Source organism: Collinsella sp. SGI.033 (genome assembly GCF_050315135.1).
Taxonomy (GTDB): Bacteria; Actinomycetota; Coriobacteriia; order Coriobacteriales; family Coriobacteriaceae; genus Collinsella.
Genome location: NZ_JBNPOK010000008.1, coordinates 1 through 87,845, shown reverse-complemented (window position 1 = coordinate 87,845; position 87,845 = coordinate 1). Strand labels below are relative to the sequence as shown.

The following is an 87,845-nucleotide window of genomic DNA, read 5'->3' as shown; positions in this document are numbered from 1 at the left end:
TGGGGACGCCCCTTGCGCGTTGTGTGCCGCGTCGCCCGGCCGGACAGCCACGCATGCTACAGGTTCTTGACACCCATCGCGCGCATGGCGTTCAGGATGGCGATGATCGCCACGCCTACGTCGCCAAAGACGGCGAGCCACATGTTGGCAATGCCGAGCGCCGCGAGCACCAGAATCAGCAACTTAATGCCCAGCGCAAAGATGATGTTCTGCCAAACAATCGTCATGGTCTTGCGAGCCACGCGGATCGCGCGGGAAATGTTGGACGGCTTGTCGTCCATCAGCACAACGTCCGCTGCCTCGATTGCGGCGTCGGAGCCCATGGCGCCCATGGCAATGCCCACGTCTGCGCGGGTGAGCACGGGCGCATCGTTGATACCGTCGCCCACAAAGGCGAGCTTGCCCTTGCCCGATTCGGTCGCCAGCAATACCTCGACGCGCTCGACCTTGTCTCCTGGCAGAAGCTGCGCGTGGAACTCATCGACTCCCAGCTGATTGGCCACGGCGGCGGCCACTTCCTCGCGGTCTCCCGTGAGCATGACGGTGCGCTTGACGCCGGCGGCGTGCAGCTCGCGAATCGTTTGCTCGGCATCGGCTTTGACGGTGTCGGCAATTACGATGTGACCGGCATAGACGTCATCGACCAGCACATGGAGGATAGTGCCGACGACCTCACAGTCCGGTGTTTCAACGCCGGACGCGGCGAGCATCTTGGCATTGCCGACGACGACGTGCCTGCCGTCGATGTTCGCCGTCACGCCATGGCCCGCGTCGTTGGCGGAGTCGCATACACGCTTGGGGTCGAGTTGGCCCTGGAAGGCGGCGCGCACCGACTGCGCGATGGGATGGTCGGAGAACGACTCGGCGAGGGCTGCGACTTCAAGCAGCGATTGCTCGGTATAGCCGCCCTCGGGGTGCACCGCGACGACCGAGAACGTGCCGTTGGTGAGCGTGCCGGTTTTGTCGAAGACGACGGTATCCACATCGGCGAGCGCCTCGAGGTAGTTGGAGCCTTTGATGAGAACTCCCAGCTTGGACGCGCCGCCGACGCCGCCAAAGAAGCTCAGCGGCACGCTAATTACGAGTGCGCACGGGCAGCTGACGACGAGGAAGGTCAGGCCGCGCAGGATCCAATCGGACCAAGCACCGGTCACCAGGCCGCCGCCGAGCGCGAGCACCGCTGCCGCGCCGGTGACGGCGGGCGTGTAGACGCGGGCGAACCGTGTGATGAAGTTTTCGGTGCGCGCCTTCTTTTCGCTGGCATTCTCCACGAGCTCCAGGACGCGCGCGACGGTGGACTCGCCAAAGGGTTTGGTGGTGCGCACGCGGATAAGACCCGTCATGTTGATGCAGCCGCTGATGATATCGTCGCCGGTCTTGGCGGTACGGGGGACCGACTCGCCGGTGAGGGCGGCGGTGTCGAGCTGGGTTACGCCCTCGACGATAACGCCGTCGATGGGCACGCGCTCGCCGGGCTTGATGACAATGACGGTGCCGACGGCGATGTCATCGGGAAAGACCTGCTCGAGCGTGCCGTCAGCCTGCTCAACGTTGGCGTAATCGGGCGCGATGTCCATCATGGCGCTGATCGACTTGCGGCTCTTGCCCACGGCGTAGGCCTGGAACAGCTCGCCGACCTGGTAGAACAACATAACGGCGGCGCCTTCGGCCATGTGCGGGTCGGTATCGGGGAAGAGCACCATGGCAAACGCGCCGATTGTCGCGACGGCCATGAGAAAGCTCTCGTCGAACGCCTTGCCGCGGCGGATGTTATTGAATGCCTTTTGGAGCACGTCGTAGCCGGCAATCAAAAACGGCACGAGGAACAGCACAAAGCTGGCGTAGATGTTGCCTGGGGTGCCGAATGCGGCGGTGAGGGCGCCGAGCTCATCGAGGGCGTACACCACGACAAAAATACCCAGCGCTACCAGGATGCGGTTGCGTTTATGCTCGAGTGACTCTTTTTTCTTGCGCTTCTTCTTTTTCTTCTTGGGGTCGGCGGTGGCCATGACTCGTATCCTCCCATTTGAATGTATGAACACCTGCTCATATAACATCGCGACAAAGGCCGCGACAAGCGCGGCCTTGCGTATCAGCGTATGCGCAGGCTAGAGAATGATCTCGCAGTCCGGCTCAGCGTCGGCGGTGAACTCCACGACGCGATCAAGGACCTCGTCGAACTCAGCGTCGTCGGCTTCGAGCGTCAGCTTCTGAGTCATAAAGTTGACCGAAACGGATTTAACGCCCTCGAGCTTGGCGAGTTCGTCCTGAAGCTCACGCGCGCAGTTGGCGCAGTCGATCTCGTCGAGCTTGAACTGCTTTTTCATGATGGGTTCCTTTCCCTGTATTTGCGGCTTGGGTGCAGGCCGCGCTGGTACCGTGGTTGGTCGCTATTCGCAGATGTGGCTCATGCCTTGGTTGAGCATGGTGTAGACATGATCGTCGGCGAGCGAGTAGAGGATGTTGCGCCCGTCGCGCCGGAATTTAACCAGGTGCGACTGTTTGAGCGTGCGCAGCTGGTGCGACACCGCGGACTGCGAAGTCGCAGTCGCTTCGGCGATGTCTGCCACGCAGAGCTCGCGGACCATGAGAGCGTAGAGGATCTTGATACGCGTGGTGTCGCTGAAAACCTTGAACAAGTCGGCAAGGTCGTACAGCAGCTCCTCGTCGGGAAGGTCCTCGGGCGCGCAAGTGGTGGGGGTGTCGGGCACGATGGTGGTGTCGATATCGGTCCTTATTTCATCGGCGTGTTCGCTCATTGCAATATCCTTTCATATGAACATGTGCTCATATAACTTACTTCCGAGTATATGAGCGCATGTTCATATGTCAATATAATTTGCGAAATTTTTTGCTGTCGATTGGCCCCAGAGGCGGCTAAGGGCATTGGTTGGTGCTGATAAGGCCGCCGATGCCAACGTGGGTACCCTAGCGACGTGCAAAAACGGGAGTTTTCAGCATCGACGAGGGGTTATTTATTGCATGATACGGCGTCGTTTGCCGCCACAGGGCTTTACTGGAGTGCAAATGGCAATAGATATTCCCCAGCTGTTGCCTAACTTACATCGAAAACAGCGGCTTCGGTGCAAAATGGGGCAATTCGGCCGGCCTCGGATACTCGGCTCTGCTGAAAACTCCCGTTTTTGCACGTCGCCGGGGTACCCACCCTGTCAGTCCGCCTCTGTTCTGGCCCCGTACACCCTGCCTTCGGGTGTGGAGGTGCTTGTTTGGGCGAACTCCGGGCAATCCAGCTCGATGACTTGCATGTCGTCGATGGCCGGGACATTGTTGATCGTCGGGTCGTCCAGCGAGATGCCCTCGAGCACTGCGCGCTCGAGCTCAAGTGCATTACCCTGCGCTGCGTCTTGACGGAGGAGCTCCTCAATACGCTTCTTTTCCTCGATAAATCTCCTGAGCACAAATTGTCGCAGCTCTTCTTGCTTGATTGCGAAATCTTTGGGCAGGCGCGATGGGCGAATGCCCTCCTTTCGCTGGATTGCCTCCATAACCCTGGCGAAGGCGCTGGCGTGCATAAAGGAATAGCGACTGACGGTAATGATTCCGTAGCCCATGGACGCCAGCGCGTTCTTGCGCTCTTCGTCAATGGCGCGGTCTTCTTCGGCATCGTGCTGAAATCCGTTGTATTCGATGTCGGTTCGGGACCGCTTGAGATATGCATCCATATAGAACTTTTCGCGCCGCGTGAGATTCTTTGCGGCAGCTGTGACCTTTACTTCGTAGTCGGTCTCGATCTCGCTAATGCCAAGACCGCCCTCGCGCCTGGGTAGCGTGAGCATCATGACAAATGCCGTTTCCATCGGCGATCGGCATCCGTCCCGCACGCATTGGATGGCTTTTCGGGCAAGTTCGAGGCCCTTGCAGTCGATGAGGGAGTTAAAGAAATGTTTAAGGCTCGAAGTCGAGGTGAGCGCGAAGCGCTCGGTATAGGATGTCGAGGCATCGTGCCCAAGGGAATAGGCTCCACACAGTTCGAAGTAGTACTCCACAAGTTCTCGAAAGGGAAGATAGGTTGCGGCCTGAAGCGCACAGAGTTCGACGCCGACAATATAGATGTCGTCGGCAAGCTTGATAAAGCGCGAGCCCGCGAATCGCTTGGATGATACATGGCACTTGCAGCCCGTCATGCTGCGCACGTTTGCGCGCTCGAACACCGTTGTATCGAGCGGGGCATCGTTATCCAGAGCGACGTTGTGCCTGGCGAGCCAGTCGGCGGCAGAGTCGAGCAGCTCCTTGCTGGGGCGCGCCCCGTAGATCTTGGCAGGGCTGCATGGCTCGGTGCCAATTGCGGATACCGAGTATGCGGCTTGGTAGACCGCTTTTGCCGTGTTATGTGAAAGTACGATACTCATACAGATAGCATGGCAGACCAGGCGGCGGGGTTCGCAATGAATGCCAAGGCAAAATGTCGCGGCATAACAAAAGCTGTCCAAGCGCTTGACGCCAATGATGGAGAAAGATGCTATTTGGAGCATTGTCGCAGCTCGCTGGCTACGCAGACCTCCACAACTGATGCTGGTCAGCATCGTTTTGATGCAAAGGCGGCGTCAACAAAAATGTGCAATTTGGCTTGAACATGCGCAGATGAAGTTCTTGGTTATGCGGCGGCTAGACATCGGGGACTGGAGGGCCGCGTTGTACGGCGCGAAAAACGGGCCGATATCCGCTTGGACATCGGCCCGTATTGCGTCGCTTGAGGGGAGCGCCTCGGCGTGTCGCTTTTGCGCGGGGCGCTATGGTCCGGCAAGTATTGCTCGCGAATGGCGCCTCTGCTTGGCAATCTACTTGGAAAACAGGTTCTTGAGGTTGAACTCGGCCTGCACCGTCCGGAGCATGAGGTCGGTGTCGTCGAGGCCCAGGTGCTGCTCGTTGGCGTCGGGCGCGAGGGTGCCGCGACGGCGTGCCCAGTTCTCGAGCGCGGCGGGTGCGGACTCGCGGGGGAGCGAGCGCACGTCGGCGTCCAGGCTGCGGCAGATCTGGCGCGAGTCGATGACGATAATCTTGCCGGCTCGGCGCGCCTCGGCATAGCCGTCCAGATGGATCTTGAACCAGCTGTCCTCAAAGGCGGCGTTGTGCGCCATGTACGGGTATTTCTTCATGAGCTTGAGCAGCTGCTTTTGCAGCTCCTTGTTCTCGCGGAAGGGCGTTTTGCCGTCGATGTCGTCCCAGGTGATGTGGTGGATATTCGACAGCGGCACATCTTCGCCGCGGTAGATATCGGGCAGGCCGCAGTAGTGTGCCTCGGCGTCGTGCGGGACGGCGTCGCTGGTGAGCTCCATGATCTCCCAGCCCACGTTGATGATGTAGCCGCGCTCGGGTGCACGGCCGGTGGTCTCGATGTCGATGCCGAGCACCGTGCCCTGGATGGGCTTGCGGGCGTACGCCACGCCGAGCGCATCGCGGTCGCCGCGGATCTCGCGCATGACGGACGCGGCGGTTCGCTTTTGCATCTTGCCGATGGCGGCACAGGTATCGGCGTCGGACAGGCCGCGCGAAAGCGTCGCGGGCGTCACGTTGCGCAGGCGCGCCTCGCCAATCTGGTCGCATAGGTCGCGGTTGCGGTCGGCCAGGTCGCGCACGGTGGCAAAGTCGAAGCCAGGGTCGCCCTCGGCGGTAAAGTACTCGGTCTCGAGCACCTTGAGGGCCTCTTCGCCTTTTTGACGCTCGGATTCCATGGCGGCGTGATCGCCATAGATGAACATGGGGATAAACGGCTGCCGCTCGTATTCGAGTGCTTGCGAAACGTTCATATACTGCTCCTTGGACGGGCCGCGTCGTGCGGCTCGGGGTCATTGAGATGTGGCGAGATGATAGTTTACCACAGGCAACTATTGGCATCACGCCTAGGACAACTACAATACCCTAGTTGACCGCTAGGACTTTTACAATGCTGCCGAAAGACACGAAAGGTTCCATCCGTCATGGATTTGCTGATTGATATTTTGCTCGACGCCGGCAAGGACACGCTCTCGCTGGTGCCGTTCTTGTTGGTGACATATCTGGCCCTCGAGACGTTAGAGCATGTGGCGGGCGATCGCGTCAACGGCGCCATCAAACGTGCCGGCGCCGCTGGCCCCGTGGTTGGCTCGTTGCTGGGCATGGTGCCGCAGTGTGGCTTTTCGGCGATGGCGGCAACGCTGTACGCCGGTCGCGTCGTGACGTTGGGCACCCTGGTGGCGGTGTTTCTCTCGACCTCCGACGAGATGCTGCCACTGCTGCTTGCCGAGCAGGTTCCCGTGCAGACTATGGCGATGCTTTTGGCTTCGAAGGCGCTGATCGCGCTGGTCACGGGCTTTATCGTGGATGCCGCCATTCGCGGCCTGCGTCGCAACGCCCGTGCTCATGCGGCGATCCGCCGTACCGTGTTGGGAACCGCTGCCAATCCGGCGCACGTTAACTGCGCGCATGACGATCACAGCGGCGGTGACATCATCGACGAGGTGGCCGAGGCGGGCGTGAGCGCCGACCACATCCATGAGCTGTGCGAGCGTGACCATTGCGGTTGCGATGAAGACGAGGACGAGCGTGACCACGGACATGGCCACGACCACGGACACGAGGGCGAGCACGAACACCACCACAGCCACGGTCACTCCCACTCACACAAAGGCGCGCCTGTCCTGTCGATTATCCGCAGCGCGATTTCGCACACCGTGCAGGTTTCGGTATTCATTTTTCTGGTGACGCTGATTCTGGTCGCCGTGCTCGAGACCTTCGGCGAGTCCGCGATCGAGCAGTTCCTGCGCGGCAACGAGACGCTCGCCGTCCTGGGTTCGGCGCTTGTCGGCCTCATTCCCAACTGCTCGGCGAGCGTAGTCATTACGCAGCTGTATCTGGAAGGCGCGCTGCAGCTGGCACCGATGCTCGCCGGTACACTCATTTCTGCCGGCGTGGGTTACCTGGTGCTGTTCCGCACCAACCGCAGCGCCCGCGAAAACGCCGTGTTCCTGGTCATGATGTACGTCATCGGCGCCGGCTGGGGCCTTATCCTTTCCGCCTTTGGCCTCTAAGTAGATGTTTGAGGTATTCCGTAAAAACTGGGGCATGCCTCAAACATCTACCGCCATGACCGGCGTTGGATGCGCGCCAATCGTCAAAACAAAAAGGTAGATTTTTAGGCATGTCTCAAAAGTCTACCTTGGTTAGCGCAGCAGGTCGGTGAGGTTGCGCTTAAAGCGGGCGCGGTCTTCGCTGGTGAAGGCTGCCGGTCCACGGGTGCGACCGCCGGCGCGGCGCACCTTCTTTTCTTCGTGACGAATAAACAGCTGCATATCGATGGTGGCTTTGTCGTACACGCGCCCGCGCACGCCGATGGCGGCGGCATCGCGACCGAGCACCATGCTGGCCAGGCCAATGTCCTGTGTCACGACCACATCGCCTGCCTGCAGACGCTCGATAATGGCAAAGTCGGCGCTATCGGCGCCTACGCTCACGTCGAGCGTTGTGACCCAAAAGCCACGTCGCGCGTGCTCGGCATCGCGTGGGTCGTCACGGCGAATGTGCCGCTCCAGGTTTTGCGTGCTGTTGCCGGCGACAACCACGGCAACACCCGCCCGTCGTGCGCAGTCGATCGACTCACGCGTGACCGGGCAGGCGTCGGCATCAATAAACAGCGTTCGCGGCATCTAGTGCACCAGCTTGCCAAAGCGGATAGCGCGAATAACCAGCGTCACGCCAAACACCAGGAGTGCAGCGCCGGTAAAGATGACGAGCATCTTTGCCGACCACAGCGGATAGATGAACACGAACACGCCGGCGATGATGGAGAGCGCGCCGCTCAGGATGGCGAGGGTGCGGTTGGAAGAAAGCTCGGACTCCAGAATCGACATGATGCCCTCGACAATCCAGCCAAAGCCGGCCACGACCACCACAAGCGTGCTGAGCGTCGCGGTCGAAAGCGCCTGGTTGCGCAGGATCACCACGCCGCCCAAGATGATGAGCAGGTTGGCGAGGATGCTCGTGACGCGCCAGCCGGCGGGCAGCAGCGGCTCAAAAATGGCGGTGAACAGCCTGACGCCAGCCGTGATCACAAAGTAGAAGCCCAGTACGGTCGTCAAAAAGACGAGGGTCTTAGCGGGTGCAAACAGCAGCGCGATGCCGGCGATGAGTGCGATGACACCCGTGGCGGCGTAGATCCAGCGCACGGCTTTAATCGCCTTGCCTGCCATGCTTTTCTCGTCAAATCCAAACAGACTCGATTGCTGGTCGTCATTCTTAAAGATGCCCATGAGGCCTCCTTTCTGTGCGGCGTAAGCCGCGATCGTTACAACCAGTATCGCCTAAAGGTACTGGTATATGGGTTGGGAAGGGCGAAACGTAACCCAAAGGCCCCGATTTATTTCCGTTGTTCCCCACGTTGCGATTTTCTATTCAACAGGTGTAGAACATTGCAGCTCTGTTCGTTATTGCCTGCGTTTTAGGTTAGATTTTCCTAAGAACAATTGGCTTTTATTGGGGGTCCCTATGAACGAAGCAGTTCCCGCGGCGCCTTCGAGCGCCGAGTCGATGGCAAAGCAGGGTTGCGAAAAGCTTGGCCTGGATGCGTTTGATGCGCTGATCCGTCGCGCCCGCACATGCCGCCGTTTTGACGAGTCCATGCGCGTGCCGCGCGAGTTTTTGCTCGAGCTGGCAGAGCTGGCGCACCTGGTCCCCTGTGGCGCCAATGCTCAGCGCTTGCGTTTTCATGTGGTGAGCGGTGCCGAGGACTGCGCTCGCGTGTTTGACGAGCTTGCATGGGCCGGGGCGCTCAAGGACTGGCCGGGTCCTGTCGAGGGCGAGCGTCCGACCGGCTACATTGCAATTCTTGCCGAGCGCACCGTTCCCGGCAAACCCGCCGCGCCTATCACCGAGGTCGACACGGGCATCGCGGCTCAGACGATGATGCTCGCCGCGCGCAGCGCAACGCCCGAGGTGGCGGCTTGCATGTTCAAGGCCTTTACGCCCCGCTCGATCGATGCGATGGGGCTCGATAACGACAAGTACGAGCTCAAGCTGATCATGGCTTTTGGTGTGCCGGCCGAGACCCAGGTTATCGACGCGATCGATTCCAACCCCGACGGTTCAATTAATTACTGGCGCGACGAGGCGCAGGTGCATCACGTGCCCAAGCGTCCGCTTGCCGACGTGCTGGTGTAGTTGCGTCGTTGCGGCGCGATCCGGCGGCAAACCACCATAAAGGTGCCTGTCCCCTTTGTGGTGGTGCGAGGGGAGGGCGTGTGTCCAATCTGTATTTGGTTCGGCATGGGCAGACCGAGCTTAACGTGCAGAACATTTTGCAGGGCTGGCAAGACTCGCCGCTCACGGAGCGCGGGCGCGAGCAGGCACTGGCGACGCGCGCGGCGTTTGAGGCGCGCGGCATCTCCTTTGACCACGCGTATTCGTCTCCGTTGGGTCGGGCGCGCCACACGGCCGAGCTGATCGTTGGCGAGGATCTTCCCATAGAGCCGGTCGATGATTTGCGCGAGTGGCGCCTGGGCACGCTGGAGGGCACATCAAATCGCGATATGCCGCCGAAGCCCTGGGGCGATTATCCGGTGGCCTTTGGTGGCGAGTCGGAAGGCGAGCTTCGGGCGCGCATGGTCGCGGCGCTGTCCCGTATTATGGCCCGACCGCAGCACGATCGTGTGCTTGCGGTCTCTCATGGCTCTGCCTGCCAGGAGTTTCTTAGATACGTGACCGGCGGGGGAGAGCAGCCCGACAACGGTGCCGTGCTTCATTTTGGCTATTGCGACGGGGCGTTTTCGCTCCTTGATTGGTAATGAACGAAAGGACCCCTATGAACAAAGATCTGTATCTGGTCCGTCATGGACAGACAATATTCAACCTTAAACGCATTATTCAGGGATGGAGCGATTCGCCGCTCACGCAGTTGGGCTGCGAGCAGGCGGCGCGTGCCGGTATGTTCTTGCGTGCGCGTGGCGTTGAGCCCGATCACGCCTACACCTCGACGCTGCACCGCACCGAGCAGACTATCGCCAGCCTGTGGCCGGGCCTTGCCTACGAGCGTCTGGATGGCCTGCGCGAGTGGTTCTTTGGCGACTTTGAGGCCGAGCGCGTGATGCTGATGCCCGAGCGTCCGTGGCGTGAATTTTATCGTCAGTTTGGCGGTGAGGGCCAGATGCAGGTACGCGAGCGCATGGTGACGACGTTGACCGATCTTATGCGACGCCCGGACCATTCGTGCGTGCTCGCGGTGAGCCATGCCTCGGCCATCAAGGAGTTTTTGGATCACTCTAGGGGAGCGGCGGCCGACGAGCGCGAGCGCGTGCCGGGCAACTGCTCGGTTCTGCATTTTGCGTTTGACGATGCAACCGATACGTTTGAACTGGTCGAAGTCTTTACGCAGGAGGATTACGCGCGTGAGCTGGGGCTAGAGCCGCTCGTGGCGGCAGCGGGCCCGCGGCGTGGGTAGCGCGGGCGTTGCGGCGCGGTTTGCCGGCGTAATTGTTTGATGCGAAAGGGGCGGGGATGCATGCGCATGTATCCCCGCCCCTTGCTTGTTGAGCTGCCGAGTCTTTGTGCTGGGCGTTTAGGCCCCGTTAGAACCGTGAGATCTGGTGAGTGAGCAGACCCGTCGGAACCTGCGGCGCGCCGCCGCTGACCTGCGCGGCGGGGAACAGCACGGCCACGGTAAAGTTGAACGGCTCTTTGCCCGTGTAGGTGCCGGCTGCGCGGGCCTCGTCTGCCAGGAGCTGCGCCGCCCCTGCCAGCGCGGCAGCGTAGGCGGGGTCGTCTGCCGGCTCCGGCTCCGGTGCCTGATCGAGCATGGCTCGGATGGCGGCAACAGCGTCCTCGCGCTTGACTTCCCATACGCGATGCGTAATACCGGCGGGGTCGGTGACGGCGTAGAGCGACGCGCCCTCTTTGGCGGCGCCCAGGATGATATCCATGACGGGCGACGCCTCGTAGGCGAGCGACACGGGGCGCGGCTGCACCTTGAGCTCGGTGATTGTACGGGCGGCTGCGGCCGCATCTGCGGAAGCTGCGTCGTCGCCCGTCAGTACGCCGACCGGGCAAATTGCCACAACGCCCGTCACGCGCCCTGGCTCTCCGGAGCATTCGTACACGTAATACGCCGCACCCGGATCCTTGAGCATGAGCCCATCGGCAATCGCACCGCGCAGGGCTTCGTTGTCACTCAGAATGCTGTCCATCGCAGGCAGCGCTTCGAGCACGCAATCCTGAGCTGGGCGGATGCAGGGAAACGGAAGAGCTTTCATGGACAGTCCTAACGCGCGAGTCGGTTTGTTCGCGGCTTATTATGCCCCAACTTGGCTATTCGCGCCCCAGAGCGTGTTGTCGGCGAGCGCGATCAGCACCCGCTGGCATCGAACGATGTCGGCGTGGGGCACATATTCGTTGGGCTTATGGGCGAGCGCGAGCGAGCCTGGGCCATAGCTCATGCAGTTGCGGTTACCCGTCTTGCCGGCAATGACGGCAGTGTCGGTGTAGCCGGTAAAGAAGCCGACGGTCGTGTCCGCGCCTGTCACGTCATCGGCGGCACGCTTGAGCGCGGCTAGAAGGGGAGAGACCGGATCGCGCTCGATGGCGGGGCGGTCGCCTGTCACGGTATAGCTTCCATGGCAACCGGGGACTGCGGCTTCGGCGCCGGCGATGGCCTGCTCTACCATGCGCGTCGCGGCGGCCGTATCGGTCGGCGGCGTCAGGCGCATATCGACCCAGACCTTGGCGTGGTCGGGCACGACATAGGGGCGGTAGCCGCCCTCGATCTGTCCAAACGTGATGGTCGAAGCCCCCAGCTCATCATGCACGGGCAGCGCCGCGAACGCGCGACGAAGCGAGCATACGACTTCGGCCATGGCGGCGACGGCATCCGCTCCCTTCCAGGGCTGGCTCGCATGCGCCGTGACGCCGGTCATCTCGATCTCGAACCACGTGCGACCCTTGTGCGCCACCTGAATCTGTCCGTCGGTGGGCTCGGTGTCCAGCACCCATTCGCGCGAGCCGACCCAGCCGGCATCGATGGCGGCCTCGGAGCCGCGCATAAAGTCCTCTTCGTCGACCGAGAAAATAAGCGAGAAGCCGCGGTGGGGCAGCTCGCCATCCGCCGCCACGCGCTCGAGTGCGTGGACAAGCGCGGTAATGGCGCAAGCCAGGCCGCCCTTCATGTCGCAGGCACCGCGGCCATAGAGTTTGTCGTTGCGCACGGTCGCCCCGAGTGGCGGTGTGTCCGCGTTCCAGCCATCTCCTAGGGTGACGGTATCCATATGGCAGATGTAGACGAGTCGCGCCTCGTCGCTCACACCCGGCACGGTGACCATAAGGTTGCGGCGCCCGGGGAGTACTTCGAGCTCTGCAACCTGCACGGCATCGAGCGCAGGACTATCAAGCTGCGCCAGCTGCTGTTCAATGAGCCTCTTAATGAAGTGTTCGATCTCACCTTCGTAGGCGCCCGGGTCCGAGCTATCAATCTTCACGAGCTCCTGCGTAAGCCGCCAGGCAAAGTTCTCATCAACCATACGAAACCTCACAATCAGTTTGCTTCCAAAACCGATTGTAAGCCACCTGGAAGATTCGCGACGTGTGCGTAGCAGTATTAACCGTTCGCAGGCCGAGCCATCGCGTTTGCCGTCCAGGCGGGTTTACAGACGACGCGGTGGGTACGTAGCCTTTATGGACGACATGCTGTGCGACATATCTGCCTTTCGGTATCACCGGATACCTCCACAGGTCTTGGCAATAATGCCGGACCTGCCTGATTCTGTGGACGATCCGCGCAGGGAGCATCTTTGTGAGCACCCGCTTGTCAAGTATTTCCTGGGCACCCCGTTACACGTGTTGGCGCGGGGCGGCTGCGGGCGTAAGGGCGGTCGCATTGTCAGGCACGTTTGGAACGGGGAGAGGCCGTTTGATTCTGTGCGGCAGACAGAGTTTGGCCTCGATGTTGCGTCCCCGCTCTTTACCCTGCTGACCCTGGCTTCCTCGGTCTCAAACGAGCGCCTGATCATGTGCATGTATGAGATGTGCGGCACCTTTGCCGTGTGCAAGATTGCGCCTCAGGTAAAGTCGGCACTTGAGCAGGCGTATGGGAGCCGGTGGGGTGACGCGTGGTCGGGCTGGGAAAACGTAAAGGATACCTCGGGGAATCCAACGGACCTGTGGAAACGACCGCCCTTGATTGAGCTCTCTGAACTAACCGAGTACGTCGATAAGATCCAGGGGCTCCGCGGTGCTAAATCGTTCACGCGTGCCGCGAAATGCATTACGGGGGTTGTGGCATCGCCGCTCGAGGTCCAGGCTTCGATGCTGTTTGGCCTTACGAGGTTGCGCGGCGGCGAAGGGCTGCGCCTTACCAATAACGTCGAGATTCGCATGACGCGCAGCGCCCGCCTGATTTCGGGGCTTGATAGGCGCTACGCCGATATCTTGCTGTCAAATAAGGACGGCAGCAGAGAGTGCCTGGTTGAATGTCAAAGTAAAGCCATTCACGGATCCATAGAATCCAAGATCTCGGACTCCGATCGAACGACGGCCCTTCAAGCGATGGGATATCCTGTCGTTCTGATGACCTATGGTCAGCTGGTCGACTCCGATGCCTTCCGCGTGGTGATGGAACTCATCATGTCCTATCTCGATGTGCCGTTGAAAGACAAGACGCCGCGGCAGCAGGAGCTCGAACGGCGGCTTCGTGAGGAGATTTTTATCGATTGGGCGGGAATGTAGCCGTGCGGGTGGAAAACGGTCGCGTGAGCTAGGGTTTGGTTACGAAAAGACTTCAGTTGCTCTTTGAAATAGGCTTTAAAAATGCTATCTAGAATAAGTTGTTTCGGAAAATGGACAGTCAACTTAAATTTGGCATATAGAGATCGATTTTTACCTACTAAAACCACTGATAAAGGTGTTTATCAAAGCAGGTGTGCTCAGCGACTTGGGCCTAACCGTCGATTATCCGAAATAACTTGTTCTGGGTAGCACTTTTCCAGCCGTCGGGAACAACGAAATTCGCCCCCATTTCGTTAAAACGGGGGCGAATAGACTTCGTGGCTTGTCTGGCAGGCTTGGCGCCGACGCTATTTGATCACACGTACGCGATACATCGAAGGAATCTGCTTGAGCGCCTCGATGGTGCTGCTGTCCAGGTGCTCGTCGGTGTCGAACATGGTGTAGGCGTTCTCGCCGGCGGACTCGTTGGTCATACGCTGCACGTTGGCGTTGTCCTTGGCCAGGATCGCCGTGATCTGGCCGATCATGTTGGGCACGTTGGCATGCAGGCAGGCGATGCGGCTTGCGGCGCGCGCCTTGCCCATGCTGCAGGCGGGGTAGTTGACGCTGTGCGCGATGTTGCCGTTCTCCAGGTAATCCTTGAGCTCGCTGATGGCCATATCGGCGCAGTTGGCCTCGGCCTCGCCGGTGCCGGCGCCCGAGTGCGTGGTGATAAACGTATTGGGCATCTTGACGGTCTTGGGCGTGGCAAAGTCGCAGCTAAACCAGCTCAGCTTGCCCGCGCGCAGGGCTGCGTCGACGGCGTCCTCGTCAATGATGGTCTCGCGCGCATAGTTGATGAGCACGGCGCCCGGGGCCAGCAGGTCGATCTGCTCGGTACTGATCATGCCGATGGTGTCGGCCTTGCTGGGCACGTGCACGGTGAGGTAGTCGCAGCCGCGGCAGAGGTCCTCGAGCGTGCCCACGCGCTGCACCTCGCGGCTCAGCACCCACGCGTGCTCGACGGAAATGAACGGATCGTAGCCGTAGACGTCCATGCCCAGGTCGACGCAGGCGTTGGCGACCTTGGAGCCCACGTTGCCCAGACCGATGACGCCGATGCGCTTGCCCTTGAGCTCACGGCCCACAAAGGCCTTCTTGGCCTTCTCGGCGTCGACCTGAATCTCGGGGTCGTCGGCGTTGTCGCGCACCCAGTTCATCGACTGCACCACGCCGCGGCTCGAAAGCACCAGCATGCCCAGGACGAGCTCCTTGACGGCGTTGCTGTTGGCACCGGGGGAGTTAAAGACGACGACGCCCTTCTTGGCGTACTCCTCGATGGGGATGTTGTTGACACCGGCGCCGCAGCGGGCGATGGCGCGGATGCCCTCGGGCAGCTCGTAGCCGTGCAGGTCGGTGGAGCGCATCAGGATGGCGTCGGCCTCCTCGGCGGTGTCCACAAACTCGTAGCCCTCGCCAAACTCGACCTTGCCGTCTTTGGTTATGTCGTCGATGGTTTTGATCTTGCGCATGAAAAACTCCTTAGCAGGTTTGTTTATAACAAGTGGTTTGAAGTGGCTGGTCGGCCCGCGGGTTGCGGGCTAGTTAGATCGCGGACTCAAACTATGCTGCGCTTCGAAGTCCTTCATGTACGAGGCCAGTGCCTGCACATCTTCCATGGTTACGGCGTTGTAGACGCTCGCGCGCATGCCGCCCACCAGGCGATGGCCCTTGACGTTTTGAATCTGGTGCTCGGCCGCGCCTGCGACAAAGGCCGCGTCGAGATCGGCGTCGTCGGTGCGGAAGGTGACGTTGGCGATGGAGCGGCTGTCGGCCTGCGTGGTGCCATGGAACAGCTCGCTGTACTCGAGCAGGTCATAGAGCAGGTTGGCCTTGGCCCAGTTGCGCTCGGCCATGGCGGCGAGTCCGCCGGTCTGCTCCACCCAGCGGAACACCTTGCCGCACACGTAGATGCCAAAGGTGTTGGGCGTGTTGAGCATGGAGCCCTTGGCGGCCTGGGTCTTAAGGTCCAGGTACTGCGGCGTCTGCGCAAAGGCGGGGCCATCGGCGATGAGGTCGTCGCGCACGATGACCACGGTCACGCCCGCGGCACCGGCGTTTTTCTGCGCGCCGGCATAGATGAGTCCGTAGCGCTCAACGTCGAGCGGCTGCGACAGAAAGCAGCTCGAGACATCGGCGACCAGCGGCACATCGCCGCAAGCGGGCAGCTCGTGGTACATGGTGCCAAAGATGGTGTTGTTCTGGCAGATGTAGACGTAGTCGAGCCCGTCGCCCGCGGCCTCGGCGGCAATGCGCGCGTTGACGTCGGCCATGGCGGGAATGCGGTCGAAATTGGTGTCCTCGGAGCTCGCGAGCAGCACGGCCTCGCCGTACTTTGCGGCCTCCTTGTACGCCTTGTTGGCGAAGTTGCCGGTGACGACGTAGCCGGCGCGGCCGCGGCGCATGAGGTTCATGGGGATGCCCGCAAACTGCAGCGTGGCGCCGCCCTGCAAAAACAGGACACGGTAGTTGTCGGGGATGCTCAGCAGGCGGCGCAGGGTTGCCTCGGCGTCGTCGATAATCTGCTGGTACATGCTAGATCGATGGCTCATCTCGAGCACGGACATGCCGCAACCGCGGTAGTCCATCATCTCGTCGGCGATCTCGGCGAGCACGCTTGTAGGCAGCGCGGCCGGGCCAGCTGAGAAGTTGTGCACACGTGCCATCTTCTAGTTCCCCTCGTAGTCGTTTGAACGTTCGGGATACTTTAGCACAGTGGAGCGCTAGGCGCGACCGCATCACGGTAAAACTCGACCGCGCCGCTATGATTTACAGGATGGTTACATGGGGGAGAGGTGATTTTACCTGATGACTCGCATCCGATCTGCCTCTGCTTTTGCCTGCTTCCAAGGACGCACGCGGCCGTTTACGAGGTCAGCGTAGCCGCGGGCGATGGAGAGCTGGACAGCCCTATGAGCTTCGTGGTGGTTGTCAATTACCGAGCCAGAAGTGTTTTGCAAGTATGGAACTTGCTTTTCAATTGGCACGCAGAGCCCCTCCTGTAATGCTTGCCCATTCAATTTATATCGATAATAGCGTGTGGGCACCTTGCGGGATTGGGGCAAGGCGACAGACCGTAGGGAAAACCTAGACTCCCGGTCGGCAGATCCGTGCATCTATGTTCACAATCGAATCATTTTGGCGGCGGTTTTGTTGTGCAATAAAAGACACTTGAGCCATAGCAGGTACTTCCAAGCGCTGTTCACCGGATGATAACGACCGTCTGCAGAAACGGCCCATTGGACAGCTTTGTTCGTTGGGTTGCGTATGTGTCTCACGGTATGATTAAAAGCACGTCATGCCAGACCGGTGTTAATAAAAGGCCAGAAATGACGGCATCAAATGCAATCGCGGCATAGGGGATGCTGATGAGCGAATCGAACTACTTGGAGAGGTTGGAGAAAACGTCCATCTCGGAGCTTAGTTTTGATGATGTACGGCTGAAGCGTTCAATTCAGAAAGCTGGCTTCTGCTACTTGCCCGATCTTTTGTCTCTTGCCGATAAAGAAATAGACGCTCGTTTTGATAGCAGATATGCCGATTCAATCATAAGGATGCGAAAGAAATACCGTGCGGCCCCCGACGACTTCGCGGCCTCCATGCTTCAGCCCAAGATGGTCGAGAATACGACGAACGTGAAAGTCCTGCCGAAAAGCCAATCTCCTCGCGAGTCAAATACCGAGACAGCGTCCTCGATAGAGCAATATGAATACGACTTGAGCCATTTTCCGCTCACACGCTCGCATGGGTTGTTTTCGGCAAAGTTGGAGGAATTTGAAGAAAGAGCTCGGGGTGCCTTTGACGACCTTGACTCAAGGTCTGAAAACGTCATGGTTTATCAGACGTTTGAGGAATTCTCGGCAGACCTTGATGAGCTCAGCGCTGCTTTTGAAGAACTCATAAAACGTTACCCGACAAAACCTCGCATTGTTCTGATGCTGATTGATAGGTGTTTGCCGAACGCATTTATGGTTTATGTTGCTGACAAGGCGCGCAGGGTTTTCAACGATCATAACTTATGGGGCAATTTCTTCGCGAGTCTTGGCATTTTCGACAGTAACGTACAGGGGCTTGTAAAGCATATTTTTATGAAACATGTTGAAGAGCGTGGAATGCCTTTGTACGGCCGTGATGAGGAAGTTAATTACTACTTCTACACCACACTCCTCCACGGAGGCTTATCGGAAGATTCTTGGTCAAACCTGTGGGAGAAATTACTTCCGCTTGCGAAAGAAGTTTCTAAAGGCAGTTTAGGTTTTGGCGGAGAGATGGACGGGCGCTCCGTTCTTAGGGAGCTAAAGAACCCTGAGAGTCGGTATGCTCCCGAAAAGGCAGTCCTTAACATTCTTGAGAAAGCGCCCGATTCAACCATTGCTCCATTATTTGAGGCGTCCATGCGCGTGGCGGCGCAAATTGTTGACACGAATAGGGTTGGAAGCCGCTACACGATGCTATCTAGTTTCGGTCTGCCTGAAGCTGCAATGCAGGCCCTTCGTGACAATCAAGAGCGTGTGCAGCCCTTGGCGACCGGAGGAAGGGCTGCTGCTGAGACGCAAGAGCGGAGAAGTGGCACCCACCGATTGATCTATCTTCCGATTGCCAGTTTGCAGCTGGATTTATCTGAGGGTGTTGTGACCATGCGCTGGCCGCGCCAACAGTTCCCGCTGCATTTTGCTGGTGACAAGATTGACTATTATGTTGACGGCGAGCTAAAGGCAAGCTCTGAATTCGATATGAGTGTCGGAAAATGCATTTTGAATGCCGTCAGTATTGCCGTTAACCCTCGGGCTCGTTACGACGTGGAATTGAAGCTCATGCAGAAAGATGAGCGAGCGGGTGACTACATCGAGCTTAGCTCTTTGAGCCAGTCGTTCAGCAGGAACAAGCCCGGTTGTTTTGAATTTATAAAGGACGCTAAGGGCTTCTATCGCTTGCGTGGCAAGAACGAGCGGTTAACGAAAAAGCGTCGTATCGCATACATTGTTAAAGACGGATACAAGATCGTTCCCGGGCAAGGCATGAAAGCCGTTTCGGAGTATGAGGCTTCTGGCGATTGGAACGATAACCAGATTTATATCTACGACGTTGAGCCCGGTTCGGCAGGTTCGGTTGTTGACGAGCTTACGGGCGAGGAAGTTGCCGTTTGGCAAGAACGTTATGTCGCAAAGGTTGATAAGCATCGCATTATCGGAGAAACGAGCGACGGCGTTGACTTGTATGGGTGCGTTCCGAACGAACTCAATACCAGCGACGGCCTGCCCTCTGTGAGCATTGAAGCGCTTGATGGCGCGAGCGCCCTAAAAGACTTGGACATCATGTGCTGCTGCGATGGCGAGCTGGTGTCGATGCCTCGTTGCGCCATATATGAGGACGATACTGAAAATTCAGGTATTGCAAGAATAGAACTCAATCTCTCAAAAACGAGTCTATTCAGTTGGCATATTGAAGAATGCGTCCTAGAGGCGAGGCAGAAATCTGCCGGTGGTAAGGTTGTTTTCCGCTACCGATTCGCAGTGGTACCCATACAAGAATTTAGGCCTCTGTCCATCAGCATTGATCACGGGCGTGCTGTAGCTGAATATGGTTTCCAGGCGTGCCTTCCCATTGATGTTGTGCGTATTCGTGAAGAGGCTGATATGGCAGGCGAATGCGACAGTCCCGATTCTCTCAATGCGTGGGAGCGGTATGAAGCGAAGGCTCTCCTGAAGGATGAGTTCTTGCGCGTTCGCATCCGATCGAAAGGGAGTGGCAAAGAAACTGATGCCAAGCTGGCCCTTGCTGCAATAGATGTTGACATACCAGATAGACTAGCGAATCTATCCGAAGAGCGTCCAATCTGTTTGGCGGATGCGCTAGAGCTCGGTCCTAGCGCGGCAAACTTTAAGATTGTCTCCTATGGTTGGAGGTATAACAGGGCCGTGCTGGCGTTACTCGGTTCAAGACCCCTTTTCTTCAAGGCACTCAAGCAGCCTGGCGAATACGGATTCAATCTTTTTAGGCATGCAAGTCTCTTACAACAAGCTGATAATAAGGCGCCCATCCGCCTTCCCTTGAAGCTGTCCCTGTGGTATGGCGATGACGTGTCAACGGGAGAACTGAAGCCGGCCTGGACTGATGTTCAAATGCTTGACTGCGCTGAAGGGCTCGGCATTAACGGCTGGAAGTTATTGCCGGCCGATTCTCTTGGGTATGTCCTTCGGTTCGAAGGCAAGCCCTTATGCGACATTCATTTCAGGTTTTTTGGACTTTCCAAGTATAAGGAAAGAGGCGAAAAGCCGATTGCTACGGCCTTTGCGGAAAAGGGCTCTGCGGAGGTCGCCCTTCCATCAAGCGTGGTGAGGCAGCTGGGCAACAAGAGAGAGGTCGCAGTTGAAATGTCACCGAGCGACTTCTTTGGAGACCCTCGGCGAGAATACGCGACCAGTATCATTCTTAAATAGCGGGAGCAAATAATGACGGATGTAAAAGAATTCAACCCCATTGAGACTGCGCGCAAAGTGGAGGACTCTTATCGTGAATACATTGCCACTACTATTCACTTTGATGACGCGGATTTGCAGAAGCAGCTTGAGACGATTCTCTGCGAGCCGGGATATCTTGCAAAGGGACCGTTTCTTGAGGCGGCGCCTCCGTACCGCAAGGATAAAACTGTGGCCGACCTGGTGGACGAGGGGTTTCTCTGCAAGGGCATGATGAGTTTAGGCGGCGGAGAGGCACGTAATTTTGACCCCTATCGCCCCTTATATGTGCATCAAGTTAAGGCTATTGAAAAGAGCGTTGCCGGGTGTAATTACGCCGTCGTTACGGGCACGGGTTCGGGTAAGACTGAGTGCTTCTTGCTTCCGATTCTGAATGACATCCTCTCAGAATTTGAAAAGAGTGGGCGCTCCGCTGGCGTCCGTGCCATGATTCTTTACCCGATGAACGCCCTTGCAAACGATCAGCTTAAACGATTGCGCCAGTTGCTGAAGGGGACCGATATTACCTTCGGGCGTTATACCGGCGACACAGAGGAGAAAGAGTCCGTGGCTCTCCGTAAGTGGAAAGACGAAAACCCGGATCAAACCAGACTGCCAAATGAAATCATCTCTCGCGAGAAAATACGTGAGAATCCACCCAACATTTTGCTTACAAACTACTCTATGCTTGAGTATCTCCTTCTACGTCCGGAGGATGCGCCGCTGTTCGAAGGGGCATTTGGTGCAAACTGGCGGCATATCGCCATCGATGAGGCGCACGTTTATTCGGGCGCGCTTGGCACCGAAATCGCATATTTGCTGCGTCGAGTAAAGGCTCGTATCGAATCGGAAACGGGGGAGCTGCCCAAGCTTCATTGTTACGCAACTTCCGCAACAATCGGCTCGGAAGAAGATATGCCGAAGGTGGCTAAATTTGCTCGGGATCTTTTTGGCGAGCCTTTCTCGGGTGATCCCGCAGATCTCGATGTCATCACGAGCGAGAAAGATCAGCCCCAAGATGCTCTTGATGAAAAGCCTTGGGGCACGCTTTCTCTAGACACTTGGGCGGAACTTCGCAGGGAACTTTCCGATCCTGAAAACGTAAACGTAGAAGACATTCGCAGCACACTCGCATCTGGTGGAGCTCCTGAAGAGGTTGTAGCGAGACTAGACGGCGAGTCCCCCCTAATGGGACTAGGAAAGATCCTTCTGGGTGAATCGTCTGCGGCAAAACTGGTGAGACGCTGCGAGCGTCTTTTCGACCTCACTGATCTTGACACCATTGAGGAGCTTGAGATCGAAGGGCTCACGGGAGATAAGAGAGGTGTGGAAATCCTCACTGCCATGGTTGAGGTGCTTTCCTCTGCGCAGCGCTCCAAGGATGTCCCCATTCTTACGAGTCGCTACCATTCCTTCTTGCGTGCTCCTGAGGGCATCTATTTAAATCTGCATACACGTAAGCTGACTCCTCACAAAACGATTGCGGAGCATTATGACGATGTAAACGATACTCCTGTATATGAGGTGTCGGTCTGTCGCCACTGTGGGCAGGCATACATCCTTGGTGAGGAGAGCTCCGATCCCGAGGTGAAGACTGCGTGGCTTAGTCCTCGACATGAAGGAACGGATTCCGACGACGAATTTCTTCCGAGGGTCTATTACCGTCTTCTCTCTGACGAATCGGAGAGAGATCCCGATGAGAAGATCCAATGGCTGTGCCCGATATGCGGGTCTTTGTATCATGAAGCCGAGGGTGGTGCTCATCGTTTCGAGCATGAGATTGTCGCCCGCATCCCAATTGCGCTCAACCAAAACGAGAAAAAACAAGCAGATGAGGCAGAAGCGCGTTGTCGCCATTGTGGATATCAGTCCGTTGTGGCAATTCAGCCTATGCGCGTTTCGCCTGAAGCTGCGGGCAGTGTCGTTTGCTACGACTTAGTCAGGGATATTCCTCCTTTTGATGAGGAGGCTGACGAGGATGATTTGTTTGCAGACCTCGATGAAGAACGCAGGGCCGGAAGTGTTATTTGCTTCTCGGACAAGCGCCAGGACGCGGCTTTCTTCGCGCCCGCATTGGACAGAACTTATGGAAACATCACACGTCGTCAGCTGATAAGAGAAGCGGTGGAGGCTCTGTCTCGCGACGGTGAAGGCTGTAAGCCGAGCTCAGTTATTGATTGGATAACAAGTGTTGCAAAGAGGCGATATCCGGGGGTCTTGGGTTCCAACAAGAGGGGCCAGGCGACGGCCTGGGTTCTCGATGAGCTTGCGGCCGAGGATTCGCGGAACAGCCTTGAAGGCCTTGGCGTTGTAAGGATCGAGCCTACTGAATTTAACAAGGGGTTTTCCCATCCTGGGGCGAAAAAGCTTGTCGCAAGGCAAGTGGATATACTTAATGCCGATGGGGCCACCTGGCTTTCATGCGAAGACTACATTTTGTTTGCAAGGACCTGTCTTGAACTGCTCCGAGAGAAAAACGTTATCGAGGTTCCTGAAGGGGTCCCTGAACTAAGAAACAATCATGAGAAGCGCGGCAACCTTGTCGTGCTTGAGAGCGACAGCTCTGCGTCAAAGGATATTGTTCAGTTTGCGGGAGATGCGGTACGTGGTACAGAAAATAAGCGCAGCGCCTTTATTCGCAAGTACGTCAAAAGGGTCCACGGTATCGAGCTGACCCGTGAGGACGTTCGCCCGATTCTGCAAAGTCTATTCCAGTTTATGGGGGAGTATCTAAGTTGCAAGCTATTTAGGGGCGAAGGATATCTGATCGATTCGCGTGAACACTTTAGGCTTGGCAGAGATATTTGGACTATGTATCCGCATTCCAACGATGATATTGTCTATCGTTGTGATGCGTGCGGATGTGAGACTCACCTGGATACGCATGGTGTTTGCATGACAACGAAATGCAACGGCACGATGGTGAAAATGAGCTTCGCAGAGGCAAGAGGCAAAGACCGCTACTATAAAACGGTATATCAAGATGAGGCGCTTCCTCTCAAAATCGAAGAGCATACGGCGCAGCTGTCTTCTAAAAAGGCCAGGGAAATACAGAGCGATTTTATTAAGGGCGACGTTAATGTTTTGAGTTGCACAACGACATTTGAGCTGGGTGTAGACGTCGGTGATTTGAGGGCAATCTTTATGAGAAATGTTCCGCCCAGCACTGCAAACTACACACAGCGTGCTGGACGCGTTGGACGCCGCGCTGGCAAGCCTGGATATGCCATCACATTTGCTCGCTTGCGGCCCCATGATGTCGCGTACTTTGAGGACCCAGCCAAGATAATTGGCGGCAACACGAGAGTGCCAATGTGTTATCTGAATAACGATGCCATTGCGATACGGCATGTTTTCGCTGTCGCTATGTCTGAGTTCTTTCGCTACGCGAGCCGGAGCTTGGGTAAAGACTACTCTCATGGATACAACGACTTTATGGATCTTTCTAAATCGGAGCCGGAAGGCCTCGAAGATCTTCGCCGCTTCCTTGCATCGCGGCCAAAGAGTGTCTATGAACAGCTCGTCCGCGTTGTTCCGCAAGGCATGCCTGTGGCGGAAGAAGTTGGCGTAAACGAGTGGGGGTGGATAGCAAAGCTCGTTGGGCCAATCGATTCGGCTGAGAATGGAGGCGGTGGCAGGCTTCTCCTTGCACATAGCCTTAAGCATGCTGATTTTGAGCGTGTTCAGGATGGTATTGAGCTGAATATGGGCGTCAACGACATTCTCGCATCCAAGCTTTTAAAGTCTAGGGATGCACTCAAGAAGGAGAGAACTATCGCAATTCTTGCCGAGAACGGAGTATTGCCTAAGTACGGGTTTCCGACTGATCTCGTAGAGCTCCATCTTCTTGATATTGAGAATTCTGTAGGTGAGAACAGGCTCGAGCTTTCTAGGGGTATGCGTCAAGCCATTAGGGAATATGCACCGGGGGCGGAAATCGTTGCCGGCAAGACGCTTTGGAAGTCCGTCGGACTCAGAAAGCCGAAAGGGCAAGAGTTGCGAAAGCGCAGGTATGGAAAGTGCCCAAATTGCGAAACATTTGTATGGCCCATTGAAAACTACAGTGATAAAGGCGAGTGCCCCGTTTGCCATACCGAGTTTGCTCTCGAAAAGAATATGCTCATACCTTCCTATGGTTTTGTCGGCACAGAAAACAAAAAAGGCATCGGGCTTAGAAGGCCGAGGCCAAAGGGGTATGCATCGGTGCACTTTAGCCAGCACTGGCCTAACGAGACTGCGACCGGAGAGTTTTGTTTACCTGGCGGTGCGGTGAAAGTAAAATATGCCGAAAACGGGCAACTTTGTGTGCTCAATAGCCCTGCTAAGGGTTTCCAAGTCTGCTCTTACTGCAATCGCGCTGCTGTTGGTGGAGAGAAGATTCAACATGCCTACTGGTGCGAGAAGAGCGGCGCTGCTCCAAAGATTAATAGGTTCAGCGCACTGGGTACGGCATTTGTGAGCGACGTTCTCGAGCTCGTATTTGATTTTGATGCGGCGACGGTTTGCTGCGATGGCGACTGGGAAGCTGTGATGTGGGCGCTGGTTACCGCTGCGGCTAAAATCCTTGAGGTTCCCGAGACCGAACTCGGAGGGACTACATACAAAAATGATGCAGGCAGCTTCTCAATACTCATCTATGATGACGTGCCTGGAGGAGCCGGTCATGTGCGCCAGCTCAGCAAAGAGGTGGCGGAACTAATTGAAGAGGCATATAAGGTCGTAGACGGTCATTGCGGATGCGGTGAAGAAACTTGCTGCTACGGTTGTATTGCAAATTATTACAACCAAGCTGTGCAGGCGAATCTTTCTCGAGGCGCTGCAAAGCGAATTTTGGGGACTCTTCTTGCTGTATCGCCTTCCGTTTGTTCTGCCGGCAATGCCGATGAGGATAAAGAACTCGATTGCGAGCCGGATTCCTCGGACTCGGTTGCTGGGTTTGAGCTATATGCCTCTGATGATGGCGCAAACAACAAGGCGCTATCGTTGGCCGAAGCGATGAAACTGTCAATCCAATCTGGTTCTACGGATGAATGGGCCGAGCTGGTTTGCGAGATGGCGAGCTACGATCCGCATTTGCGTTGGGAGACTCCGGACAAAGACGTGGATCTATCTAATGCTAGCGGCGACAGCGCTTACGCCACGTTTGTTTGGCGTAAGTCCAAGGTCATTCTTCTTGATGAAGAAGCGGCGAGCGATTTCAAAGATGTATTTGGGCCTGCTTGGCGCAACATTTCGGGTTGGAGCCTGTTTGTCGTTGGCGAGTGCTCCGCCAAAGATGTGATGGACGAGATTTATAAAGAGGCGTAGCTGTGGCTGCAAGAATGATACCGAGCCTTGGCCCGGCTGAATACGACGATCGGAGCCGTGAGGGGGAGATTTATTACGCGCTGAGCAAGCTTCCCGATGATTTTACGGTTATCCATTCATACAAGATGTTGGATGTTGTGGATGGAAACGCTATTGAGCAGAGGGAAGCCGATTTCGTCGTGTTTAATCGCAGGCTCGGTATCCTTGTCATCGAGGCGAAGGCGGGAAAGATTCGCTGCGAAAACGGCGAGTGGCTATACGGTAGCGGCATATCGATGAGGAGGCATGGAGGGCCTTATCGGCAGGCGGATAGCATCAAATGGAAGCTCATTAATCGCTTTGAGGATGTAGGGTTAGGAGAGCTTTGCGGTAGGTGCAAGGTTGCTCATGCGGTTTGGCTTCCGTCCCTGGGGGCACATGAACTTGGCTTTATTGATTACTCCCCCGAGGCTTCTCGCGATATTACTCTGTGCAAGACAGACCTTGGAGATCCAACTGCTCAAATAGTTCGCATCATGAGTATGGAAGTCGGGGGAAGGGAGACGAGACTCTCCAAGACCGAGGCTCAAGAGGTCTTGCATAAAGTGCTCTTGCCGGAGTTCGATATCGTCCCGACGAATTCGGTGGACTATCGATATAACGACTTCGTGTTCGCAAGGCTGCTGGACTCGCAAGCTCGCGTGTTGAATTTCATAAAGGATCAGAAGACAGCGGTAATTAACGGGGCGGCAGGAACTGGCAAAACTCTCATTGCAATTGAGAGAGCTAGGCAGGCCGCCTGTACGGGCAGGGTTCTCTTTTTGTGCTTTAACTCGCTTTTGAAGGAAGAGATTACTAGAAGGTGCGACGATGTCCCGGAAATTGACGTCTATACAATTCCGGGCTACGCCTGCAAGGTCTGCAATTCTCTCGAGCCAAACTACGCCAGCCTGACCGAAGAACTCATGGAGCACCCTGACTCGTTTCCCTATCAGCACATCGTAATAGATGAAGGCCAAGACTTTGGCCTCAAACCCATTGAAGATGCGATGGTGCTCGAAACCTTGCGTTCTATCGTGGACTCGAGGCCGGAAAGCACGATGTACCTCTTCTACGACAAAAGGCAGTTTGTCCAAGGCTCAACTATGCCCAGCTTCCTTATGGATGCCGATTGCAAGCTAACGCTTTATGTAAACTGCCGGAATACGGAGGCTATCGAGAGGTCTTCCTTGAGTGCTCTTGGTGAGGCGCATGGTTTTAGAATGCAGGTTATGGCTAGGCTCGGAAAACCTCCATTGCTTATGATTGATTGTGACGCCGCCGCGCAAGAGGCATTTGTGGATAAGCACATTGATCTACTCAAGAACGCTGGTATTAATGACATTGTGGTTATCACATGCAAGACACTGGAAAACTCTAAGCTGTCGAGTTGTTTCACTGGCGATCTGAGCTTAAAGAGATGGAAAGGTCAGAAGGTTCCCGTCCATACGGTGAGGAAGTTCAAGGGGATGGAGGCTGCTGCGGTAATTATGATTGATGTTGATCAAGCCTTATGGGAACAGCCGTCCATGAGCTACATGCCTGAGCCTGGAACTCTGTTTTATACGGCTGCTTCGAGGGCACGGCATGAGCTTAGAATTGTTTGCGACATGAATGGGGATGACTGCAACCATGCGCTCGTGGCGATGGGTGAAAAAGCGAATAGGCGCCCCGCCAAGAAGCTCGCAAATGTTCTGGGAGCAGTATTGGTTGGATAGGGCGCCGGCGCGCCCCACCGCCCTTTGTGAATCCGAGATTGTTTCCTAGGAGCTTCGCTGCTGCTTTCGTTGCTATTCATGTCATGTGTGGGCGCCAGCCTATATCACCGGGATATACCGCGACAAATACTCCTTGAGTGCGGGGTCGCACACATAGAGATACGTTCCCAGCATGCCACGCGTCATGAGGACATAGTAGGCGTTGACGATAATCTTCCGTAGCTCATCTTCGCTCGCCTTTTTCTTTGCGACAGCATCTTTGAAGTTCGCTTTGTTAACGCAGACGGCTCCTTTATCGGTGTCGTAGTAAATGTCTGGCCCCAGAATGACGAATCCGTAATTGAGGTCGTAGCCCTGCACCGTGTGGATGCATCCAACCTCGTTGACGGCGTTGGCAGAATTAACCCAATCCTTTTGGGTTGAGTTCCAACGTTTGGGAATGCCCTCGATGACGATGTCGAAAGCGTCTTTGTGTTTCTTCGTTTCCCACTTCCACGCAAAACCTGCCGTCATGCGGGATAGACCAACTTCTTCTTCCTTGGCTTGCTGCAGGGAACAGAAATCCTCAAATCGGTCGACGATTCCAAACTGGTATCTGGGGATATCGCTGTCCGGATCCCCGGCTCGCGAATCGTAAGGCTCCGATGAAAAGAGTTCGTTGAACTTCATGCCGGTATGCATAAACGCCTTGTTGTTGAGTAAGTCATAGACAAAATCGAGGTATTCGTCACCACCGCGTACGCGCATTTGTGTGCTTAGGCTGAACTCTTCAGTTTCAATGCCTGCTTCTTCGAGCTGATTGAGTCGCTGCTCAAGGCCGTCTCGATTGAGGCCGGATGCCCTGACTTGCTGCTTGGGGTCATAAAACAGATATGCCTTGTCGCAGCATTTGAATATCCAGTCAACTTGGTTGCTCGTATGTGGGAGGCCGAGACGATCGCAGGTGTTATAGAAGGCCTTGATGCCGGAGCCCATGCTTAGATAATTACCTAGTCGATGTGCTTCGTCGACAAGCAGGATGTCATACCGATCGTTTTTGGTAACATCGCTGGGGCTCAAGATATCGCCAGGCTTTAACCCTGGAAGGAAGTGCGTGAGTTTCCTGAGGGTCTTCTTCAGGGAATCCATGGGGGTGACAAAACCGACTCGCAGGCCGGAAAGGTTGGGCTCATTTTTGATTTTGAACATGAGACTGATGGCGAGGATTGTTTTACCTGTTCCCGGTGCGCCATTCACGACGGTTATACGTTCTCTTTTTGAGCCGCCATGTTTTGCGTCTTCATGCTCCTGTTCGAGACGTTTAAAAATCGTCTCGATCGTTTCGTATTGGTCGGGCGTAAGCGTCTTGAAAGGTGAGAACTTGAACAGATCGGAGTTCTCGAGCTCTTCAATCGGATGAATCGCGTAGTTTTCTTCGCGAAGCTTTGTCCAGAGGTCTCGGAACTTCTGGCGATATTGAGGCCGCTCAAAATAATCGAATTGGGCATAGCCGTTGTTGGCATTGGTGACCTGGTATTTTTCGTCGGCACAGAACAGCTCAATAAGTCGATTCTCGAACTCGAACGTTGCGGATTGGTTGAAGGTGGGATTGTCGATCAGAAGGGTCCGGTCGAAGTCCTTGTCCACGTTTGCAGCGTGTTGTTTCATACGGCGCTGGTAGTTGGTTGTTTGGCCGATGTATGCCGTCTTGTTTCTGCTGTTGGTAAGAATGTAAAGGACGGGCCAACTCTCGTCATGATGGGCTCCAGGCTTTGGCGTTCCAAAGTCCTGAAGTGATTCGCTTGTCTCAAAGGGCTGGGGCAGGGGAAGCGTGTATTGCCGAAGGGCGAACTCATTACTCATGATGGTCCGCCTTTCTGTATTCGTTAGATGATGCGTCGACGGGATAGCGCTCGCCATTGCGCTTGAGCTTGGACGAAAGCGCCGCTGGCAGGTCGATTTCATTTAAATCTGCGAAACGCAGAAGGAAAAGGAGCGTGTCGGCGACTTCGTCTTCGATGACTTGGCGCTGCTCGGTGTCTTCGAACATTTCTGCAATGCGCTCGTCGCTCATAAAACGAAAGAGCTGAAGGAGCTCGGAGGACTCAGTCGCCATGCCGATGGCAAGCTCTTTTGGCGTGTGATATTTGCGCCAGTCGCGTGCATCACAATAGTCCCTGACTTGTTCCGTCATGGCATCGAGCTTATCCATCGTCCGCAACCTCCCAGATGTTCATTATTTTATTATGACCGTATCTGGGGTTTATTGCACATCATTTGGGATGTGCGGTTTGTTTAGACGCGATTCCCCGGTGGGAGGTTTCACCATGAAGATCGAAGTTGATGTGGACCAACTGCGCGAGAGCCTGCTCGATCGCGCGGGGAGTGCAGCAGGCGTGGGCTTTCCGGCTGCCATGCTCGACGTAGTGGATATCGAGGATGAGTCGCCCCAAGAGCTCCTAGCCCGAGCCGAACGCGAAGGCCTCGACCTCCGTGATTTTGCCGTCGACGATGACTAGGAATGTGACTAGGGTAGCTAATTTGAGACGGAGCGTCTGCACCCGCAGCTGCGCGAACATACAAGATAAGCCGTCGCAATGGAGTCTACTGACCTCGCGACCGTTCTATTTTGACTGCTCGCTGGCTAAGTGAGTAGGCTTTATTGGAAATCCTGAGCACCCGACAAATTTGCTTCAACAAACCCGCAGGCCACAGACTTGTGCTTTGGTGACGTGGTCGGCGATTCGGCAAAAGTCTACTCACTTAGTTTTGAGAGGCGCTAATTGTCCGCAACGAGACCCCAGCCGGGGCGATTGATGCTCAAATGTAGCCAATTCGGGATGGCTGTCCCTTGCCGCTACGACGCCAGGGTGGCGATGACGGCTTCGTCGCCGGCGTATATATGGGTGTTGCCGTCGGGGATGATGGTTTGGCCGTCGCGCTTGAGCATCACGACGATAAAGGGGTGCTTGCCTTGTGGCACATCGCGCAGGCGCAGCCCCGCCAGACGCCCGTGGGGAGTCACGGTGACCTCACGCAGTGTAACCTCGGCACGTTCTTCAAACGTTGGCGCGGCCATCACCAGCAGGTCACCTTCCTCGATGACGGTATCGCCGTTGGGCAGCACCGGGTGTGCACCGTCGCGCAGCACCAGGACTACGAGCATGTCCGTGGCGCTGCCAATATCGGCGAGCGAGCGCCCGGCAAACGGATGACCCGTGCCCACCTTGAGCTTGACAAACGACATACCTTCTTCGTCGCGGTAATCGTTAAACGTACGGCGCACGTCGCCTTCCGCGTCGATCATATTGAGCTTCTTTGCCACCGCAGGCAGCAACGAGCCCTGCACCACAATGCTCGACACGGCAATTACAAACACCAGGTCAAACAGGTCGTGCCCGCCGGGAACGCCGGCCACCACGGCAAAGAGGCTAAACACGACCGAAGCGGCACCGCGCAGGCCCGCCCAGCTTACGAGTGCGACCTGGCGAGGATTGGACTTAAAGGGCGCCAGCAGCGTGCCCACGGCGATGGGGCGGCTCACGAAGAGCATAAACGCCATGAGCGCCAGGCCCGGTAGCAGCATTTGCGGCAGGCGGGCGGGCGTCACGAGCAGCCCGAGCAAAAAGAAGATGGTCATTTCGGCCATCTCGGTGAGGGTGTCAAAGAAGTGCGCCAGCTTGACCTTACCGGTGATGTCGCTCGCACCCAGCACAATGCCGGCAAGGTACACGGCTAAAAAGCCGTTGCCGCCCAGATAGCTCGGCAGCGCGTAGGCGACGATGGCCACGGCGAACAAAAAGATGGTCTGCGCGCCCTCGGCTGTTGCGTGCGCGCGCTCGATCAGGCGGCCCGATGCCCAGCCGATGACAAGGCCCAGCCCCACGCCCAGGATGATCTGCTTGGCGAGCAGCACAGGGATGTTAATGTCGCCGCCGGCCGCAAGGGTTGCAAGCACGGCGGTGAGCATGTAAGCGACGGGGTCGTTGGAGCCCGATTCGACCTCGAGCAGCGAGTCAGTGCCACCTCTCAGCGAAAGGTTGTGCTCGCGCAGCACGCTAAAGACGCTCGCTGCGTCGGTCGACGCCACGACCGAGCCCAGCAGCAGGCCGCCGATCCAGTCGAAGCCCAGTGCGAAGTGTGCAAAGGCGCCCGTGATGCCGGCGGTAATGACGACGCCGAGCGTGCTCAGCAGCACTGCGGGTACGGCGACGGGCTTGGCGCGGTCGATGTTGGTGTTAAAGCCGCCGTAGAACATGATGAACAGCAGCGCCGTGCTGCAGACGGTTTCGGTAAGCGCGTAGTCGCTAAAGTCAATGTGAGCCAGGCCGTTGACGCCCAACAGCATGCCCAGCGCGATAAAGATGAGCAGGGTGGGGAAGGGGAGTTTTTTGCCGACGGGCTTGATGGTCAGGCACAAAATGATGACGAGGCCGATAAAAAGAAGTATCTGGTTCATGGATAGTGTCCGCTCCTGGGTGGTTGGCGTGGCACGGTCAGTTGTCTGCGGTTATTTGTACCCAAAGATGGTGGGTTTATGGGAACGGATTGCGGGCGTGCGCATTTTCGACACGAGGCTGCGGCGTGTGCGAAGCTGGCCGGGAATCAGCTGCCGGCGGTGCACCGTGAACTGCGCGCGCGGGCGTGCGGCTGCTAACGACCGTTGGCGACGCGTGGCCCTTCCCAGCTTTATTGCAACGGAGTACAATGGGTAACGTTTAAGTTCAACTTGAAGTTTTAGTTGTGGCTCCGGGCTTCGGCCGTAATGCAGGGAAAGGCGTTCCATGGCGATCTATGTGACATCCGATGCTCACGGGCACGTGCGCGCGCTGGACGAGGCCCTTTCCAAGATCTCGCTGACGTCCGACGACACGCTGTACGTGTTGGGTGACATGATCGATCGCGGTCCCGATCCGGTCGGCGTCATCAACTTGGTGCGCTCGCTGTCCAACGCTCGCGTGCTTAAGGGTAACCACGAGCAGATTATGCTCGACGCGATCATCGGCCAGGACCCGCTCGATGCCGAGACCTGGGACATCAACGGCGGTTGGACCACGCGCCAGCAGCTCAACGATATGGAGTTTGAGGCATACGAGGAGCTGGTGCGCTGGGCCGCCGCCCTGCCGCTCTATGCGGTGGCAGAGACTGCCGAGCGTCCGTATCTGCTGGTGCACGCCGGTATTCAGACCGAGGCAGCGCGTGCGTTTTTGCTTGAGCATGGTGTCGATTGCGGTGACGGCAGGGGAGCGGTCGATGCCGATAGCGAGTTGCTGCAGCAAATGCTTGCCGTGCAGTCGTCCGATGACTTGCTGTGGATTCGCCATGGCTATTGGGATGCCCCGACGGGGCTGCTATCTGCCGAGGGCAAGGGTCCGGTCGTGGTGAGCGGCCACACGCCAACGGTGTCGCTGGGGCGCTATTGCGAGGTCGGCGGCCTGGCAGGGCTCGATGAGGAGTCGGGCCGCGGACAGATGGTGCGCTTGGGCGGTGAGGATACCGCCGGCGTTCCCGACCGCATCGACATCGACTGTGCCGCCGCCACCGGCTCCGAGTTCGGCCGCGTCGGCATCCTGCGCCTGGATGATGGTGCGGAGTTCTATGCGAACATTCTGCCCGGCGAATAATCGGTGCAAAGGGTAGCTAATTTGGGACGGGGCTTTTTTGACTACTTTTGCCCTTCTGCCCATCAAATGATTTTTCTGGGACGTGGATTACATAATCATTTGGATGCCCGCTGGCTAAGTGAGTAGACTTTTTTGGAAATGCCGAGCACCCAACATATTTGCCTCAATAAAACCGCAGGTCACAGACTTGTGCTTTGTAGGTGTGGTCGGGGATTCGGTAAAAGTCTACTCACTTAGTTTTGCGTGATGCATATTGTCCGCGACGAGACCCCAGCCGGGGTGATTCCATCGCAAATTCCGGTGGCCGAGGCAGCTAATTAGACACCGTACGGGTTGCGGGCTCGTTCTATGCGCTGGCGAATGTGGGCGTACTCGACAATCAACAGCACCAGCAGTAGGGCCATGATAGCCAGGTAGCTCACGACGGCACCCATTAGCCCCAGTAGGTTGATGAGGACCATCGGCACCACCACGCTCACGGCAAAGCAAATGAGGTAGATCTTGGTGACATCGCCGGCGTGGCGCAGCACTGTGATAATGGCGTAGATAAAATCGATGGCTGCGGTGATGCCGCCGGCGACGACCATCAGCAGCGCCAATGTGCGGTAGCGCTCAAAGTTGAGGCCGTACATAAAGCTCATAAGGGGAATGCCGGGGCCTGCCATAAACGCGGCGCATGCGCCAGTGAAACCCAAGATCAGCGCCATGACGGCGACAATAATTAAGTCAAAGCGGTGACGCTTGCGCGGGTTAGCCCAAATGCTCGACAAGCGTAAGAGCTGCGGTTTATAGATAAATCCAATGCTCAGCAAAATGGCCTGCGCCGGAAAGAATAGGGCATTAAAATACAGTTGATATTTGTAGGCCAGCGTGCCTTCCATCACAAATTTGGGCATGCTCTCGATAAGGTTGAACAAAAAGAGCGCGCCAAAGAGCGGGGCGCACTGCGCAAAAAGGCGGCCGACTTCGCGTATGCTCACGCGACGCGATTTTTCGGTCTCGAGCAGGGCGAGCGGGGCGGTGACCAGCACAAGCGAGGCGATCGCTGTAACACCCATGGCCATGGCCGCGATGGGCATGCTGCGCGTGAGGAACAGTGCCGCGCTAAAGACCGCGATGACGCCGACGGAGCGCAGCGTTTGGCTCATGCCGGCCAAATAGAGCTTGTCGGCCTGCTGCAGGCGGCCCTCGTACACGTCGGCGATGCCGTCGATCACCTTATACAGGTAGACGCCCAGGCCGATCGTCGCCATCTGCGCGTCATAGCCGCGGGCGCTGCTGTACATGAGGCCGCAGCCTAGGGCGAGAGCTCCGCAAAGCCAGCGGTTGAGCTGGTAGGAGGCAAAGGACGTCTTCTCGTCGATGTCCGAGACCTGAAAATTGCGCACGCCGTAGTTGCACGCGATCATGATGAGCGTGCCGGTGACAAAGGCGATGGAGAACTTGCCGGCTTCTTCGGCGCCTACAAGCTGCGTAGACACGATAGTGAGCAGCGGAAACGCCATGCCCCACACGGCGGTGCCGAGGGTGTTCCAAAGGTAGTCGCGACGGGTGGCGTGCTCCTCGTATTCGGCTTCCTGCATGGAGAAACCGCCGCCGTAGACGGCGCCGAGCAGGCGGTTCCACCAGGCGTTGACCATACGGCGGACAGGACCGGGCTCGCGATCGCGCTCGCGACGACGGCGTGTGGCCTGGCCGCTATTTGGCCCGCCGGCGTTGCGCTGACTCAGCTCCTGGATGCGCGCGAGCTCCTCGGCGGTGTGCGAGGCGGGGAAGAGGCCATTCTCGATGCGGCCGCCCTGTCCGTGCGCCCCGCCCGATACAGCGGGGTTGGCGATGCCGTTGCGGCGGGCGATGGCGCGGCGGATGCTATCGAGGGGCGAGATGCTCAAGGCGGGTCCTTTCTATTGCTGCGTTCTAGTATAGACGCGACGGTATCACTCATGTTTTTGAACGGATTGTTCAATATTTTCGGGGGGCGGCAGTAAATTGTCGGTGAGCGTGCGGTATCCTGTTGAAGTTATGTGATACCACGATGCCGCCCGCGCGGCACCAAGGAGCTTCTACCTATGGACGTCGCCGCATTCTTGCTGGCTCTTGTGCCGATCATTTGGCTTGTCGTGATGCTGCTGTGCTTTAAATGGCCAGCTTGGAAAGCCGCCATCGGTTCGTTTGTCCTTTCGTGCGTGCTTGCCTTCGCATGGTGGCACCTGCCGGCAGCGCAGATCGCGACCGCCTCGCTCGAAGGCTTTTTGATGGCCCTGTGGCCCATCGTTTTGGTAATCATCGCCGCGGTGTTCACGTATAACCTGTGCGTTCGCACGGGCGCCATGGACGTAATCGGCAGCATGATCACCTCCATCAGCAGCGATCGCCGTCTGCTGGCGCTGCTTGTGGCCTGGTGCTTTGGTGGCTTTATGGAGGGCATGGCCGGTTTTGGCACCGCCGTTGCTATTCCCGCCGGCATGCTCGCGGGCCTGGGCTTTGAGGCCGTGCCCGCCGTGCTCATCTGTCTGCTGGCCAACGGCGTGCCCACGCCCTACGGCTCCATTGGCATTCCCACGGTGTCCGTTGCCGGTCTGGTGGGCCTGGACCCGCTGCATTTGGCGACCGTTCAGATGGTGCAGTTGGCGCCTTTCTTTGCGATGATGCCTCTGTTTATCGTGCTGGTTGCGGGTCGTGTCGCCGATGACCAGGGTAATGTTGCGGGCGTTGCCGAGCGCCTGAACGGCGTGGCGGGCATCGCCGTGCTCTCCGGCGTGTCCTTTGCCGGTGCGGCCCTTGTCGTTGCCATGTTTGTGGGTCCCGAGCTTGCCGTCGTCGTCGGTTCCATCGTTTCGCTCGCGCTGACAGCTGCGCTTGCCATGCGTGCCGAGAAGTCGGGGCATCTGGACGCACGCTTCCACATGAATATCGAGGCCGGCGAGCAGCTCACCGCTAAGTCGGCGCTTTCGGCTTGGTCGTGCTTCATCCTTATCTTTGTGCTGCTGTTGGGAACGTCTAACCTGGTGCCTGCCGTGCATGCTGCGCTCGCACCGTTTGCGAGCCAGGTGCAGGTGTATTGCGGCGAGAACCCCGGCACGCTCACGTTTTCGTGGATCAACACGCCGGGCGTCTGGATTTTCCTGGCGGCGTTTGTCGGCGGCGCCATTCAGGGTGCTTCGCCGCGCTTGATGGGCAAGGTACTGGCCGCGACCGTCAAGCAGATGATGCCGACGGTCATTACCATGCTTTCGGTTCTGGGCTGTGCCAAGGTTATGGGCTATGCGGGCATGATCTCTTCGATCAGCGCGTTTTGCATTGCGGTCGCCGGTGGCCTGTACCCGGTTCTGGCTCCGTGGATCGGCGCGGTCGGTGCGTTCGTGACCGGTTCGGGCACGTCTTCTGGCATGCTGTTTGGTCCCATCCAGAGCCAGGCTGCCACCGCGCTGGGCGTGAGCGACTACTGGATGGTCGCGCTGAACGCGCTTGGCGTCGCTGCCGGCAAGATGATCTCGCCGCAGACGCTCGCCATCGGCCTGGCCGCCGTGCACGTGCGCGGCAAGGATGCCGAGCTCCTGGGCGCCGTCCTGCCCTACGCCGCCGGCATGCTGATCCTTATGAGCGCCATCGCCATGCTCGGCCAAGGCTTGCCGCTATAGTTGGCACTTAGGGACGCTTCTTTTGTGCCGGCATCCGGGGACACTCCTTGAATGTTGCCTGTTCAAGAGTGTCCCCAACGACTCGTCGTTTAAGAACGTCCCCAATGACTACCCAATAACTAGGCCGCTTGCCTGGGATTTTTGACCGTTGGGCGGGCTTGCCCCCCTTGCGGCAAAAACGTTTTTGCATATCGGGTACAACGGGCTTTACGTGAGTAAAGTGCGCGCCGCGCCCGCGTGACGCGCTTTTAAAGGAGGCCCCATGCCTGGTGTTACCCCTGCAGAAGTTCTGTCCAACTTTGGTATTACGCTGGTCGAAGATCCCGCCGAGAATCAGCCGCGTCTGCTGGTCGATCTACCTGCTGCGGAGCTCGTCGAGCACGCCATCCGCCGTGAAGAGGGCCGCATGGCATCCAACGGCGCGCTGGTAATCGAGACGGGGGAGCGCACCGGCCGTTCTCCCAACGACCGCTTTATCGTTGACACCCCCGATGTTCACGACAAGATCGCCTGGGGCGCCGTCAACCGCCCGCTTTCGATTGAGAGCTACGAGGCCATCAAGGCCGGCATCGTCGACTATCTCAACGAGCGCGACGTGTTCGTCACGCGCGGCATGGCGGGTGCCGACCGCAACCACACGCGTCGCCTGCTCGTTGCCTGCGAGCGCGCGAGCCAGGCGCTCTTCATTAAGCAGATGCTCGCCCGTCCGCTCGCTCGCGAAATTGCGCGCACCGGCGAGCCGGACTTTTGCGTGCTCGCGGCACCCGGGTACCAGTGCGACCCCGCCATCAAGGGCCTCAACTCCAGCGCCGCCGTGGTCATCAACTTCCAGGAGCGCGTGATTCTGGTTGCCGGCACCGGCTACTCCGGTGAGATTAAAAAGTCCATCTTCAGCGTCATGAATTACCTGCTGCCCGTCGAGGACGATGTGCTGCCCATGCATTGCTCGGCCAGCATGGATCCCGTCACGCACGAGACCGCCGTGTTCTTTGGCCTGTCCGGCACCGGCAAGACCACGCTTTCGGCCAATCCCACGCGCCTGCTGATCGGCGACGACGAGCACGGTTGGTCCGACATGGGCATCTTCAACATCGAGGGCGGCTGCTACGCCAAGTGCGAGGGCCTGGACGAGTTTCACGAGCCCGAGATCTTCAACGCCGTTCGCTTTGGCGCGATCTGCGAAAACGTGGTGCTCGACGAGAACCGCAAGCCCAACTACGATGACGTCTCGATCACGCACAACACGCGCGTTGCCTATCCCGTCGAGCATATCCCCAACGCGTGGACCAAGGGCATGGGCACCACCCCGAGCGTCGTGCTGTTTTTGACCTGCGATGCCTTTGGCGTGCTGCCGCCTATCTCGCGCCTGACGGCCGATGCCGCCATGTATCACTTTGTGACGGGCTTCACCGCCAAGATCCCCGGTACCGAGGTCGGCGTCACCGAGCCCACGCCTACGTTCTCCTCGCTGTTCGGAGAGCCGTTTATGCCGCTCGACCCTATGGTCTATGCCAAGATGCTCGGCGAGCGTATCGCCGACGGTCGCACCCGCGTCTATCTGCTCAACACCGGCTGGATTGGCGGCGGTTATGGCGTGGGCCATCGCATCGAGCTTGCCTACACGCGCGCCCTGGTCGCACGCGCCCTCGACGGTACCATCGAGGACAGCGAGTTCTTGCACGACGATATCTTTAATGTCGACATTCCCACCACGTGCCACGGTGTGCCGGACGGCATCCTGGTGCCGCGCCAGTACTGGCAGAGCACAGCGCGCTACGACGAGGCCGCGCACAACCTGGCGGTGATGTTCGAGGAGAACTTCGAGAAGAAGTACTCGCACCTGCCCGAGTCCGTCAAGGCCGCCGGCCCGCACGCTCAGGTGTCCGCCGAGGCCCGTCATCGCGGCCGCGGCCTGCTGGGACTCCGCCACTAGCGTCGCCTCGAGTCCATATCCACCGCAAAGAGGCAGGCGCCTTTGTGGTGATTTTGCTCGCACGGATGACTCGGGCTACAATACGCCTGACATATCGTCCCCTTCTCCGGATGGGGACAGCGTAAGCGCTCTTGTGACGGCACCGTAGGACTTTGAAGGTGGCCGCTGTAAGGGCGCTTTTTGTTTAGGCGCTCGCGTTGGCGCGAATTGCGAAAGGAGCACGTATGAAGGGCTTTGTTGCCGAGGATTCATTTTGGGAGCTATTTCCACAGGCGACGGTCGGCGTCGTGGTCGTAAAGGGCATGAAGCCCGCGGCTACGATTCCCCAGGAGGACGTGGACGCGATTGCGGCGCTGCTCGATCGCGCCAATATCGATGCGGAGCGCCATCTAACCAGCGATACTATCAGCGAGAACGCGCCGGTCAAGGCATGGCGCGAGGCCTATCGCCTGTTCAAGACTAAAAAGGGCGCCCGCTGCTCGATCGAGAACTTGCTCAAGCGCGTGCTCAAGGGCAAACCGGTCGGTCATATCACACCGGCGGTGGATATTTACAACACGGTGTCGCTGACCTACGCGCTGCCCGTGGGAGGCGAGGATTTGCACGCGATTGAGGGAGACCTTCGCTTGGAGGTGACCGACGGTGGCGATGCATTCCTGCCGCTTGGCGAGGAGGCGGATGACCCGACGCTGCCCGGCGAGCTCGCCTACATCGATGATGCGGGTGCCGTGTGCCGCTGCTGGAACTGGCGCGACGGCGTTCGAACGGCTCTGTCCGACGATTCTGCCGATGCGTTCCTGGCGATTGAGTGTGTTGAGCCCGAGCGAATGGGGGACTGTCAGGCCGCGATCGATCGCTTAGCCGAGCTGCTTGAGCGCTATCTGGGAGCGACGGTTGTCGTCAAGACGCTTGTGACCTGCGATAACCCGCGCGTGGAGCTCTAGCTCGGGCCAAACCACCACACAAACCACCACAAAGGTGCTATCCCCTTTGTGGTGGTTTTTATGTTGATGAGTTAACAATTGGGATATTTGGGTACGGGGGTTCGGGCATGTGGCTAAGATGTTTACCCGTTAGCATCATGCAAGCGAAAGGCGGTCGTCTCCCATGCAGCAGAACGACGAGACACGTTTTGAGGACTTTGTCGGACTGATTAGCGGGCTCTACAAGGAGATCCAGCGCATTAAGGCATCTGAGGGCGCAAGGCTGGGCCTTAAGGGTTCCGATATCATGTGCCTGTACTATCTTGAGCGCAGCAAGGACGGCTTGACTGGTGCCGACCTCGCCCGCATGGCAGGCGTGACCCGCGCTGCCGTCTCGCGCACGCTGGCGCATCTGGAAGAGGGCGGCTACGTCGAGGTCGACGATTCGGGCGATGCCGCCGTTAAGTATCGCGCCCCGGTTCGCCTGACCACGTTGGGCGGCGAGAGCATGAATGAGGCCGATCGCATTATTCGCGAGGTGCTCGATGCCACCGGCAAGGCCATGGGCGTGGAGCAGCGCGAGCAGATGTACGCGTCGCTGCGTACGATTCTCGACACCCTGCGCGAGCTGTAGGGCCGCCTAGGCATTTGCTTCCCTTTAACAACTGCATCGTCCCGTTTGAGCGCGTATACCGTGCCGGGACATTGCTGTCAAAATTCCCTGCGCGGGACCTGCGCAAGAAAGGATTCGCTATGTCCGTCCGCATTATTACCGATTCCGCAAGCGATATGTCGCCGGCGGAGCACCCGGCACTGGCTGTTTTGCCACTGTCCGTCACCTTTGGTACCGATGTGTACATGGATGGCGTCGACATCGATCACCAGCGCTTTTACGAGATGCTCGTGGAGCGCGATGAGCTGCCCAAGACCGGTCAGGTCAACCCGTACGCGTTTTCGCAGGCTATCGCCGAGGTTCGTGAGGCCGGCGATGAGGCCGTGATTATTACCGTGGGCGCTAAGCTTTCCGGCACCAATCAGAGTGCCCGTACCGCACTTGCCGAGGCACCGGGCGGCGATGTGTTCGTGGTAGACAGCAACAACGTCACCCTGGGCGAGCGCGTGCTGGTCGAGTATGCCCTGCGCTTGGTGGACGAGGGCCGTGGCGCTGCCCAGATCGCGGCGGCGGTTGAGGCCGTGCGCGACCGCGTGGTGGTTATCGGCCTGCTCGAGACGCTGGAGTACCTGGTGCGCGGCGGTCGCCTGTCTGCTGCGGCCGGCGCCGTGGGTACGCTGCTCAACGTAAAGCCCGTGGTGGCTGCCGAGGACGGTCTGATCGTGCAGCTGGGCAAGGCGCGCGGTTCCAAGAACGGTCGCAACCTGCTGAACCAAAAGGTCGAAAAGGCGGGCGGCGTCGACTTTTCCATGCCGCTGGCGCTCGGCTATACGGGCCTTTCGGATGCGGTGCTCAAGAAGTATATCGAGGATAGCGCCGCGCTGTGGGCTGGCCACACCGAGGGCGAGCTGCCCGTTCACACCATCGGCGCCACCATCGGCACCCATGTAGGCCCCGGTGCCGTAGCAGTAGCCTTCTTCCAGCCTGCCAACTAACCGACCTGCCAAAAAGGGACAGGTTTATTTTGGCAGGTTTTATCTGGGCAAACGCTACCTGCTATGCCATGTGATCCCTCGGCGATGACGGGGTTGCGGACCATCGGCCGCACGGAGGCCGCAAATGATCCGCAACCCTGCCGTCCCCGAGGGATCATTTGATTTATGCTGTTGCGGGCGGAAAGGAGCATCGATGGCGTCTGAGGGCTTTTTTGAGCGGGTGTACGAGGTGGTCGAACAGATCCCCGAGGGGATGGTCGCCACGTATGGTCAGGTGGCGCTGCTTGCCGGTCGTCCGCGAAGCGCGCGGTATGTGGGGTATGCCCTGCATAGCAATCCGCGGCCCGGTCAGATTCCCTGTCACCGCGTGGTGTTTGCCGACGGCCGTATCTGTGAGGGCTTTGCCTTTGGCGGCCCCGATGCACAGCGTGAGCTTTTGCTAGGGGAGGGTGTGGCGTTTAAGGACGACATGCACGTCGACTTGGCCGCCTTTCGCTGGCCAGCAGGGCTCTAGCGGCTCTGCCGTGGCCAAAACCACTACAAAGGTGCCTGTCCCCTTTGCGGTGGAACGCCGGCGCCGTTGACGTTTCTCCAGAAAAAACCTGCCAAAATAAATCAGTCCCTATTTGTTAGGTTTACCGTGGCTAACTTATGGAGAAGGTATGGCGGCACGATTTGACGCTGTAAAGTAAACAAAGGCGAACTATATTGTATTCAACAACGGAGCAGGCAATAGGCGATGAAAAAGCCTGCCCTGTTGAGTTTGATTCGCATTCCTCCCCTCTGTGCGATTCAACGGTGTACTTCGGGAACGGGCCCGCCGGCTGCCATGGTCGGCGGGCGCTTTCCTGTAGGCATGGGGCAAACCCATCAGGTCTGTTATCCCATAATGAGGTACTGACGTTTGGTTTTAGGGGGGCACTAACTTTGATTGTTAGTCCCGCTTACAGCAACCGATCTTGGTAAATCCCTGCGGCGCTTCTTCGCCTGCGGGGATTCTTGGGCTGTCGCTTCCCAGATATGCTTCTACATGCCGCGCGAACGCTTGCCACGACCACTCGTCTTTATCGGCCTCAAGCCGATCGGGAGAAATCGCGTTGAACAGGCACGTTGGAATCTCGTGCTCGTGCAGATTCTTAGCGATACACGGTGTGCAGCCCTTCTCGTGGTTGACAGGGTTAAATGGGCATTTCCGGTCGTTGCAGGTACAAAACGCAACTGAGCTCATGGGACTCCTTCCGGTCGGTCGGGTCTGCCGTAAAAGCTGCCGCATGTTAAACAATAGGGTGTCATTGCTTAACAGGATATAGCCTCAAGGTGCTTGCGACTTAGGGGTTCTGCCAAGCGGCTGAATATCTCGGCGACCGACCTCTGAAGAAAACAAAACCGCCGCAACGAGGATTGTGCCAATCGCGGCGGTTTAGTTTGAGTGTTGTTTATTGCTCTCGACTAGTACACCATGCCCATGGCGTCCTGAACCTCGGCCAGGGTCTGCTCGGCGATCTCGTTGGCACGACGGTTGCCCTCGTGCAGCACGTCCTTCACATAGTCCAGATCGTTCTCATAGCGCTGGCGACGCTCGCGGATCGGTGCGAAGTACTCGTTGACGGCCTCGGTCACGTACTTCTTGAGTTGGCCAGAGCCACCCATGCCAATCTCCTCGGCAATCTCGACCTCGGAGCGGCCGGTGCAGATGGCAGCCGTCGAAAGCAGGCCGGACACGCCGGGGCGGTTCTCGGGGTCGAACGTGATCATGCGCTCGGAGTCGGTCTGGCTCTTCTTGATGCGCTTGGCCGTCTCCTCGGCGGTCATCGAGATATTGATGGCGTTGCCGTAGCTCTTGCTCATCTTGCGGCCGTCCAGGCCGGGCAGCAGCGGGGTCTCGGACAGCAGCGCGTCGACCTCGGGGAACACCTTGCCGTAGCGGTTGTTAAAGCGGCGGGCGATGGTGCGGGTGAGCTCGATGTGCGGCAGCTGGTCGCGACCGACGGGCACAACGTTACCCTTGCAGAACAGGATGTCGCAGGCCTGGTGTACCGGATAGGTGAGCAGAAGGCCGGTGAGCTCGTGGCCCGAGGCCTCCATCTCGGCCTTGACGGTGGGGTTGCGCGCCAGCTCGGCCTCGGAGACCAGCGACAGGAACGGCAGCATGAGCTGGTTGGCGGCGGGCACGGCGGAGTGCGTGTAGATCATGGTCTTGTCGGGGTCGATACCGCAGGCAAGGTAGTCCATGACCATGTTATACACGTTGTCCTGGATGTGCTCGGTGGTGTCGCGGTCGGTGATGACCTGGTAGTCGGCAATGAGCACGTTGGTCTTGGCGCCCATATTCTGCAACTCCACGCGGCCCTTGAGGGTGCCAAAGTAGTGGCCTAGGTGCAGACGGCCGGTGGGGCGGTCGCCGGTAAGCATGGTGAACTTCTCGGGCGTCTTGGCCAGGCCCTCGCGAATGGCGTTGCTCTTTTGCAGCGCGACTTCGTAGCTGTTCTCGTTTGGCATGATTGCTCCTAACGTATGTTCATGGGTCAAGATGATAACGCGTTTATTGAGAGGGGCGGGCGAAAGTGGGCAGGGGGGGTGGTAAGGCGAGACATGCGTGGCGGTCGAGGCGCGGTCACGAGCGGCCGACGGTAAGCAGAGCGACCTTCTGCAGCAAACCTTAATGCCTGTGGTGGCGCTCTCCCTTACGCTCCTCGGCCGCTTGCTCCTCCTGCTTAAAGGCGGGGTCGTCGGGGGTTATCAGCTCGTCTTCGTGCGTGCGCTTGTTGTAATGGTGGCGTAGCACGGGCTCAAACAGGTGCAGGTGCTTGGCGAAGGCTGCCGAGCCAATGCCAAGGACGGTAAAGATGAGCACGCGCATGGGGACTTCGACCTGGTTGATGGCGGCCGCACCGGCCGAAAGCAGGACACACCAGGCATAGATAAGCAGCACAGCCTGCTTCTGGTTATAGCCCTCTTGAATGAGGCGGTGGTGGATGTGGCCTTTGTCGGCCTGCCCAATGCTAATGTGGGCGCGCTTGCGGCGCACGATGGCGCTAAACGTGTCGATGATGGGCACACCGGCAACGATGAGCGGAATGATAAGCGAGGTGAGCGCGGCGGTGCGGCTCACATTAAGCAGCGAAATGGAACCAAGCGCAAAGCCCAGCAGCAGCGACCCCGAGTCGCCCAGAAAGATGCTCGCGGGGTTGAAGTTGTAGCGCAAGAAGGCCAGGCAGGCGCCAAACAACGCGATGGAGAGCGCGGCGGCATCGATGCGGCCCGAGAGAACGGCCATCGAGAACATCGTGAACGATGCGATGCCGCAGATGCCTGTGGCCAGGCCATCGAGGCCGTCGATAAGGTTGATAATGTTGGTGAACGCCACCAGGTAGACCACGGTGATGGGGTAGGCAAGCCAGCCGAGCATAATCTCGCCGGGGGCAAGCGGGTTGAGGATGACGCCGATTTTTAGGCCACCCACGCAGGCGATGAGCGCGGCGAGGACCTGGCCGGCGAGCTTTTGCTTGGGCTTAAGCTGGAAGACGTCGTCGATCGCGCCGGTCGCAAAAATGACGGTAAAAGAAAGCGCCAGCATGGGGTAGCTAATGTGCAGGCGCGGATGCGGGACCAAGACGGGCGGCCAGCCCAGATGCCAGGTGCCCATAATCTGAACGATGCAGGCAACGACCAGGCCCAAAAAGACCGCCGTACCTCCCAAGCGCGGGATGGGCTTGGTGTTGATACGGCGTTTTGAAGGATAGTCAACGGCGTCGAGCTTGATTGCCAGACGTTTAACCAGGGGCACCGTAAGGAAGGTCGTGATATATGCCGCGGCTGCCACGCAAAGGAACGGTATGTAGCTCGTGGATGAAGCCATGTATCAAAAACCGCCAAGCGTCGAAGGAAAAGGTCAAAGGATGCCATGCCGCAAAGGGTATAGCTGACCCATGATACTCGACCAAAGGGGGTGCGGGGAATCGCGCCGATCGATAATCACGCGCTTACCAGATATTGGGATGGTGGCGGGGGTTCTGCCGAGTGCCGTTGGGTGTCATACGGGATCTGCGATGGCTATTTTTGGCAAAAACGGCAAAAGAAAACCACCCCCCACGTTACGAAAATGAACCCACCTAAAACAGGTGGGTGCCCTCATCGACCGTTCCAGCGTCCTTAACAACGAAGGATACCTGTACTACGTACGACTGTGTGGGCTCCCTAAATAAACGCGACGGTTCACCCAGTTGCTCCGCGGGGGGCGGAATACTTACATCATAAAGCTGCACTTTATCGATTCCAGTCTTGACATTACAAAAATCGTGTCGGACGATTACGGCGCCTTGGGCTCGAGCCGTCTGCGCGGTTGGTCCTTTTGCGTTTGAGCTGCTGAATCGTTGTTTTGGAGCATGTTTTTATGCCGACGTCGTTGACCGAACTTTTTTCGCCCGCCTGCCATTTGTGTCCGCGCCGTTGCGGTGCGGCGCGCGATGAGGGTGCGCGCGGCGTATGCGGTGCTAACGACACGCTCAAGGTGGCCCGTGCGGCGCTTCATATGTGGGAGGAGCCGCCTATCTCGGGCGAGGCCGGTTCGGGCACGATTTTCTTTAGCGGCTGCTCGCTCAAATGCGTCTATTGCCAGAACCACGAGATCTCGACGGGCAATTTTGGGATTGAAATTTCGCCCGAGCGCCTGGTCGAGATTATGTTGGAGCTGCAGGACCAGGGTGCAAACAATATTAACTTGGTGACGGCGACGCACTACGCGCACCTGCTGCCGGCTGCGATTGCCGCGGCACGGGCGCGCGGACTGGTTGTTCCAATCGTCTACAACACAAGCGGTTATGAGCGCGCGAGTGCCGTGGCGGCGCTCGGCGATCTGGTCGATGTGTGGCTAACCGACTTTAAATATGCCGATGCGGGGCTTGCGCAGTCGCTCTCCCACATTAAGGACTACCCGCGTGTGGCCGTGTCGGGTTTGGCGCAAATGGCGCGCGAGATTGAGCGCCGTGGGGGAGAGCTGGTGGACGAGGATGGGCTCATGAAGCGCGGCATGATCGTGCGTCACCTGGTGTTGCCGGGACATGCGGACGATTCGTGTCGCGTGTTGGACCTGGTGTGGCAGACGGTGGGTGATGTGCCGATCTCGGTCATGAACCAGTACACGCCCAATGCGCTCATGCGCGAGCAGGGCGGCGACTTGGCGCGAGCCGTGACGCGCGAGGAGTACGAGCGGGTGCTCGACCATGCCGACGACCTGGGCTTTACGACGATGTTCTGGCAAGAGGGCGGCGCGGTAGACGAGAGCTTTACCCCGGCGTTCGACACCACTGGCGTCCTCACCAGCGCAAAGTAGCTCTTTTGAGCAGTCTTTTTGGGACGGGGCTATTTTAGCTGCCCCTGCCGTTAATCGTCCAAATCGTTTTCGCTATCTGCCTGGGTAGCTAAAATAGCCCCGTCCCAAAAAGACTGCTCCCGGTGGGGGTCGAGCTACCATCCGAAAAGTAGTCAAAAAAGCCCCGTCCCAAAAAGACTGGGTATTGGGCGTTGACAGTTGGCGAGCCGTAGGTAAAATAACAACTTGTCCTGGGGACGTAGCTCAGTTGGGAGAGCGCTGCCGTCGCATGGCAGAGGCCGAGGGTTCGACTCCCTTCGTCTCCACCCTTGGATTTGATAAGCCGTCGACATTGTGTCGGCGGCTTTTTTTGAAAGAAAGGGCTGCACTATGGCCGAGCTTGATTCCCAACCATTGTCCGACGAGGAGCGCGCCGAGTTGGAAGAGCTCCGCGCTGAGAAGGCCCGCCGCGAGGCCCAGGAAGAGGCCCGGCGCGAGCGTGAGGAGCTGGCCGCCCTGCGTGCCGAGCATGCGAAGGCCGAGGAGGCCGCTGCCAAGGCCGCATCCGAGCGCAAGCCCGCGCCCGCGCTCAAGCCCGCCGCTGCGAAGCCTGCGCCTGCTGCACCCAAGCCTCAGCCTAAAAAAGCCGCCCGCCCCAAGCCCGCCGAGCCCAAGCCGAGCCGTGACGAGATGACGTTTGCCCAGCGCATGGTCACTTCTAAGGAGCCCACGGCCGAGGGCGAGATCCCCGGTATGGCCCCGGCTCAAAAGATCATCATCGCGCTCGCCTTGGTCGCGTTTGTCGTCTTTATGGGCTACACGATCATGACCAGCATGGGCCTGCTCTAACCGATTTGCATCGGGCGTCATGTCCGCATGCTCTGCTCTCGTCCAACCCTCAACCTCTGCACAACGCATCCGAAAGGTCGCCCCATGGCTTTGACCGACATCTCGCATCCCACCGACATCGCAATGCTCACCGATCTGTACGAGCTCACTATGGCCCAGGGCCTGTGGGAGAGCGGCAAGGCCAATGAGCAGGGCTGTTTTACCGCGTTTTACCGTGACCATCCGTTTGGCAGCGCCTACGCCGTTATGTGCGGCACCGCCGAGCTGCCCGAGCTGGTCGAAAACCTTCGCTTTACGCCCGAGGATATCGACTACCTCGCATCGCTCCAGGCCCCGGCCGGCGGCGCGATGTTCAAGCCCGAATTCCTCGACTACCTGCGCGATTTTCGTGCGCATGTAAACATCGACGCCGTTCCCGAGGGCGAGCTCGTCTTTCCGCGCGAGCCCATGGTGCGCGTCACCGGCCCCGCGCTGGAGTGCCAGCTGCTCGAGACGGCGCTGCTCAACATTGTCGGCTTCCAGACGCTTGTCGCCACCAAGACGGCGCGCGTGGTGCTGGCGGCGGACGGCCGTCCCGTGGCCGAGTTTGGCCTGCGCCGCGCCCAGGGTCCCGATGGCGGTCTGGCCGTCGCGCGCGCGAGCTACGTTGCCGGCTGTTCCTCTACGTCCAATGTGCTCGCCGGTCGCCGCTACGGTATTCCCGTCTTTGGCACGCATGCGCACAGCTGGGTGATGAGCTTCGATTCCGAGCTCGAGGCTTTCCGTGCCTTTGCCAAGTCGAGCCCCAAGAACTGCACGCTACTCATTGACACCTACGACGTGCGCGAGGGCTGCGAGCATGCCATTACGGTTGCCAAGGAGATGGAGGCGGCGGGCGAGCGTCTGTCGGCCATTCGCATCGATTCCGGCGACCTCGCCAAGCTGTCCAAGTATGTCCGCGGCCGTTTCGATGCCGAGGGCTTGCCCTATGTGGGGATCTCGGTTTCTAACGATCTGGATGAATACACGATTCAGTCGCTGCTCGACCAGGGCGCGCCCATTGATAGCTTTGGCGTGGGCACCAAGCTCGCGACCTGCTACGACCAACCGGCACTGGGCGGCGTGTACAAGCTTTCCGCCCGCCGTGCGAGCGAGATGGACCCGTGGACGCCGGTGGTCAAGCTCTCCGAGCAGCCCTACAAGCGCACGATTCCGGGCGTGCAGCGCGTGCGCCGCTATTACGACGGCTTTGGCGGCCCGGTCTGCGACATGATCTATGACGAGGACCATCTGGCGGGGGTGGGCGCCGCGCGCGGCAATACCCTCGTGGCCGTGAACGATGCCGCCCTGGTGACCGACGTGTCCGAGCTTGAGTATCGCGAGCTGCTGGCGCCGATCGTGCGCGACGGCAGTGCTGTTGCCCCGCGCGAGAGCATCGAGGCCGCACGCGAGCGTTGCGCTTGGGCGCTGGACCATCTGGATCCGGTCTACAAGCGCTTCCTGTACCCGCAGACCTATGTGGTGGGCATGGAGCAGGGCCTGGCGCAGGTGCGCGACGAGCTCGTGCGCAAGAACATGGCCGCGGCTTCTGCCTTCCCCTGGGCTCGCTAATTTTGTTGGGTGTAGGGTGGAATTACGTTCCCTCGGCCGTCAGCTCGCCCGAACCCTCAACAGTTGATTGGTTTGACGTATGACGACTTCTTATAAAACGATGGTGGTAAAGATCGGTTCGTCCACGGTGGTGGGCGCCGATGGCAAGGTCAACCGCGCCTTTATCGGCGGACTTGCCGATCAGGCTGCTGCCCTGCGCAAACTCGGCTGGCGTCTGGTCGTGGTGAGTTCGGGCGCCATTGCCTGTGGCTATCCCGTGCTGGGCTTTGACCGCAAGCCGGTCGGTGACCTGCCGAGCCTGCAGGCCTGCGCCTCGGCCGGTCAGTGCATCATCTCGTCGGCCTACGACGAGGAGTTCCATGCGCGCGACCTGCTCACCTCGCTCGTGCTGCTCACGCGTCATGACACGGCCCGTCGCACGTCCTATCTGCACGCGCGCGACGCGCTGCTGCGTCTGGTGGAACTGGGCGTGGTGCCGGTCGTCAACGAGAACGACACCGTTACCGTCGACGAGATCAAGTTTGGCGACAACGACACGCTGGCGGCGCTTGTGGGCTGCTTGGTTTCTGCCGACCTGTGCGTGACGCTCTCGGACATCGATGGCCTCTATACCGCCAATCCGCACGAGGACCCCACGGCCGAGTTCGTCCCGGTCGTGCATAAGATCGATGCCAAGATTATCGCCTCGGCGGGCGATTCTTCCACATCGGTTGGCACAGGCGGCATGATTACCAAGATCCGCGCGAGCCGCATCCTGATGACGGCTGGCATTCAGAGCGTGATTTGCTCGGGCGAGGAGCCCGATGCGCTCGTGCGCCTTGCCCGCGGCGAGAGCGTGGGCACGCTGTTCGATCCGCCGGCGGAGCGCCTGGACATTGCGCCCCGCAAGCTGTGGATTGCACTGGGCGACAAGGCGCATGGCTCGGTGACGGTCGATGACGGCGCCGCGAAGGCGCTGATCAGCCGCGGTTCTTCCCTGCTTGCGGTGGGTATTCGCGAGGTCGATGGCACGTTTGCCGAGGGCGATGTGCTCGACGTGTGCGACCCGAGCGGTATGGTTGTCGCCCGCGGTATCGCCGAGGCCGATTCGGACGTGCTGGAGCTTGCAGCCGGACGCCGCCAGGACCAGATTGCCGGCAACCGCTTGCTGGCAGACTTGGCCGAGAAGCCCGCGATCCACCGAGACAACTTGATCGTCTTTGCATAAAGAAAGACAGCGCTGCGGATCGTTTCCCGCAGCGTTGTCTTTCTCGTGCCGGCACTTGGGGACGTTTCTTATGTGCCGGCAGGTGGGGACACTCCTTTGCTAGAAGATTCGACGCAGGTCTCCGCGGTTGAGGGCCTCGTCGAAGAGGTGCTTGAATACCACACTGCCGTGCAGGCCGTCGTGCTCGAACTCGTTCGTCACCCAGGCATGTGAGTTGCCCACGCGGCTGAGCGTGTCGAGCTGCAGGCCCGAATCCACGTACATGTCGTCGAAATACACCGCGGCTTGGAGTGGCACCTCGTTGCAGGCCAGGCGCTGCGGGTCGTAAATCTTGTCCCAGCTGGTGTCTTCCATCAGCAGGTCCATGGCGGGCTTGAAGGGCTTGAGCTCGGGCATCTGCTCAAACATCCACGGGAACATGGCCTCGCCGGTAAACATGAGTGGGCGCGCGAGGGTGTCGAACTCGGCACGATGGGCCTTTTCCTCGGCGGCTGCCCAGCCAATAGGCATCGTGTCGCCATCGGCGTAGATGAACTCCTGCAGCGTCCAGTACAGCGGATTCGTGCGCGTGTTGGTGCGCTCGAAGGCGCGCATCAAAAAGCTGTCTGATACCGAGGAGCCGCAGCTCAGCGTACCGTCGCCATTAACAAACGCGTGGTCGATAATCCAGTGCATGCGCTCAAAGCTCGGCTTCATGCCAAAGTCGCTGCCCATGAGCTGCAGGCGCTCGACCGTCATCGGCGAGCCGTCGGGCAGCGCGGGCTTTTGCTCCTCGAGGGCATCTGCCAGGGCCGCCACGCGCTCGACGTCGGCGGGGTAGCGGTCGTAATACTGCTGAGTCTTGGCCGCCATACGCGGGAAGGTGTGCGCGTAGACCTCGCTGGCACTCGCCGGCACGTGCGGAATGCCACCGCAGGTAAAGCTCGCCGTCACGCCCTCGGGGAAGAGCGACAGATAGCTCAACGTCAAAAAGCCGCCGTAGCTCTGGCCGAGTGTGACCCAGGGCTTGCCGCCAAAGCCCACCAGGCGCAGGTACTCAAAGTCGCGCACGATGGAGCTGGCGAGGTGGCGCTTGAGGAAGTCCGCCTGCGAGCGGGCCGCATCGGAGCCTGCCGCCTCGGCGCGCTCGCCCAGTGCGGCAATCGTGCGCCCGTCTACACAGCTGCTGCGCCCGGTACCGCGCTGGTCGGGCAGGACGACGCGGAAGTGCTTGACGGCCTCCTCGATCCAGCCGTCGCTTGTGGGCGACAGCGGACGCGGGCTCTCGCCGCCGGGGCCGCCCTGCAAAAAGAGGAGGAGTGGCAGGTCGTCGTTGATACGGTCGGGAGCGCAAACCACGCGGTAGAAAAGCTTGATGCTCTCGGGTGCGCCGGCGATGGGCGCCGGCATGGCGCCGCGGCGCATGGTGCTGCCGAAGGCCAAAAGCATTGGCTCCAGGCCGCGCCAATCCAAGGGGACGTCGATGCTGTGGTCCTCGACATAGAGGCCGGGGACGTGGTACGAAGTGATGAGGGCCATGCGGTACTTCCGTTCGTTGCGGTGTTTCGGGTTGACCAATTCTACCGCCATGCGCGAGGGCATGCACAAATCGGCTACCATGGTTGGCAAACTACTAAGAGAAAGGGCCGTCCATGTCGGTCGATATAGCCACGTATGTCTACGATCTTGCCGTTGCCGCCAAGGCAGCGTCGGCCTCGCTTGCCACGGCGAGCGACGAGCAGCGCCAGGAGGCCGTGCGCGCCATGGCCGCGGCGCTGCGCGATGGCGTCGATTCCATCGTCGCCGCCAACGAGCTCGATATGTCCGCTGCGCGCGATGCGGGGACCTCGGCGGGGCTCCTCGACCGTCTGCTGCTGACGCCCGAGCGCGTCGAGGGCATGGCCGCCGGCCTGGAGAAGCTCGCTGAGCTGCCCGATCCCGTCGGCCGCGTGCTCGACCACCGCGTACTTGCAAGTGGTGTGGACCTCACCCGCGTGAGCGTGCCGTTGGGCCTGGTCGCCATGGTCTATGAGGCGCGTCCCAACGTGACGGCCGATGCCGCGGGCATCTGCATCCGCACCGGCAACGCCTGCATTCTGCGCGGCGGTTCGCTGGCCTATCACTCGTGCGCCATGATTGCCGAACTGCTGGCCGATGCGCTCGAGGCCAAGGGTTTCCCGCGCGAGGCTATCTCGATGATCGAGTCCACCGATCGCGAGGCCACCGGCGAGCTCATGAAGCTTCGCGGCATCGTCGACGTGCTTATTCCGCGTGGCGGTGCGGGCCTGATCCAGCGCTGCGTGCGCGAGTCGCTTGTGCCGGTTATCGAGACGGGCACGGGAAACTGCCACATCTACGTGCATGAGTCGGCCGACTTTGATAAAGCGCTCAATATTATCGTCAATGCTAAGACCCAGCGCGTGGGCGTGTGCAACGCCGCCGAGTCGCTGCTTGTGGACCGCGCCGTGGCGGATTCGTTTTTGCCGGCGGTCGTGGCCGTGCTGCACGACCACGGCGTGCTGATTCACGGCGACGAGGCCATGTGTGCCGCATGCGCCGCCGCCGGTCTTGCCGAGGGCGACGACTACGTGGACGCGACCGAGGAGGACTGGGGCCGCGAGTACCTGGCGCTCGAGATGAGCGTGAAGGTCGTGGCGAACGAGGACGAGGCCATCGCGCACATCAACCGCTATGGCACTATGCATTCCGAGGCCATCATCGCCGAGGACGCGGACGCCTGCGAGCGCTTTTTGGATGAGATCGATGCCTCGGCCGTGTATGCCAACGCCAGCACGCGCTTTACCGACGGCGGCGAGTTTGGCCTGGGCGCCGAGATCGGCATCTCGACCCAAAAGCTCCACGCCCGCGGCCCCTTTGCCGCCGAGGCCCTCACCACCTACAAATACAAGCTCCGCGGCACCGGCCAGGTCCGCCCCTAAACCTACCAAAAAGGGACAGGTTTATTTTGGCAGGTTTTATCTGCGGTTTTGCCGGGCGACGCGTTCGCCCGGCTTTTTTCTCCGTATGCCTTTTCTGCCTTTCGGCTTGAGCCGCGGCGATATACGATAGTGACACCGTGTCTTAGCACCGACTCACCTGGAGGTATTGCCATGTCTCAGACGCTTTCCGCCGGAATCACCCGCGACCGTGCGTTCGAATTGCTCAACGAGCACAACAAAGATCCGTTCCACATCACCCACGGCGAGACGGTCGAGGGCACCATGCGCTACTTTGCGCGCGAGTTCGACCCCGAGAACGAGGAGTTTTGGGGCATCGTCGGACTGCTGCACGACTTGGATTGGGAGGAGCATGAGGACGACCCCGTGAACCACACCATCTATGCGGCCGAGATTCTGGAGGGCGAGGGTGCATCGCCCGAGCTCATCCGCGCCATCCAGACGCATACCTCGGACTTCAATGCCTCGCTGCCCAAGCCTGAGCTGCAGATGGAAAAGATCCTGTTTGCCTGCGACGAACTTACCGGCCTGATTGGGGCTGCCGTGATCATGCGTCCGAGCAAGAGCGTCATGGACTTTACGACCAAGTCGCTCAAGAAGAAGTTCAAGGACAAGCGCTTTGCCGCCGGCTGCTCGCGCGACGTGATTACGCAGGGCGCCGAGATGCTGGGCTGGGAGCTCCCCGAGCTTTTCGACCGCACCATCGCGGCCATGCAGTCCTTCGCGCCCGACCGCGACACCTTCCAGGCCTAACCTGCCAAAAAGGGACAGGTTTATTTTGGTAGGTTTTATCTGGGAAAACGCTCCCGTTGAACGTTATTCAGCGGAAGCGTTTTCTGTTTAACATGGTGGCGCTTGCGAATGGCGGCGCCTCGCGGCAGGCAGCTGCGCTTCGCCGTACCCGTAACTCGGCAAACGCGACGCTAGGACGCGTTCTTGATAATCCATATTCCGAGTCCGGTCAGCAGCTGAACCTGCTTAACGGTTAGCCCTTCTTTTCGAAGCTCGAGAATCGCCTCGTTGCGAAGTGGCTTGGAGACGGATTTGAGTTCCGTCGGAGCGCATCCTGCGACACTCTGCACGATTGCCGTGCCAAATGAATATGGTTTCCCATAAGGCACCAAGCGATAAGCTCGATATTGTGTTTGGGGAGGATTGCATCGAGGATCTGAAGCATGGCGATTCGGTCCTCGGCATCGTCAAACAGCAATTGCCCTCCGTTTCCACGCAACGTGACGTGGAAATAACCGGTTGGTGACTTTGAACGAGGTTTTCTCGGCATGGCCCCTCCTTTAGCTTGGATGGGCTGAAGATACCTCATTCGGGGGCTTCGGTTGTCGAGATTCAGTTCACCGACTATAGCTGCTACCTGCCGAAATGTTATTGCGTTTTCAAATTGATGCTTTTTAATGGTAATTGAGCAAGACGGGTGCGCTTGTTGCGGATACGGGCGTTGGTTGCGTCGATCTGGACGGCCCTCGCGTGATGTCATCACAAATGGGCTTCACGCATTTTCGCGGCGATAAAAAATGGCCGGGGCTTACAAACAAAACGGAGCACCCGACCATTTACCAATTGTTTGTTGACGTTTCCCCAGATAAAACCTGCCAAAATAAACCTGTCCCTTTTTGGCAGGTTAGTTGAGGGCGGCTTGGGATAGGCGGGCTTCGGCGTCCTCCTCGGTGACGCCCAGGGCCACGGCAATCTCCTCGATGGAGCGGCGCTTGGCTTCCTTGAGTACGCGCATGTAGTAGGAGCTGGGTTTTTTATCTGCTTCCTCGGCCTGGCGAATACGGTGCATCATTGTTTTTGCCACGCGGACCGTCTCGGGCGCACCCAGCTTGAGCTGCTGCTTAAAGTGCGTCTCCTCGAGCGAGCTGTTGCGCTCGGTAAAGGTGTCGCACTCCAGCTCGTCGTAATGGCTCAGTAGGTGCTCGGCATCTTGCTGGGAGATGGCGGCATGCAGACGGTCGGCCTGCGCCACGGGGTACATGAGGATCGTCTGCGCATGTCCCTGCTTGGTCTCGAGCAACAGCATGGGCTGCGGTGTGTCTTCCCTAAAACCGACGACGGTGCAGACTCCCTGACCCGGATGAATGACGTGTTGACCGATTGAGAACATGCTACCTCCAACTTATACGAATTTACGTATGTCTAGAATACCACGCTGACGTGCGCAAACCCTTACTTTATGCAGGAAAAGCACACAAATCTGATAGGTAAGAGTATTCGATATTCTGAGCTGCCCATGCAGATGTTTATGCATTTTCGGCGGGTGCACAACCAGCAGGCAGACCGCCATCTTTGAATGGCCTTGCGACAACTGTGGTCAATTATGTGCATATGCAATATCGATTGACTTTACCCTGCGACAGTAGTTACCGCTTGTGATAGAGTGCTGCAAACTCTGGCTTTTGCCCTACGAGTGACCAAGAGCTCGGGGGCTTTAACACAAGGAGGATCTATGCCCGAGAAGATTGAAGAGCTGGTACGCGCTGCGCTTGCTGCGGCCCAGGAGGCCGGCGACCTTTCCGCATTTGAACTTGACGATTGCGCTATCGAGCGACCGGCTGACACTTCTCATGGCGAGTGGACCTCCACCATGGCCCTGAAGTCCGCCAAGCTGGCTCACTGCGCCCCGCGCAAGATCGCCGAGGCCGTCGTAGCCCATATGCCCGAGGATCCCGCGATCGAGAAGGTCGAGATCGCCGGCCCTGGCTTCATCAACTTCTACCTCTCCGTCGCCGTCAAGAACGCTATCTTCGGCGAGGCTCGCGAGAAGGGCATGGACTTCGCTAAGTCCAACGTCGGCGGCGGCCTGAAGACCCAGGTCGAGTTTGTCTCCGCCAACCCCGTCGGCCCCATGCATATTGGCCATGGCCGTTGGGCCGCTCTGGGCGACTCCCTCTGCCGCGTTATGGACCATGCCGGTTACGATATCCAGCGTGAGTTCTATATCAACGACCACGGCTCTCAGATGAACACCTTCGGCAACTCCATCAGCACGCGCTATATGCAGCTTGCCGACATCATCGCCAAGCAGGGCGTGGATATCGACGAGGCTCACAAGCTGCTGATTGCCGACCGCGATGCTTTTGTTGCCGACGAGAACGACGAGCATCCCGAGACCCATCCGTATCAGGACAACTTTGCCGAGACTCTGGGCAAGGATTCCTACGGCGGCGACTACATCATCGACGAGGCCGCCGAGTTCTGGCGCACCGACGGTGACAAGTGGGTCGACGCCGATCCGCAGGAGCGTATGGAGAGCTTCCGCGAGCGCGGCTACGTAAAGATGGTCGACAACATGCGTAATCTCTGCCACGCCGTCAACTGCGACTTCGATCGTTGGTTCTCCGAGCGCTCGCTGTACGTGAAGGACACCGAGGGCGAGACCGCCGGCACCTCCGCCGTCGACCGCGCTTTTGAGAAGCTCGACAAGATGGGCTACCTCTACACCAAGGACGGCGCTCTGTGGTTCCGCTCCACCGACCTGGGCGACGACAAGGACCGCGTCCTGATCAAGTCCGACGGCGAGTACACCTACTTCGCCTCCGACGTCGCCTATCACTGGGACAAGTTCCAGCGCGTCGACCACGTCATCGACATCTGGGGCGCCGACCACCATGGCTACATCGACCGCGTCCGCTGTGTCTGCGACGCTCTTGGCTATCCCGGCAAGTTCGAGGTTCTGCTGGGCCAGCTCGTCAACCTGCTGCGCAACGGCAAGCCCGTCCGTATGTCCAAGCGCAAGGGCACCATGGTGACCCTGCAGGAGCTTGTTGACGAGGTCGGCTCCGACGCCGCCCGTTACACGCTCATCTCCAAGAGCTCCAACCAGATGGTCGACTTCGATATCGAGGCCGTTAAGAAGCGTGATAACTCCAACCCGGTCTACTACGTGCAGTACGCTCACGCTCGTGTGTGCTCCATTCTGCGCCGTGCCGCTGACGTTACGCCCGAGCAGGCTGACGAGATGGGCATGAAGGCCGTCGCCGCCAAGGCCATCGGCGAGAACGTCGATTACTCGCTGCTGACCGACCCGACCGAGCTTGCCCTTTCGCGTAAGCTCAACGAGCTCACCGACCTCATTGCCAGCTGTGCTCGCGACCGCGCCCCGTTCCGCCTGACGCACTTTGCCGAGGAGCTCGCCGGCGACTTCCACAGCTTCTACGCTGCCTGCCAGGTGCTTCCGAGCGAGGGCCGTCCCGTCGACCCCGAGCTTTCGCGCGCCCGTCTGGCCGCTTGCGACGCCGTCCGCGTGACGCTCGCCCTGGTGCTCACCCTCGTTGGCGTTTCTGCACCCGAGCAGATGTAATCTACGGGTCGTTTGACCGTGTAGGTTTGGCTTTGCTGAGCCCTATAAGCCCGATCTCCCATGCGGAGGTCGGGCTTTTTGCGTTTGGCGGGGCTTTTTGGCGTGTTGAAAAATGCTACAAAAACGCAACTATACCGGTTTACGGGGCTGAATCGCTGCCTGGCGACCATAGCAACAGCAGCGAAAATAAAATCGCAGGTAGACGGCTTGCCGCATATTAAAAATGCAGGGTATGGTTGGCTTACGCCGTTCTTGCACCGTAATCCGCGATCGTTTTGAAAACGACCCCTTGGGGACGGAGGAAAACGGATCATTTTTGTCCGGTGGGAGAGCGGTGCGAAACCCTCCGCCACGAAACGGGCTTATCTACTACGTTTAGTCGCATACCCCGAACCATGCCGAAAAGTACGATATTAAAACCGCAGGTAGCGGGCTTGCGATTTTAGGAAGATCGAGGGGATGGTCAGGGGTCGCGGGTCAAACGTAGTAGATAGGCGCGTTTCGTGGCGCGGCTATTCCGGATGCCACGGCTTCACTCCTCTGGTGCGACAGAGGAAGCGCTTTTGAGGGAGAGTGTCCCTTTTGACCAGTTGTATAAGAACGTCCAATGACTAAGTTGCAGGTGACAGTGGTTGTGTTACACTAACGCTGCGTATTTGACGTAATCATCTCGATACAGATCAATGATGCCCGTTGTGTTTTGAACGGAGCTAGACTGTTTAGCCGCCCTGAAGGTTTATGCAGGGAGCATGTGATCACAGGGCTTTAAAAGAAAGTTGAGCAAACACTGTGTCTGATCAACAGCAAGAAAATGAAATAAGCACGGCACAAACCACTCCCACTGCACCGGTTGCGTTGGACCAAATCGCGAAACCCGCACCGTCGCAGGCGTCGGTCCCCGAGACACACCAGAACGCTGCCTCGGCTTTGAGTGAGAAGCCTGTTCCCGTCGCACCTGTTACCGGGGAGGAGGCTGCGCCCGTGAAGCCCAAGCGCACGCGTCGTGTGGCCAAGCCCGCTGCGGATGGCGATGAGGCCGCAAAGCCCAAACGCCGCACCACGCGCACGACGCGTGCCAAGCGTCCGGTTTCCGTCGAGGTTTCGGCGCCGCTTTCAGATGAGGTTGCGCAGGCCCGCGCGCTTGCGCAGATCAGCGAAGCCCAGGTTGTTCGTGCTCGCCGTCGTGCCGCCGAGCGCGATGCCGCGGCTCTGACCGAACTCGCGGCTCCGTCCGCCCCCGAGGCGCCTTCGGCTCCGGCTCCCGAGCAGGTAGCAGAAAAGCCGGCTCCGCGCACGCGCCGTCGCACGGCGGCCAAGGTCCAGCAGGCTGCCGAGCAGGCTTCGTCCGATGCCGCCGAGACCCCGGTTCGCTCTGCGGCGGTGGAGGACGCTTCCTCTGCTGAGTCTGTCGTGCCTGCCGAGGCCGGCGGTGCATTTGTCGTCGATCCTGCTTTGCGCCCGCATCGCCGCGGCCGCAAGCCCAAGGCATTTGTCGAGGCGGAGAAGGCGGCCGCTGCCGCGGCTTCTGTCCAAGATGCCCCGGCGTTCGTCGAGCCTACAGCGGCTGCCGTGGTTTCGGCCGTGGGTGCTGATGTTCCTGAGGTCGCTGTTTCTGCCGCTGCCGAGTCTGCCGACGTTCGTCCCGGGCGCAGCCGTCACACCGCAGCCAAACGCCCAGCTAAGGCAGAGGCGAAGTCCGGCGCCGAATCTGCGGTAGCTGAGTCTACCGAGGCGAGTGTCGACACGACTCCCGAGACGGAGGGCACCGATCGGTCGGCAGGCGAGAAGCCCAAGCGCACGCGCAAGAAATCTTCCAAGACCAAGTCTGCCGAACAGCAGGGGGATGCTGAGCAACAGCCCGAGTCCGACGCTAAGTCGGACGGCGAGACCCCGGCGACCGCCGATGCGCCTACGACGCCTGCCGTCGAGAGCGCTGAGGCCGAAGAGGGTTCCCGCCCCAACCGCCGTCAGCACAAGCGCAACGATGAGCGCAGCGAGCGCAAGGATGATCGCAACAACGACCGCCGCAGCCGTCAGCGCGACCGCAAACAGCGCAACAAGGAGCGCAACGCAGCTCCGACCGAGCCAACGCTTTCGCGCGAGGAGCTCGCGGCCATGAAGGTCGCCGAGCTGCGCGAGAAGGCCAAGGAGTTCGAGATCGAGACGACCGGCAAGAAGAAGGCCGAGCTCGTCGAAGAGATCTACACCACAGCCGCGAAGGCCGAGGGCTTCCGCGATATTAAGGGCATCCTGCAGATTCGCCCGGACAGCTCCGGCATCATCCATGCCCACGGCTACATGAAGTCCAATGACGACGCCTTCGTGCCCGCCTACCTCATCCGCTCCGCGCGTCTGCGCACGGGCGACGTGATCGAGGGTTCGCTTCGTCCCTCGCGCGGCGGCGACAAGCGTGCCGGTCTCGCCAAAATTACGACCGTCAACGGTCTTGATCCTGAGCAGGCCCGTAACCGCCCCAAGTTCGGCGATCTCACGCCGGTCTACCCCAATGAGCCGCTGCGCATGGAGCATGGCAAGGATTCCATTACCGGTCGCGCCATCGATATCGTGTCGCCGATCGGCAAGGGTCAGCGTGGCCTGATCGTGTCACCGCCCAAGGCCGGTAAGACCACGATTCTCAAGAAGATCTGCCAGTCTATCTCGATCAACAATCCCGAGGTGCACCTCATCTGCCTGCTCGTCGACGAGCGCCCCGAAGAGGTCACCGATATGCAGCGCTCCATTGAGGGCGAGGTCGTGGCCTCGACCTTCGATATGCCCGCCGACAACCATACCCGCGTGGCCGAGCTCGTCATCGAGCGCGCCAAGCGCATCGTGGAGTTGGGCGGCGACGTCGTGGTGGTTCTCGACTCCATCACGCGTCTTGCCCGTGCGTACAACCTGGCGGCGCCCGCCTCGGGCCGCATCCTTTCGGGCGGCGTCGATTCGGCGGCCCTGTATCCGCCCAAGCGCTTCCTGGGTGCTGCCCGCAATATCGAAAACGGCGGCTCACTCACCATCCTTGCTTCCGCCCTTATCGATACCGGCTCCAAGATGGACGAGGTCATCTTTGAGGAGTTCAAGGGCACCGGCAACATGGAGCTCAAGCTCGATCGCGATCTGGCCGACCGCCGCATCTTCCCGGCCATCGACCCCGTTGCCTCGGGCACGCGCAACGAGGACCTGCTGGTCGACGAGCAGATGCGTCCGTTTGTCTTTGGCCTGCGCCGCATCCTCGCCGGCATGAACAATACCGAGCGCGCGGCAGCATCGTTTATCAAGGGCCTCAAGGGCACCAATACCAACCAGGAGTTCCTGGTGCGTTCGGCCAAAAAGCACAGCGACTACGAGCAGATGTTCTAGTCCGTCCGCTGCACGCGACAGCAACCATAGACATGCCAGAAGGGCCGGGGTTTAGATCCTGGCCCTTTTCGTATAGCCGCTCGCCAACGATTATTGACCTCACGACCGGCAAGCAGCGATTTTCCCGTTTCAATTCCGCTTCGTCGCTTGCAATCCCCAAGGGTGTTTCGCATAATAGCAGTTAAGCTTCGCGACGGAAAACGCAGATGAAACGAACCATATACCGTTGCTTTGGGGCTCAGGCCCCGCTTCATCTTCTCTCGCGCAGCCAACTGAATGATGCGATTTGGGTGCTGGAAGATGGGGAGAGCTCATGGCTTCTTCTGATGCAACACAACGAGCAGTCCTTGCCGGACTTTCCTGCGGGATCGGCCTTGCCGCACCCGTGGTCGTGTATGCCGCTACACTGCCGTTTTCGTCAATCAACGAGACGGTTGTCGCGGGTGCTGTTCCCTTTGCCGTGGGCGCAGTGGCCGGCGTGGGTATCTATGCCGCCTCGCTGGGTATCTCTGAGTATCGTGCGGAGCACGATGGCCGCCTGTTTGAGCCCGATGCCGTGGGCGGAGCCGCTCAGTTTAGTCGGACCTACAACGAGTTCAAGACCGCCTCTATTCCCGTTCAGCAGGAGGAGGCTGCTCCCCGGGCTGCTTCTCCTGTCACTTTGGACGAGCAGGGTCAATCCTCTTCGCTTCTCTCCGGTCTGACCGGCGCGTTTCAGCGCCGTCATGCCGATGATGGCGTTCCGACCATCGCCCGTGCCGCCAACGCCATGGACGAGGCCGATGCCTGGGCTATGATCGATAGCATGCTCGACGACGATTCGCCGGTTAGCTGCGATCCCGCTCGCTCGCGCGATGTCTACCAGGTCGCAATTGACGAGCTCACAAACGGTGAAAAGACTGGCTCCTATAACCGCGACGACATCGCTGCTGCCGCACGTGCCGTCTCGGGCTCTCATGCCGCCCCTGCGGGCAGCACTGCAGCTTTCGTGGCGCTTGTGGCCAACGCTGCCAATAATGCCGCCTATAACGGTGCTTCTTCGGCTGCGTACACCTCTGCCGCGGCGGCCGCTTCGACCGGCCAGCAGGGCGCAGCTCAGCCGGCTCCTGTCGCCGACCCCCTTGCCGATGAGCCCCTGGTTGTCGACGAGGAGACCATCGCCGCTCGTCGTGCTGCCGAAAGCTCGCTTTGGGGCGCTTCGGCCCAAATGCAGGCCGCGGAGGCGGTGCCGTACAACGCCAAGCTCGCCAGCATGCCCATCATTTCCGATGCCAAGGGTGTGGATCTCGCCGATTTGGACGAGCCCGCCGCCATCACTGCCTCTATCGATGCCCAGAATCGCGTGGATACCGACAGTCTCCCCGATGCCTCCCTCGAGGAAGATATCCCCATGGCCGATTATTCGGGCCACGAGGACATGTGGGCCGCCGCCATGGCGATCATGGCCGAGGTCGCCGAGCCCGCCCCCGCGCCGATGCCCACGCCTGCGGCCTCACCTGTGTCTGTTGCTCCCGTCTATGTCGGCCGCCACAGCTCCGTGTTTCCCGAGGATACCGCGCGTATCTCGCGCGAGGGTATCGAGCGCGCCGAGGCTATCGCCGCCGGCGTTATGGAAAACCGTCGCCACGAGCGCGTCAATCAGATCCTTGAGGAAGAGATCGAGCGCCTGCAGTCCTCTACCGCCAAGCGTACGGGCCGTGCCTATTTGAGTGTTATCGAGGGCGGTACCGCCAGTTTTACGCCGCTACGTGCCGAGGCCTAGTTCTGCATGATTAAGATCGATCGTAAGTGGGCGGTTGCGGCCTGCGCCATGGTGTTGCTGATTTGGGGCAATTCACTGGTTCCCGGCACGGGGTCCGGCTCACTGAGCCTGGCGATCATGGAGGACGTCCGCGGGCTATTGCATAGCTTGAGCCTGCCGTATGAATGGGTAACCAACTTTGTCGTCCGCAAGTGCGCACACTTTACCGAGTATATGGTGCTTGGTGTTTTGGTGACACATGCCTTTGATATCGAGGGTCGACGCACTTTTGACAGACTGCTTCCCACGGTGGTTTTTCTGTTGCTGGTCCCCTCAATCGACGAGACGATTCAGTTATTTGTGCCGGGGCGCGCCGGTATGATCACCGACGTGATGATTGACTGCTGCGGAGCGGCTACCGGCGTCGTGCTCCGATATCTCCTCCGATCGCTTGTATGCACCAGAAAGGCCGCCTAGGACGTTTTGCTTGGTCCTAGACGGCCTTGTGCGTTTGGGGGCCCTGCAGGACGCGATAGCGTTGTCTGCGCGTTATACGGGCCCGGCAATACCGTGTGTCGTTGGTGCACCCTTTACTGGAGCGCCTGTGCGCCAAGGGCCAGACAGCCCATGATGCCCTGCTTACCCTCGAGGCTGTTGTTGACAATGTAGGTATCGATGTCATTGACCTCGGGCGTGACGATATAGCCGTTGAGCATCTCGGCGCACTTTTTGCGGGCGAGCGGCACGATGGGGGTGTGGTCGGCCACGCCGCCGCCGATGATGATCTTTTGCGGCGCATAGCACAGCGTGTAGGTCATGAGCGCCTGTGCCAGATAGCCTGCGAGCAGGTCCATGGCCTCCGGGTCATCGGCCATGTCTCCGGCGCTTTTGCCATCCCAGCGCTTTTTAATGCCGGGGCCTGCGATGAGGCCCTCGAGGCAGTTGTCGTGGAAAGGGCAGCCGCTGTGCTCGCCGATGGTGTCGCGCGGATCGCGTGTGACCAGGATGTGCCCTGCCTCGGGATGCATCATGCCATGAACGAGCTGGCCGCCCGAGAGCACGCCGGCGCCCACGCCGGTGCCGATGGTCAGATACACCACGTCGGTGAGGCCCTGGGCGCAGCCAAAGGTGACCTCGCCCAAGCAGGCGACGTTGACGTCGGTATCGTAGCCACAGGGAATATTGAGCTCGTTTTGGATGGTGCCCAGCAGGTCAAAGTAACGCCATGCCGTCTTCGGCGTCTCCAAGATCTTGCCGTATTGGGGCGAGGCAGGGTTGACTGCGGTGGGGCCAAAGGCGCCGATGCCCAGCGCGGCGATGCCCTTGTTTGCAAACCAGGCGTTGACGGCCTCAACGGTCTCCTGCGGGGTCGTGGTTGCGATCTGCTCACGCTCCAGAACCGTACCGTCTGCATAGCCCGTGGCACAGACCATCTTGGTGCCGCCGGCCTCGAGCGCTCCGATAAGCTGCTGCTCTGCCATAGTATTCCTCCCCCTGGGACGAGTTGCTCCGTGGCTAAAGTATAGCGCTTTAAAAAAATTAAGAAAGCGCTATAAAAAGAAGCCCCACAACGCGCGTGCGGTGCGGGGCTTCTTTGGGTGCTTTAGTTGCCGGGCCGTCCTTACCCGCGCGGCTTGATTTTATCGCGTAGCGACTTGAGGTTCTCCAGCGCCGCGTTAATCGTCTCGTCTCGCTTGGCAAAGTGGAGGCGAATCAGATGGTTGACGGGCTCACGGAAGAAGCTCGAGCCGGGCACGGCGCCCACGCCCACCTTAGACGCGAGGTCCTCGCAGAAGTCGAGGTCGCTGTCATAGCCAAACTCAGAGATGTCCATCATGACGTAGTAGGCGCCCTGCGGCACGTTATGCTCAAGACCAATGCTATCGAGCCCCTGACAGAACAGATCGCGCTTGGCTGTGTAGAGATCGAGGACCTCCTGGTAATAGCTGTCGTCGAAGTTGAGGGCGGTGACGACGGCTTCCTGCAGGGGAGCGGCGGCACCCACAGTGAGGAAGTCGTGGACCTTCTTGATGCGCTCGGTAATCTGGGCCGGGGCGATGGTGTAGCCCAGACGCCAGCCGGTGATGGAGTACGTCTTGGATAGCGAACTGCAGCTGATGGTGCGCTCGAACATGCCGGGCAGCGTGGCCATATAGACGTGCTCGTGGGGCGCGTAGACGATGTGCTCGTATACCTCGTCGGTGATGCAGTAGGCGTCGTACTTTTTGCAGAGATCGGCGATAAAGGTGAGCTCTTCGCGCGTAAAGACCTTACCGCAGGGATTGGAAGGGTTGCATAGGACGATGGCCTTGGGGTCGTTGTCGCGGAAGGCCGCCTCGAGTGTCTCGCGGTCAAAGTCGAATGTGGGCGGGTTGAGCGGCACGTAGATGGGCTCGGCACCCGAAAGGATCGTGTCGGCGCCGTAGTTCTCGTAGAACGGCGAGAAGATGACGACCTTGTCGCCGGGGTTGGTGACCGTCATCATGGCAGCCATCATGGCCTCGGTGGAGCCGCAAGTGACCACGATGTTCTGGTTGGGGTCGATCGGCATGCCCATAAAGTGCTCCTGTTTGGCGGCAAGCGCCTCGCGCATGGCCTGGGAACCCCAGGTGATGGAGTACTGGTGGTAGAGCGGCTTAGGGTCGGTGGCGATGGTGCTCAGGCTCTTGAGCAGCTGCGCTGGGGGATCAAAGTCGGGGAAGCCCTGCGAGAGGTTGACGGCGCCGTACATATCGGAGATGCGCGTCATGCGGCGGATGACCGAATCGGTAAACGTTGCCGTGCGATTGGAGAGTTCTTTCATGCTTGTCCTTTCGAACATCGGGGTGGGGCAAGTTTACTCCTGTGGAACCGGTGGGATTTGCTCGAAATGGATCCGAAAAACTCTTTTCAAAATTCTTGAAAATTGGGGCTTGCGTCGCGTGGCGTTCCTTGCAATAATAGTCGAGCGCGAAGCGCACAGGACACGGTGGGTGTAGCTCAGTTGGCTAGAGCGACGGGTTGTGGTCCCGTAGGTCGAGGGTTCGAGTCCCTTTACCCACCCCAGTTCTTGCTTCGTGTTGATATCGGGTCGTTAGCTCAGTTGGTAGAGCAGGGGACTCTTAATCCCAAGGTCCAGGGTTCGACCCCCTGACGGCCCACCACACGATATCTCCTCTAAAGTCCGCTACTACGGACTTTAGCTTTGGGTCGTTAGCTCAGTTGGTAGAGCAGGGGACTCTTAATCCCAAGGTCCAGGGTTCGACCCCCTGACGGCCCACCAAAGCATGTTAAAGCGACTGGCTTCGGCTAGTCGCTTTTTTGTTGACCTCGCATGGGGTCGAACCCGAAAGGGCGCGGAGCTGAGGAAACGCGTAAGCGTTTGCCAGCGCAGCGCGCAAGGCGCGAAGCGCCGCAGCGGTCGCCTGCGCAGCAGGCTGACCCCCTGACGGCCCACCAAAGCATGTTAAAGCGACTGGCTTAGGCTGGTCGCTTTTTTTGTTGACCATACATGGGTCGAACCCGAAAGGGCACAGACGCTTTACAAGTCGAGCCTGCCCTGGGGGTCGGTGAATCCGTCTGTGCCCTCCTTGAGTTTTTTCTCGTCTGCTTTCACGCGACGTTCGAGCTTCTTTGTATCCTCGGCAGGCGGTAGATTCTCGGGGACAATTCCACGGTCGATGAGGCTGCCACGTACAATGGACCCCGTGCCACCTCGAGCTCACGGGGCCCATAGATATCGATTAGTTGTGTTCTGCTTTAGATGGGTGTCTAGTTTAGTCCGCTCGATAGTGCGATCCGAGGCTTTCGGTCCGTTTGCGCATGGCTTTGACCATTTCCGCTGCCAGCTGAATCTGCGATTGCAGGCGGGCGAGGGCTGCGATTTCGCTGTCCTGGGCTTTCTGCGTGCTCAAGGTCGTTGCCTCCGTCTTCAAGCCCTCAAGCTCGTGTAGTGCCTTGGATAGGCCCCCTTCGGTGCGGTTGATCATGCAATAGGTACTCATCGTGTGCTTAAGGCCGCGGGTCAGGCGCTCGGCGTCTGTTGTGGCAATGCCATGCTGGGGGAGGGCGACATCCGCCTTTGGGGCCACCTCAGGTGCATTCTGTGCTGCTTGGGCTGCCGAGGCGCCCGCGATGCGCCCAAACACGATGCCGTTGGCGCTTGACAGGCCACCAATGCGATCGGCCCCGTGCATGCCGCCTGTCGCCTCGCCGCAGGCATAGAGGCCCTCAACGCCCGTGTACGCGGTCTTGTCGATTTTGATGCCGCCATTGGCGGTGTGGGCATACATCGCCACACGCATCTCGTCGGTCGGCGCGATGCCGTGCTCGTCTTGTAGCCAGGTGGCAAAGGTCTGCACAAACTCGGGAACGTCCTCGCGGGGGAAGTCGTAGTGGAGCGCCAGACCTTCAGCACCCGCTTGATCGATGGCAAGATCGATGGCGCGGGAGGCCAAGCGCGAGGTGAAGGGACCATATCCGGAGCGTTGCTCAAGCAGATCGTCCAGCTTGTCGTCGGCGATATCGACCGGCTGGTCTACATGTACGTAGCGCCAGGTCTTCTCGTTAAAGACAAGGTTGCGCTTGGGCTCGATGAAGCCCGGCATCATCTGCATGAACTCTATATTAGTGAGCGTTGCGCCGTGTGCCAGCGCGATGGACTGCGAGGAGCTGAGCACGTCGGCGGAAGTGAGGCTTCGCTCGAACAGGCCACCCGTGCCGCCCGCAGCGATGATGGTGGCCTTGGCTGCCATAGGTACGAGATGCCCGTTTGTGCGGTCGTAGAGTACGGCGCCGATAATCTTTCCGGTCGTGTCCTCAACAAGATCGATTAGCTCGTGGCGGGGGAGTAGGCGAATGCCGAGAGACTTGATCTGGGCCGTACACGCGTCCTCAAGGGGCTTGCGGGTGAGGCCGCGCCATATGCGCGTCTTATGGTCAAAGCAGGGGATAAACTGCTTTTGCTGAGCGCTCTCGGCGCTTTGCGGGCGTTGGAGCTCAACACCTAGATCCTGCTCGAGCCATTGGATGGCCTGGGGAATACCGTGGACGAACGTCTGGACGAGCGTAGGGTCGGCGACACCGCCGCCGACGGCTCGGATGGTGTCGATGAGATCCTGTTCGTCGTCTTCGTTAACGGGACCGATGAGACCTAGGCCCCAGGTGCCCGGGAAAAAGCTCGATCCGCTCATGGTCTTGCCGGCGCTTGCGACGGCAACGGTCGCGCCCGCGCGCGCCGCTTCTATGGCAGCACAAAGGCCCGCAATGCCAGATCCTATTACCAGTACATCAGTCGATTCCATCGGATTCCTTTCTCGTCCGGCGCATTTTCGCATGGGTGATCGACTAATGCGATGCAAAGGCCGCGCTATTCGGTAAAGGGCGAATATGGCAGGTGGACGTCATACGCATTCGCTGGCTTCGTCTCCGGGCATCTCGTATTTCGCTGCAACTGATATATCGGACATCTATTTTGGAGTAGTCAATTTGAGACGGGGCTTTACGAGCTGTCCTGCGCCTCGGGTCGATCCGCTCGCCACGAAATGGGCCTATCTACTACGTCTGAGCGGTCACCCTCAACCATACCGAGAATTACAAAATTAAAACCGCAGGTAGACGGCTTATTGATTTTCAAAAAACCCAGCTATGGTCGACCTGCGCGGGTTAAACGTAGTAGATGGGCCGTTTTCGTGGAGCAATCCAAAGCGATTGGCTGTTTTGGAATAAAAAAGAGCCGCTATCCGGGTGGATAGCGGCTCCAAGGCTCAACTATATGAGCATCGCGCGGGCGCGATTAGGCCTTGAGGGCCTCCTCGACGGCGACAGCGCAGGCGACGGTGGCACCGACCATGGGGTTGTTGCCCATGCCGATGAGACCCATCATGTCGACGTGCGCAGGCACGGAGGAAGAACCGGCGAACTGGGCGTCGGAGTGCATACGGCCCATGGTGTCGGTCATGCCGTAAGAGGCAGGGCCGGCGCCCATGTTGTCCGGGTGCAGGGTACGGCCAGTGCCGCCACCAGAGGCGACGGAGAAGTACTTCTTGCCAGCCTCGATGCGCTCCTTCTTGTAGGTGCCAGCGACGGGGTGCTGGAAGCGCGTGGGGTTGGTGGAGTTGCCGGTGATCGAGATGTCGACGTTCTCGTGCCACATGATGGCAACGCCCTCGCGGACGTCGTCGGAGCCGTAGCAGTTAACGGCAGCACGGGGACCATCGGAGTAGGGGATGGTCTCGACGACCTTGAGCTCGCCCGTGTAGTAGTCGAACTGGGTCTTCACATAGGTGAAGCCGTTGATGCGGGCGATGATCTGGGCGGCGTCCTTGCCCAGACCGTTGAGGATAACGCGCAGCGGCTTCTTACGAGCCTTGTTGGCGTTCAGAGCCAGGCCGATAGCGCCCTCAGCGGCAGCGAAGGACTCGTGGCCGGCCAGGAAGGCGAAGCACTCGGTGTCGTCGGAGAGCAGCATAGCGCCCAGGTTGCCGTGGCCCAGACCGACCTTGCGGTCCTCGGCGACGGAGCCGGGAACGGTGAAGGCCTGGATGCCCTCGCCGATGATGGCGGCAGCCTCAGAAGCGTTCTTGGCGCCACGCTTGACAGCGAGAGCGCAGCCGAGGGTGTAGGCCCACTCGGCGTTCTGGAAGGCGATGGACTGGGTGTTGTTGACGATCTCACGCGGGTTGAAGCCCTTGTCGGTGCAGATCTGCAGAGCTTCCTCGAGGGAGGCGATGCCGTTGTCGGCGAGGCACTTGTTGATCTTGTCAGCGCGGCGCTCGTAACCTTCGAACGTAACAGTCATAGTTATTTCCCTCCCTTTCTACTCGTGAACCGGGAACACGCTGGCGACGGAGTGAGTCTCCTCGTCGGTGCGCGGGTCGATGTACTTGGCAGCGTTCTCCCACTGACCATAGTGGCCCATGGCGCCAGCGATGGCCTCCTCGGGGGTCTTGCCGGCCTTGACGGCGTCGGTGAACTTGCCGAGGTTCAGGAACTCGAACGCGATGATCTCGTTCTTGTCGTTGAGAGCCATGCGGGTGACGTAGCCCTGAGCGAGCTCGAGGTAACGAGCGCCCTTGGCCTTGGTGCCGAACATGGTGCCGACCTGAGAGCGAAGGCCCTTGCCGAGGTCGTCGAGGGAGGCGCCCACGGGCAGGCCGCCCTCGGAGAACGCGGTCTGGCTGCGGCCGTAAACGATCTGCAGGAAGATCTCGCGCATAGCAACGTTGATGGCGTCGCAGACGAGGTCGGTGTTGAGGGCCTCGAGGATGGTCTTGCCGGGAAGGATCTCGGAAGCCATGGCAGCAGAGTGGGTCATGCCCGAGCAGCCGATGGTCTCAACGAGGGCCTCCTCGATGATGCCGTCCTTGACGTTCAGCGTGAGCTTGCAGGCGCCCTGCTGAGGTGCGCACCAACCCACACCGTGCGTAAGACCGGAGATGTCGGAAATCTCCTTAGCCTGGACCCACTTGCCCTCCTCGGGGATGGGTGCGGGGCCGTGGTATGCACCCTTGGCAACGGGGCACATGTTCTCCACTTCCTGTGAGTACTGCATGCCTCTCCTCTCTATCGTGTTGGCGTCCCGTCTGGAGGTCGTGGCTGGTGATTGCCGGGCGACCCTTCGAAAGGGACATGACATGCAGCCCCTATAATACCGCGAAATGCACGGAATATTCGGCGAACGGCGCAGTTTTCGTAGCGAGAAACGCGGAACTTTCAATTGAAACGATTTAACAAGGTGGTTTGCGGTTATGCGTTACGTTTTAGGGGGTCAGCTTTGGTCAAGTATTTGGTTAGTTCTTGCCCCTGTTGCGGTGTCTAGCCTGTGGTTATGATGCCATTCGCCGTTGGTTTGCCGCCTTTTACCGTCGACGGGTGCCATTTTGCGTGAATGTTTTGATGGCACGTTTCAATCGTGATGTATTGGATGGTATGCAGGTCCCAGCGAAGGGAGCACTATGCAGCGCGTTTGGAAAACGATCACCGGTTTTTACCATGTCTGTGCCCGCGGTATGGGCAGTCAGCGGATCTTTGAGAGCGACGAGGACCGGTGGGAGTTTTTGGAGCTGATGCGCGACTGCTGCCGCGATGCCCAGGTAACGATTGTGGCGTGGTGCCTCATGGGCGACCATGTGGATCTGGTACTTCTGGATTATGAGGACAATATGAGTGCAGCCATGCAACGGTTGCTGTTGACGTATGCTCGTCGGTTCAATAAGCGTACCGGGCGATCGGGCTGCCTGTTCCGGGAACGTTTTGAGCGCCGTTCGCTCGATACCGACCGGCAGGTGATGGAGGCTGTTCGCTCCGTTCACGCCGATCCGCAGGATGCGGGCATCAACCTAATTGAGCGTTATCCCTGGAGCAGCTTTGCGGAGCATCTGCGCGTTTACGACGGTGACGAGGCAGATGCTAGGAGGGGATTTTCCGATCCTTCTTGCATGCTTGAGCTTTTTGGTTCGGCTAAGGCCTTTATTGCCTATTCGCTTTCGACGCCCGACGGCGGCGATCCGGCGATGCGCGATTTGGTAGAGATGGAGTTGGAGCGGCGCGCCTTTGCCGATGAGTTGGCGAAGGGATGCGGGGTTGCGCTCCAGAGGGTTAAAGCGGCGCCGCCGGCGCAGCGCAATATCGTTATTCTTGGCTTGCACGATGCTGGTTTTACGGTGCGCCAGATTGAGCGGTATACGGGGATAAGCAAAAGTACCGCTTCTCGTATTGTGCGCGCCCGTGCTCGAACGGCGGTGCGGACTGATGACAGCCTGGGATAGGGCTGTCTGCCCACTGGGACCATCATTCTAAATGCTTGGACGTTAACTACACTTCTAAATATGCATAGAATGATTGCCGTCTTGCATAAAACAATAGCTCAGTCCGGTTTTGCCCGTGCCTACCCCCGTCCACGCCGTGCAAAAAGCGGAGTTTTCAGCATCGTAGTGCTGTCGGAACTGCTATAACCTTGCAACTTGCGGGCCCCGAGACAATTATTTGTCTGCCAATACGCCCCGAAGCACGCGTTTGCGTCCCCGTAGACCGTAATGCCTGTTCTAAAACGCAATATATACGCGCCCGAAGGCGCTAATCTATGCTCGTGATTTGTATACACATAGCTTGGCGTGCTGAATACTCGCAAAAATGCACGCCGCACCCTATGGGACCCGTCTGCGGCAGGCAGGAGGCGAGCCGGAGCCTAGTAGGACGGTGCCTGGCGCTTTGCTCGGCGTGCCCCGTGGCCCTGTGGCAAGCCTTTGGTACTGTGAAAAACGCTCGTGCTTGCGGTTGGCTGTGCGATAAATGACAGATTGGGCGCCGGAAGCGTGGCTGCGCGTGCGCTCGTTATGAAAAAGCCGAGCCGCCCGTATCGGGCGGCTCGGCAATCAAAAACCTTGGATTCGGGGCATCCGTTACTGGTTAGCCTGACCCTCGAGCATGCCGTCGAGAGTTCGCCAGGCGAGCTCGGCGCATTTGACGCGGGCGGGCATGTGCGAGATGTCCTGGAGCTGGGCGGCCTCGTCCAAGTCTTCCAAGTCTTCCTCGGAGAGCTCCTCGCCACGGATCATGGCGAGGAAAAGCCCTGCCAGACGACGAGCCTCCTCGACCGTTTCGCCCGTGATGAGGTCGGCCATGATGTCGGCGCTGGCTTGGCTGATGGCGCAGCCGTGACCGGTAAAGGACGCCTCCTCGATTACATCGTTCTCGACACGCAGCTGCAGGGTGAGCTCATCGCCGCAGCTGGGGTTGATGCCGTCGTGCTCGTGCGTGGGGGCATCCATCTCGTACTTGTAATCGGGGTGCGAGTTGTGCTCCATAAACGTGGTGGAGGTGTACAGATTACCCATTGAACGTGCTCCAAACGTGATACAGGCCGGCGATGAACTTATCGATATCGGCCTTGTCGTTGTAGAAGGCCACGCTGGCGCGGCAGCAGGCAAGGTTTTCGACCCCCAGCCAGGTGAGCAGCGGCTGCGCGCAGTGGTGACCGGCACGGATGCAGACGCCGTCCATGTCCATGATGCTCGCGACGTCGTGAGGGTGGATGCCCTTGACGTTAAAGCTCACGACTCCGTGGTGGTTGTCCCAATAGATGGAGCCGATGATCTGGACAAAGTCGAGCTGCATGAGCTCGCCCATCAGGTAGTGGACAAGCGCCTGCTCGCGGGCCTGGATGTTTTCGTAGCCCACTGTGTTGACGAGGTAATCGAGCGCCACGCCCGTGGCGAAGATGCCGGCGGCGTCCTGCGTGCCGGCCTCGAACTTCTCGGGGACGGGAGCCCAGACGGCGTCCTGCTCGGTGACCGAATCGATCATCTCGCCACCGGTAAGCATGGGCGGCATGGCGTTGAGCAGATCCATCTTGCCCCACAGCACGCCGATGCCCATGGGGCCCATGGCCTTGTGCGCGCTAAAGGCAAAGAAGTCGGCTCCCAGATCGGCCACATCGACCGGCATGTGCGGCAGCGACTGCGCGCCGTCGACGACCAGATAGCCGCCGTACTTGTGCACGAGCTTGCCGAGATTCTTGACCGGGTTCTCGACGCCCAGCACATTAGAGATCTGACCCACGGCCAGAATCTTGGTCTTGGGGCCAACCTTGGCAAGCACTTCCTCGGTCGTGAGCTGACCGGTCTTGGTGGGGTAGAGGTAGACGAGCTTGGCGCCGGTCTCGCGGCAGACCTGCTGCCACGGAATCAGGTTGGAGTGGTGCTCCATGATAGTGATGACGACCTCGTCACCGGGCTCGAGCACCGTGGGCGCAAAGCTCTTGGCTACCAGGTTGAGCGACTCGCTCGTGTTGCGGGTGAAGACGATCTCGTTGGCCTGGGAGGCGCCGATGAGATCGGCGATCTGCTGGCGCACCTTCGCGATGGCCTCGGTGGCCTCGACGGACAGCGAGTACAGGCCGCGCAGGGGGTTGGCGTTCATACGCTGGTAGAAGTCACGCTCGGCGTCGAGCACGCAGGCGGGGCGCTGCGCGGTGGCGGCGCTATCGAGGAAGGCGATCTCGGGGTGCTGCTGGAACAGCGGGAACTGCGCCTTGTAGGGGTTGGTCTCGATGTCGACGATAGGCCAGCCGCGCGAGGCCTCGTCGCTGGCGTCGAATTCCATGGGCTCGGGGGCAGTACAGGTATCGCATTTAACGTGCTCGGTGTCGATCATGCGAGCTCCTCCTCAAAGTTATCGATCAGGTTGTTGCCCAAGCGGACGACGGCGGCGCGGATGCGCTCGTCGGCGGCGGAAAGTGCGGCGTCCTCCAGCTTGGCACGGATGAACAGGTCCTCGGCGGCATTTTGGTCAAGGCCGCGGCAGGCGAGGTAGAACAGCTGCTCGTCGCGGACGTGGCCGATGGTGGCGCCATGGTTGCCGGCAACGTCGTCCTCGTCGCAGAGGATGACGGGAACGGTCTTGTTGTCGACGCCCTTGTTGGCCAAGAGCACCGTCTCGCGCTCGGTGCCGACGGCACCCTTGCAGCCGTGCACGAGATCGATGGTGCCGCGGTAGACCTTCTTGGACGTGCCGGTCAGCACGCCGTTGGCATCGATTTCGCACTCGGTCTTGCGGCCGCGGTGACGAAGCTCGTAGTTAAAGTCGCGCACCTGCTGGCGGGCGCCCAGGTAATCGGTATCGATCGTAACCTTGGCGGTATCGCCCAGCAGGTCGCCGGCAAGGCCGGTGGCGCTGGCGCCAGCACCCAGTACGGTGTGCTGCACGTTGACGCGCGCGCCATCGTCCAGGAACAGGCCGGTGTCGTCGAGCGCGATCCAGCTGTCGTCGAGCGTCTGCGTACAGGCAACGTTGACGGTGGCGTACTCGTGAGCACACACGCGCAGCACGGAGCCTACGACGCCCTCGCCGGCAACGGGGGAGTCCAGGGCGATCTGCAGGTCGAGCGTTGCCTGCGGGCGGGCGACGACATCGATGGCGGCAATCGCAGCCGCGGCGTCGACGCCGCTCACGCGCACGGTAACCGTGGCACGGCCGTAGGCGGGCACGTCGATGACGATACGCTTGGTGGCGTGGCCGGCCAGGTAGGCGTAGGCGGCCTCGCCCATGCCGGTCTCGAAGGCCTCGGCAGGGGAGAGCTCCTCCTCGAGCTTGATGGCACCGGCCTGGTAGACGGAGGTGGCAGGCACGTCGAGCTCGGTCTCGGGTGTGATGCGGGCGCGGTCGGCGGCGTCGCCGGGGGCTGAGGCGCGGCGCTCGGGGAAGCGCTCGGCCATGGCGTCCATGGCGGCGTCGAAGGCTTCGGCCGTGCCATGGATCTGCTCGTCCAGGCCCTCGACCTCAACGGCCTCGGCAGGAGCGGCAGCAAGTTCGTCCGAAAGCTCGAGCTTAGTCTGGTTCATCTTGAGCCAGCCCCATGTGGCGGCCGGCATCGCGTTGACGCCCCCGATCTCCTGCAGCACGCCGTCTCGGGGCTCCGACCCTCCTCGCGTACCTTTAGTACGCGTCGTCGGGCTCGTCGCTCCCGATACGTCGCACTGCAGAAGCTCGGATGACGTAAATGCGTTCGGCGTGTTCGTGGTCTGATTCATTATCCGATCGCTCCTTCCATCTCGAGCTTGATCAGGTTGTTCATCTCGACGGCGTACTCCAGCGGCAGCTCCTTGGAGACCGGGTTGGCAAAGCCGTTGACGATCATGGTGCGGGCCTCTTCCTCCGAGATGCCGCGGCTCATCAGATAGAACACCTTGTCGTCGCCAATGCGGCCGATGGTGGCCTCGTGGCCGATGTCGACGTTCTTGGCGCGGATGTCCATGGCGGGGATGGTATCGGAGCGGCTCTGGTCGTCGAGCATGAGCGACTGACAGCTCACGGTTGCCTTGGAGCCCTCGGCCTTGGGCGTGGCCACGATGGAGCTGCGGAAGGTCTGGATGCCACCGCTCTTGGAGATGCCCTTGGTCTCGACGGTCGCCGAGGTCTCGGGCGCGTTGAGTACGACTTTGCAGCCGGTATCGAGGTTCTGGCCGGCGCCGGCAAAGGTGATGCCGGTAAAGCTCGAGCGGGCGCGGCGGCCGTTGAGCACGCTCATGGGGTAGAGGTAGCCCACATGGCTGCCGAAGGAACCGCTGATCCACTCGATGTCGCCGTCCTCATCCACGCGCGCACGCTTGGTGTTGAGGTTGTACATGTTCTTGGACCAGTTCTCGATGGTCGAATAGCGCAGGTGCGCGCGCTTGCCCACAAAGAGCTCCACAGCACCGGCGTGGAGGTTGGCCACGTTGTACTTGGGCGCGGAGCAGCCCTCGATAAAGTGCAGGTCGGCGTCGTCCTCGACGATGATGAGCGTGTGCTCAAACTGGCCGGCGCCCTTGGCGTTGAGGCGGAAGTAACTCTGCAGCGGAAAATCGAGCTTGGTGCCCTTGGGCACGTAGACAAACGAGCCGCCCGACCACACGGCGCCGTGCAGGGCCGCAAACTTGTGGTCGGTGGGCGGGATGAGCGTCATAAACTTCTCGTGGATGAGCGGTTCCCACTGCGGGTCGTGCAGAGCCTCCTCGATGCCGGAGTAGACGATGCCCATCTTGGACGCGGTGTCCTGCATGTTGTGGTAGACGAGCTCGGAGTCGTACTGCGCGCCGACGCCCGCCAGGTAGCTGCGCTCGGCCTCGGGGATGCCCAGGCGCTCAAAGGTGTTCTTGATGTCGTCGGGCACCGACTCCCAGTCGTGCTTTTGGTCGGTGTTGGGCTTGACGTAGGTGACGATGTTGTCCATGTCCAGGCCCTCGATGGAGGGGCCCCACGTCGGGTCGGGAAAACGGTTGAAAATCTCGAGGGACTTGAGGCGCAGGTCGAGCATCCACTGCGGCTCGTCCTTTTTGGCGCTGATCTCGCGCACGATGTCAGGCGTGATGCCGGCGTCGAGGCGCTCGAATCCCTCCTCGCCATAGGTAAAGTCGTAGAGGCTGCGGTCGATGTCCGCGACCTCGGTGCGGTTCTTGGTCATTGCGTCGCCCCTTTACGCCTGCTGCTCGGCAGCGGCGGCCTCGGCCTGGGCGCGCTGCTCGGCGGCCTCGCGCTCGAAGGTCTCAAAGCCGTTCTTGTCGATCCAGGAGATCAGCGAGGCGTCGTCCTCGCGCACGATGTGGCCCTTGACCATAACGTGGACGCGGTCGACATCCAGGTGCTCCAGGATGCGTGTGTTGTGCGTGATGATGAGCATGGAGCCGTTGCAGCTCTTGCGGTAGGCGTCCATGCCGTGGCTGACGGTGGACAGGGCGTCGACGTCCAGGCCGGAGTCGGTCTCGTCCAGGATGGCGAGTTTGGGCTGCAGCAGCAGAAGCTGGAGCATCTCGACCTTCTTTTTCTCGCCGCCCGAGAAGCCTACGCCCAGTTCGCGGTTGAGGTAAGCGGTATCCATGTTGAGATCGGCCGCGAGCTCCTTGACGCGACGGCGGAATTCCTTGCCCTTCATCTCCAGGCCGGGGCGGCCGGCGATGCTGGCGCGCAAAAAGCTCGACAGCGGCACGCCCGGGATCTCGACCGGAGCCTGGAAGCTCAGGAACAGGCCGGCGCGCGAACGCTTGTCGGTGGTGAGCTCGGTGATGTCCTGGCCGTCAAAGACGATGCGCCCGTTCTGCACGGTATAGACGGGATCGCCCATGACCAGGTGGCCGAGGGTGGACTTGCCGGCGCCGTTGGGTCCCATCAGCACATGGGTCTCGCCGGCGGCGACGTTGAGGTTGACGTTGTGGAGGATGGTCTTCTCGTCCACGGAGGCGGTCAGACCTTCGATGGAAAGCAGCGGATTTGCGCTCATGCTGTCCCTCTCTGTTTATGGTGTACTCATAGGTGTACTAAACCCTAGGAATCTTCTCGGAATAAAGTTACTATGGGTTCGGCGTTAGTCAAGGGAAAACCCGACTAATCCACTCGACTTTTCAGATGTGGGACATAATAGTCGGGATCGTCTGTCCCACACGCTTGGCATCTGGGGCAAACTCTGCTGATGATTTTTTCTCAAGCGCACCGGGAGGGTAGGTATGCTCATTTCTTCTAAGGGCCGCTATGCCCTCCGTTTGATGATTTATATCGCGGCGCTCGGTGACGCCGAGGGCAAAATCGCCCTGCGCGAGATTGCCGACCGTGAGCATATTTCGCAAAAGTATTTGGAGCAGCTGGTCCGTCCGCTTATGAAGGCGGGCCTGCTCAAGAGTGTGCGCGGTAAAGGCGGCGGCTACATGATGGCCGTGGACCCGGCCGAGGTGCGAGCCGGCGATATATTGCGTGCTGTCGAGGGCAGCACGGCGCCCGTCGCATGCGATGGCATCGATAACAACTGCACTCGCAGCGATCTGTGCTCTACTGTGAAGTTCTGGCGCGGTCTGGACGACGTGATTGAAAAGTACGTCGACGGCGTGACGTTGGCCGACTTGGCGGCCGTGCCCGAGATTAACTTCGATATCAAGCTGTAACTCGAGCGCAATTCCTCAAGATTTCGCGGAGGGCGTTACCGTTTGTCGAGTTGTTGTTGTACGACATCGGTCTTGCTGCGATACTTAAATCTATCTTTGCAAACTGCACTTTAACTACACCAATGCAAGGAGGATCTTATGCAGCCCAAGCATTCTGCGATTGTTGCCGGATTGACGCTGGCTCTTTCGTTTGGCGCCGTTGCCGCGCCCGCGCCCGCTGCTGCGGATGAGCCCACGCCGGGCGTTGCCTCGGATGCCACCGATATCGATAAGGGTCTTTATACCCAGCAGTCTTTCTCGGGCGTGCTGAGGTCGGTCCAAGGCGTCTCGTTTGTCAATGTGACCAGCGAGATGAAGTACTTTACCAAGTATGAGAGCCACGGCAACTATAACCAGGGCTTTTCGTACGGCGATGGTTACAACGCTCTCGGTTACTACCAGTTTGACCGACGCTGGTCGCTCGTCCCGTTTATGAAGCAGGTCTATAACTACAATCCTGCCAAGTACGGCATGCTTAAGTCTGCAATTGACCGCGGAGGCGATATCTCCAACGCAAGCAACCCCATGCATTCGAACGGTCAGCTGACGGAGCTGGGCCGCATTGCACAGGAGGCCTTCCAGGGCGCCTATAACGCCGACCCGGCTGAGTTCTCGGCGCTGCAAGATTCATATGCATACAACTCCTATTACGCGGTGACCGAGGCCTGGCTCAAGAGCGCGCTTGGTATTGATATCTCTGGCCGCGCCGATTGCGTCAAGGGTATGGTGTGGAGCATCACCAACATGTGCGGCACCTATGGCTGCCAGGACTTTTTCCGCTGGGCAAATCTTACAAACGATATGACCGACCGTGAATTTGTGACGGCGCTTTCCAGCAGCGTGGTCAATAACGTTGCCCGTAAGTACTCGAGCCAGCCGCAATATCACGAGGGCTGGAAGAACCGTTACAAGAACGAGCTTAAGGATTGCCTGGTCTATATTACCGAGGACGAGGCCGCGGCGACGCCGCCGGTCGAGCCTGAACCCGAGCCTGAGCCCAAGCCCGTGACTCCAGCGCCTAGCCAGGCGCCCGCCGCTCCCGTTGCTCCCTCTGGGCCTAGTGCCGATACCAATGGTGCTGACGAGGATACCGTCGATGCTCCTTCATACGATGCCGGAGCAAGCGACGGAAATGGCGATGTCGGTTCGGCGGGCAGCGCGGGGTCTGCCTCGCCTTCGAATTCCGCAGATGCTGCGGCAGGGTCTGGTTCTTCCGCCGGTGGATCGACTGCCGGTTCGAGCGACTCGTCGACGAATGGCAAACCCTCTGCGAGCGAACAACTTGGCTCCATGTTTGGCTCCTCGCTGATGGTTGACATCAACAGCAGCTCGTCTTCCAAGAAGGATGGCTCCGACCAGGGCGCTACGGAAAAGACCGAGGATGCTAAGGGCGATTCGAAGGACGAGGGTTCTAAGGGGTCTGATTCCGACAAGGGCGCGGAATCAGACGGTGCGGAATCGAAGGATCCCCGCGTTGATAAGGATGGCAAGCACACGGACGACAATGGGTCCAAGGGCCTGGTTGATGATGCCGCCGACCAGAACCAGGGTAAGACCAAGGTTGTGACTGCCTCAGCCACGACGACTGAGTCCTCTAAGGGCAGCATGCCCAAGACGGGTGACTTGATTTTGATGGCGAGCCTTGCCAGCGCGAGCTTGGCCACATTGGGCGCTACGTCTATTGTGAGCGGTAAGCATAAACTTGACCAGCAAAACAAAGACGCTGCGGAGAAAGACGCCCAAAAGTAGGCTCTCAGCGAGTGTTTTGCCTTAGGGATTGAAATAGGGGCCCGATGCGATAGCACCGGACCCCTATTTGTTGCGAATCGTTTTGTTATGCCCCCCCTTATGGAGTCATTTCTACCGTTACCCGAATCATTTGTTGAACAATAAAATTGTTATCAAGATGGTCGCTAAAATGGCATCGTTGTTCTAAAAGGGGAGATAAAACGGTGTCTGAACAGGCAATGTATGATATTGATAACACCTTTGGCGTGAAGTTGCTCAATCCCGTCGGAAATGCTGTTCTGCCGATTGATATTCATGATTTTGCCGACGCCGCCGATCATTGTGTTTTAGTTGATAAGACCATGTTTATTGCCGATATCTTAGATTGCGAATCGACTGTGGCGCTCTGTTGTCGGCCTCATGGTTTTGGCAAGAGTATGAACCTCTCCATGCTCAAATGTTATCTGGAGCGTCCTGTGCCCGGCTCGTCTAACGTCAATCTCTTCATCGGTAGCCAAATATGGGACGCAGAAGATGGCATCTATCGTGATGAGTATGCACGCTACCCGATCATTGCTTTGGATTTTTCTACTTCCTCCTATCGAGGCGCCGATGCCGAGGCCGCCATGCGCGATGTCGTCGCTCGTGAGTGCGCTCGTCTGTTGCCGCTGCTGGACGTTCCCGATTTAGCGCGCAGCGACGTGCGCCATATCGAGCGCGTAGCGCGCGGTGTTGCCGGTTCTGATGAAATCGATTCGGCTCTTGGCGTGTTAATCGAGCTCCTCCGTATGGCATGTGATGAACAGGTTGTGCTGCTGGTTGATGGGTATGACGCGGCATTCTCGAATCATATGCAGGCGAAGGGCGCCTATGGCTCGTGCTTTGTCGAGTTGCTTGACCGCTTGCTCTTTGACGGCATTGTCTCCTCGGTCGATTCTTTGCGGCTGGTTTGCTTGATGGGGGAGCGACCCGGCCCCGCACAGGCGGCACTTGCGCATCGCAACTGCCCGTATTGTTTGGCTTTGCCCTTGTCGAGCTGGTGCGATCGCTGGTTTGGTTTTTCGGATGCCGAAAACAGGGCACTGCTAGATTACACTGGCCAGAGCGACAGACTGGATTGCGCGCGTGAATGGTTCGAAGGCTACCGGTTTGGCGGGTTCTATTGTTCGAACCCGACGCGTGTGGTTGAGTTCTTGGCTCGGGGCTGCCTGCTGCCAACGCGCTTTGATGTATGTTGCTATGCCGATTGTCTGAACGAGACTGTGGGCGCCTGGGATTTGAGATGGCTTGCGGCAATGTTTGATTTGCTTAATCCGTATGGCTGTGTTGAGGCGCCGCTGTGCATAGACGCCGTGAAGCCTGATGCCGGGACAGCGGAAGGTATTTGGACCGATTTGTATTTGAGTGGACTCTTGACGACAGATGCGACTGATCGCCAGGCGGACGGCAGTCTGCCCCGCGCCCTGCGCCTTCCCAATAACGAGCTCCGGCATGCGTTGCGTCTTGTGATTATCGAATGGTTCGAGTGCGCTGTTGAGAGTGCCGAGGCTATCGATGATTTCCAAGAGGGTCTTTGCCGCGGAGACGAGCGTGCGGTTAGGCGAGCTTTGGGCGTAATTATTAATGACTTGGGCGTCGATGGAGACGTGTCGGATTTGCTGCTAGCTTTTCGTTTGGCACTACAGGGTCTTTGTTTTGGGTTGCCTGGGTATGCCGACCCTGCTACAAAACGAGCGCACGGTTTGGAGTTTGGGGGTTTCCAGGTGTTTCCGACCGTCAATACCTTTGATGCGGTGGATACACTTGGCATATTGGATAGCCGCCCGCTGATCTCGGTCAGCATGCTGTACGACCCCGATGTCGATGCGTTGGGCCTAGAGCTTCTGTCGGTACAGGCATTGCTCGATATCGAGCGGAGCGGTCTCGACGACATTCGCGTGCCACGTCCTGCCGTGGGCCGCATGCGCTGGGGGTTTGGCTTTGATGGACAACGAGTTGCCGTCGCGTGTCAGAAGTTATAGGAGGGCCGGCTTTACTCGGTTTCCTTCATGGGCGGCATGGGCTTCCAGTTGGGGTCGCGTACGATCTTGCGGGCATCCTTCATGCCACGGCGCAGCGCCGGAATGCCGGTCTTAAAGCACTTGTCGACGGCGGCAAGGCGGATGAACTCCTTGCAGAAGGTCGCCACATTGCCCAAACGGAACAAAATGGGGTGGTAATCACCGTAGATCTGCATGTAGCGGGCCAAGTAGCCGCGGTTGCGCATGATGTAGTAGCGATTGGTGTCACTGGTGGAATTGAGCTGACGCTTACCGGCGATATCCCAGTTGGAGACGGCGCGGGCGCGCTTGAGCACCACATCGGCGACTACGGCAGCGGGGAAATGCTGGCTGGCGACATAGCCGTAACAGGCGTCATCGCCATAGATGAAGAAACGAGCGTCGGGCAGGCCGATCTTGTCGACTACGCGGCGCGAGAACAGGCCGCCCTCAAAGCACAACTGGTTCATGGCGCGGTAGCCCTCGGGGCCCAGGTCCCACTTAGCGATGGGGTTGGGGATACCAAGCGAAAGGATGAGCTGGTACTGCCAAAAGAAGGCGCCGCCGTCAAAGTCCAGGCGCGAACCCTGGATGACGTCGTAGCGGTCCGTCCACTTGGCCAGGCGCTCGATGCCCTCCGGGATGACGAGCACGTCGTCGTCCATCACCCAAAACCACTGGGCGCCCAGATCGTAGGCGCATTTGGTGCCGGCGGAAAATCCGCCCGCACCGCCGCCGTTTTCGAGCTGCGGGGCGTAGATGACGCGGTCGGTGCCACCCTGCGCGTCGGGCTGATCTGCGTCGATGCCCCACATGTTGGCGAGGCGCTCGTTGAATGCGGCGCACATGGCCTTGGTCTCGCTCGAATTCTCGTTGTCGACGATCACGATACGCCACGGCGCGGCCGTGAGCTCGGTCATGGAGTCGAACAAGTTGGCCAGAAGTTCCTGGCGCTTGTACGTGACGACGACGATGGCGAGCTTGTCGATGGGGGCGGGAAGGGTAGAAGTCATGGGGAATATATCCTTTCACGCGCGGCGGGTGAGCGCTGCGCGGAAGCTATCGAATGCGTCCGCTGGACGGCACCTATTGTAAAGGGTCGCTGCGCCATGTAGGCAAGGTTTGAATAAAACGCAGGAACCTGATATGTGCGCGACGAGTGGCGTGGGGCTGCTTTGCCCGTAAGAGGCTCCATAGATTATATAAACGCTCGTTGGCACGTCAGCCCTTTGATACCATTATCGACAGGTATTTCCTAAGGAGCACATTTGTCTACTAATTCCTCTGGCAGCCCTGTTCTGTCGCTGCTTATTCCCATTTACAACGTTGAGCGCTACCTGCGCGAGTGTCTCGATTCCGCCCTGGCGCAGACGCTCGAGGACATCGAGATCATCTGCATTAACGACGGGTCGACCGACAACTCGCCGGCGATTATCCGCGAGTATATGGAGCGCGATGCGCGTGTGAAGATGATCGATAAGGCCAACAGCGGCTACGGCGACTCGATGAACCGCGGCCTGGAGATGGCGCGTGGTAAGTACGTGGGCATTCTAGAGTCCGATGACTTTATGGCGCCCGATGCACTGGAGAAGCTCGTGGCAGCTGCCGAGTGCTTTGACGCCGATTTTGCAAAGGCGAATTTTGACCTGTATTGGTCGAAGCCGGAGGAGCGCCGAGAGCTGATGGAGCTCTTTAAAGCTAAGGACTGCCGCAAGCCGGTACACCCGAGTGATACCGTCGATGCCTTCTCGCTTAAGCCATCGATTTGGTCTGCGGTGTATCGTCGAGACTTCTTGAACCGTAATGCCATTCGTTTCTTGCCGACGCCTGGCGCTGCGTTTCAGGACGCCTCGTTTACCTTTAAGGTGTTCGCTCTTGCCGATACCGCGGTTTACCTGCATGATTCCGTGCTTTCATATCGCCAGGACAACGAGGGGTCTTCGGTCAATTCGCCTAATAAAGTTCACTGTGTTAACGACGAGTATGCCGAGATTCATCGCTGGATTGTTGAGGATTTTGCCGAGTCGCACTCTTCGCAGGACGTTGCCAAGCTGCTTAGGTTTGCAAATATCATTAAATACGATTCGTATATGTGGAGCTACATTCGCCTGAATCCCAAGTTTTACGCTGAGTTTTTGGACCGTATGGCCCAGGAGTTCCGCGGCGCGCTTGAGGCACATGAGTTTGAGCTCGGTGACCTAAAGCCGTGGAAGCGTGCGAATCTCAAGGCTATTGTCGACGATCCGCAAAAGTGGCTGGCTGCGTCTCCGGACTTTGCTGGAGCGGGCGCGATGGGTCGCGCGAAGCATTATGCGCGTGTCGGTGGCCCGGGCGTGGTCGCGGCATTCGTCCTGGATGCAATTAAGAAATAGGGGAGTTATGGCAAACCCGAAGGTATCTTTTATTGTTCCTGTCTATAACACTCAGGAATTCCTGCCTCGTTGTCTTGACTCCCTTTTGGGGCAGACCTGTCCGGATATTGAGATCATTGTCGTGAACGATGGTTCGCCGGATGGCTCCGCAGCGATTATTGATAAATATGCTCGAGTGGATTCTCGCGTGCGCGTTGTCGAGAAGTCTAACGGTGGGCTTTCGTCTGCCCGTAATGCCGGCATGGATGTTGCGCGTGGCGCCATTATCGATTTCGTTGACTCGGACGATTACATCGAGCCTAATCTGGCCGAGTTCTTGGTTGGTACGTTTGCCGAGGGGCATTCGGAGATCGTTGTGTTTGGAGCTGAGTGCGAGCCTGCTGAGCTGGCCTCTAAGCGCATCCAGCAGCTTCTTTCTCCTGAGGCGTGCGTGTTTGAGTCATTTGATCCAGCGCTGCTGTTTTCTGCGAATGCGCAGCCCTATGTCTGGCGTGCGGCTTATTCTCGCGAGCTGATTGAGAGAGAATCGCTGAGATTCGCTGAGAATGTACGATTTGCCGAGGACGTTGTTTTCCAGTTTGAATCTTATCCGCTGTCTGCCAAGACGGTCCTAGCGCCCGAGAAGCTGTATCACTACGTGATGCAGGAAAAGTCGCTGACGCATGTTTTTAATGCTAGCGCCAAGCGCATGGACAAGATCGATGCCCATTTGCTAGTGCTTCATGAGGTGCTAGGGCGCTGGGACAGGCGAGGGCTTTTAGATCTGTGTCCCGGAGAGCTTGTCACGTGGTTTTTGGATTTGCTTGTGTTCGACCTTGCGCGATTGGATGCGGAGGATTATGGCGCGGTCGTTGCTCGCGTTAAGAATGAGTTCGCAGGGCATGTGGGAGTAGACTGGGCCGGTCTGCCTTCGAAGTCTGCCGTTCGTCATGCTGCGCGTAAGCTGGCGAGCAAGTCGAAGATTTCGATTCTTGATGCCGCACGACTGTATCTGGCAACCCGTGGCCTGAGGGCTTGCGTTGAGCGGTTTGTGTAGGTTTAGTCATATTTTAATGCCAGTATTCCTTATTAGGGCATGAGCGAAATTTGCTCTTGTCCGATTGCTAATAAATGGTGTGTTCGTAAACTAGAAGATTGGAAAAGCGCGTACATGTTGTATTCAATCGACTCAGGTACTTACGAAATGAGTTTTCCGCATTATTGCTACTGTCGAGCTCTTAATTCTTGGTTTTGGCGAAGAAGAGTACTGAGATTGGCGAAGCGTGAATTCAAGCTATTTTTGAGCTGGATTCCAATAGTTATCGCATTCTTGCCGGTTGGAATAATGACGCTTGTTGGGTTTGTCAGCTTCGGTTGTATCGATATTCACATGGTTATGTTTGAGATTGCTTCAATAGTCTTAAGCTCCGTTGCCTTATTGTTTATCAAGGAGTCTTTTGATGCGGAAGCAAGGAGACGACATGTGCTGGCGCAGCAGCTGGAGTTGTTAAATCGGGCTAGATATCAGCTATTCGAAAAGCACAGGTATCTGCTGTCCTGTTATTTCGCAACGCAATTTGACTATACGGCATTTGATTCTATTGATAAGTTGGAAATGTTTAATAGCTCTTTGCTCGATAGCCCTTGCTGTAATCACGATTTACTTCAAAAGAGTCCTGAAGTATTGGATGATTATATTGTCTACCTGGATTGGCTTTCTAAGGAAATCGAGCAATTGGCTCCTGTTGATTGGGGTTCTGGTGCTTTAGACCGCGATTTATTTCGCATGGCTAAAGATGAAATTGGATCCCTACGGCGCCTTGAATTGGAAGATGGCAAATATCGACTAGAGACTGCCGCTGAGCATTTAATTTGCCTATCTCGATACGATTTGCAGATCCTTGCTTCTCTAAGAAGGCCGTGGAGATATCAGAATGACATAAATCGAAAGGCCTTGATTGAAAAGTTTGTTTTCGATCACGGGGTCCGTGTTTCCCGTAGTTGAAGAAGCACTACTTGGTTATAAAACATAGTCTGGCGTGCGATTGATAGTGACACGTCTTAACTTCAGAGGTAGCCTTTAGCAGGAATAGCTAATGCCGATTTATGGATGAATACTTTCAGCACCTTTAGGGTCTTCCGATGTCCAGTATGGAATGGGAACTTGGCGTGAGCGGCTTCCTAGGTTTCGCCTGTAATATAATTTACGCGCATCATTTGAACTTGTATTTGATGGGGGCTGGCATGAAACGTCATCTGCAACTTCTTGCGACATTCGTTGCAGCGTTAGTTATTGGACTTAATCCATTGATTGGGTCGCTTGCTACTGCTTATGCAACCAATGGGGAGCCTGCTCAGCAGGATTCAACTGCTGAAGTCGCGGATTCTGAGAGCAATTCATACTCGACTAACGACCCCGCCTCCTCGCCCTCCAATAAGAATCAGGACGACTCTGTCAATCTTGCCGCAGAAGAAAATGACTCTTCCGTTGTGGCGGATGGGAACGGCGACGTTTTAACCGATTCGTATCAGTATCTCTATATCGCCTATCCGCAGCTTCCAGTCGGTGTGGACCAGGTGATTGCTTTTGCTACCCCTAACGATTCCGATGTACTTACCGATGCGACTCTTGAATTGGAATCCACGACTGGGCATTCCCTTTCTGTTGGTGCGACGGCCGTCAGTGGTAATGCTGCCGCATTTCAGTTCGGTAAGGATTATGCTGAGTGCGGATATGATTTGATTTCGATCTCCTATCATCTGCAAGGCGATGCCACGGAGCACAGTGTCGATTTGATGCAATGCGGATATGCGTTCGACATTGATGCGAATGCCACTGTGGACGATGACCTCGTCGAAGGCAGTGTCAATTCGTCTGTCTACTATTCAGACGATTCTGGCGATGCGATTCAGGCTGCCACGATTGGCGATGCGCTTAACGCCTCAAATGGGGTGCAATCTCTCTCTCTTACCGATACTGCTGTGAACGGTGCGTATGTTATTGCTCTTGATCCTGGTCATGGCGGCGTTGATCCCGGCGCTCAAGGTAATGGGAAGAGCGAGGCAGATCTAACTTGGAAGATCGCTGTTGCCTGCAAGGCCAAACTTGAGCGATACGGTTTTAAGGTTGTGATGTCTCGAGAGCAAAGTGGATCTTACGGCAGCAACGATTATCTGTACCGCGTTCAGCGATGCGTAAAGCAGGGCGCACAAGCTTTTGTGAGCTTTCACATTAACTCTGGTAGTTCTGCGGCGCATGGTGCTGAGGTTTACGCGCCTACGGCCAATGGCACGAGCTATACGAAAGCCTCTGTCGAGCTTGCCCAAAAAGTAATGAATAATTTGTCTGCGCTTGGCTTGACCTATCGTGGCGTGTTTCAGATGACGGTTGGTGACGAATTTGCCGTTATTCGCTGTGCTCGCGAGCAGGGGATCCCTGGCATCTTGATCGAGCATGGCTTTATTTCTAACTCGGGTGACGTTTGGAAATACTTTAGCGATGCTGGCTGCAAGCGTCTGGGGGAAGCGGACGCCGATGCGATTATTGCTCAATTCCCGCGTTCTAGTTGGATGGATTACTCCGCTGTATTTGATGCTGACTATTACCTAAAGAATAATCCTGATGTTGCTAAATGGGCCAACAACGATAAGGACAAGGCCCTCCAACATTTTATTAACTATGGCATGGCGGAGGGTCGCCGAGGCAACGAGGCGTTCGACGTCCAGAGCTACTACAACGAGTACCAGGACCTGAGGCTCGCGTACGGGACGGACCTGCCAAGGTACTACTTCCACTACATGAAGTGGGGCAAGGGCGAGGGAAGACATGGCACGGGAACTACTTCGCTAAAAGACGCCGTCGTCACTATTGCTGGCGTCGATTATTCGCCTGTTTATGATTTGAACTTCTACCTTGAAAACTACAGCGATCTCAAGAAGGCCTTTGTTAAGACAACTGACATGGGCGTAATCTTGGTTGATGACAATGCGGCCTTGCGCCACTTCGTCAGGTATGGAATGGCAGAGGGCCGCCGCGGA

Annotated in this window: 65 protein-coding genes and 4 tRNA genes; 38 read left to right on the top strand and 31 right to left on the bottom strand. The window is 58.6% G+C overall.

The window, feature by feature from the left end; translation table 11 throughout:
* Positions 1-56 precede the first annotated feature (56 nt).
* The 5 genes from ACQRC0_RS04200 to ACQRC0_RS04180 all read right to left on the bottom strand — a co-directional run bounded on the left by ACQRC0_RS04200 (position 57) and on the right by ACQRC0_RS04180 (position 5,768).
* Positions 57-2,009: a heavy metal translocating P-type ATPase gene (locus ACQRC0_RS04200; protein WP_427728020.1), complete on the bottom strand. Its 1,953-nt coding sequence runs from the start codon at positions 2,007-2,009 to the stop codon at positions 57-59.
* A gap of 99 nt (positions 2,010-2,108) precedes the next feature.
* Positions 2,109-2,327: a cation transporter gene (locus tag ACQRC0_RS04195; protein ID WP_117583778.1), complete on the bottom strand. Its 219-nt coding sequence runs from the start codon at positions 2,325-2,327 to the stop codon at positions 2,109-2,111.
* Between the two features lie 63 nt (positions 2,328-2,390).
* On the bottom strand, positions 2,391-2,759 hold the full coding sequence (locus ACQRC0_RS04190) for an ArsR/SmtB family transcription factor (protein WP_427728017.1): 369 nt from the start codon (positions 2,757-2,759) through the stop codon (positions 2,391-2,393).
* 411 nt (positions 2,760-3,170) lie between these two features.
* Positions 3,171-4,370 (bottom strand): hypothetical protein, encoded by a 1,200-nt coding sequence (locus ACQRC0_RS04185; protein ID WP_158564868.1) that lies wholly within the window; start codon positions 4,368-4,370, stop codon positions 3,171-3,173.
* 429 nt (positions 4,371-4,799) lie between these two features.
* Entirely contained in the window at positions 4,800-5,768 is a 969-nt protein-coding gene (locus ACQRC0_RS04180; RefSeq protein ID WP_427728015.1) for a 3'-5' exonuclease, read from the bottom strand.
* 171 nt (positions 5,769-5,939) lie between these two features.
* On the opposite strand from ACQRC0_RS04180, the gene ACQRC0_RS04175 reads away from it, so the two are divergent.
* Positions 5,940-7,028 carry a putative manganese transporter gene (locus tag ACQRC0_RS04175; protein WP_427728013.1) on the top strand — a complete coding sequence of 363 codons (1,089 nt, stop codon included), beginning with the start codon at positions 5,940-5,942 and terminating at the stop codon, positions 7,026-7,028.
* Between the two features lie 132 nt (positions 7,029-7,160).
* Here ACQRC0_RS04175 and ACQRC0_RS04170 read toward each other — a convergent pair whose 3' ends face one another.
* Together ACQRC0_RS04170 and ACQRC0_RS04165 are read right to left on the bottom strand one after the other, a co-directional pair.
* Positions 7,161-7,643: a YaiI/YqxD family protein gene (locus tag ACQRC0_RS04170; protein WP_154515742.1), complete on the bottom strand. Its 483-nt coding sequence runs from the start codon at positions 7,641-7,643 to the stop codon at positions 7,161-7,163.
* Positions 7,644-8,246, bottom strand: a complete 603-nt coding sequence (locus ACQRC0_RS04165; RefSeq protein ID WP_427728010.1) for an HdeD family acid-resistance protein — start codon at positions 8,244-8,246, stop codon at positions 7,644-7,646.
* Between the two features lie 235 nt (positions 8,247-8,481).
* Between ACQRC0_RS04165 and ACQRC0_RS04160 the strand changes: the two genes are divergently transcribed.
* From ACQRC0_RS04160 to ACQRC0_RS04150, 3 genes are all read left to right on the top strand, one after another.
* Complete coding sequence (locus ACQRC0_RS04160) at positions 8,482-9,153, top strand: nitroreductase family protein (protein WP_427728007.1); 672 nt, start codon at positions 8,482-8,484, stop codon at positions 9,151-9,153.
* Between the two features lie 80 nt (positions 9,154-9,233).
* The gene (locus tag ACQRC0_RS04155; RefSeq protein WP_427728004.1) at positions 9,234-9,776 is read left to right on the top strand and encodes a histidine phosphatase family protein; all 543 of its coding nucleotides are present in this window, start codon (positions 9,234-9,236) and stop codon (positions 9,774-9,776) included.
* Between the two features lie 17 nt (positions 9,777-9,793).
* Complete coding sequence (locus ACQRC0_RS04150) at positions 9,794-10,429, top strand: histidine phosphatase family protein (protein ID WP_427728002.1); 636 nt, start codon at positions 9,794-9,796, stop codon at positions 10,427-10,429.
* A 127-nt stretch (positions 10,430-10,556) separates the two neighbouring features.
* Here the strand turns inward: ACQRC0_RS04150 and ACQRC0_RS04145 are convergent, their stop codons facing one another.
* Positions 10,557-11,237, bottom strand: a complete 681-nt coding sequence (locus tag ACQRC0_RS04145; RefSeq protein WP_427728000.1) for a DUF1015 family protein — start codon at positions 11,235-11,237, stop codon at positions 10,557-10,559.
* Positions 11,238-11,276: 39 nt separating this feature from the next.
* The gene (locus ACQRC0_RS04140) at positions 11,277-12,497 is read right to left on the bottom strand and encodes a M20 family metallopeptidase (RefSeq protein WP_427727998.1); all 1,221 of its coding nucleotides are present in this window, start codon (positions 12,495-12,497) and stop codon (positions 11,277-11,279) included.
* A 397-nt stretch (positions 12,498-12,894) separates the two neighbouring features.
* Here ACQRC0_RS04140 and ACQRC0_RS04135 point away from each other — a divergent pair, with 397 nt between their 5' ends.
* Positions 12,895-13,701, top strand: coding sequence for a hypothetical protein (locus tag ACQRC0_RS04135; protein WP_427727997.1), 807 nt, complete (start codon positions 12,895-12,897; stop codon positions 13,699-13,701).
* A 347-nt stretch (positions 13,702-14,048) separates the two neighbouring features.
* Here the strand turns inward: ACQRC0_RS04135 and ACQRC0_RS04130 are convergent, their stop codons facing one another.
* Complete coding sequence (locus tag ACQRC0_RS04130; RefSeq protein WP_427727995.1) at positions 14,049-15,212, bottom strand: phosphoglycerate dehydrogenase; 1,164 nt, start codon at positions 15,210-15,212, stop codon at positions 14,049-14,051.
* A 69-nt stretch (positions 15,213-15,281) separates the two neighbouring features.
* Positions 15,282-16,406 carry a 3-phosphoserine/phosphohydroxythreonine transaminase gene (gene serC, locus ACQRC0_RS04125; RefSeq protein WP_427727993.1) on the bottom strand — a complete coding sequence of 375 codons (1,125 nt, stop codon included), beginning with the start codon at positions 16,404-16,406 and terminating at the stop codon, positions 15,282-15,284.
* A 702-nt stretch (positions 16,407-17,108) separates the two neighbouring features.
* Between serC and ACQRC0_RS04120 the strand changes: the two genes are divergently transcribed.
* The 3 genes from ACQRC0_RS04120 to ACQRC0_RS04110 are packed head-to-tail and all read left to right on the top strand — an operon-like array spanning position 17,109 to position 27,241.
* Positions 17,109-20,180, top strand: coding sequence for a hypothetical protein (locus ACQRC0_RS04120; protein ID WP_427727991.1), 3,072 nt, complete (start codon positions 17,109-17,111; stop codon positions 20,178-20,180).
* Positions 20,181-20,192: 12 nt separating this feature from the next.
* Positions 20,193-25,505 (top strand): DEAD/DEAH box helicase, encoded by a 5,313-nt coding sequence (locus ACQRC0_RS04115; RefSeq protein WP_427727989.1) that lies wholly within the window; start codon positions 20,193-20,195, stop codon positions 25,503-25,505.
* 2 nt (positions 25,506-25,507) lie between these two features.
* Positions 25,508-27,241, top strand: coding sequence for an ATP-binding domain-containing protein (locus tag ACQRC0_RS04110; RefSeq protein ID WP_427727988.1), 1,734 nt, complete (start codon positions 25,508-25,510; stop codon positions 27,239-27,241).
* 99 nt (positions 27,242-27,340) lie between these two features.
* Here the strand turns inward: ACQRC0_RS04110 and ACQRC0_RS04105 are convergent, their stop codons facing one another.
* Both ACQRC0_RS04105 and ACQRC0_RS04100 read right to left on the bottom strand, forming a co-directional pair.
* On the bottom strand, positions 27,341-29,083 hold the full coding sequence (locus ACQRC0_RS04105) for a DNA/RNA helicase domain-containing protein (RefSeq protein ID WP_427727986.1): 1,743 nt from the start codon (positions 29,081-29,083) through the stop codon (positions 27,341-27,343).
* A complete protein-coding gene (locus tag ACQRC0_RS04100; RefSeq protein WP_427727984.1) occupies positions 29,076-29,432 on the bottom strand; it encodes a nucleotide pyrophosphohydrolase in 357 nt (118 codons plus the stop codon). Before ACQRC0_RS04100 ends, ACQRC0_RS04105 begins: the two co-directional genes overlap by 8 nt.
* Before the next feature lie 115 nt (positions 29,433-29,547).
* Between ACQRC0_RS04100 and ACQRC0_RS04095 the strand changes: the two genes are divergently transcribed.
* A complete protein-coding gene (locus ACQRC0_RS04095; RefSeq protein ID WP_427727982.1) occupies positions 29,548-29,739 on the top strand; it encodes a hypothetical protein in 192 nt (63 codons plus the stop codon).
* Between the two features lie 338 nt (positions 29,740-30,077).
* Here ACQRC0_RS04095 and ACQRC0_RS04090 read toward each other — a convergent pair whose 3' ends face one another.
* The gene (locus ACQRC0_RS04090; protein ID WP_427727980.1) at positions 30,078-31,679 is read right to left on the bottom strand and encodes a potassium/proton antiporter; all 1,602 of its coding nucleotides are present in this window, start codon (positions 31,677-31,679) and stop codon (positions 30,078-30,080) included.
* A gap of 325 nt (positions 31,680-32,004) precedes the next feature.
* Here ACQRC0_RS04090 and ACQRC0_RS04085 point away from each other — a divergent pair, with 325 nt between their 5' ends.
* Positions 32,005-32,844, top strand: a complete 840-nt coding sequence (locus ACQRC0_RS04085) for a metallophosphoesterase (RefSeq protein WP_427727978.1) — start codon at positions 32,005-32,007, stop codon at positions 32,842-32,844.
* Positions 32,845-33,161: 317 nt separating this feature from the next.
* Here the strand turns inward: ACQRC0_RS04085 and ACQRC0_RS04080 are convergent, their stop codons facing one another.
* Positions 33,162-34,736: a lipopolysaccharide biosynthesis protein gene (locus ACQRC0_RS04080; protein ID WP_427727975.1), complete on the bottom strand. Its 1,575-nt coding sequence runs from the start codon at positions 34,734-34,736 to the stop codon at positions 33,162-33,164.
* 177 nt (positions 34,737-34,913) lie between these two features.
* Here ACQRC0_RS04080 and ACQRC0_RS04075 point away from each other — a divergent pair, with 177 nt between their 5' ends.
* The 6 genes from ACQRC0_RS04075 to ACQRC0_RS04050 all read left to right on the top strand — a co-directional run bounded on the left by ACQRC0_RS04075 (position 34,914) and on the right by ACQRC0_RS04050 (position 41,463).
* Complete coding sequence (locus ACQRC0_RS04075) at positions 34,914-36,485, top strand: L-lactate permease (RefSeq protein WP_427727973.1); 1,572 nt, start codon at positions 34,914-34,916, stop codon at positions 36,483-36,485.
* A gap of 262 nt (positions 36,486-36,747) precedes the next feature.
* Positions 36,748-38,418 carry a phosphoenolpyruvate carboxykinase (ATP) gene (gene pckA / locus ACQRC0_RS04070; RefSeq protein WP_427719537.1) on the top strand — a complete coding sequence of 557 codons (1,671 nt, stop codon included), beginning with the start codon at positions 36,748-36,750 and terminating at the stop codon, positions 38,416-38,418.
* A 224-nt stretch (positions 38,419-38,642) separates the two neighbouring features.
* Positions 38,643-39,362 carry a B3/B4 domain-containing protein gene (locus tag ACQRC0_RS04065; protein WP_427727970.1) on the top strand — a complete coding sequence of 240 codons (720 nt, stop codon included), beginning with the start codon at positions 38,643-38,645 and terminating at the stop codon, positions 39,360-39,362.
* 163 nt (positions 39,363-39,525) lie between these two features.
* The gene (locus tag ACQRC0_RS04060) at positions 39,526-39,975 is read left to right on the top strand and encodes a MarR family winged helix-turn-helix transcriptional regulator (protein ID WP_154515655.1); all 450 of its coding nucleotides are present in this window, start codon (positions 39,526-39,528) and stop codon (positions 39,973-39,975) included.
* A gap of 119 nt (positions 39,976-40,094) precedes the next feature.
* Positions 40,095-40,949, top strand: a complete 855-nt coding sequence (locus ACQRC0_RS04055; RefSeq protein ID WP_427727967.1) for a DegV family protein — start codon at positions 40,095-40,097, stop codon at positions 40,947-40,949.
* Between the two features lie 193 nt (positions 40,950-41,142).
* Complete coding sequence (locus ACQRC0_RS04050; RefSeq protein ID WP_427727964.1) at positions 41,143-41,463, top strand: MGMT family protein; 321 nt, start codon at positions 41,143-41,145, stop codon at positions 41,461-41,463.
* 420 nt (positions 41,464-41,883) lie between these two features.
* Here the strand turns inward: ACQRC0_RS04050 and ACQRC0_RS04045 are convergent, their stop codons facing one another.
* From ACQRC0_RS04045 to ACQRC0_RS04035, 3 genes are all read right to left on the bottom strand, one after another.
* Positions 41,884-42,177 carry a DUF6485 family protein gene (locus tag ACQRC0_RS04045; RefSeq protein ID WP_195838532.1) on the bottom strand — a complete coding sequence of 98 codons (294 nt, stop codon included), beginning with the start codon at positions 42,175-42,177 and terminating at the stop codon, positions 41,884-41,886.
* A 221-nt stretch (positions 42,178-42,398) separates the two neighbouring features.
* Positions 42,399-43,448: a tryptophan--tRNA ligase gene (trpS, locus tag ACQRC0_RS04040; protein ID WP_427727961.1), complete on the bottom strand. Its 1,050-nt coding sequence runs from the start codon at positions 43,446-43,448 to the stop codon at positions 42,399-42,401.
* Between the two features lie 160 nt (positions 43,449-43,608).
* On the bottom strand, positions 43,609-44,808 hold the full coding sequence (locus tag ACQRC0_RS04035) for an MraY family glycosyltransferase (RefSeq protein ID WP_427727958.1): 1,200 nt from the start codon (positions 44,806-44,808) through the stop codon (positions 43,609-43,611).
* Positions 44,809-45,342: 534 nt separating this feature from the next.
* Between ACQRC0_RS04035 and ACQRC0_RS04030 the strand changes: the two genes are divergently transcribed.
* From ACQRC0_RS04030 to proB, 5 genes are all read left to right on the top strand, one after another.
* Positions 45,343-46,281: a radical SAM protein gene (locus ACQRC0_RS04030; protein ID WP_427727955.1), complete on the top strand. Its 939-nt coding sequence runs from the start codon at positions 45,343-45,345 to the stop codon at positions 46,279-46,281.
* A gap of 232 nt (positions 46,282-46,513) precedes the next feature.
* Positions 46,514-46,586: transfer RNA gene (locus ACQRC0_RS04025), tRNA-Ala, on the top strand.
* Between the two features lie 64 nt (positions 46,587-46,650).
* Positions 46,651-47,109, top strand: a complete 459-nt coding sequence (locus ACQRC0_RS04020; protein ID WP_427727952.1) for a hypothetical protein — start codon at positions 46,651-46,653, stop codon at positions 47,107-47,109.
* Positions 47,110-47,193: 84 nt separating this feature from the next.
* On the top strand, positions 47,194-48,699 hold the full coding sequence (locus ACQRC0_RS04015; RefSeq protein WP_427727949.1) for a nicotinate phosphoribosyltransferase: 1,506 nt from the start codon (positions 47,194-47,196) through the stop codon (positions 48,697-48,699).
* Between the two features lie 79 nt (positions 48,700-48,778).
* Complete coding sequence (gene proB / locus ACQRC0_RS04010) at positions 48,779-49,906, top strand: glutamate 5-kinase (RefSeq protein WP_427727946.1); 1,128 nt, start codon at positions 48,779-48,781, stop codon at positions 49,904-49,906.
* Between the two features lie 99 nt (positions 49,907-50,005).
* On the opposite strand, the gene ACQRC0_RS04005 is transcribed toward proB, so the two are convergent.
* Complete coding sequence (locus ACQRC0_RS04005; protein ID WP_427727943.1) at positions 50,006-51,424, bottom strand: alpha/beta fold hydrolase; 1,419 nt, start codon at positions 51,422-51,424, stop codon at positions 50,006-50,008.
* 113 nt (positions 51,425-51,537) lie between these two features.
* Between ACQRC0_RS04005 and ACQRC0_RS04000 the strand changes: the two genes are divergently transcribed.
* Entirely contained in the window at positions 51,538-52,824 is a 1,287-nt protein-coding gene (locus tag ACQRC0_RS04000; RefSeq protein WP_427727941.1) for a glutamate-5-semialdehyde dehydrogenase, read from the top strand.
* 171 nt (positions 52,825-52,995) lie between these two features.
* Positions 52,996-53,595, top strand: a complete 600-nt coding sequence (locus ACQRC0_RS03995) for an HD domain-containing protein (protein ID WP_427727938.1) — start codon at positions 52,996-52,998, stop codon at positions 53,593-53,595.
* An 883-nt stretch (positions 53,596-54,478) separates the two neighbouring features.
* Here ACQRC0_RS03995 and ACQRC0_RS03990 read toward each other — a convergent pair.
* Positions 54,479-54,964 (bottom strand): CarD family transcriptional regulator, encoded by a 486-nt coding sequence (locus tag ACQRC0_RS03990; protein WP_427727935.1) that lies wholly within the window; start codon positions 54,962-54,964, stop codon positions 54,479-54,481.
* Positions 54,965-55,306: 342 nt separating this feature from the next.
* Between ACQRC0_RS03990 and argS the strand changes: the two genes are divergently transcribed.
* The 4 genes from argS (at position 55,307) to ACQRC0_RS03970 (ending at position 62,738) form a co-directional block, all read left to right on the top strand.
* Complete coding sequence (gene argS, locus ACQRC0_RS03985; protein WP_427727932.1) at positions 55,307-57,160, top strand: arginine--tRNA ligase; 1,854 nt, start codon at positions 55,307-55,309, stop codon at positions 57,158-57,160.
* A gap of 981 nt (positions 57,161-58,141) precedes the next feature.
* Positions 58,142-60,520: a transcription termination factor Rho gene (rho, locus tag ACQRC0_RS03980; protein ID WP_427727929.1), complete on the top strand. Its 2,379-nt coding sequence runs from the start codon at positions 58,142-58,144 to the stop codon at positions 60,518-60,520.
* 313 nt (positions 60,521-60,833) lie between these two features.
* A complete protein-coding gene (locus tag ACQRC0_RS03975) occupies positions 60,834-62,282 on the top strand; it encodes a hypothetical protein (protein ID WP_427727927.1) in 1,449 nt (482 codons plus the stop codon).
* A gap of 6 nt (positions 62,283-62,288) precedes the next feature.
* Positions 62,289-62,738, top strand: coding sequence for a VanZ family protein (locus ACQRC0_RS03970; RefSeq protein WP_427727924.1), 450 nt, complete (start codon positions 62,289-62,291; stop codon positions 62,736-62,738).
* 113 nt (positions 62,739-62,851) lie between these two features.
* Here the strand turns inward: ACQRC0_RS03970 and ACQRC0_RS03965 are convergent, their stop codons facing one another.
* Together ACQRC0_RS03965 and ACQRC0_RS03960 are read right to left on the bottom strand one after the other, a co-directional pair.
* Complete coding sequence (locus tag ACQRC0_RS03965) at positions 62,852-63,742, bottom strand: ROK family protein (protein WP_427727921.1); 891 nt, start codon at positions 63,740-63,742, stop codon at positions 62,852-62,854.
* A 140-nt stretch (positions 63,743-63,882) separates the two neighbouring features.
* Entirely contained in the window at positions 63,883-65,064 is a 1,182-nt protein-coding gene (locus ACQRC0_RS03960; RefSeq protein ID WP_427727918.1) for a pyridoxal phosphate-dependent aminotransferase, read from the bottom strand.
* 165 nt (positions 65,065-65,229) lie between these two features.
* Between ACQRC0_RS03960 and ACQRC0_RS03955 the strand changes: the two genes are divergently transcribed.
* From ACQRC0_RS03955 to ACQRC0_RS03945, 3 genes are all read left to right on the top strand, one after another.
* Positions 65,230-65,306 (top strand) — tRNA-His (locus ACQRC0_RS03955).
* A gap of 22 nt (positions 65,307-65,328) precedes the next feature.
* Positions 65,329-65,404: transfer RNA gene (locus ACQRC0_RS03950), tRNA-Lys, on the top strand.
* Positions 65,405-65,447: 43 nt separating this feature from the next.
* A tRNA-Lys gene (locus tag ACQRC0_RS03945) sits at positions 65,448-65,523 on the top strand.
* Positions 65,524-66,016: 493 nt separating this feature from the next.
* Here ACQRC0_RS03945 and ACQRC0_RS03940 read toward each other — a convergent pair.
* From ACQRC0_RS03940 to ACQRC0_RS03930, 3 genes are all read right to left on the bottom strand, one after another.
* The gene (locus ACQRC0_RS03940; protein WP_427727916.1) at positions 66,017-67,543 is read right to left on the bottom strand and encodes an FAD-dependent oxidoreductase; all 1,527 of its coding nucleotides are present in this window, start codon (positions 67,541-67,543) and stop codon (positions 66,017-66,019) included.
* Between the two features lie 491 nt (positions 67,544-68,034).
* A complete protein-coding gene (locus ACQRC0_RS03935; protein WP_154518278.1) occupies positions 68,035-69,039 on the bottom strand; it encodes a GGGtGRT protein in 1,005 nt (334 codons plus the stop codon).
* Between the two features lie 18 nt (positions 69,040-69,057).
* The gene (locus ACQRC0_RS03930; RefSeq protein ID WP_006235554.1) at positions 69,058-69,792 is read right to left on the bottom strand and encodes an iron-sulfur cluster assembly scaffold protein; all 735 of its coding nucleotides are present in this window, start codon (positions 69,790-69,792) and stop codon (positions 69,058-69,060) included.
* Positions 69,793-70,195: 403 nt separating this feature from the next.
* Between ACQRC0_RS03930 and ACQRC0_RS03925 the strand changes: the two genes are divergently transcribed.
* Positions 70,196-71,008 (top strand): transposase, encoded by an 813-nt coding sequence (locus ACQRC0_RS03925; protein WP_427727913.1) that lies wholly within the window; start codon positions 70,196-70,198, stop codon positions 71,006-71,008.
* A gap of 633 nt (positions 71,009-71,641) precedes the next feature.
* Here the strand turns inward: ACQRC0_RS03925 and sufU are convergent.
* Genes sufU through sufC form a run of 5 tightly spaced genes read right to left on the bottom strand, consistent with a single transcriptional unit; the run spans position 71,642 to position 76,995 of the window.
* On the bottom strand, positions 71,642-72,076 hold the full coding sequence (gene sufU / locus ACQRC0_RS03920) for a Fe-S cluster assembly sulfur transfer protein SufU (protein WP_427718807.1): 435 nt from the start codon (positions 72,074-72,076) through the stop codon (positions 71,642-71,644).
* Entirely contained in the window at positions 72,069-73,394 is a 1,326-nt protein-coding gene (locus tag ACQRC0_RS03915; RefSeq protein ID WP_427727910.1) for an aminotransferase class V-fold PLP-dependent enzyme, read from the bottom strand. The genes sufU and ACQRC0_RS03915 overlap by 8 nt, the downstream gene beginning before the upstream one ends.
* Complete coding sequence (locus ACQRC0_RS03910) at positions 73,391-74,770, bottom strand: SufB/SufD family protein (RefSeq protein WP_427727907.1); 1,380 nt, start codon at positions 74,768-74,770, stop codon at positions 73,391-73,393. The genes ACQRC0_RS03915 and ACQRC0_RS03910 overlap by 4 nt, the downstream gene beginning before the upstream one ends.
* Entirely contained in the window at positions 74,770-76,182 is a 1,413-nt protein-coding gene (gene sufB / locus ACQRC0_RS03905; protein WP_022094821.1) for a Fe-S cluster assembly protein SufB, read from the bottom strand. Before sufB ends, ACQRC0_RS03910 begins: the two co-directional genes overlap by 1 nt.
* Before the next feature lie 12 nt (positions 76,183-76,194).
* Positions 76,195-76,995 carry a Fe-S cluster assembly ATPase SufC gene (gene sufC, locus ACQRC0_RS03900; RefSeq protein ID WP_427727905.1) on the bottom strand — a complete coding sequence of 267 codons (801 nt, stop codon included), beginning with the start codon at positions 76,993-76,995 and terminating at the stop codon, positions 76,195-76,197.
* Positions 76,996-77,218: 223 nt separating this feature from the next.
* Here sufC and ACQRC0_RS03895 point away from each other — a divergent pair, with 223 nt between their 5' ends.
* The 3 genes from ACQRC0_RS03895 (at position 77,219) to ACQRC0_RS03885 (ending at position 81,438) form a co-directional block, all read left to right on the top strand.
* A complete protein-coding gene (locus ACQRC0_RS03895; protein WP_154518293.1) occupies positions 77,219-77,650 on the top strand; it encodes an RrF2 family transcriptional regulator in 432 nt (143 codons plus the stop codon).
* Positions 77,651-77,788: 138 nt separating this feature from the next.
* Positions 77,789-79,438: a hypothetical protein gene (locus ACQRC0_RS03890; protein ID WP_427727903.1), complete on the top strand. Its 1,650-nt coding sequence runs from the start codon at positions 77,789-77,791 to the stop codon at positions 79,436-79,438.
* Positions 79,439-79,641: 203 nt separating this feature from the next.
* Positions 79,642-81,438, top strand: a complete 1,797-nt coding sequence (locus tag ACQRC0_RS03885) for an AAA family ATPase (RefSeq protein WP_427727900.1) — start codon at positions 79,642-79,644, stop codon at positions 81,436-81,438.
* An 11-nt stretch (positions 81,439-81,449) separates the two neighbouring features.
* Here ACQRC0_RS03885 and ACQRC0_RS03880 read toward each other — a convergent pair whose 3' ends face one another.
* Complete coding sequence (locus ACQRC0_RS03880; RefSeq protein WP_427727898.1) at positions 81,450-82,469, bottom strand: glycosyltransferase; 1,020 nt, start codon at positions 82,467-82,469, stop codon at positions 81,450-81,452.
* 255 nt (positions 82,470-82,724) lie between these two features.
* Between ACQRC0_RS03880 and ACQRC0_RS03875 the strand changes: the two genes are divergently transcribed.
* The 4 genes from ACQRC0_RS03875 to ACQRC0_RS03860 form a co-directional block, all read left to right on the top strand.
* Entirely contained in the window at positions 82,725-83,828 is a 1,104-nt protein-coding gene (locus ACQRC0_RS03875; protein ID WP_427727895.1) for a glycosyltransferase, read from the top strand.
* Between the two features lie 7 nt (positions 83,829-83,835).
* Entirely contained in the window at positions 83,836-84,864 is a 1,029-nt protein-coding gene (locus ACQRC0_RS03870; protein WP_427727893.1) for a glycosyltransferase family 2 protein, read from the top strand.
* 216 nt (positions 84,865-85,080) lie between these two features.
* A complete protein-coding gene (locus ACQRC0_RS03865; protein WP_427727891.1) occupies positions 85,081-85,812 on the top strand; it encodes a hypothetical protein in 732 nt (243 codons plus the stop codon).
* 239 nt (positions 85,813-86,051) lie between these two features.
* A partial coding sequence (locus tag ACQRC0_RS03860) for an N-acetylmuramoyl-L-alanine amidase (protein ID WP_427727889.1) occupies positions 86,052-87,845 on the top strand: 1,794 nt, incomplete at its 3' end.

What these genes read in the sequence shown, in the direction of transcription:
- ACQRC0_RS03925 (WP_427727913.1), top strand. Translation starts at nt 70,196, where the DNA reads ATGCAGCGCGTTTGGAAAACGATCACCGGTTTTTACCATGTCTGTGCC.
- ACQRC0_RS04015 (WP_427727949.1), top strand. Translation starts at nt 47,194, where the DNA reads ATGGCTTTGACCGACATCTCGCATCCCACCGACATCGCAATGCTCACC.
- ACQRC0_RS03930 (WP_006235554.1), bottom strand. Translation starts at nt 69,792, where the DNA reads ATGCAGTACTCACAGGAAGTGGAGAACATGTGCCCCGTTGCCAAGGGT.
- ACQRC0_RS04050 (WP_427727964.1), top strand. Translation starts at nt 41,143, where the DNA reads ATGGCGTCTGAGGGCTTTTTTGAGCGGGTGTACGAGGTGGTCGAACAG.
- ACQRC0_RS03935 (WP_154518278.1), bottom strand. Translation starts at nt 69,039, where the DNA reads ATGACTGTTACGTTCGAAGGTTACGAGCGCCGCGCTGACAAGATCAAC.
- ACQRC0_RS03895 (WP_154518293.1), top strand. Translation starts at nt 77,219, where the DNA reads ATGCTCATTTCTTCTAAGGGCCGCTATGCCCTCCGTTTGATGATTTAT.
- ACQRC0_RS03880 (WP_427727898.1), bottom strand. Translation starts at nt 82,469, where the DNA reads ATGACTTCTACCCTTCCCGCCCCCATCGACAAGCTCGCCATCGTCGTC.
- argS (WP_427727932.1), top strand. Translation starts at nt 55,307, where the DNA reads ATGCCCGAGAAGATTGAAGAGCTGGTACGCGCTGCGCTTGCTGCGGCC.
- ACQRC0_RS03910 (WP_427727907.1), bottom strand. Translation starts at nt 74,770, where the DNA reads ATGAATCAGACCACGAACACGCCGAACGCATTTACGTCATCCGAGCTT.
- ACQRC0_RS04100 (WP_427727984.1), bottom strand. Translation starts at nt 29,432, where the DNA reads ATGGATAAGCTCGATGCCATGACGGAACAAGTCAGGGACTATTGTGAT.
- ACQRC0_RS04020 (WP_427727952.1), top strand. Translation starts at nt 46,651, where the DNA reads ATGGCCGAGCTTGATTCCCAACCATTGTCCGACGAGGAGCGCGCCGAG.
- ACQRC0_RS04030 (WP_427727955.1), top strand. Translation starts at nt 45,343, where the DNA reads ATGCCGACGTCGTTGACCGAACTTTTTTCGCCCGCCTGCCATTTGTGT.
- ACQRC0_RS04175 (WP_427728013.1), top strand. Translation starts at nt 5,940, where the DNA reads ATGGATTTGCTGATTGATATTTTGCTCGACGCCGGCAAGGACACGCTC.
- ACQRC0_RS03990 (WP_427727935.1), bottom strand. Translation starts at nt 54,964, where the DNA reads ATGTTCTCAATCGGTCAACACGTCATTCATCCGGGTCAGGGAGTCTGC.
- ACQRC0_RS04190 (WP_427728017.1), bottom strand. Translation starts at nt 2,759, where the DNA reads ATGAGCGAACACGCCGATGAAATAAGGACCGATATCGACACCACCATC.
- ACQRC0_RS04165 (WP_427728010.1), bottom strand. Translation starts at nt 8,246, where the DNA reads ATGGGCATCTTTAAGAATGACGACCAGCAATCGAGTCTGTTTGGATTT.
- ACQRC0_RS04075 (WP_427727973.1), top strand. Translation starts at nt 34,914, where the DNA reads ATGGACGTCGCCGCATTCTTGCTGGCTCTTGTGCCGATCATTTGGCTT.
- ACQRC0_RS04120 (WP_427727991.1), top strand. Translation starts at nt 17,109, where the DNA reads ATGAGCGAATCGAACTACTTGGAGAGGTTGGAGAAAACGTCCATCTCG.
- ACQRC0_RS04035 (WP_427727958.1), bottom strand. Translation starts at nt 44,808, where the DNA reads ATGGCTTCATCCACGAGCTACATACCGTTCCTTTGCGTGGCAGCCGCG.
- ACQRC0_RS04200 (WP_427728020.1), bottom strand. Translation starts at nt 2,009, where the DNA reads ATGGCCACCGCCGACCCCAAGAAGAAAAAGAAGAAGCGCAAGAAAAAA.
- trpS (WP_427727961.1), bottom strand. Translation starts at nt 43,448, where the DNA reads ATGCCAAACGAGAACAGCTACGAAGTCGCGCTGCAAAAGAGCAACGCC.
- ACQRC0_RS03940 (WP_427727916.1), bottom strand. Translation starts at nt 67,543, where the DNA reads ATGGAATCGACTGATGTACTGGTAATAGGATCTGGCATTGCGGGCCTT.
- proB (WP_427727946.1), top strand. Translation starts at nt 48,779, where the DNA reads ATGACGACTTCTTATAAAACGATGGTGGTAAAGATCGGTTCGTCCACG.
- ACQRC0_RS04085 (WP_427727978.1), top strand. Translation starts at nt 32,005, where the DNA reads ATGGCGATCTATGTGACATCCGATGCTCACGGGCACGTGCGCGCGCTG.
- ACQRC0_RS04000 (WP_427727941.1), top strand. Translation starts at nt 51,538, where the DNA reads ATGTCGGTCGATATAGCCACGTATGTCTACGATCTTGCCGTTGCCGCC.
- ACQRC0_RS03970 (WP_427727924.1), top strand. Translation starts at nt 62,289, where the DNA reads ATGATTAAGATCGATCGTAAGTGGGCGGTTGCGGCCTGCGCCATGGTG.
- sufU (WP_427718807.1), bottom strand. Translation starts at nt 72,076, where the DNA reads ATGGGTAATCTGTACACCTCCACCACGTTTATGGAGCACAACTCGCAC.
- ACQRC0_RS04090 (WP_427727980.1), bottom strand. Translation starts at nt 31,679, where the DNA reads ATGAACCAGATACTTCTTTTTATCGGCCTCGTCATCATTTTGTGCCTG.
- ACQRC0_RS04160 (WP_427728007.1), top strand. Translation starts at nt 8,482, where the DNA reads ATGAACGAAGCAGTTCCCGCGGCGCCTTCGAGCGCCGAGTCGATGGCA.
- ACQRC0_RS04185 (WP_158564868.1), bottom strand. Translation starts at nt 4,370, where the DNA reads ATGAGTATCGTACTTTCACATAACACGGCAAAAGCGGTCTACCAAGCC.
- ACQRC0_RS04130 (WP_427727995.1), bottom strand. Translation starts at nt 15,212, where the DNA reads ATGCGCAAGATCAAAACCATCGACGACATAACCAAAGACGGCAAGGTC.
- ACQRC0_RS04045 (WP_195838532.1), bottom strand. Translation starts at nt 42,177, where the DNA reads ATGAGCTCAGTTGCGTTTTGTACCTGCAACGACCGGAAATGCCCATTT.
- ACQRC0_RS04145 (WP_427728000.1), bottom strand. Translation starts at nt 11,237, where the DNA reads ATGAAAGCTCTTCCGTTTCCCTGCATCCGCCCAGCTCAGGATTGCGTG.
- ACQRC0_RS04105 (WP_427727986.1), bottom strand. Translation starts at nt 29,083, where the DNA reads ATGAGTAATGAGTTCGCCCTTCGGCAATACACGCTTCCCCTGCCCCAG.
- ACQRC0_RS04065 (WP_427727970.1), top strand. Translation starts at nt 38,643, where the DNA reads ATGAAGGGCTTTGTTGCCGAGGATTCATTTTGGGAGCTATTTCCACAG.
- sufB (WP_022094821.1), bottom strand. Translation starts at nt 76,182, where the DNA reads ATGACCAAGAACCGCACCGAGGTCGCGGACATCGACCGCAGCCTCTAC.
- ACQRC0_RS03995 (WP_427727938.1), top strand. Translation starts at nt 52,996, where the DNA reads ATGTCTCAGACGCTTTCCGCCGGAATCACCCGCGACCGTGCGTTCGAA.
- ACQRC0_RS04115 (WP_427727989.1), top strand. Translation starts at nt 20,193, where the DNA reads ATGACGGATGTAAAAGAATTCAACCCCATTGAGACTGCGCGCAAAGTG.
- ACQRC0_RS04195 (WP_117583778.1), bottom strand. Translation starts at nt 2,327, where the DNA reads ATGAAAAAGCAGTTCAAGCTCGACGAGATCGACTGCGCCAACTGCGCG.
- ACQRC0_RS04055 (WP_427727967.1), top strand. Translation starts at nt 40,095, where the DNA reads ATGTCCGTCCGCATTATTACCGATTCCGCAAGCGATATGTCGCCGGCG.
- ACQRC0_RS03975 (WP_427727927.1), top strand. Translation starts at nt 60,834, where the DNA reads ATGGCTTCTTCTGATGCAACACAACGAGCAGTCCTTGCCGGACTTTCC.
- ACQRC0_RS03870 (WP_427727893.1), top strand. Translation starts at nt 83,836, where the DNA reads ATGGCAAACCCGAAGGTATCTTTTATTGTTCCTGTCTATAACACTCAG.
- ACQRC0_RS04005 (WP_427727943.1), bottom strand. Translation starts at nt 51,424, where the DNA reads ATGGCCCTCATCACTTCGTACCACGTCCCCGGCCTCTATGTCGAGGAC.
- ACQRC0_RS04060 (WP_154515655.1), top strand. Translation starts at nt 39,526, where the DNA reads ATGCAGCAGAACGACGAGACACGTTTTGAGGACTTTGTCGGACTGATT.
- ACQRC0_RS03965 (WP_427727921.1), bottom strand. Translation starts at nt 63,742, where the DNA reads ATGGCAGAGCAGCAGCTTATCGGAGCGCTCGAGGCCGGCGGCACCAAG.
- pckA (WP_427719537.1), top strand. Translation starts at nt 36,748, where the DNA reads ATGCCTGGTGTTACCCCTGCAGAAGTTCTGTCCAACTTTGGTATTACG.
- ACQRC0_RS04170 (WP_154515742.1), bottom strand. Translation starts at nt 7,643, where the DNA reads ATGCCGCGAACGCTGTTTATTGATGCCGACGCCTGCCCGGTCACGCGT.
- ACQRC0_RS03960 (WP_427727918.1), bottom strand. Translation starts at nt 65,064, where the DNA reads ATGAAAGAACTCTCCAATCGCACGGCAACGTTTACCGATTCGGTCATC.
- ACQRC0_RS04095 (WP_427727982.1), top strand. Translation starts at nt 29,548, where the DNA reads ATGAAGATCGAAGTTGATGTGGACCAACTGCGCGAGAGCCTGCTCGAT.
- ACQRC0_RS03915 (WP_427727910.1), bottom strand. Translation starts at nt 73,394, where the DNA reads ATGATCGACACCGAGCACGTTAAATGCGATACCTGTACTGCCCCCGAG.
- ACQRC0_RS03890 (WP_427727903.1), top strand. Translation starts at nt 77,789, where the DNA reads ATGCAGCCCAAGCATTCTGCGATTGTTGCCGGATTGACGCTGGCTCTT.
- ACQRC0_RS04180 (WP_427728015.1), bottom strand. Translation starts at nt 5,768, where the DNA reads ATGAACGTTTCGCAAGCACTCGAATACGAGCGGCAGCCGTTTATCCCC.
- ACQRC0_RS04140 (WP_427727998.1), bottom strand. Translation starts at nt 12,497, where the DNA reads ATGGTTGATGAGAACTTTGCCTGGCGGCTTACGCAGGAGCTCGTGAAG.
- ACQRC0_RS04150 (WP_427728002.1), top strand. Translation starts at nt 9,794, where the DNA reads ATGAACAAAGATCTGTATCTGGTCCGTCATGGACAGACAATATTCAAC.
- sufC (WP_427727905.1), bottom strand. Translation starts at nt 76,995, where the DNA reads ATGAGCGCAAATCCGCTGCTTTCCATCGAAGGTCTGACCGCCTCCGTG.
- serC (WP_427727993.1), bottom strand. Translation starts at nt 16,406, where the DNA reads ATGGCACGTGTGCACAACTTCTCAGCTGGCCCGGCCGCGCTGCCTACA.